The sequence below is a fragment of the Scytonema hofmannii PCC 7110 genome (assembly GCF_000346485.2).
Classification (GTDB): domain Bacteria; phylum Cyanobacteriota; class Cyanobacteriia; order Cyanobacteriales; family Nostocaceae; genus Scytonema; species Scytonema hofmannii.
Window position 1 is genome coordinate 3,303,806 of sequence record NZ_KQ976354.1, and the last position, 115,343, is coordinate 3,419,148.

At 41.7% G+C, this 115,343-nt stretch carries 108 protein-coding genes, 1 tRNA gene, 3 rRNA genes and 1 CRISPR repeat array (2 of these 113 running past the window's edge); of the genes, 65 read left to right on the forward strand and 47 right to left on the reverse strand.

The features are described from left to right. Both WA1_RS14010 and WA1_RS14015 read left to right on the forward strand, forming a co-directional pair. Positions 1-918, forward strand: partial view of an ABC transporter substrate-binding protein gene (locus WA1_RS14010; RefSeq protein WP_017747730.1) — the 3' portion only. It extends 495 nt beyond the left edge of the window; the window shows 918 of its 1,413 coding nt (coding positions 496-1,413); its start codon lies off the left edge, out of view; the stop codon is at positions 916-918. A gap of 102 nt (positions 919-1,020) precedes the next feature. Next, positions 1,021-2,433 carry a sugar ABC transporter substrate-binding protein gene (locus WA1_RS14015; protein ID WP_017747729.1) on the forward strand — a complete coding sequence of 471 codons (1,413 nt, stop codon included), beginning with the start codon at positions 1,021-1,023 and terminating at the stop codon, positions 2,431-2,433. 278 nt (positions 2,434-2,711) lie between these two features. Here the strand turns inward: WA1_RS14015 and WA1_RS14020 are convergent, their stop codons facing one another. Together WA1_RS14020 and WA1_RS14025 are read right to left on the reverse strand one after the other, a co-directional pair. Then, positions 2,712-3,608 (reverse strand): IS982 family transposase, encoded by an 897-nt coding sequence (locus tag WA1_RS14020; RefSeq protein WP_017747728.1) that lies wholly within the window; start codon positions 3,606-3,608, stop codon positions 2,712-2,714. 35 nt (positions 3,609-3,643) lie between these two features. After that, the gene (locus WA1_RS14025) at positions 3,644-4,054 is read right to left on the reverse strand and encodes a hypothetical protein (RefSeq protein WP_017747727.1); all 411 of its coding nucleotides are present in this window, start codon (positions 4,052-4,054) and stop codon (positions 3,644-3,646) included. Between the two features lie 489 nt (positions 4,055-4,543). Between WA1_RS14025 and WA1_RS56915 the strand changes: the two genes are divergently transcribed. After that, complete coding sequence (locus tag WA1_RS56915; RefSeq protein WP_158516639.1) at positions 4,544-4,831, forward strand: hypothetical protein; 288 nt, start codon at positions 4,544-4,546, stop codon at positions 4,829-4,831. 181 nt (positions 4,832-5,012) lie between these two features. Here the strand turns inward: WA1_RS56915 and WA1_RS14035 are convergent, their stop codons facing one another. After that, positions 5,013-5,264: a hypothetical protein gene (locus tag WA1_RS14035; RefSeq protein ID WP_017747725.1), complete on the reverse strand. Its 252-nt coding sequence runs from the start codon at positions 5,262-5,264 to the stop codon at positions 5,013-5,015. A 3-nt stretch (positions 5,265-5,267) separates the two neighbouring features. Continuing rightward, complete coding sequence (locus tag WA1_RS14040; RefSeq protein WP_017747724.1) at positions 5,268-5,849, reverse strand: hypothetical protein; 582 nt, start codon at positions 5,847-5,849, stop codon at positions 5,268-5,270. Between the two features lie 371 nt (positions 5,850-6,220). Here WA1_RS14040 and WA1_RS14045 point away from each other — a divergent pair, with 371 nt between their 5' ends. Further along, complete coding sequence (locus tag WA1_RS14045; protein ID WP_148662685.1) at positions 6,221-6,568, forward strand: hypothetical protein; 348 nt, start codon at positions 6,221-6,223, stop codon at positions 6,566-6,568. A 293-nt stretch (positions 6,569-6,861) separates the two neighbouring features. Here the strand turns inward: WA1_RS14045 and WA1_RS14050 are convergent, their stop codons facing one another. Continuing rightward, positions 6,862-8,361: an FAD-dependent oxidoreductase gene (locus WA1_RS14050; RefSeq protein WP_201789092.1), complete on the reverse strand. Its 1,500-nt coding sequence runs from the start codon at positions 8,359-8,361 to the stop codon at positions 6,862-6,864. Between the two features lie 105 nt (positions 8,362-8,466). Between WA1_RS14050 and nudC the strand changes: the two genes are divergently transcribed. Beyond that, positions 8,467-9,282 (forward strand): NAD(+) diphosphatase, encoded by an 816-nt coding sequence (gene nudC / locus WA1_RS14055; RefSeq protein ID WP_017747721.1) that lies wholly within the window; start codon positions 8,467-8,469, stop codon positions 9,280-9,282. A 535-nt stretch (positions 9,283-9,817) separates the two neighbouring features. Continuing rightward, a complete protein-coding gene (locus WA1_RS14060; RefSeq protein WP_017747718.1) occupies positions 9,818-10,099 on the forward strand; it encodes a hypothetical protein in 282 nt (93 codons plus the stop codon). 338 nt (positions 10,100-10,437) lie between these two features. On the opposite strand, the gene WA1_RS14065 is transcribed toward WA1_RS14060, so the two are convergent. From WA1_RS14065 to WA1_RS14075, 3 genes are all read right to left on the reverse strand, one after another. Next, positions 10,438-11,394 carry a 1-aminocyclopropane-1-carboxylate deaminase/D-cysteine desulfhydrase gene (locus tag WA1_RS14065; protein ID WP_017747717.1) on the reverse strand — a complete coding sequence of 319 codons (957 nt, stop codon included), beginning with the start codon at positions 11,392-11,394 and terminating at the stop codon, positions 10,438-10,440. Between the two features lies 1 nt (position 11,395). Beyond that, positions 11,396-12,640, reverse strand: a complete 1,245-nt coding sequence (locus WA1_RS14070) for a cytochrome P450 (RefSeq protein ID WP_017747716.1) — start codon at positions 12,638-12,640, stop codon at positions 11,396-11,398. Positions 12,641-12,836: 196 nt separating this feature from the next. Continuing rightward, entirely contained in the window at positions 12,837-14,105 is a 1,269-nt protein-coding gene (locus WA1_RS14075; RefSeq protein WP_017747715.1) for a thioredoxin domain-containing protein, read from the reverse strand. Positions 14,106-14,353: 248 nt separating this feature from the next. Here WA1_RS14075 and WA1_RS14080 point away from each other — a divergent pair, with 248 nt between their 5' ends. Continuing rightward, positions 14,354-14,620 carry a peptidoglycan-binding domain-containing protein gene (locus WA1_RS14080; protein WP_017747714.1) on the forward strand — a complete coding sequence of 89 codons (267 nt, stop codon included), beginning with the start codon at positions 14,354-14,356 and terminating at the stop codon, positions 14,618-14,620. 78 nt (positions 14,621-14,698) lie between these two features. Here the strand turns inward: WA1_RS14080 and WA1_RS56920 are convergent, their stop codons facing one another. Then, complete coding sequence (locus tag WA1_RS56920) at positions 14,699-14,965, reverse strand: hypothetical protein (RefSeq protein ID WP_017747713.1); 267 nt, start codon at positions 14,963-14,965, stop codon at positions 14,699-14,701. A 208-nt stretch (positions 14,966-15,173) separates the two neighbouring features. Between WA1_RS56920 and WA1_RS14090 the strand changes: the two genes are divergently transcribed. From WA1_RS14090 to WA1_RS14120, 7 genes are all read left to right on the forward strand, one after another. Further along, positions 15,174-15,797: a hypothetical protein gene (locus tag WA1_RS14090; protein WP_017747712.1), complete on the forward strand. Its 624-nt coding sequence runs from the start codon at positions 15,174-15,176 to the stop codon at positions 15,795-15,797. A gap of 496 nt (positions 15,798-16,293) precedes the next feature. Next, positions 16,294-16,731, forward strand: a complete 438-nt coding sequence (locus WA1_RS14095; RefSeq protein WP_017747711.1) for a type II toxin-antitoxin system VapC family toxin — start codon at positions 16,294-16,296, stop codon at positions 16,729-16,731. A gap of 234 nt (positions 16,732-16,965) precedes the next feature. Next, the gene (locus WA1_RS14100) at positions 16,966-17,196 is read left to right on the forward strand and encodes a DUF433 domain-containing protein (RefSeq protein WP_017747710.1); all 231 of its coding nucleotides are present in this window, start codon (positions 16,966-16,968) and stop codon (positions 17,194-17,196) included. Positions 17,197-17,361: 165 nt separating this feature from the next. Next, positions 17,362-17,667, forward strand: coding sequence for a BrnT family toxin (locus tag WA1_RS14105; protein ID WP_017747709.1), 306 nt, complete (start codon positions 17,362-17,364; stop codon positions 17,665-17,667). Beyond that, positions 17,636-17,887: a BrnA antitoxin family protein gene (locus WA1_RS14110; protein ID WP_017747708.1), complete on the forward strand. Its 252-nt coding sequence runs from the start codon at positions 17,636-17,638 to the stop codon at positions 17,885-17,887. The genes WA1_RS14105 and WA1_RS14110 overlap by 32 nt, the downstream gene beginning before the upstream one ends. Before the next feature lie 93 nt (positions 17,888-17,980). After that, the gene (locus tag WA1_RS14115; protein WP_017747707.1) at positions 17,981-18,202 is read left to right on the forward strand and encodes a hypothetical protein; all 222 of its coding nucleotides are present in this window, start codon (positions 17,981-17,983) and stop codon (positions 18,200-18,202) included. After that, complete coding sequence (locus tag WA1_RS14120) at positions 18,180-18,437, forward strand: type II toxin-antitoxin system RelE family toxin (RefSeq protein ID WP_017747706.1); 258 nt, start codon at positions 18,180-18,182, stop codon at positions 18,435-18,437. Before WA1_RS14115 ends, WA1_RS14120 begins: the two co-directional genes overlap by 23 nt. Before the next feature lie 26 nt (positions 18,438-18,463). Here the strand turns inward: WA1_RS14120 and WA1_RS14125 are convergent, their stop codons facing one another. Beyond that, a complete protein-coding gene (locus WA1_RS14125; protein ID WP_017747705.1) occupies positions 18,464-18,793 on the reverse strand; it encodes a helix-turn-helix domain-containing protein in 330 nt (109 codons plus the stop codon). A 568-nt stretch (positions 18,794-19,361) separates the two neighbouring features. Here WA1_RS14125 and WA1_RS14130 point away from each other — a divergent pair. Then, on the forward strand, positions 19,362-19,604 hold the full coding sequence (locus tag WA1_RS14130; protein WP_201789093.1) for a WD40 repeat domain-containing protein: 243 nt from the start codon (positions 19,362-19,364) through the stop codon (positions 19,602-19,604). Position 19,605: 1 nt separating this feature from the next. Beyond that, positions 19,606-19,824: a hypothetical protein gene (locus tag WA1_RS14135; protein ID WP_017747702.1), complete on the forward strand. Its 219-nt coding sequence runs from the start codon at positions 19,606-19,608 to the stop codon at positions 19,822-19,824. Positions 19,825-20,080: 256 nt separating this feature from the next. Here WA1_RS14135 and WA1_RS14140 read toward each other — a convergent pair whose 3' ends face one another. Next, positions 20,081-20,764: a DEAD/DEAH box helicase gene (locus tag WA1_RS14140; protein WP_026135138.1), complete on the reverse strand. Its 684-nt coding sequence runs from the start codon at positions 20,762-20,764 to the stop codon at positions 20,081-20,083. Then, a complete protein-coding gene (locus WA1_RS14145) occupies positions 20,748-21,317 on the reverse strand; it encodes a DEAD/DEAH box helicase (protein WP_026135137.1) in 570 nt (189 codons plus the stop codon). Before WA1_RS14145 ends, WA1_RS14140 begins: the two co-directional genes overlap by 17 nt. 416 nt (positions 21,318-21,733) lie before the next feature. Here WA1_RS14145 and WA1_RS14150 point away from each other — a divergent pair, with 416 nt between their 5' ends. From WA1_RS14150 to WA1_RS56925, 7 genes are all read left to right on the forward strand, one after another. After that, positions 21,734-21,940, forward strand: a complete 207-nt coding sequence (locus WA1_RS14150; RefSeq protein ID WP_026135136.1) for a type II toxin-antitoxin system HicB family antitoxin — start codon at positions 21,734-21,736, stop codon at positions 21,938-21,940. Continuing rightward, positions 21,937-22,158 carry a type II toxin-antitoxin system HicA family toxin gene (locus WA1_RS14155; protein WP_017747700.1) on the forward strand — a complete coding sequence of 74 codons (222 nt, stop codon included), beginning with the start codon at positions 21,937-21,939 and terminating at the stop codon, positions 22,156-22,158. The genes WA1_RS14150 and WA1_RS14155 overlap by 4 nt, the downstream gene beginning before the upstream one ends. Positions 22,159-22,256: 98 nt before the next feature. After that, complete coding sequence (locus WA1_RS54940; protein ID WP_272819133.1) at positions 22,257-22,406, forward strand: DUF4058 family protein; 150 nt, start codon at positions 22,257-22,259, stop codon at positions 22,404-22,406. Further along, a complete protein-coding gene (locus WA1_RS59730; protein WP_272819134.1) occupies positions 22,403-22,573 on the forward strand; it encodes a hypothetical protein in 171 nt (56 codons plus the stop codon). The genes WA1_RS54940 and WA1_RS59730 overlap by 4 nt, the downstream gene beginning before the upstream one ends. 216 nt (positions 22,574-22,789) lie before the next feature. Beyond that, positions 22,790-24,079, forward strand: coding sequence for a Tudor-knot domain-containing protein (locus tag WA1_RS14160; RefSeq protein ID WP_017747698.1), 1,290 nt, complete (start codon positions 22,790-22,792; stop codon positions 24,077-24,079). A 191-nt stretch (positions 24,080-24,270) separates the two neighbouring features. Continuing rightward, complete coding sequence (locus WA1_RS14165) at positions 24,271-25,011, forward strand: DUF4058 family protein (RefSeq protein ID WP_017747697.1); 741 nt, start codon at positions 24,271-24,273, stop codon at positions 25,009-25,011. Beyond that, positions 24,995-25,153 (forward strand): DUF5615 family PIN-like protein, encoded by a 159-nt coding sequence (locus tag WA1_RS56925; RefSeq protein WP_017747696.1) that lies wholly within the window; start codon positions 24,995-24,997, stop codon positions 25,151-25,153. The genes WA1_RS14165 and WA1_RS56925 overlap by 17 nt, the downstream gene beginning before the upstream one ends. 159 nt (positions 25,154-25,312) lie before the next feature. Here WA1_RS56925 and WA1_RS14170 read toward each other — a convergent pair whose 3' ends face one another. The 3 genes from WA1_RS14170 to WA1_RS14180 all read right to left on the reverse strand — a co-directional run bounded on the left by WA1_RS14170 (position 25,313) and on the right by WA1_RS14180 (position 29,486). After that, entirely contained in the window at positions 25,313-27,019 is a 1,707-nt protein-coding gene (locus WA1_RS14170; protein ID WP_017747695.1) for a pseudouridine synthase, read from the reverse strand. A 198-nt stretch (positions 27,020-27,217) separates the two neighbouring features. After that, entirely contained in the window at positions 27,218-28,801 is a 1,584-nt protein-coding gene (locus tag WA1_RS14175) for an FAD-dependent oxidoreductase (protein ID WP_017747694.1), read from the reverse strand. Positions 28,802-28,979: 178 nt separating this feature from the next. Beyond that, entirely contained in the window at positions 28,980-29,486 is a 507-nt protein-coding gene (locus WA1_RS14180) for a DUF1993 domain-containing protein (protein ID WP_026135135.1), read from the reverse strand. 320 nt (positions 29,487-29,806) lie between these two features. Here WA1_RS14180 and WA1_RS14185 point away from each other — a divergent pair, with 320 nt between their 5' ends. After that, positions 29,807-30,853, forward strand: coding sequence for a CobW family GTP-binding protein (locus tag WA1_RS14185; RefSeq protein ID WP_017747692.1), 1,047 nt, complete (start codon positions 29,807-29,809; stop codon positions 30,851-30,853). A gap of 78 nt (positions 30,854-30,931) precedes the next feature. Here WA1_RS14185 and WA1_RS14190 read toward each other — a convergent pair whose 3' ends face one another. Continuing rightward, complete coding sequence (locus tag WA1_RS14190) at positions 30,932-31,480, reverse strand: pentapeptide repeat-containing protein (RefSeq protein WP_017747691.1); 549 nt, start codon at positions 31,478-31,480, stop codon at positions 30,932-30,934. 313 nt (positions 31,481-31,793) lie between these two features. On the opposite strand from WA1_RS14190, the gene cas2 reads away from it, so the two are divergent. After that, complete coding sequence (gene cas2, locus WA1_RS14195; protein WP_017747690.1) at positions 31,794-32,069, forward strand: CRISPR-associated endonuclease Cas2; 276 nt, start codon at positions 31,794-31,796, stop codon at positions 32,067-32,069. 344 nt (positions 32,070-32,413) lie between these two features. Then, positions 32,414-33,330: a CRISPR direct-repeat array (repeat unit 36 nt; unit sequence CCCCACCGATTGGGTCAATTCGGATTAGTTGGAAAC). A 602-nt stretch (positions 33,331-33,932) separates the two neighbouring features. On the opposite strand, the gene WA1_RS14200 is transcribed toward cas2, so the two are convergent. Further along, positions 33,933-34,895, reverse strand: a complete 963-nt coding sequence (locus WA1_RS14200; RefSeq protein WP_026135134.1) for an SGNH/GDSL hydrolase family protein — start codon at positions 34,893-34,895, stop codon at positions 33,933-33,935. Positions 34,896-35,148: 253 nt separating this feature from the next. Here WA1_RS14200 and WA1_RS58090 point away from each other — a divergent pair, with 253 nt between their 5' ends. The 4 genes from WA1_RS58090 to WA1_RS14215 all read left to right on the forward strand — a co-directional run bounded on the left by WA1_RS58090 (position 35,149) and on the right by WA1_RS14215 (position 40,088). After that, positions 35,149-35,289 (forward strand): hypothetical protein, encoded by a 141-nt coding sequence (locus WA1_RS58090; protein ID WP_169886888.1) that lies wholly within the window; start codon positions 35,149-35,151, stop codon positions 35,287-35,289. A 261-nt stretch (positions 35,290-35,550) separates the two neighbouring features. Beyond that, complete coding sequence (locus tag WA1_RS14205; RefSeq protein WP_017747688.1) at positions 35,551-38,433, forward strand: glycerol-3-phosphate acyltransferase; 2,883 nt, start codon at positions 35,551-35,553, stop codon at positions 38,431-38,433. A 93-nt stretch (positions 38,434-38,526) separates the two neighbouring features. Continuing rightward, on the forward strand, positions 38,527-39,450 hold the full coding sequence (locus WA1_RS14210) for a lipid kinase (protein ID WP_017747687.1): 924 nt from the start codon (positions 38,527-38,529) through the stop codon (positions 39,448-39,450). A gap of 32 nt (positions 39,451-39,482) precedes the next feature. Continuing rightward, positions 39,483-40,088, forward strand: coding sequence for an exopolysaccharide biosynthesis protein (locus WA1_RS14215; RefSeq protein WP_017747686.1), 606 nt, complete (start codon positions 39,483-39,485; stop codon positions 40,086-40,088). Between the two features lie 187 nt (positions 40,089-40,275). On the opposite strand, the gene WA1_RS14220 is transcribed toward WA1_RS14215, so the two are convergent. From WA1_RS14220 to aroB, 6 genes are all read right to left on the reverse strand, one after another. Beyond that, positions 40,276-40,725: a hypothetical protein gene (locus tag WA1_RS14220; protein WP_017747685.1), complete on the reverse strand. Its 450-nt coding sequence runs from the start codon at positions 40,723-40,725 to the stop codon at positions 40,276-40,278. Positions 40,726-41,017: 292 nt separating this feature from the next. Next, entirely contained in the window at positions 41,018-41,503 is a 486-nt protein-coding gene (locus tag WA1_RS14225) for a DUF4760 domain-containing protein (protein ID WP_017747684.1), read from the reverse strand. Positions 41,504-42,076: 573 nt separating this feature from the next. Next, on the reverse strand, positions 42,077-42,991 hold the full coding sequence (locus WA1_RS14230) for an RpnC/YadD family protein (RefSeq protein ID WP_017747683.1): 915 nt from the start codon (positions 42,989-42,991) through the stop codon (positions 42,077-42,079). Between the two features lie 200 nt (positions 42,992-43,191). After that, the gene (locus WA1_RS14235) at positions 43,192-44,085 is read right to left on the reverse strand and encodes a hypothetical protein (RefSeq protein WP_017747682.1); all 894 of its coding nucleotides are present in this window, start codon (positions 44,083-44,085) and stop codon (positions 43,192-43,194) included. 164 nt (positions 44,086-44,249) lie between these two features. Further along, positions 44,250-44,858: a Uma2 family endonuclease gene (locus tag WA1_RS14240; RefSeq protein ID WP_017747681.1), complete on the reverse strand. Its 609-nt coding sequence runs from the start codon at positions 44,856-44,858 to the stop codon at positions 44,250-44,252. 38 nt (positions 44,859-44,896) lie between these two features. Beyond that, positions 44,897-46,000 (reverse strand): 3-dehydroquinate synthase, encoded by a 1,104-nt coding sequence (gene aroB, locus WA1_RS14245; RefSeq protein WP_017747680.1) that lies wholly within the window; start codon positions 45,998-46,000, stop codon positions 44,897-44,899. 203 nt (positions 46,001-46,203) lie between these two features. On the opposite strand from aroB, the gene petL reads away from it, so the two are divergent. After that, the gene (petL, locus tag WA1_RS14250) at positions 46,204-46,299 is read left to right on the forward strand and encodes a cytochrome b6-f complex subunit PetL (protein ID WP_017747679.1); all 96 of its coding nucleotides are present in this window, start codon (positions 46,204-46,206) and stop codon (positions 46,297-46,299) included. 154 nt (positions 46,300-46,453) lie between these two features. Here petL and bioB read toward each other — a convergent pair whose 3' ends face one another. Beyond that, a complete protein-coding gene (gene bioB, locus WA1_RS14255; RefSeq protein WP_017747678.1) occupies positions 46,454-47,461 on the reverse strand; it encodes a biotin synthase BioB in 1,008 nt (335 codons plus the stop codon). 197 nt (positions 47,462-47,658) lie between these two features. Between bioB and WA1_RS14260 the strand changes: the two genes are divergently transcribed. The 3 genes from WA1_RS14260 (at position 47,659) to WA1_RS14270 (ending at position 50,325) form a co-directional block, all read left to right on the forward strand. Then, positions 47,659-48,231, forward strand: coding sequence for a GNAT family N-acetyltransferase (locus WA1_RS14260; RefSeq protein WP_026135133.1), 573 nt, complete (start codon positions 47,659-47,661; stop codon positions 48,229-48,231). A gap of 38 nt (positions 48,232-48,269) precedes the next feature. Next, positions 48,270-48,704, forward strand: coding sequence for a hypothetical protein (locus WA1_RS14265; RefSeq protein WP_017747676.1), 435 nt, complete (start codon positions 48,270-48,272; stop codon positions 48,702-48,704). A gap of 163 nt (positions 48,705-48,867) precedes the next feature. Beyond that, complete coding sequence (locus tag WA1_RS14270; protein ID WP_017747675.1) at positions 48,868-50,325, forward strand: protein adenylyltransferase SelO; 1,458 nt, start codon at positions 48,868-48,870, stop codon at positions 50,323-50,325. A gap of 246 nt (positions 50,326-50,571) precedes the next feature. On the opposite strand, the gene WA1_RS14275 is transcribed toward WA1_RS14270, so the two are convergent. Beyond that, the gene (locus WA1_RS14275; protein WP_017747674.1) at positions 50,572-50,904 is read right to left on the reverse strand and encodes a DUF565 domain-containing protein; all 333 of its coding nucleotides are present in this window, start codon (positions 50,902-50,904) and stop codon (positions 50,572-50,574) included. A gap of 277 nt (positions 50,905-51,181) precedes the next feature. On the opposite strand from WA1_RS14275, the gene WA1_RS14280 reads away from it, so the two are divergent. Further along, positions 51,182-51,790: a hypothetical protein gene (locus tag WA1_RS14280; RefSeq protein ID WP_017747673.1), complete on the forward strand. Its 609-nt coding sequence runs from the start codon at positions 51,182-51,184 to the stop codon at positions 51,788-51,790. A 225-nt stretch (positions 51,791-52,015) separates the two neighbouring features. Beyond that, on the forward strand, positions 52,016-53,806 hold the full coding sequence (locus WA1_RS14285) for an ArnT family glycosyltransferase (RefSeq protein WP_017747670.1): 1,791 nt from the start codon (positions 52,016-52,018) through the stop codon (positions 53,804-53,806). A gap of 85 nt (positions 53,807-53,891) precedes the next feature. Here the strand turns inward: WA1_RS14285 and WA1_RS14290 are convergent, their stop codons facing one another. Further along, a complete protein-coding gene (locus WA1_RS14290) occupies positions 53,892-57,302 on the reverse strand; it encodes an ATP-binding protein (RefSeq protein WP_017747669.1) in 3,411 nt (1,136 codons plus the stop codon). A 774-nt stretch (positions 57,303-58,076) separates the two neighbouring features. Between WA1_RS14290 and WA1_RS14295 the strand changes: the two genes are divergently transcribed. From WA1_RS14295 to WA1_RS14315, 5 genes are all read left to right on the forward strand, one after another. Further along, positions 58,077-58,421 (forward strand): phosphatase RsbU N-terminal domain-containing protein, encoded by a 345-nt coding sequence (locus WA1_RS14295; protein ID WP_017747668.1) that lies wholly within the window; start codon positions 58,077-58,079, stop codon positions 58,419-58,421. Positions 58,422-58,531: 110 nt separating this feature from the next. Further along, the gene (gene kaiB, locus WA1_RS14300; protein ID WP_017747667.1) at positions 58,532-58,849 is read left to right on the forward strand and encodes a circadian clock protein KaiB; all 318 of its coding nucleotides are present in this window, start codon (positions 58,532-58,534) and stop codon (positions 58,847-58,849) included. Positions 58,850-59,007: 158 nt separating this feature from the next. Next, the gene (gene kaiC, locus WA1_RS14305; RefSeq protein WP_017747666.1) at positions 59,008-60,570 is read left to right on the forward strand and encodes a circadian clock protein KaiC; all 1,563 of its coding nucleotides are present in this window, start codon (positions 59,008-59,010) and stop codon (positions 60,568-60,570) included. A gap of 103 nt (positions 60,571-60,673) precedes the next feature. Further along, positions 60,674-62,899: a TolC family protein gene (locus WA1_RS14310; RefSeq protein ID WP_017747665.1), complete on the forward strand. Its 2,226-nt coding sequence runs from the start codon at positions 60,674-60,676 to the stop codon at positions 62,897-62,899. 296 nt (positions 62,900-63,195) lie between these two features. Next, positions 63,196-63,603 carry a hypothetical protein gene (locus WA1_RS14315; RefSeq protein WP_017747664.1) on the forward strand — a complete coding sequence of 136 codons (408 nt, stop codon included), beginning with the start codon at positions 63,196-63,198 and terminating at the stop codon, positions 63,601-63,603. Positions 63,604-63,666: 63 nt separating this feature from the next. Here WA1_RS14315 and WA1_RS14320 read toward each other — a convergent pair whose 3' ends face one another. Continuing rightward, positions 63,667-63,852, reverse strand: a complete 186-nt coding sequence (locus WA1_RS14320) for a hypothetical protein (RefSeq protein WP_017747663.1) — start codon at positions 63,850-63,852, stop codon at positions 63,667-63,669. A gap of 60 nt (positions 63,853-63,912) precedes the next feature. Between WA1_RS14320 and WA1_RS14325 the strand changes: the two genes are divergently transcribed. The 3 genes from WA1_RS14325 (at position 63,913) to WA1_RS14335 (ending at position 66,952) form a co-directional block, all read left to right on the forward strand. Beyond that, positions 63,913-65,271, forward strand: coding sequence for a hypothetical protein (locus tag WA1_RS14325; RefSeq protein ID WP_017747662.1), 1,359 nt, complete (start codon positions 63,913-63,915; stop codon positions 65,269-65,271). Positions 65,272-65,532: 261 nt separating this feature from the next. Then, positions 65,533-66,039 carry a hypothetical protein gene (locus tag WA1_RS14330; RefSeq protein ID WP_017747661.1) on the forward strand — a complete coding sequence of 169 codons (507 nt, stop codon included), beginning with the start codon at positions 65,533-65,535 and terminating at the stop codon, positions 66,037-66,039. Between the two features lie 133 nt (positions 66,040-66,172). Continuing rightward, complete coding sequence (locus WA1_RS14335) at positions 66,173-66,952, forward strand: photosystem II electron transport protein, Sll1252 family (RefSeq protein ID WP_017747660.1); 780 nt, start codon at positions 66,173-66,175, stop codon at positions 66,950-66,952. 79 nt (positions 66,953-67,031) lie between these two features. On the opposite strand, the gene WA1_RS14340 is transcribed toward WA1_RS14335, so the two are convergent. Next, complete coding sequence (locus WA1_RS14340; protein ID WP_017747659.1) at positions 67,032-67,808, reverse strand: SDR family NAD(P)-dependent oxidoreductase; 777 nt, start codon at positions 67,806-67,808, stop codon at positions 67,032-67,034. A gap of 356 nt (positions 67,809-68,164) precedes the next feature. On the opposite strand from WA1_RS14340, the gene WA1_RS14345 reads away from it, so the two are divergent. Continuing rightward, positions 68,165-69,487, forward strand: coding sequence for a hypothetical protein (locus WA1_RS14345; RefSeq protein WP_017747658.1), 1,323 nt, complete (start codon positions 68,165-68,167; stop codon positions 69,485-69,487). A 118-nt stretch (positions 69,488-69,605) separates the two neighbouring features. Further along, the gene (locus WA1_RS14350) at positions 69,606-69,851 is read left to right on the forward strand and encodes a hypothetical protein (RefSeq protein WP_066612875.1); all 246 of its coding nucleotides are present in this window, start codon (positions 69,606-69,608) and stop codon (positions 69,849-69,851) included. Positions 69,852-70,014: 163 nt separating this feature from the next. Here the strand turns inward: WA1_RS14350 and WA1_RS14355 are convergent, their stop codons facing one another. Further along, positions 70,015-71,637, reverse strand: a complete 1,623-nt coding sequence (locus WA1_RS14355; RefSeq protein ID WP_017750193.1) for an IS1634 family transposase — start codon at positions 71,635-71,637, stop codon at positions 70,015-70,017. Between the two features lie 343 nt (positions 71,638-71,980). On the opposite strand from WA1_RS14355, the gene WA1_RS14360 reads away from it, so the two are divergent. Continuing rightward, a complete protein-coding gene (locus tag WA1_RS14360) occupies positions 71,981-72,844 on the forward strand; it encodes a hypothetical protein (RefSeq protein ID WP_148662687.1) in 864 nt (287 codons plus the stop codon). Between the two features lie 104 nt (positions 72,845-72,948). Then, positions 72,949-73,022, forward strand: a tRNA-Val gene (locus tag WA1_RS14365). Between the two features lie 419 nt (positions 73,023-73,441). Here the strand turns inward: WA1_RS14365 and WA1_RS14370 are convergent. The 3 genes from WA1_RS14370 to WA1_RS14380 form a co-directional block, all read right to left on the reverse strand. Further along, positions 73,442-74,044: a hypothetical protein gene (locus WA1_RS14370; protein ID WP_017750040.1), complete on the reverse strand. Its 603-nt coding sequence runs from the start codon at positions 74,042-74,044 to the stop codon at positions 73,442-73,444. A gap of 140 nt (positions 74,045-74,184) precedes the next feature. Beyond that, positions 74,185-74,448 carry a Txe/YoeB family addiction module toxin gene (locus WA1_RS14375; RefSeq protein WP_017750039.1) on the reverse strand — a complete coding sequence of 88 codons (264 nt, stop codon included), beginning with the start codon at positions 74,446-74,448 and terminating at the stop codon, positions 74,185-74,187. Further along, positions 74,423-74,713: a hypothetical protein gene (locus tag WA1_RS14380; RefSeq protein ID WP_017750038.1), complete on the reverse strand. Its 291-nt coding sequence runs from the start codon at positions 74,711-74,713 to the stop codon at positions 74,423-74,425. Before WA1_RS14380 ends, WA1_RS14375 begins: the two co-directional genes overlap by 26 nt. 51 nt (positions 74,714-74,764) lie before the next feature. Here WA1_RS14380 and WA1_RS58095 point away from each other — a divergent pair, with 51 nt between their 5' ends. Next, positions 74,765-75,064 (forward strand): hypothetical protein, encoded by a 300-nt coding sequence (locus WA1_RS58095; RefSeq protein WP_017750037.1) that lies wholly within the window; start codon positions 74,765-74,767, stop codon positions 75,062-75,064. A gap of 11 nt (positions 75,065-75,075) precedes the next feature. Next, positions 75,076-75,297 carry a hypothetical protein gene (locus tag WA1_RS14390; protein WP_017750036.1) on the forward strand — a complete coding sequence of 74 codons (222 nt, stop codon included), beginning with the start codon at positions 75,076-75,078 and terminating at the stop codon, positions 75,295-75,297. A 245-nt stretch (positions 75,298-75,542) separates the two neighbouring features. Here WA1_RS14390 and WA1_RS14395 read toward each other — a convergent pair whose 3' ends face one another. Beyond that, positions 75,543-77,774, reverse strand: coding sequence for a protein kinase domain-containing protein (locus WA1_RS14395; protein WP_026135376.1), 2,232 nt, complete (start codon positions 77,772-77,774; stop codon positions 75,543-75,545). Positions 77,775-77,951: 177 nt separating this feature from the next. On the opposite strand from WA1_RS14395, the gene WA1_RS59735 reads away from it, so the two are divergent. Next, positions 77,952-78,326 (forward strand): DUF6887 family protein, encoded by a 375-nt coding sequence (locus tag WA1_RS59735; RefSeq protein ID WP_017750034.1) that lies wholly within the window; start codon positions 77,952-77,954, stop codon positions 78,324-78,326. Positions 78,327-78,443: 117 nt separating this feature from the next. Here WA1_RS59735 and WA1_RS14405 read toward each other — a convergent pair whose 3' ends face one another. After that, on the reverse strand, positions 78,444-79,571 hold the full coding sequence (locus WA1_RS14405) for a ligand-binding sensor domain-containing protein (protein ID WP_017750033.1): 1,128 nt from the start codon (positions 79,569-79,571) through the stop codon (positions 78,444-78,446). Here WA1_RS14405 and WA1_RS59740 point away from each other — a divergent pair. After that, positions 79,537-79,776, forward strand: coding sequence for a hypothetical protein (locus WA1_RS59740; RefSeq protein WP_169886873.1), 240 nt, complete (start codon positions 79,537-79,539; stop codon positions 79,774-79,776). The two genes, WA1_RS14405 and WA1_RS59740, sit on opposite strands and share 35 nt — an antisense overlap. Positions 79,777-79,797: 21 nt before the next feature. Here WA1_RS59740 and WA1_RS14410 read toward each other — a convergent pair whose 3' ends face one another. Then, the gene (locus WA1_RS14410; protein WP_017750032.1) at positions 79,798-80,313 is read right to left on the reverse strand and encodes a GNAT family N-acetyltransferase; all 516 of its coding nucleotides are present in this window, start codon (positions 80,311-80,313) and stop codon (positions 79,798-79,800) included. A gap of 479 nt (positions 80,314-80,792) precedes the next feature. On the opposite strand from WA1_RS14410, the gene WA1_RS14415 reads away from it, so the two are divergent. The 3 genes from WA1_RS14415 (at position 80,793) to WA1_RS14425 (ending at position 83,062) form a co-directional block, all read left to right on the forward strand. Next, entirely contained in the window at positions 80,793-82,223 is a 1,431-nt protein-coding gene (locus WA1_RS14415) for a form I ribulose bisphosphate carboxylase large subunit (protein WP_017750031.1), read from the forward strand. A gap of 87 nt (positions 82,224-82,310) precedes the next feature. Beyond that, positions 82,311-82,688, forward strand: coding sequence for a RuBisCO chaperone RbcX (rcbX, locus tag WA1_RS14420; protein ID WP_026135375.1), 378 nt, complete (start codon positions 82,311-82,313; stop codon positions 82,686-82,688). Positions 82,689-82,726: 38 nt separating this feature from the next. Further along, positions 82,727-83,062, forward strand: coding sequence for a ribulose bisphosphate carboxylase small subunit (locus tag WA1_RS14425; protein WP_017750028.1), 336 nt, complete (start codon positions 82,727-82,729; stop codon positions 83,060-83,062). Between the two features lie 291 nt (positions 83,063-83,353). Here the strand turns inward: WA1_RS14425 and WA1_RS61685 are convergent, their stop codons facing one another. Both WA1_RS61685 and WA1_RS56930 read right to left on the reverse strand, forming a co-directional pair. After that, positions 83,354-83,458: a hypothetical protein gene (locus tag WA1_RS61685; protein ID WP_419183616.1), complete on the reverse strand. Its 105-nt coding sequence runs from the start codon at positions 83,456-83,458 to the stop codon at positions 83,354-83,356. 51 nt (positions 83,459-83,509) lie between these two features. Further along, on the reverse strand, positions 83,510-83,656 hold the full coding sequence (locus WA1_RS56930; protein WP_017750027.1) for a hypothetical protein: 147 nt from the start codon (positions 83,654-83,656) through the stop codon (positions 83,510-83,512). A gap of 205 nt (positions 83,657-83,861) precedes the next feature. Between WA1_RS56930 and WA1_RS14430 the strand changes: the two genes are divergently transcribed. The 3 genes from WA1_RS14430 to WA1_RS14440 are packed head-to-tail and all read left to right on the forward strand — an operon-like array spanning position 83,862 to position 86,353. Continuing rightward, positions 83,862-85,418: a sensor histidine kinase gene (locus tag WA1_RS14430; protein ID WP_017750026.1), complete on the forward strand. Its 1,557-nt coding sequence runs from the start codon at positions 83,862-83,864 to the stop codon at positions 85,416-85,418. Further along, on the forward strand, positions 85,415-85,867 hold the full coding sequence (locus tag WA1_RS14435) for a response regulator (RefSeq protein WP_017750025.1): 453 nt from the start codon (positions 85,415-85,417) through the stop codon (positions 85,865-85,867). The genes WA1_RS14430 and WA1_RS14435 overlap by 4 nt, the downstream gene beginning before the upstream one ends. A gap of 51 nt (positions 85,868-85,918) precedes the next feature. Beyond that, positions 85,919-86,353 carry a response regulator gene (locus WA1_RS14440; RefSeq protein WP_017750024.1) on the forward strand — a complete coding sequence of 145 codons (435 nt, stop codon included), beginning with the start codon at positions 85,919-85,921 and terminating at the stop codon, positions 86,351-86,353. Positions 86,354-86,373: 20 nt separating this feature from the next. Here WA1_RS14440 and WA1_RS14445 read toward each other — a convergent pair whose 3' ends face one another. The 3 genes from WA1_RS14445 to WA1_RS14455 all read right to left on the reverse strand — a co-directional run bounded on the left by WA1_RS14445 (position 86,374) and on the right by WA1_RS14455 (position 89,553). Then, positions 86,374-86,976: a gamma-glutamylcyclotransferase family protein gene (locus WA1_RS14445; protein ID WP_017750023.1), complete on the reverse strand. Its 603-nt coding sequence runs from the start codon at positions 86,974-86,976 to the stop codon at positions 86,374-86,376. Between the two features lie 120 nt (positions 86,977-87,096). Continuing rightward, complete coding sequence (locus tag WA1_RS14450) at positions 87,097-88,809, reverse strand: hypothetical protein (protein WP_272819135.1); 1,713 nt, start codon at positions 88,807-88,809, stop codon at positions 87,097-87,099. A 273-nt stretch (positions 88,810-89,082) separates the two neighbouring features. Continuing rightward, complete coding sequence (locus WA1_RS14455; RefSeq protein ID WP_017750021.1) at positions 89,083-89,553, reverse strand: hypothetical protein; 471 nt, start codon at positions 89,551-89,553, stop codon at positions 89,083-89,085. Positions 89,554-89,837: 284 nt separating this feature from the next. Between WA1_RS14455 and WA1_RS14460 the strand changes: the two genes are divergently transcribed. Further along, positions 89,838-91,091 (forward strand): glycoside hydrolase family 10-like protein, encoded by a 1,254-nt coding sequence (locus WA1_RS14460; RefSeq protein ID WP_017750020.1) that lies wholly within the window; start codon positions 89,838-89,840, stop codon positions 91,089-91,091. An 88-nt stretch (positions 91,092-91,179) separates the two neighbouring features. On the opposite strand, the gene WA1_RS14465 is transcribed toward WA1_RS14460, so the two are convergent. Further along, positions 91,180-92,676 (reverse strand): site-2 protease family protein, encoded by a 1,497-nt coding sequence (locus WA1_RS14465; RefSeq protein WP_017750019.1) that lies wholly within the window; start codon positions 92,674-92,676, stop codon positions 91,180-91,182. A gap of 292 nt (positions 92,677-92,968) precedes the next feature. Between WA1_RS14465 and WA1_RS14470 the strand changes: the two genes are divergently transcribed. The 3 genes from WA1_RS14470 to WA1_RS14480 all read left to right on the forward strand — a co-directional run bounded on the left by WA1_RS14470 (position 92,969) and on the right by WA1_RS14480 (position 97,505). After that, complete coding sequence (locus WA1_RS14470) at positions 92,969-94,795, forward strand: integrin alpha (RefSeq protein WP_017750018.1); 1,827 nt, start codon at positions 92,969-92,971, stop codon at positions 94,793-94,795. Positions 94,796-95,329: 534 nt separating this feature from the next. Continuing rightward, complete coding sequence (locus WA1_RS14475) at positions 95,330-97,045, forward strand: ABC1 kinase family protein (protein ID WP_017750017.1); 1,716 nt, start codon at positions 95,330-95,332, stop codon at positions 97,043-97,045. An 85-nt stretch (positions 97,046-97,130) separates the two neighbouring features. Continuing rightward, the gene (locus WA1_RS14480) at positions 97,131-97,505 is read left to right on the forward strand and encodes a hypothetical protein (protein ID WP_026135373.1); all 375 of its coding nucleotides are present in this window, start codon (positions 97,131-97,133) and stop codon (positions 97,503-97,505) included. A 1,082-nt stretch (positions 97,506-98,587) separates the two neighbouring features. On the opposite strand, the gene rrf is transcribed toward WA1_RS14480, so the two are convergent. The 5 genes from rrf to WA1_RS14505 all read right to left on the reverse strand — a co-directional run bounded on the left by rrf (position 98,588) and on the right by WA1_RS14505 (position 107,656). Beyond that, positions 98,588-98,705, reverse strand: a 5S ribosomal RNA gene (gene rrf / locus WA1_RS14485). Between the two features lie 199 nt (positions 98,706-98,904). Then, positions 98,905-101,771, reverse strand: a 23S ribosomal RNA gene (locus WA1_RS14490). Positions 101,772-102,214: 443 nt separating this feature from the next. Further along, positions 102,215-103,705: ribosomal RNA gene (locus tag WA1_RS14495) — 16S ribosomal RNA — on the reverse strand. The 16S, 23S and 5S rRNA genes sit together here, the layout of an rRNA operon. Before the next feature lie 547 nt (positions 103,706-104,252). After that, positions 104,253-104,384 carry a PAS domain-containing protein gene (locus WA1_RS52765; RefSeq protein WP_017742463.1) on the reverse strand — a complete coding sequence of 44 codons (132 nt, stop codon included), beginning with the start codon at positions 104,382-104,384 and terminating at the stop codon, positions 104,253-104,255. 167 nt (positions 104,385-104,551) lie between these two features. Beyond that, a complete protein-coding gene (locus WA1_RS14505) occupies positions 104,552-107,656 on the reverse strand; it encodes a two-partner secretion domain-containing protein (RefSeq protein ID WP_017742464.1) in 3,105 nt (1,034 codons plus the stop codon). Between the two features lie 271 nt (positions 107,657-107,927). On the opposite strand from WA1_RS14505, the gene WA1_RS14510 reads away from it, so the two are divergent. Next, complete coding sequence (locus tag WA1_RS14510; protein WP_017742465.1) at positions 107,928-110,513, forward strand: adenylate/guanylate cyclase domain-containing protein; 2,586 nt, start codon at positions 107,928-107,930, stop codon at positions 110,511-110,513. Between the two features lie 265 nt (positions 110,514-110,778). Here WA1_RS14510 and WA1_RS14515 read toward each other — a convergent pair whose 3' ends face one another. After that, the gene (locus tag WA1_RS14515) at positions 110,779-111,114 is read right to left on the reverse strand and encodes a winged helix-turn-helix transcriptional regulator (protein WP_272819136.1); all 336 of its coding nucleotides are present in this window, start codon (positions 111,112-111,114) and stop codon (positions 110,779-110,781) included. A 171-nt stretch (positions 111,115-111,285) separates the two neighbouring features. Between WA1_RS14515 and WA1_RS14520 the strand changes: the two genes are divergently transcribed. The 3 genes from WA1_RS14520 to WA1_RS14530 all read left to right on the forward strand — a co-directional run. Beyond that, a complete protein-coding gene (locus tag WA1_RS14520; protein ID WP_017742467.1) occupies positions 111,286-112,068 on the forward strand; it encodes a glucose 1-dehydrogenase in 783 nt (260 codons plus the stop codon). A gap of 296 nt (positions 112,069-112,364) precedes the next feature. After that, positions 112,365-115,040, forward strand: coding sequence for an MGH1-like glycoside hydrolase domain-containing protein (locus WA1_RS14525; protein ID WP_017742468.1), 2,676 nt, complete (start codon positions 112,365-112,367; stop codon positions 115,038-115,040). After that, positions 115,027-115,343 carry the 5' end (the start) of an MIP/aquaporin family protein gene (locus WA1_RS14530; protein WP_026134551.1) on the forward strand. Its footprint extends 514 nt past the window's final position, so the window shows 317 of its 831 coding nt (coding positions 1-317); its start codon is at positions 115,027-115,029; its stop codon lies beyond the right edge, outside the window. The genes WA1_RS14525 and WA1_RS14530 overlap by 14 nt, the downstream gene beginning before the upstream one ends.

Sequence of the window (115,343 nt, forward strand, 5' to 3'; positions counted from 1 at the left end):
AGCATTCCTTATATTTTTTACTGGCGAGATTTACTCCAGGAAGCAGGTAAGAGTGAAAAAGATATTCCTAAGGATTGGAATGGCTTTTGGGAATTTTGGAAACAAATACAAGATACTTTACAAACAAAGAACAATCAAAAGATTTATGGGCTTGGTTTACCTTTATCGGTTGGGGCTGGAGATACTTTTGAAGTCTTTGAGCAGATTTTAGAAGCCCATGATGTGCAAATTGTAGACGAGCGAGGTCGATTGCGTACAAGCGATCCAAAAGTCCGTCAGGGACTTATTCATTGCATAGCTTGGTACACCAAATTTTATGAGCAAGGTTACGTGCCTAAAGATGCAGTGAATTGGTTTAATCCAGATAACAATCGCAGCTTATTTAACCGCCATGTGGTTATGACTGCTAATAATTCTCTCTCAATTCCTGCTGCTGTACGTCGAAATTCAGACGTTTACTTTAACAAGCTGGGTACTATTGGATATCCCAATAAACCTAACGGCAAGCCGATGCGTTATGTTTCTCTTATCACTCAAGCAATTATCCTAACAGAGTCAAAAAATCAGAGATTAGCTAAGGATTTTTTGATATATTTTATCAGCCCCGAAATTATGGGAAATTATCTGAAGGCTGCAGGCGGACGGTTTTTTCCAGTACACGATCTTGTTTGGAAAGACCCGTTCTGGACAAATAAGAAAGATCCTCACATCTCAGAAGGTGCTAAACCACTCATTATGAAACAAACTCGTCTATTGTATATCGCTCAAAACTCTTCCTATAGTAAAGTGTTGATGAAAAATGTTTGGGGTCAAGCTCTCCGTCGAGTTGTCATAAATCGCGTTTCACCAGAGGAAGCAGCTGATAAGGCAATTCAACAAATAAATGAAATTTTTGCTGAATATAGCAATCCTATTTGATTTTGGAAAGTAGGCAGGGCTAAAGCCCACCAAAAGATTCAGTTTGTGGGCTTTAGCCCTGCCTACTGAAAGATTTTCTTTTACTTGCTGCCAGTGCAATCTATGAAACAAAAAACTCGCGATCGCTATAACTTATGCCGCTTTTTCCTAACAGCATTAGCTCTCAGTTTTACAATTTTTGCTTGTTCTCAATCCATTACCTCAGAATCCGAAAAGTCCTCTGTTAGGACATCTCCGAAAGATGATAAAATTTTACAAATTTGGTGGGATAAGGGCTTTGAGTTAGAAGAAGATGAGGCAATTAATTTAGTTATAAAAAACTGGGAGAAAAAAAGCGGTTATAAAGCTAAACTTTCTGTTTATGGACCAAACGAACTCCTGGACAAAGCTCAAAGAGGAGTGCGATCGGGCAATACACCCGATCTATTATTGAATTTTAGAGCGGAAAGACAACTCAATGCGCGTTTAGCTTGGGACGGTAAACTAGCAGATGTATCTGATATCATTGCCCCTATCAAGGAATTATATCCCGAATCTATCTTAAGAACGGCTCATCTCTACAATAACGTTCAGAAACAGCGCAGTTATTATGCAGTTCCTATTAGCCAAACAACAATGCTCTTTTTCTACTGGAAAGATTTGTTAAAGCAAGTAGGACAGAGTGAAACTAGCATTCCTACAGAATGGAATGGCTTTTGGGAGTTTTGGAAAAAAGTGCAGGACGATCTCCGAGCAAAGCAAAATAATATATATGGTTTAGGTTTACCTTATTCAAGTGCTTCAGGAGATACCTATTACTTTTTCGAGCAACTTTTAGAAGCATATGGTGTTCAAATTTTTGATGCTCAAGGGCAATTACTTGTCAGAAACCCCGAAGTGAGGCAGAAAATTATTTATGTTTTGGACTGGTATGCCAAGTTTTACCAGCAAGGCTATGTACCACCAGATGCAATCAAGTGGTTAAATCCAGATAATAATCGTAATTTACTCAACCGTCATGTGGTAATGACACCCAATGGCACTCTCTCAATTCCCAGTGCTGTGAGTCAAGATAGGGATACTTACTATAAAAAGCTTGGTACTTTAAAATTTCCTAATAAACCAAACGGTCAACCCATGCGATATATTGTTGCAATTGGTCATGTTATACTATTTGCCAATTCCAAGCACCAAGAGACAGCTAAAGACTTTCTTAAATACTTAATTCAACCACAAATATTAGGAACTTATCTTAAAAGTGCAGAACGCGGTCATTTTCCAGCACTCAAGCCTGTTTTGAAAGACCCTTATTGGACAAATTCAGCCGATCCTCATGTTTCCAGTGTTGGCAAAATATTAACCCAAGGTTCAATACGTCCATTTGATTATGTTAATAACCCGGCTTATACTTTAGTGCTCGATAAAAATGTTTGGATCAAAGCACTCAATCGAATTATTAGCGATCGCCTGACCCCAGAACAAGCAGCTGACGAGGCTATTGTGCAGATAGAAGAAATTGTTAATAAATGGAATTGATCTCTGGTCACTGATTAACGCTGGGAAGTAGGGTAAAGCCTTTAAGCGTTATGTGGGAAAAATTAGTCAGGTAAAGAAGGATTTCATAAGCTTATATAATACCAATGCTTATTCACGCTACTTAAATAACCTGAGTTCGACATAAAAAAAGACTGAAAACTAGACAAAGTGGACTTTCTTCACCCAAAATGAAATAATCACACAATTAATATTGAGCGATTGTTAAGTAGAAATGGAGATTTTTTGAAGTTGTTTAGATAATAGTAAGCGCCAAAGGTTCAGAAGGAAAGAAATATTCCTCTTGTAATAAATTCAACCATAGCTGTTGTTAAATTTAATGAGGGTTTTTTATCTTGATATGTATAAGCAATTAACCCAGCAATAACGTTAACCATAAAATTACAAACGCTACGGTGACGTGTATGTTGAATTTGAGAGATATTTTTTAATTGGTCATTAACGGTTTCTATTAGGGAACGCTTTCTTAACAAAATTTTATCAATTATAGGAATTAAACGATTTTTCATATTTTTTTTAAGAGTTGTAATAAGTTGAATATTTTGTTGTAAGAGAAGGTCAAATAATTTTTGAGAAATATATCCTCGGTCACCAAATAATTTCCCAAATAAATTTTTTGTCATTTCTGGTACGGGTTTACGATCGTCAACATTGGCTGGGGTAATGATAAAAGAAATAATTTCCCCAAATTCATTAATAATTAAATGTAATTTAAAACCAAAGTACCATCCCACAGAACTTTTACCCCAATTAGCTAATCCTTTAAAAACTTTATTGCGTTTAGCTCGAGGATTTAAACAGATTTCTAGAGATGTTGAATCAATAAAATTGATGCCAGTGCTTTGTTTGGGACGTAGATTTAAATACCAACATAAGGGAATTAAAGCACTTTTCTCTAATTCTACAAATCGATTGTAACTAACAAGATTCGGAAAATGCTTTTGAAAAAAAACACAGATATATTTAGTATAGTAATCTTTAAAATTTCTATAAGATGAGTGATGAAAATAAATAATTATTGTCATGACTTCACTCAAACATAAATTAAATGTCTTTTGACGCTTTCGCTCAGTTGTAGAAAGTAATTCTTGCTGCCATTTTTTTTCAAAATCTTTACAAAAATCATCTATATCACAAAATAGCTTCTCTAATTCCATATTTTTTTACCTTGGTTTTTGATAAAATTACAAAATCAAAGCCTTATTTTAAATCTTCCGGAGACACAATTCGTGAATAAAATTCTTAACTGTTTGGCAAGTGATATCCGTGCTGACTTTTTATGTTTGAGAATTTTTTTGGCTATTTTAATAGCTTCATATTCAGTCAAATTTGAATCTGTGATTATTTCATTTTTGTGCAGATTAGATGTTGTTATTGATTCTGTAATTCTTTCACTTTCTTCTAAATTTGAATCTATCACAAAATCATGTTTGGTTTCTTGGTCTGATATTTTGGATTTTGTGATTGTTTCATAACCCTTCGATTTTGATGGAACGATCACATCATTTTTTGCTGTTTTTGATTCTGTGTCTAAATCAAAAAATTCTCCAGAATCAAGTCTGTGAGCTAATTCCAGTACTTGTGTTACAATTAATTTTGGCACACGGATTGTCCGAAGCGTCTTTATTCTTCCAAATTGCCTAACTAAGGTGCATTTTCACGTCTTCCTCCCCTTCGATCTTGTTTTAATGCTTTTTTACTACTCATAACCAAAATGAATTCATCACAAATTCATTTTACTTCTTGTAGTACCCAAGATATCTGATTTTCTCTCTAATTCTTAATAAAGAAGCTTATTGAGAATTTATGAACTGGGGATGAATTACTACAATCTTTACTCTGCTTGGTTTTCAGACTTTATCTTACGTCGAACTCAGGTTTAAATAAGGTAATTATTCAGGCAATAGGTCGGATATGTCGAACCAATATTAAAGCTTCTAAAATTCATATTCTTGCTGATACTTCAATCCGAAAACATCTAACCAAATTTTCTCTACCAGAGGATGTAATTCCTGTTCGAGAATATACTGCTATCCTTGAATCAGTCAATGATTCGACTAACCTAATTCACGATGATGATTATTACGAAAAAATGAAGCTAGAAGATGAATACTTGCTTTCAACAGATACAATTTATCGACAGCACCTCATGATAGAATCGATTGAGACTATATCTAATGCTACTCTTAAAACGACCATTAAAGAACTACTTATAAAGCGAGATATTAGCTCTCGAACATTAAATCTATTTGATTGGTCTAAACTACAATTAACTGGAATTTGGACTTTTGCTGCTTGGGATGAAGATGCCGGTCATGTTATTTTTATGGAAATTTCGGTTCTTGCGTACAAAGCGCGTGCTAAATTTGTTGAAAAATAAGCTTGAGACCAATGCTCGGTCAAGCACAACAGTCATTATTGACTGCATGACGGTCAGATTTCTGAAATTTAGACTATAAGCGCCTGTAAGCCCTGATTTTAAAGCAAATTTATCGACTCTATTTAAGAATTTAGCACGATATGTACGAAAGAACCTAAATTATTAATTGTTCCCTAGTTTGCTACAAAACTATTTGCTTTTGAGCTATTTTATCTAAAATGCGTTTTTCTGCTGCTTCTAGGTGAGCCAATGTATCTAACATTTTTTGTTTCTCTTGCCGAATTCTTTCTAAATTCTTGATAAGATAATCGCCACTTAAGTAATAATTACCAATACGTAGTGTTTCCTCGTCTGTAATTTCTCTTCCCGCGAAAGCATTACCTTCAAGTTCTTCTACTTTTTGAATCCAAGCAATCGCTTGTTCGGGTGTCATATCTTAACTCCAACGCAATCTATATGCTTCTAAAAATTGTAGCGCTTTTTCCCTTGTTAGTATCATCTCTCTAGAACCGTCTGGATTCTCTTCAAACCCAATACTTCTGTAAAACTCAATGGCTGCGGGTATAGCTGCAACTTTGAGTATTCCACTCATTCTATTTGGAGGAGAAGTCATTTCATGAATGATTTCTGCTATCAACCAGGTTGCTGCACCTTTTCTTGTTTCGGATACACTTTGGGGTAAGCAGTTCCAAGGTGCAGAACAAACTATATCTAACAGTAGATGCTGTTGCTCGCCTTCATATAAATAAATTTCTCCTACTCTAGATTCAATAATTGAACCAGCTTGAAGCATATTACTGCTTTTTACTCCTCGAAACATATTAAGGCTATCAGTAGCAGCCTCTAATAAAGCTAGAGATTTGTTCACGCAATATCCAAATTTAGTTCTCAACGTATTCTCAGGATTGCCTCCATAAAATTCTCTAATGTATTCATCTATTTTTTCTTGCCAGAATATGAGATATGAAATTGCTGTGCTGTCGGCGTAATTGATGTATTCAAATATATTTCCGGTCATAATGATTTTGTCTAAAAAGTATTTATTATAGTCATTTTACTAGATTTATTAATACTTTTTATAAAAAAGTGTTTGAATTTTTATAGGTGAAAATTTGTGGTGCGATCGTCTTGCGATCGCTTTGTATCGCAAATCCTGTCTATTTAGAGGTATTTTTTTATTTATAGATATTAGACATCTCCAGAAATTAATTATGCATTACTTGAAAGTCTTGGTAGGGGCGCAATGCCTTGCGCCCCTACGTCTTTTCCACTCCTATGTCTATTTGATTCTCTGAGGCAAAACTGGGTTGACTTATACGAAAGCCTTAAAGAGAAAAAGTAAGTTCAACTCTCCGTTGCTGTGTTCACGGAATTTAAACGCGAACTATTTTGACCGGATTTTACCTTTCATTTTCCTTAACCGAGCAGTATTGCACTACTCCTCGATGGCGTTCTTTGCTTAATTCTCGGCTCAAGTCTCAGCTTATTCCTCGCCATGCTATCACTAGTAGTGCATTACCTGGTTCTTTTCAAGCTTCTAACATTACTGAGAGCCAAAGTGCAGATGTTGATACTGATATCCTTTCAGTGCCACTCTTTAGTACAGAGCAGGAGAAGAAGTCTTTACGAGCCGCTATAGATCTTGTTAAAGAAGGGATGGAGGATGAGTCAGAATATGATAAAGAAACATATTCTCAAATTGAGAAAGGTTTGAACAATAATGATTTTTCTCTTTAAAATTCTTGAATGAGTAAGGTTGTTTTATTAGACACTAATCCATTAAGCCAAGTCATACACCCTAAAGTGGATGCTAGAGTAATAAAGTGGTTGGAATTACTAGATGCAAGTTCTGTAATTTTAGGAATACCAGAAATATCTGATTATGAATTGCGTCGAGAATTACTCAGAGTAAAAAAGGTTGAAAGTATAAAGCGTCTTGATAAGTTTGCACTACTAAATCAATGGATTCCAATTACTTTTGAAACAATGCGAAAAGCAGCAGAGTTATGGGCATCGATACGTAACCAAGGTCACCGATCACTGGTCACTGGTAGCATTTGTTCAAATTCCCGACGAAATACTAAATCGCTGTATTCTTGCCACTCTTTTTTACGACTTTGGGATAACTGTTGTAATGTTGCCTGTTGGACACGAATTATCAATGGGTGACGAAAATGTTCGTATTTTTCAAAGGCTTGGTTGATAGCTTGTGTATCATCCCAACTCTTTTCTCTTGCAATGTTAGCTATTAAGGTTGTAATGACTAACGCATCTTCAAGCCCTTGATTTGCTCCTTGTGCCATGAAGGGAGGCATTCCATGGGCTGCATCACCAACTAATACGACTCGTCCTGAACTCCAAGGTGGTTGAATTTTGACACGATTGTCTTCTATGTCGAAAGCGGTGCTGGGAAGTTGTAAGGAATCTGCAACACTAGCACGGTGGATGTAGTACGGGCGCTGTTGCATATTAGCAGGAGTTGATAGGCTCACTAACTGTTTGAGGACATCGGGAAAACCAGCTTTCTCCAGTGCAGGGACAGCTATGTCAATCAAAGATTTACCAGATTTTCCTAGTAATATGTTCAGAGGCAAAGCATGATGGATGACATATCCGACTGGACCGCCCGGTCTGTGAAACAAAATCATCCTTGGCACTTCCATATGGGAATCTTCAGAGATTTCATCGTTACGGATTGTGACAACAGGTGACCCTTGGAAGAAAGTTTCTTCTAACGCTAACTTGAGATTGTCTGGAATGTCAATAATTTGACTACAGGCAATCGCAGCATACCCAGAATATTCAGGTTTTGCAAAAGCAGAGTACGGACTATTTTTGTAAAGAATCTGGCGAACCGTAGAGTTGATTCCGTCGGCTGCAACAATGAGTTTTGCCCGGAAGGATTTTGTTTCCAATTGTTGGGAACTTGTCTCTAAATTCTGAGGCGGGTTCTCTTCTGGTTTTTGTTCTTCTGTCCAATATGCATAAGGATTGGCTTCTATTGTTGTATCGGAGACACAATCTACTCTGACGTACCCAGTGTCGGATTCATCCACTATATTTATACACCGATGATTGGGTCTAACTTGCTCTTGGGGGAGTAGTTGTCTGAGGGTAGTTTGCAAGTTATACCAACTAATTGATGTTCGACCCTCTCCATACTCTTGGAACCAATCATCATAATTTAGAGAAAACGACGAGATTCGCTCTCCACGCAAATTCTTTTGTACCCATTCACGCGTACTTTTGGGAGGCTGTGTTCCTGGAGTTTTCTTTACAGTCTCTTCGCTGGGTGGCTTGGGATTCAAAAACCTATTACCAGCTTCTTTAATTTGTTCATACGCCTGAGAATCTAAATATTTGAGAGCTTTTAATCCATTGGGGAGAAGATCTACCGTTTGACCGACTTGACGAAAGGCACGAGTTTGATCGACAACTAACAGATTTTCCAAACCCCGCTTGCGTAAACCGATGGCAGTTGCCAATCCGACAGGTCCAGCACCAATGACAACAACGTCGAGCTTTTCCATAAAAGCAATCTCATTATGCATTCCACTTTATATACTAACTGCTGTTCTGGCGATTTTCAGACATTGCTGACAGTGTTAGGATCGAAGTAATGGCTTTCTAGTGATATGCAGCGAACTTTCATCCCTGGCATTATTCCATCTGTAGTAGAGTCCGAACCCTCTTTGTGGTTCGCGTTTGTTGGCAACAAGTTGTTAATCCGTTCTGAAGGTACAGTTAGCCACATTCCCAGGTTTGCTAGTTTAGCAGAAATTGGTTTGAAGCCACTGCGATCGCAATTCCTTGGTACTATTGATGGCATTGGGTGTTACTCTGCCGAACTGCTCAAGGACTCTATCATCCCTGATGGTTTGAGGTTAGCGGGACTGCGGGAATTGTACGGAAGCTTAGATGAGGACTTGTATGCAGTATGCGGTCGCGCTGTTCAGATTATGGAATGGGATCGTACCCACCAGTATTGCGGTTATTGCGCGACGCCTACAATTCAATTAGCACATGAGCGTGCTAAGCGTTGTCCTAAGTGCGAGTTAGTCAATTATCCGCGCCTCTCGCCTGCAATGATTGTTCTTGTCTCGCGAGGTGAAGAAGTCTTGTTAGCTCGTGCTCCTCGGTTTCCACCAGGTATGTACAGCATACTGGCTGGATTTGTGGAACCAGGAGAATCGTTGGAAGAAACGGTGGTGCGAGAAGTCCGAGAGGAAGTAGGGATTGAGGTCAAAGATATTCGCTATTTTGGCTCGCAACCTTGGCCGTTTCCCAACTCACTTATGATTGGATTTACTGCGACTTATGCAAGTGGTGAGATCGTCATCGAACCGCAAGAGTTAGTAGATGCTGCTTGGTTTAGTAAATCTAACCTACCGCAGATCCCTTCCAAGCCCAGTATTGCCCGAAAACTCCTCGACTGGTTTGTTTCGACTTAACAGTTGGGATTAAGGATAAGCCATTGCAACTTTTGCGCGATCGCGTTTTGGCACGACTGTTAGCAACATCAACAACGGCATAAATTCACTACTGCTTTTGAGTTGGTTGAAAACAAACTGATGGAAAAAACTCAGTTAGTTTTTAACAGTATGATGATTGTTTTGAGGCTGATTTTCTCTGTGTTAGCGGACATAATGACAATAGTGCTCAAAGAACTATCCAGGATTACGCACTCACATGAAAGAAACCGGGTTTCTGGGCAGAGACACATGGCTGAAACGACAATTTTTGGTAAAGAAACCCGGTTTTTCGTTAAGTCCTACTATCTTTAAACATTGAATCGAAAAAGAAACAAATAATCCACTTATTTCTTATTTTCAATATATATCTCACGAGTTTTAGTGTGCAGTTTAAGGTGTGGATGATTACATGAAAAAACAATGAGAAAAGTCTCATGATGTATAAAAAGTTTTTTGATAAAGTAAATTATTGTATCTATTACTTCTAATACTTGTGTTTTTACCAACTTTAACCATGAATTCACAAGCATATCGTTTGCAGTCCGATAATTTTTCCGATCAGACAGAATTGATTAACCAAGAAGACCAATGTTTGCTGTATGAGCGGTTTTGCGTTATGGCAAGAGATACTGTAGACGGAAGTTACTATGTTGGGCGCGTTCAGTTGAATGCAATTCAGCCTGATTATTTTTGTTGGTGTAATTCCTGTACGCAGTTGAATTTAGGGATTTTGGTATACGGCTACTTATCAGAATGTCGTAATGTGAATGAGAAACCGTTGTTAGTCATCAGATAGACTATATAATATTTAGACTAAGGGAACTGCAAAAAATAAATTATCCCCGGAATGTGGGATGGGCGTCAAAGCCCGTCTCTTAATTAATGGCGGGCAAGATGCCCGCACCACAAGAAATTTTGAGACATTATTTTTATTTGGAAATTCCTAACTGAACGACATGATTTCTTTGTAGAGACTAGCCATGCTTAGTCTCTACACATACGAGATATGAAGCTTTGCAGGCGAACCAACCGAGTTTTTGGGACTACTGTATAGTCATCAATGGGAAAATCCTACAACCAAACATGAAAAAGGAATATCCCCTACTCCCCACTCCCTTTTTCTAGCTAGTTTTTTTATTCGAGTCTCAAGTTGTAATTTTTGAGTTTCACTTGATTAAAACCTTCAATGCCTTGCAATCCACCCGTATGAACGGCGACAATTGTAGTGTTGGGGCGGAAAAATGCTTTTTTTGCCAAATCGAAAATACCGAAAACCATTTTTCCAGTGTAAATTGGATCGAGAGCAATAGAATATTTTCGTTTAAAATCATTGATGAATAAAATTAATTCTGGTTTCCACTTGGCATAGCCACCAAAACAGTAATTATCATTGATTTGCCAATTTTTGCAGCATATATTTTCTTGTGTGTCAAGCATTTTTTGTACGTCATTTTTTAAAAAATCTCCTTTTAATGCTGAAAACCCGATGATATGTTGCTCTGAATCTGCAGCCGCAATAATACCAGCCAAGGTGCAACCCGTACCACAGGCTGTACAAAAATAATCAGGTCGAAATAGCATTTGTGAATGAATTTCTTCAACAATTTCCCTACAGCCTTGCAATGCTAAAGTATTCGAGCCACCTGATGGCAAAAAATAAACAGTACCAAATTCTTTTTCTATCTGTTTAAGAACCAAACTTTCATCCCGAAACTCAGAGCGACTGACAAAAAGCAGTTTCATTCCACACTTTTCGGCAAAATTCAGTGTTGTGTTGAGGGATTGGGTACGTTCACCGCGAATAATACCAATGGTTTCAATCCCAACATATTTTCCTACTGCAGCCGTGGCATAAATATGATTTGAGAAGGCACCACCAAATGTCACAAGCCGTGGAAATCCTAACTCTTTGATCTTCAAACAATTGTATTTCAACTTCCGGAATTTATTACCCGATACTGAGGAATTTAGTAAATCATCTCTTTTAATAAACAGCCTAATGTTCGCTTCTGTTAGCGTTTCGTCAAAAATTTCCTGAATTGGGCTTACAGGGATATTGAAAAAACTGGCGACTGTTTCTGAGCAGGACATCTCATGCTACCTTGTCGAACTCAATATAGAGGTGCTTCAGTCCCCGCATGAGTATGTTCGGTAAGTACTGGTAATTTTCTTGTGCCAAGCGGATGTTCTTCAGCCTTAACAGCAAACGCTCATAGGCGATGTGCATTTCCTTACGCGCAAGCATAGCACCCAAACAAAAATGAATGCCATGACCAAAAGATAGGTGGTTGCTGGCATTATGGCGATCCACATCGAAACGCTCGCCCTCTTGAAATTTTATGGGATCGCGGTTAGCCGCGTCGAAGCGGAGCATGACCAAAGACCCAGCTTTGAGATCGACGTCTCCTAGTTTTGTATCTTGCGTCACAACGCGCCACATTCCAGCTGTCGGACTTTCCATCCGGAGAACTTCTTCAACAAAGTTCTCTAATTGGGAAAGATCTGTTTGTAGCAACTTCATCTGCTCTTGATTCTTTGCCAGCAACAACATCCCACCCGCGATCGCACTGGTAACCGTCTCATTGCCAGCGACTAGTATTTGCTGAATTATACTCAGCAGCTCGGCAGTGTTGAGCGATCGCTCTCCAAGCACCTTTGCCTGTACCAAATCGGAGATCAAATCATCCTGAGGCTGTTTTTGGCGTGATTCTATGACATCATGAAAATAGTGCTGAAAAGCAATGACATCTTTAGCACACTCGATCTCCTGCTCTCTAGTGAGTCTGTGACCTAGGCGTGCAATAAAAGCATCAGACCATTGCTTGAACTGCGGCAGATCTGCTTGCGGCACACCTAACTGCTGAGCAATAACTTTGATAGGCAGAGGTACGGCAAACTCACTGACGAATTCACACTTACTCTGAGCGATGAAACTGTCAATGAGTTCATCAACAATCTGCTGAATCAAGTCATGCATTTTGTTGACACGCGACGAGGTGAATGCTTTATTCACAAGAGATCGAAATCGCTCGTGTTCTGGCGGATCTGCCGTCAGCAGGGTGTTCATCTGAGGCCAGCCTTGAGCATAGATTTTCTGCAACTCATCGTCAATTTCTTCTTTGCCCGCCAGTAAAGTAGAGAAATTGCTAGAGAATACTTTTGTATCCTTCAGAATTTCTATTACCAAATCATAGCGGGTAACGAGAAAGAGCTTGGCGTCAGTCCTGGGACTGGGTAACTCCATAATTGGTGCTTGCTCCCGTGCCAGTTTGTAGAATTCATAAGGGCACACAAGCAGTTCAGGGTCAAAGAAGTTGTAGTCCGACAGATGCTTCATGCTTTTGATGGTGGTCTTCAGTGATGGTTTGCTTTGAGTCACTGTGCTGTGAGCATCATTTTAACATTTCTATACCAAAGTCAGTTTTTGTGTTGATGAAGACTGTTTCGATGAACGTGTTTTCTCCTCAAAAATTTTACTCTTTTCTTCTAGAGAAGTTCGTCCCCGCCCTACTGTGCCAAAGATCGAACATGATTCACCGGATACCCTCATTATCGATCGCACTGTAAATGTCGGTGGGGGCTAGTCCCAACCAAGGATCGTTACTGGGAGTCAGAAACAGTTCGGCATAAACTTTTTCATTCAATGCATCCACATAGCTTGTTTGGTTACCCCGTACAAACCATTGATGAATTTGTCTGTGCAATATATATTCGTTTCTCACTGTATCGAGAGCCATCGCTGCTTCAAAATTCCGAATCAGTTTTGATATATCCTGTGGATTTTTGGCAGACTGAAACTTTTTATCACCGATTAAGGCAATGCTGTTTTTATCCAGTTTGGCAGACTCTGCATAGAGTTGGGCAATTCTGCTCCAAGTTGCTTGGTCTGTAATTTCTAAAGGAGTGTTTGGATTTTCTGTGCTTTGCGGCTGGAGATTGTTGAGTATTGGGCTTTCCACTCTCATTTTTGAAACGGCCACTGCACCTGCTACTGTAGCACTAGGAGTTGCGCTCTCATTGTTGGGAGATGCGACTAGCCGAGGTGGAGACTGGATACCCAGTTTCGATAAATCTGCTGTCCATTGGTTTTGAAGAGTATTGAGGCGATCGCTATGGTATTGTCGTAAAAAAGCTTCACGTTGCGAACCATTACGTTTGCTGTATTCCTTTGCTGCTACTTCCCCTTGCTGTAGGCGATCGAGAAAAGCTTTTGGTCCGTATAGTCCTGGAATTGCATCAATGGGACGACCCGAACTATCTAAAATGTAATGAATGCTATTACCTGTAATTGTACGTTCTAGTTTGCGCCCATCACCAAAATCAATCGTTACTTTTGGTACGGGACGAACTGATTGCCAATGAAGGATAAAGTTTTCTCTTAATAGCTTAGAAATTTCTGCGTTTGGATATAATGCGACTCTGAAAAACCTGCTGTTAGCGCAACTGAGATCTGTCTCCAAATTGCCTAGCAACCGCAAAGATAAAATTGGTTTACCGCTAGCTGTTGCAGCTGCTTTCGCTTTTTCTAGATCGGTGTACCAGTAAAGCTGAGAAGCATAACAATCTCTTTGCTGACAAAGGGAATCTAAAGCTTGACGGATTTGCACGTTAGCAGAATTTAATTCATTGGCATGGGATTTGAGAAATATTTCCAATCCAGTTTGACCTTTTTGTCGCAGCATCGCAACTTCTTGAGATAGTTTAGACGTTTTTGATATAGGAGTTTGAGTATAAGCTGGTTGTGAAAAACTGACACTTACCAGCATCAGTGCAAATGGAATTTGAACAAGAATTGTTTTCATAAAATAAAATACAAAAGAGCCAGTGTTAACCCACTTTCTCTAAGATTAACATGGAGATTGGGAAACGATTGTATGTTATGACTGTCTTCATATTAGAGTTTGAGAAATGGAATCAAATTCTTTAAACCCTCTCTTGAGTGTATTGACTGAGTACCCTAATGGGGAATCCTTCATTTTATTTCTGGAATTGAATGTAAATCGACAGAAGTCAATTATTGTCAAACTCAATAAATACTTCTCTACAACAAATGAACAATATAATACAAACAACTCTTCCAACTCTAAAAAATGGTAGTTCTGGCGTAGCAGTCCAAATTTTGCAACGATTGTTAATGTTTCAAAGTATCAGCGTTCCTCGGTTATCTCTAAAAGTTGATGGTCTTTTCGGTCAATCAACAGAAGCAGCTGTGAAAGATTTTCAAAAAAGCAGAGGACTATCTGCAGATGGAGTTGTTGGTCTCAAAACTTGGCAAGAACTGAGTGCTTTACCTGGTGATGGAGAAGAAACTTTGTAAGTAAGACAAGTAGGGGCGCAATGCCTTGCGCCCTTATAATAAATGTGGTTTATTTAGGTAGACACTATTGCGATATCATCAAATCCTAGTTTTCAGTTGAGGTTTTGATGTTTGTCTGAGTTTTTGTATATCTATGTTTACAAGAATCTGTAGTAGCAGATTCAACAAGCCAACTTTTTGTTCCGGACAACTTCTGTTTAATTCACCAATTAATTTTTCTGAGGTCAGAAACCCGTCAACACCATCATGATTGATTAATCTGCGTTCATTGGGAAAACCTAGCAGCCTGACCGCAATCAGGAGAGTATGCGTTTGCTGTAGAAAATCACTGCTTCTTGCTGCCAAGGATGTAAGATATTAGTGCTCATAGAATTTGAACAAGAATTGTTTTCATATATTAAGCTATACGAGAACCAGTATTGACCTACTTTCTCCAAGATTAACATAGAGGTTTAGTGTTGCAGGATGGTTACATACCTATAATTAAGCTAAGTAGGCTTGACTGCATAGAACAGTTAGGACGCTTTCTTATTAGCTGTATGTCGAATTTATTATGTCTAAACCAAAAATTTTGCAAGAAGGAACTAGTTACACTTTTCGTTCTTACTTCGAGTTACCTTATGAAACAGAAGATATTTTAGCTGAATTGGGTTATAGCTTTTCACGTGCGCGTATGACCTTACCCTCTTCTCAACGTGTACCACAACGTTTACCTGAATTACGTCAGCAAATCGAGGAGTTGTTACCATTAGTAACTTTATCAAGCGAAACTGCACGTCGAGAAATTATGGTAGCACCAGTACTTTCGGAACTAGCGCGTTTTTGTAAGTGTCAAATGCGTTTAGAATATCCTCTCCAGGTAAGTTCTCAACTCAAAGGTAATCTAGATTACTTACTGCGAAATACGAACACAGAAGAAAGAAATAAAAATTTTCTGGTAGTTGAGGCTAAAAACGACGATTTGTCAAGAGGATTTACTCAACTATCAGCAGAGTTAATCGCTTTGGCAATAGCAGAAGAACAAGATATTCTTTATGGTGCAGTTACAGTAGGTGATACTTGGCGTTTTGGTTTATTAGAACAACAGCCTCTTCATATTACTCAAGACATTACTTTGTATCGCGTGCCTGATGATTTAGATGTTTTAATGCAAATATTGATTGGAATTATTGAATAATAGTATTTTTCGCATAGGAACAGATTGTACCTTCCAAGAAATTTCTTCATCATGTAGGGTGGGCGTCCTCGCCCGCCCACTTCATAGGATGGTGTTTATACTTTCTTCAAAATTTAACATTTCTGATTTTGACTGACTTTCTCCAAGGCTAACACGGTGGGAGTCATGGAGGGGAGCATCCCGTTTTGGCAATTTGCCCTCAGAATGGAATTCTAGGGCTATACAAACAAAGTTCACCTACGTGGACTTCGTATTAGTCCGCGCAGGCGGACTTAGCTTGTATAGCCGCGATTACGAACATCGCCAGGTGTTTTTTCCAAATTGGGATACTCCCTCATGGAGCGCGTTAAAGCCTTCTAACTTGGGTTGATGAAGCAATAGCTTTGCACTTTGCATAACGGCAGATCTCAGTTGAAACTCTCCAACTCCTTTGTACGGGATATAGAATTGAAAGAGAATACGATTACAAAGTACTAGCTTTATAAGAGACGTAAAAGTGCAACAGCAGTCTAATGGTCGGCTCTGTGTTTTCTTAGATACAAATGTTTTAGCGGCTTATCTACGTGGTGAGCCGCCTATTTCCCAGATCTTTTCCAATGAAGTTCTCAAGAGAGTGCGCTTTGCAATTAATCCTATAGTGCTTCAAGAGCTTTTTTTTCTGGCAGAAACTCATAAATATCCTGAAATATTAGACAACCTTCAAGCAGAAGTCAGTATGTTACCCCTCAATCTTGAGAGGGCTGAGGAATATCTTCAACAAGCAAACACTCTTCGCAATCTTTTAGCCCATTCAAATGATATTTTGATTCTTAGTAGTGCTGCCGATTGTGATTATTTAGTCACTTACGATCGCGCACTCAGGTCATTGCCAACCAGCAAACCTCAGATAGTTACTCCCGAACAACTGCTCTCTCAACTTGGAACTAAGGTGTGAAGGTTTATATTGATACAGGTATTTTTATTGATTACCTCAGTCCACAAACAATAGCTGGTTCATCATTACGATCTATAAGCCGTCGTAGCCGTACTTCTCAGAAGTTATTTGAGGATGCAGAGAAAGTGCTCAAGTTGATAGCATCTTCACATATAGGAGCTACATCAAGCCTTACATACTATATTATTCTTTAATACTGTTATTAGATGTAAAATGACTACAAACACTACAACTATGCACAACCTCAGTAGAATTACTCACAACTCAGCAGTTATGAGTGGCAAACCCTGTATCCGAGGAATGCGCGTCACTGTTGGTACTATTGTCGGCTTAATCGCATCTAGACATTCTTTCAGTGATATTCTCAAAGCATATCCATACCTAGAAGAAGCAGATATATATGAAGCACTTGCTTATGCAGCTTGGAGAGCAGAAGAAATTGAAGTTCCCTTGAAAACCGCATAAAAATTTTGATAAATATGAATTTGTACCCAAATTGGATTGGGGTAACCAAAAATGTTCAAAATTAGATGAGCGTGCCGATCATACAATAGAAGTATTATTATGGCGATCGCAAGTTCAAAATCTCCAACCACTGAAAATTCATTGACATGTTAAAGAGTGTGGGAAATGGGGTACTATGAAATTATGAACTTTGAATGGGATAAAAATAAAAACGAAGCTAACATTATCAAGCATGGATTAGATTTCGCAGATGCTCCAAGAATTTTTAATTTTCCACTTCGGATTAGTTTAGATGAGCGCGAGGATTATGGAGAAGACCGTTGGATTGGAATTGGAATGCTAGATGGTCGAGTAGTGGTGGTCGTTTACACCGAACCAGACGAACAAACTGTTCGCATTATCTCACTCCGAAAGGCTTTACCTTATGAAAGAAAACGCTATGAACAATACCTCAAGAACGAACTGGGATAAGGTTGACGCACTAACAGAAGATGAAATTGATACCTCCGATATTCCACCACTGACAGAAGACTTTTTTAGCAAGTCACATTGGCGCAAACCAGTCTCATCACCTAGTATTCTAGTTCCAATTGATGCAGAAACCCTGGCATGGTTTCAAGCGCAAGGAGAAGATTATGAGAAACGGATAGCTGCAGCATTAAGAATTTATGCAGAAGCACATAAGTATTAATGTGGCGAAAGATTAACGTGGTAGGCAAGCAACAGATGGCTCTGTATTGTAAACAAGCCATAGAAGTACTTTCAAAAAAAACGTATTTTCTTTATGTCCTCTTTGATAGAAATCGAAACAGCAATTAAACAACTTCCAGAAAACGAAATTCGCCAACTTGCCATGTGGATTCAGACATACTTAGATGAAGCATGGGATCGGCAAATAGAAGTAGATTTAAAATCTGGTAAATTAAACAACCTGATTGGTAAAGCAGAAGCTGACATTGCAGCTAATAACGTGAGAGATCTTGATGAAGTCCTTAACGACACCTGATTTTTGGCAAGCATATGCTGCTTTGTCTTCCGAGATGAAAGAGCAGGCTCAAAAAGCATACCAGCTATGGAAAAATAATCCCTCACACCCATCTCTCCATTTTAAGAAGGTTGGTAAAAATCTTTGGTCTGCTCGCATTGCAGGAGGTTACCGAGCATTGGCATTAAAAAAAGGTGATGATTATTACTGGTTTTGGATTGGTTCTCATGAGGATTATGATGCTATGCTCAATTAAATTCAGTTATGGTTAAGTATTTAAGACTACTTGGAAACAACTCGTGTTCGAGCTTGTGAGTCAGATTGAGGTTTGCTTGTGATTACAATCTCCACATCTTGACCTAGTGCATTTAAGAATTGAAATAGGTTTACAGTAGAAAAGCTGGATAATTTTCCTGTCATCAAAGCAGATACCTTGGATCGATCAATTACTAAAAGTTCTGCTGCTTCAGCTTGTGTCATGTGTTGCGTGGAAATAATGTTGCAAATTTTACGTACAAGTTCGGCTTTTACCAGCAATTCGTCAGGGTTCTCTAAACTCAAATCGGCAAATACATTACCGCTACTTGCTTGTATTTTAATTTCCTCAGTCATTGTTGCTCTTCTTGTTGAGTATAGTTTTCTGCATATTCCTCCTTTACTTCATCTAGCATTGCGATATAAACAGTAAACCAAAAAGTTTTTCCCTCTTGAATTGTTCGCACTGACTTAAACACTATAACAAGTACGCTTGGTCATTGTTCATTAGGATACCAACCTGCTGGTAAGTGGTCGGACAAAAAGAAATGAGCTATGTCAAGAAAAGTTAAGAGAACAGAGGAAATGCCATCGCCTTTTAAAAAAACTTTGCAATTGACTATGTTTTGGTTGTAGTTGGTGTAGATGACTTATATGTGGCATTGGACGCAAGCGATTGGCTTGAGGTGAGGAAGTGGGAGAACAGGAAAAATCGGGCATTAGGGCTATTATTCAAAGTTTTATTGCGAATTTGCCTAAAAACTGCATATGTTGCTTTTTTTAACATCTATATATTTAAATTGGATATTTAAAGTAACTAATTTTGTTATCTACCATTAGAGGGATTTAAAAAAAAAAACTCCTTGGAGAAAGATTTTTTGAACTAGTTATGCGATGATGATTTCTATTACTACATGAAATTCATGTGTGTTATGTGTTTGTTGATGGGGTAAGCATTAGTCCAAACAATCAAATTATTGCTTCTGCTAGCTCTGACAAAACCATCAAACTTTGGAAACGCGATGGCACTTGGACTCAAACTTTAGAGGGGCATGAAAATACAGTGATAGATATTAGTTTTAGCCACGACGGACAAATCCTTGCATCTGTTAGTAAGGACAAAACTATTAAAATTTGGCAAGCTCCAAGAGAAGCTCATCAAGGTTGAAATGAAAGTTAAAACATCTGACTTAACGCACATTATTGCTCAAGCTAGCTATTTATCTGAACGTCTGGGCAAACAGTTACAAGTTACTGATAGCGAACAACAGCTAATATCGCGTCTTCAACGCTGGTGTAAGGTCAGTGCTCACGGAAACTGGGAAAAATTCCAGAAGCGCCTACTTTGGGATGGGTTAGATATTGAGCAAGCACAACAGGCTTTGTGATCGCTCCCTGTAGTGGATAGCCAAGTTTTACCAGTTTGGGCTGAGACTTTGAGGGCGATGATTGAAACCGCTTCTCATTTTCATCCTCCATCATTGACTACGATAAATCTGCAGAAACCTTTAGCATTTCAACCATTTCAAGAACTATTGCTACCAGCAATCTCTGTGGCGCGACAGCAGTTATTAATTCGTTTGGGTACTAATTTTCTATCTGATGAACATCTACCTTTAAAAATACTCTCTGAGTCCGCTTACCTCACTTTCGAGTGTAGTCATATCCCCCTAACAACCCTGCTTGTAAAACTTCTACACAGCGATGCTCTTCTATCCCTGTTAACTGGCTTAAATCCCGTGCTGCACCTTCTTTTCCTGACAAACTACGGGGTTGGGCGCGAACTAGGCGAGAACTGTTTGATTCAGTTCTGACTCCAAAAGTACTCTCAATCCAGATGGACAAGGGATCTGTGACAAAACTTTGGTAATCTTGAGAAGAGGTTACTGTTGGTGTAAAAATCCGTTGAGTCAGTTCTTGAATAAAATTGGAGTTTTGTAAATTTTTATGAGGAGTATTGCGTCGTAGGGTTTCTCCGATAACGTGTTCTGGATAGACCACTGTCCCAAAAAGTTGAGAAGCAACACGAGCAACTTCAAATTGTTGTTGTTGATAAGTCCCTGCACTTGCCAAAGTTGCTGATGTACCAACACACTGAAAATTTTCTCCTGCTAAACGTTCTCTCACCCGCCGCACCAACATAGCTACATCTGCGCCTTGGCGACCTCGGTAGGTATGCAGTTCGTCTAAGACTAGAAAGTGCAATCCTTGGGCTGCATGAATTAAATCCTTTTCTCCCGGTCGTGTTAGGAGGAGTTCTAACATGACATAGTTAGTGAGTAAGATATCTGGTGGATTTGTTTGAATCTTTTTATCTTTCTTGGTCATTTTCTTGTCCGGTGTAGCGGGCGAAAGTGACTGGTTGTTGATTTTCAGGGTAGCCGCGACACAAAAACTTTTCTAGTTCTTTTGCTTGACTGTTGGCTAGGGCATTCATTGGGTAAACAACGATCGCTTGAATTCCTTGAACGGAACCTAGTTTGAGAACGCGATCGACAATGGGAATAATATAGGAAAGACTTTTTCCAGAGCCAGTTCCTGTGGTGAGAACATAGTTATATCCGTCTCGAGCAATGCCAATTGCATCAGCTTGGTGTTTGTGCAAGCATAAGGGTTGACCGTTCTCTTGTTGTTCGTCTTTTTTAACCCGGAAAATACGGGAACACTCGCTATGTAATATACCTTGCTCGACGAGCTCGTCAATCCATCCGCCTGGTTCAAAAGCAGGATTCAGTTGAATGAGTGGTTCGGGCCAAAGAGTTCCTTGGCTAAAGTTATCTCGAACGTACTGTACAATTCTTTTGTCTTTTATGTGAATAAAGCTAGTGACGTAGGATGAATAGTCCTTAATTAGCTTGTGTCGAAAGTCAAAGATATTCATAGGTCGCTCTAATCGGGACTATCTCCTTTACAATACGTACTACTTGCTCAACCGCACAACTGGTTTAACAAGCAGTACGTACGAGCGTCAATAGCAAAATCTCAGATGAAAATGAGAACAAAAGTTCTCTGTGTAAGTGTAACCGATTGACAACGGTATGACATCCTTGAAGCGATCGCCCATACATAAATCTTATAAATTTGCCGTCAAAATTACTAAATTAGCGTTAAATTTGTTGAGCAACAGCTAAACAGCAAATGTGTTAAACAGGGCGGACTTTCGGTGATATCCTTAAAGTATATCCTTACTTAGGAGAAGCAGGTATATATGAGGCAATCACTTATGCAACTTGGTAGACGGAAGAAATAGAAAGTTGGTGTAGGGAGGATGTCACAAACAACTATAGTGAGTGTCATATGCGGCAAGTAATTATGTACAGGGATGAAGATGGATACTGGGTTGTGGAATGTCCTAGCCTCAGAGGATGTATTAGCCAAGGTAAGACTAAAGATGAGGCACTAGCAAACATAAAGGAAGCGATCGCAGGTTACATCGCAGCTTTAGAGGAAGATGGTTTGCCTGTTCCAGAAGAAACTTTTGAAGCATTTCTGGTTGTTGTGTGAGTAAATTACCAAGAATTTCGGGCAAAGAGTGTATCAAAGCTTTGCAAAAGGTAGGGTTTTATCAAAAGCGGAGAGAAAGCAGCCACATAATTCTTCGCCGGGATGAACCGTTTGTCCAAGTCGTTGTTCCAGATCATCAAGAATTAGCGACAGGAACATTGCGAGCAATTATTCGAGATGTCGGTTTAAGTGTGGAGGAATTCATAATGTTATTGTAAAGTGCTTTGTCTCACTGTATTTCTAAGTTGAGACGGCTATTTGACTTGATATGGTGGGCTTTAGCCTACCTAGTTTGTACCATATCTATATAAGCTTTTTGGAATTGCAACCCTTGCTACATGGAGTATACGATCGCGCTCGATTAGAACTTGCGATCGACTATAATACACCTTGCTCTCCCAAGTTATCTCTAGAAGATGACACTTGGCTGCGAAGTTTTATGTCCTCAAAAAATCAATCGTTATGAGCGTGTTCAAACTTGTAAATATAGAAGAGTCGGCTGAGTGTCTTGAGTTGGTATCCCAAGTCCTCGTGTTGCTCTGGTTAACGCCAGTTGAAGCAACTGCGGAGGGTTTCTCCCCTTTGAGGGACGTGGCGACAAGTCAATTGATGAACGCTGCATATTCATCTTAAGAATGAAGTTAAAACTGTTACTTTTGTGTCAGCTTCGGGAACTCTATCAATATAGTTCATGTCACGGTAGTCTCAGTAGTGCATTACACATAACAGGGTGTGAGGAAATCATCATTATTTTCCGGGTTTTTACTGAGTTGATGTGCCAAATATCTGGAGTAACTACTGTGTCTGAATTGTGTTGTAAACACCGTTTAGGGTTCTGAGAATCAGCATATGGATAAATCCATTATTCAATTGGTTGACGAGTTACCATCTGACAATATTACTGTCAAAGTTTTAAAAGCACTGGATTATGTAGCACCAGGGCAGTGGAATAATTTGGTAGGATTTGACAATAGTATCCGTGCAATTACTGGAGAAACCAATCCCCAAGTCATTCAGCAAATTCGCGATCGCGCTGTTATCTTATACCACGAGCCTCAACGAGGTTACCAAGCTGCTATCAAACTTTATCAAACAATTGATGGCGCAGATACAGCTATGGCAACTGCGGCTTTAGCCAACAAAGTTGGTGAAAAAATCGGTTTTCTTTCCTTCTTAAGCAAAATTACACCAAAAGCGGACGTCACTCAAACAATTGATTTAGTCCTGAAAGTAGCTGTCGAAATTATTGCATTCTCCAAACTCAATGGTATTCCCCAACCTAATCCACAAGAGTTTGTCAATACCCTGACAAATAACTATAAAGATGCATCTTTGATGCGGATGGTTGCTTTAGTTTGTCTGGATGGAGTTTTACCCTTAGGTCCTGACTTTCTCAGCAAAATACAGGAAGTTATGAGTGGTACGAATACTGGCGCGATCGCTCAAAATCCTCTCTTCTCAGCCATCAACAACTTTCTCCCTGGTAGCAATCCTTCTGATAAAGTTGGTTTTATCACTCAGGGTTTCAACTCCGTACAAGGCTGGATGAATAACTTAGTCTCAAAAACTGGTGTAACACCCCAATCAATTTTTAGTCATCTAGGCAATTTTATTCAGATGGCTGATGATAATTTAGACTTTGTGGCAGCATTCTTAGATCAAACCACCAATTACTATGAGCATACAGGAATTCAAACTGTGGCTCGCAGTCTGATTTTACAAGCTCATACTTTAGTAAAACAAGAAGTTCAAGAACAGCAGTCAAAGCCCCGTGCTATGAAAACTGATAGCGATCGGTATGCAGAAGGGACAAAAGTAGAGGCTTGGGATAGTGACGAGGAGGAGTGGTACGAGGCAACTGTTGAACAAGTGAAAGGTAACCGCTACTTTATTCAGTATACTGGTTACGATTCCTCTCATAACGAGTGGGTTGAAGAAGACGATATTCGGATACGCGATCGCAACTCATCTGATGATGGTGAATATAGAGTGGGTCAAAAGGTAAAAGTTTGGGATGAGGAAGAAGAGGAGTGGTATTCTGCAACGATTGGTAAAATCAAAGGTCAGCAATATTTTGTGCATTACATCGGTTACGACTCATCCTATGATGAATGGGTTGATGAGGAAGAAGTTTGTTAAAAACGAGATCTCCTCAACCAACTCCCCTACCATATTTCTAAACCAGAATTAAAGTTCTAGGAGATTGCGATTCGCATTTCGACAACGAACAACGTATGAAGTGCGATCGCAATTTATCATTGATCGACAAGCTGTTTTTCCAAAGACTTTGTACCATATCTATTAAGCAGTTAAATTTCTTCCTATTTACGATGCCATCTCCTTTACCTGGTATGAATCCTTATCTGGAAAATCCAGAATTGTGGTCAGAATTTCATAGCCGGATGATTGTGGCGATTGCTGATGCACTTGACGCTCGCCTCAGTCGAGATTACCGTGTTGCTGTAGAAAAGCGAGTATATTTGAGCGAAGCTGAGGAAAGCGTGTTAGTTGGTATTCCCGATGTCTCTGTGACTGCTTCTGTGCCAAAAACCTCTCAAGCGATAGCTTCTGCTACTGTGGTTCAACCTGTCAACATTGAGATTCCAATTGCAGAGGAAGTTCAAGAGCGTTTCCTAGAAATTCGCGAAGGTAATACAGGAAACGTCATCACGACTATCGAACTGCTATCGCCTAAAAATAAACGCACTGGTGAAGGACGTAGTACTTATCTCCAAAAGCGACAAAAAATTCTCACGAGTGCGACTCACTTAATTGAAATAGATTTATTGCGGGGAGGTGAACCACTTCCCACGATTGGTGCAGTTCCATCAGATTATCGCATTTTAATAAGTCGAAGCTCTCAACGTCCAAAGGCTCAACTTTACGCCTTTAACTTAAGACAACCAATACCAGCTTTTCCCATTCCTCTACGTACTGCAGAACCAGAACCACTGTTGGAATTGCAACCCTTGCTACATCGGGTGTACGATCGCGCTCGGCTAGAACTTGCGATCAACTATAATACACCTTGCATTCCCAAGTTATCTATAGAACATGAAATTTCTTGTTGATGCTCAGTTACCGATTCGCCTTGCGCGTTTCCTACAAGCTTCAGGCTACGATACAATTCATACCAGAGATTTACCTAAACGGGAGCATCCCAATTTGGAAAAAACACCTGGCGATGTTCGTAATCGCGGCTATACAAGCTAAGTCCGCCTGCGCGGACTAATACGAAGTCCACGTAGGTGGACTTTGTTTGTATAGCAAGAGAATTCCATTCTGAGGGCAAATTGCCAAAACGGGATACTCCCACCTAAACAAAACGCTACGTCGGAGCCACAAATTCCTAGCCACCGCAATAGTTAAACGTCAAAATGGTGTCTTTGCCTCCAAGTACAAAGCTTTTCCTTGCTGCGGATGCTGGAAGCGAAGTTCTCTAGCATGCAAATGTAACCGATTTGCCTCAACATGACATCCATAAAGACGATCGCCCAATATAGGTATCCCAAGTCCTCTTATATCAGCAGCATGAACTCTCAATTGATGAGTTCGCCCTGTTAGGGGTATAAATTCTACGCGAGTGTAGTTTCTCTCTTGTGCCACTACCTGAAAGTGAGTCACGCTGGGTTTTCCATTCTGCCAATCAACTTGCTGATACGGGCGATTTTCAGGATTTCCCCATAAAGGCAGTTCTATGATCCCCCTATCAGTGGTAGAGGAACCAGCAAGCAAGGCTTCATAAACTTTGTGAACTTGTCGTTGCTGAAATTGCTGACTGAGTTGCCAATAAGTTTGCCGATCGCGAGCTAACAAAAGAATACCAGAAGTGTCTTGGTCTAAGCGATGTACAGTCATAAGTTCTTCACCATCTGGTAACAAATGACGCAAACGACTGAGAACACTGTCCTGGCGATCGCGATAACGTCCTGGAACTGATAATAAACCCGCAGGTTTGTTCACAGCAATCAACCATTTGTCTTCATAAAGAATGGGTAGTCTTTCCTCTTGTTGATAATGTAAAGATGCGCCTCTTGTCTCTACATTTCCCTGCGGTAATCCTGAAAGCAAAAACCCCATCAATGGCTGACACCGTTCCGCACAAGCCCCGTAAAATTCTCCTTGGACTTTATCTCCATCGTTAGAAGATATTCCCCACCAAAACTCTGCCATTGCCAACGGTTTTAAACCATGTGTTGCTGCATAGTGAAGCAGTTTTGGAGCACAACAATCTCCTGTTCCAGTTGGCATAGAACTTCCTGGAATCAACTGTTGCAATGATGAAGATTGCCCTAAAAAATTCATGACAGAGTAAGCAGCATGCATCTGAGCTTGAAGTTGACGAGATAATTCTTTCCGCAACTGTTTTAATTTGCGAATTTGCCCATCTGCAGTTTCAATCGATTGCTTGAGCGATCGCAATGCTTCATCCCGTTGACGTTTGAATCTACGTTTCTCGATTCCATCCTGACGGCTTTCTTCATCAAGTTGTTCAAGGGTTACAGTCAGTGATTCTCCTGTTAGCGTTTCACAAAAGATCTGGCGTTTTTCGTGTCGTTGCGCCTTCCTATTTTGGTGGCGATCGCTCATTTCTTGCAGGTGTAACTCAAACTCACGCGACAAATTTTCATATTGCTGTCGTTCTGGAAGTTGCTTGAGGGAAATAAGTTTTTGCTTAATATTTTCTAATTCAGCGAGTGTAAGGGCTTCGTCTAAAGCAACTTGTTCGCGCCCAGGAATGGATGGAACCCACCCCTCCACTATATTGCTACCATTCAGCAGCCCGGAGAAAGCTTTGAGTATTCGTTGTTCGCCCGAAGGTAGTTCTACTAGCAAGACTCCATACATCTTACCCTCACGGGAATAACCCTCTTCAGTAGCAAGATATCTCATTAAACCATGTGCGATCGCTTCTACTAGAGGAGTGCGCGGAAGTCTCAGTATTTCGCCACTTTGAGGACAACGCCCTTCATAGTAATAGGTAGGAATGGAGTTTGCTGTCGTGCGATAAGCTGAAGGCTTAACGGCTGAAGCCGTATCGCTTTCCAGAAAATCTGAAAGTGGGTGAAGAACTACCATAAATTAGAATAATAATACCACGCATACAGTAAATGATAAATCCAGAAAAACTTGCGTAACGTAATTATGTGGCAATAGCAGCTGCTTTTCGGAGAGCAGAGCCAAATTCCTCTGGTGAAGAATAACGAGCCTTAAAGGCGTCTTCTGGGATGTATAAAGTAATTTTGGCGATTTTGACGAGTATAGCAAAGCAAGCTTTTATACAGCCATTTCAAGCTCAAAGTCTTCGAGTTCTTCTACTTTCTCAGTGTTGCTTATACCGTAAATCTGAGATAATCGCCCTGTTTGTGCTAACAAATTTCGCACTTCTAAGTTAGAAATTTCTGCAAGGTTTCGCTGTTGCGCGATCGCAATTCCTGCAGCAATTCCCACTCCCTGAGCGACACCACAGTTGAATTCTACAATTCTCCCAGGAAGACAAGCATAACCAATAAATCCGGATGCTGGACTGACAACTGCCAAGTTGGGTACATCTTTAATGAAAGCGTGCTGAATGCCAATATTAAATAATGGCGGGTTCTCTAACACACTGCGGTCAAAACCTTTTTCAGTTGCTTTGAGATCTAAACCTTCAATTCCACTGCGAGTGTTGAAATGGTAGCCAAAGGTTCCTAAAGCTTCTCTTTCTGGTACTCCACCTGCTAGCATTTCATATCCACACAGAGGCTTAACTGCTCCTAAAATATTACCTGCATGGCGAATATACAGTTCGGGTGCGTGCTTGACTTCAGAAGCACCAATGCTTTCAAACCACTTCCTCACAAACAGCATCTCATTGAGCATTTCTAGCGTTGGTTTGGCTTTAGCCCGTGCGAGTCCTTCTGCTTGGTCAGCATTGACTTTATATAACAGCGCATTCCAAGACAATCGACCTTTAGACAAAATTGTTATCTTGCCTTTGTCAAAAACAGCACCGCCAGATTCTAAGTCGATAGGTGTGCCTCTAACAGCATGATAGGCAATAGATATCGCCCTACTGCGTATATCTATATAATCTTTGCCAACTATCATTGTTTTGAGATTGCCATCTTCATCTAGCAAGTCTTCTCTTAACTGTTTTGCGATCGCAGCACTCCCACCTGCTGCAATATCTATCCACTTTCTGGCTTCTGGATCGACTGGATTTGTTAACAATTGCAGATAATCTAACTCTAAGTTCTGGAGTTTTTCAAGACTCAACCCGTAAGTTTCAAACACTAAGGTCACGGCTAATTCCGAATCTGGTAAACCAAAAGTTTGAAATCCCTTCAGTTTTTTTACACCAAATGAGAGCGCTAATTCCGCATTCACAGTGCAATCAATAAACTGTTTCCCCAAACAAGTCTCGTCTTTAGTCAGTTTGATTCCCTGGATTTTTTTTCCGGACGCGATCGCAGACTCAATCTCTATATTGCTCTCTATATCCACACGCGCTTCATACAACATCTCTCGCAAAACAGCACCCGCTTTATCTGGATCGAGAGCTATATGTTCCACACCCGCCCGTTGCAAAAACTCCTGATAAATTGCAGGCGGATCGCCAAACATTTCTAAATCTAGCGATTGGCGAATCGCTGGAGGTACTATACAACGATTGAGGTAAGACAATCGACCCCGGACTAAATGACCTCCGATCCCAACCTTGGAATTTCCTTTAGACAGGAGTAGAGTTCGGGGGTACTGGTTTTTTTGACGGTAATATTCCCTTACCGCACAAACTAAGGCAAGAATGCCAGGAACTTCGTCTCCGAAGCAGATAATGTCATAAGTGCGGACTGTGGAAGGAATACTGACCTGAGACATAGTGTTTTCAAGGCATAACTCTTGTCTTTTGGATAATAACTCACTAGTATAGAACGGGCGGGGACGCCCGTCCCACAAGTAGTGGTAATTTATTTCTTGGAAATCCCTTTGTAGAGACTAAGCATGGCTAGTCTCTACTTAGAAACCGGGTTTTTGTGATTTCTAAGGCCTTATGTGGTTAAGGGTTGCCGAGGAAATCTTTTTTGCCAAGTTCTACACCGCAGTGCCTAAGAATGTCATATGCTGTTGTGACATGAAAATAAACGTTTGGTAAAACAAAATAGAGGAGAAATGGCATTCCCTGAAAAGATAGAGTGTTGTCACGCATCTGTAAAGTAATTGTTTTTTCCTCCGTACCATCAATTTGCTCGGGTTTAAATGTATTTAAGTAAGTGATAGTTTTCTGAACGCGTTCAATAAGTTCGCTTAATGTCGTTTCATTGTCCTCAAACTTGGGTGCTTCTATGCCTGCTAATTGTGCAGCACCTCTACGTGCTATGTCAGAAGCAATTTGCACTTGTCTTGACAGTGGAAACATATCCGGGAAGAGGCGACTATTGGCCAACACATGCCGATCTATTTTTTTTGTTTCTTCATAAATAGCACCTTTTTCCAGAATCCCCACAAGGTTATTCAGCGTGCGAATACATACTGGTATTGAGGCTTGATACATTGAGATAGTCATTGTTCTCTTACATAAAGGGTTCAAACCTTGTATATTTTATAACAGAATTGGCAGGATAAAGAACGATTTTTAAGTAAATAGGTCACAGCGATTAAACATTGTACCGACGCTCTAGCTATTTTCTACAATGAAAGTATTTTTTATTACATTATTTTCATGAATTTTTAACGAAAAAGATTATCGTTACTTGACTAGAAAGTAAAAACAAGCTAAAAATCATACATAGGATTAGCTGAGTGAACAAAGAACTATCTTTTTCCCTCTGCCTTTTTTTGTAACTCCAAGAATCCCTTTTCTATCTCTACGCAGATAAATTTTCTATGACTCAACTAACCGTGCAATCAAAGAACACTGTTTCCGATATTCCCAAAAGAGGAATGCCTGTGACCATCATTACAGGATTTTTAGGGAGTGGCAAAACCACACTCTTGAATCAAATCCTGAAAAATAAACAAAACTTAAAAGTCGCCGTACTTGTGAATGAGTTTGGCGATATCAATATTGACAGTCAGTTGCTAGTTTCTGTAGACCAAGACATGGTAGAGCTAAGCAATGGCTGTATTTGTTGTACCATTAATGATGGATTGGTAGATGCAGTTTACCGAATTTTAGAAAGAGAAGAATCCATAGATTATTTAGTGATAGAGACGACAGGGATAGCAGATCCCCTGCCGATCGTACTCACATTTCTAGGAACAGAACTCAGGGATTTAACAAACCTTGATTCTATCTTGACCGTTGTCGATTCTGAAACTTTCAACTCCGAACACTTCCAAAGTGAAGCAGCGTTAAAACAGGTAACTTATGGAGATATCGTTCTTCTAAATAAGACTGACCTTGTCACACCAGAAAAGCTGCAAGAACTAGAAACCTACATCCATAATGTCAAAGCGAGTGCGAAAATTCTGCACTCTACATATGGTCAAGTACCTTTACCATTAATTTTAGGTGTAGGCTTAAATTCAAAAGATGTTTGTGGTTTTGATGACGACACTCACGAACATCACCATCATAACCATACCCACGAGAATCATCATCATGACCATCATGACCATCACTCACATCATTTAGAAAACGATGGATTTATGTCAATTTCCTTTCAAAGCGATCGCCCTTTTGATGTTCACAAGTTTGAGGAATTTCTTACAGAAGAGATGCCAGAAGGCGTCTTTCGAGCAAAAGGCTTTCTTTGGTTCGATGATAGTGAATTACGCCATATCTTTCAACTAAGCGGTCCGCGTTACCATTTATATGCTGATGAATGGACAACCGCACCTAAAAATCAGTTAGTTGTGATTGGCAGAAATTTAAACAAACAAGAAATGACTTCACTGCTGAATAAATGTTTGGTAACTGTTAGTGGTTAGTGCTTAGTGGTAGGGGCGCAAGGCTTTGCGCCCGTACATAATTAGTTGTTAAATTCACTACTAACGACTAACCCTGATTTAACATCCTCCAGCCCAAGTGATCCATTTGTGAGATAAGCCAGTGTATGTCTTACTTCCGCTCACTTCATGCTCGTTCATGGTGACTCCACTTAAGTCCGCGCCACTCAATTCAGCTTCATTTAAGTTGCTACCAATTAAATTTGCCTGACTCAGGTTAGCCCCACTTAAATCTGCACCACTCAATTCAGCTTCGCTAAGATTAGAGCCACACAAATTTGCTCTGACTAAATTGGCACTTCGTAAATCGCCTCGACAGAGATTGGCTTTTTCCAAGTTAACATTAATTAAGTCGGCCCCAATTAAGTTTACTTCACTCAAGTTAGCACCCATAAGGTTTGCGCCGCTTAGATCGGCATCTGTTAAATTTGCACGGCTTAAATCGCATCCCCTGAGATCTGCACCCGTGAGATTTGCGCCACTCAAATCTGCTCCACCAAAGTTTGCACCATGTAAATCAATATCGTTGAGATTTTCTTGATGCAAATTCGTACCATTAAAATCCCGCTCTCCTGCTGCATATCGACTCAGGAGCTGATTAACGTCCATATTGTCTGCCTCGCAATTGTGAATGAAGGAATCCTCTCTTAAACCACACAATCAAGATAATTTGCTCAGTTGCCAGCAACTTGAATTCTAAGAAAGTACTTGTAGTATTATCTATTTTGCTATATTTTTTTGCTTTCGGAGTATCTACTTAACGGAAATATACTTAATTTATTGAACCTAATTTACATACAGTCGTTTATCGAAATTTACAATCTTAAGTCACGTATCGTCATGCAATTCAATTACAAGTCAGACAATATAAACGGATTTTATTCTCTGGTTTTTCTATGAACATTTTTTAAGAGAAATGTAAATGTTATTGCTTGTATTGTACGATATTACTAATGATAAAAAATGCACAAAGTTGTTCACTTTCCTAGAAGTATATGGGCGAAGAGTGCAACTTTCCATGTTTAAATGTTTTTTAAGTTTAGAGGAGATGCGGCAACTTTATGAAAAGGTGAAAAAATTAGTTAAACCTGTGGAGGATAATGTGCGGTTTTATTGGATACCCCAAGAAGCTGTTGAGAGGGTGTTAACTATTGGAGGTGAATCACCTCAACCACCGCCAAAGTATTATGTTATCTAGGTTTGAGGGTTCTTTGAGGGTTACTTTCAGATGTTCATCGACACCACTCGCTGAATCGCTGAAACCCTATATTTTTCGTTGAGTGGTGTCGATAGCTTACTGGGCAAGGGTTTGAGGTACGTGTTTTGCTAAATTTTTGGGAGGATATACTTTTAAATGTCTATCGACGCATCTCCCCAAATCGCCGAAACCCTATATTTTCCGTTGAGATGCGTCGATGCCTTACAGGGAAAGGGTTTGAGGTATGTGTTGCGAGCAATTTTTGGGAGAATGTACTATACTTTTTCTAGATGCGTCGATTTGGCTTCTGAAACCCTTACTGGGTAAGGTCTCCTAGACGAACTCCCCACCGATTGGGTCAATTCGGATTAGTTGGAAACTGAGTGTTGGTGGCGCATCCGTGCAGGAAGCACCCCCCACCGATTGGGTCAATTCGGATTAGTTGGAAACGTTTCTTGGCCGTTGGCGAAGAAGCGGAGATCCCCCACCGATTGGGTCAATTCGGATTAGTTGGAAACTTGAAGACATCTTAAAAGATTTAACAAAATAATTTTTCCCCACCGATTGGGTCAATTCGGATTAGTTGGAAACTAAATGCACTTCTCGCAATATCTATACAAAGAATCAATCCCCACCGATTGGGTCAATTCGGATTAGTTGGAAACCACTTTGGGTTAATAAAATTGTCGAAGGGAATAAGGTGACCCCACCGATTGGGTCAATTCGGATTAGTTGGAAACTACTTTGTTCCAGTAGCTGGAAAAGAAGGGGAGTATGCCCCACCGATTGGGTCAATTCGGATTAGTTGGAAACCACTGATTCTTCTCTTGTTGATAAGCATGCTTAATCTCCCCCACCGATTGGGTCAATTCGGATTAGTTGGAAACGGTATCCCATGTGTGCTTGCTGATTCGATAAAAAGTAAAGCCCCACCGATTGGGTCAATTCGGATTAGTTGGAAACACGTTCTTGTTGATGAGCGCGATACCAATCTAGAACCCCACCGATTGGGTCAATTCGGATTAGTTGGAAACTTCACTGCAGTTTCCTGCGTTGATCGAGTCTGTATAAGAAACCCCCACCGATTGGGTCAATTCGGATTAGTTGGAAACCTTTCCTTCCCTTGTTAACAGCCAGCATAATCCCTGATCCCCACCGATTGGGTCAATTCGGATTAGTTGGAAACTTTAAATAGTGAAATAGTAGCCATGGAAAATTCCTCATTCCCCACCGATTGGGTCAATTCGGATTAGTTGGAAACAAGGCAATCTTAGCTCGATCGCCTGCTTTTACCTTCGTTCTCGTCATTTGTTACTTGCCTAATTTCTTCGGCTACTTTTAAAGAATTAGAAATTGATTGATCGAGATTTTTGAATGGTAATAATCACTGATAAATATCCAAATATCTCCTACTAATAAAAGTGGTTTTTGATACCAGCAAATTTTGAGTCGATCAACAATTTGATATAAAAGCCACCTTTGCACTTGGATATCAGGGGAGTATCCACTTTCGGAAGAAACATAATTCTTTGATACCAGAACCCGGACTATATGGTTTGTCTAAAAAAGTCCATCTGCCAAAAGTGGATGCTCCCGATATCAGAAACTCGATAAAGCTCAAAACAGGTATTTGCTTCCAGAATTGAGAACTCGGCGATTAGTTGTTGATTTTCCTGTAGGAGTTTTAACTTTGGGTTAGGGTTCAGCAAAATCTCCTATTTTGGTAAAAATTCTAATTTAGAAATTCTGAATTATTCATGAAAATTGCTGTATATTAAAAATTATCTCCTTTTTTCTTCCCTCTGCGTTCATCTGCGTTCATCTGCGGTTCATTAAAATAAATTCCGAATTCTGATACAATTATTATATTAAATCTTCATAATTCAACATCTCAACAAGTGTTGTTTCAATCGCTTGACTCACGAGCTGATTTCCCTGTAAATTTAGGTGAATGTGGTCGTGATATAAAGATTCAGGAGATTGAGTTGAATTAAACACAGGCAAAAAATCTATGTAAGTGATTTTCTGTTCTCGACAAAACTCATTAAGACGATCGCGAGACTTAATTTCGTAATCCCTCGGTCCCGGTTCGCCAATTTCGCGAAGCAAAGGAGTCATCACGAGTAGAAATCCACTGTTCGCTTGACGTGCAAATTCACGAATTTTCCCAATAGCCTCCAAGTTAATACCCACGCGATCGCCGTCTTCTTTCTGCACAACCTCCAACTCCGGAATTGGCTGTGGTTTTAAGACATAACGGTTAAAGACTTCCACCAAAGCAAAAGGTGGTTTTCGATCTGGATAGTTGCGATCGCGTCCTACTGGTAAAGAAGTAGGAGCCGTTGCAAACAAGTCATCGGTATTAATTACCAATACCACAAATCGAGCATTAAAATTCCCAAACCTTTGCAGGTAAGCCAATTCATTTCGTGGACCCCAAGAATTAGCAGAAGCATTAAGGACTTCCACTTGTGAGAAAGGACTGGCAATAGCTGATGATAGAGAATAACTCATTAAGCTAGAAATCGTCTTATTTTGGTCAGTCCACCACCCTCCGTTAATAATAGAATCACCCAATAACAGTATTCGTAAGGTAGAAGATGAAAGAGTCTTTTCTACGGATGCGCCTCGCATTGAGTACTCATTAATTTCTATACGATTGCCAAAGCGCTTGGTGTGCTGATTGGGGGCTAATAAATAGCCAATTTTCTCATCTGTAATGTAGGTGAGGGGATTACCAAAACCAAACAACCAGCGCAATCCCACCTCCAGAACAACAAATAATCCGACAACAACTACCAAACTGACAACTAGAACAGCTTTCACCACCACAGACCCCCAGTAAATTTTTGTAAACAAAAATCTGATATCAAGAGTTCCAACCTACTCTATTTTTTCTAAACAATCCCAAGTATCATCCTGTATAAAAAGAAAGACTATGCCATTTGATATAAGTAATTATGTCGATGTCAACACTACCAAAGTTGAATCATAATGATTAGGGGAAAGTTTGCAGAGAATGCGAACCAAACGATTAAAATCGACTTGATAGAGTTCTATGGAGTAGGCCAATCGAGCTATGTCCGACTTAAATCGAGGAATTATGAAATTTGATGGCGCTGACTCCCCAAAAGTAGTTACCACCTTCTCCGTGGTACTTCTGGGAGCGATTGCAGCACTCATCATTTGGGCGCTACAATCTGCCTACGCAGTCCACTAATTTTTTATTAGCGGACTCTCACCAATCGAGAAGCTAAGTTATCCTAAGAGGTCATCTCGAATCAACTTCCTGGCTGTATTCAATTGCAGGTGAGTTTGTTCGGGATGACTGGTGGCTTAAGTCTTATTGCTTACCCAACAACTAACAGAGCAAGTGGGTTGGGTCTTGATGGGTATCGTTGTAATTTTATAATGTAAGAAAAATTTTAGATCTCAGATTTTAGATTTTGGATTGAAAATAAATCTAAAATCAAAATCAAAAATGCTAGAACTTTGGGGTATTGTCATTATCTTTATCATCTGTCCCCTCCTGGGTGCGCTACCGCTTATTGCCTGGATTACCCAAGCCTTAGCTAAGCGGAAGATAGCACAATTGGGGACAGGAAACATTGGTGTGTCATCTGCCTTCTACCACGGTGGTACGCTAGTGGGAGTGCTGGCAGTCTTATCAGAAGCGCTTAAGGGTATTGCAGCAGTCTTACTTGCCCGTGTTATTTTCAAAGATGGCTCGGCGTGGGAGTTAGTTGCTTTAATTGCCCTGGTATTAGGTCGGTATATAGCAGGTCGAGGCGCAGGTACGACAAATGTGGTTTGGGGATTTGCCGTACACGACCCCTTAGCAGCAACATTTGTATTGTTGCTAGCTAGCGTTAGTTTTACGATTGTGCGCTCCAGACAAGTGGCAAAATTTGGGATTTTAATTTTGTTTCCACTGATTGTGGGGATTTTGCACAGCGAAGACCCACCTCATATTATAGCTGCAGTTGCTTTAGCGGCTTTACTGGGTTGGATTTACAAACAAATGCCTGATGATTTGGACTTACCCGTTGAACAGGCGCAACCCGATACGCAAGCAGCATTTAAATTTTTTCGGGGCGAACAAGATATTCTGACCCTGGATGACGATTTAGATGCTCGTTTTTTCGGACAAAAGGCAGCTAGACTTGCAGAAGTCAAGCGATGGGGTTATCAAGTTCCCAAGGGATGGGTACTAGCTCCTTATGACGATCCCGCACCGTTGATAGAATTGCTTCAGCCATCGCGTCTATTTCCCCTTGTAGTTCGTTCCTCAGCCATAGGAGAAGACACGGAACTGGCTTCGGCTGCGGGTCAGTATGTTACAGTATTAAATGTGACGACAAAAAAGGAATTGCGCGATGCGATCGCACGCTGTCAGGCTTCCTATAATAGTTCATCAGCAGTACAATACCGCAGCGATCGCGGAGTGTATGATGGAGCAATGGCAGTCCTGGTTCAGCAGCAAGTCCAAGGAGTCTATTCGGGAGTTGCTTTTACCCGCGATCCCATTACCAAACAAGGTGAAGCTGTCGTCATAGAAGCATTGCCAGGAAATGCAACTCAAGTGGTTTCCGGACGAACTACCCCAGAACAATATCGTGCTTACATTGGCGATACAGACAACCTCGCTTCCATAGAACTAGAAGGTAAAGGGAGCATTCCAGCCGCTTTAATCAAGCAAGTTGCATATCTATGTCGGCGGATTGAACAGCGCTACCACGGAATTCCTCAAGATATAGAGTGGACTTTTGACGGTCAAACTCTTTGGGTGTTACAAGCACGCCCCATAACAACACTGCTACCAATTTGGACTCGGAAAATTGCAGCAGAAGTTATTCCCGGACTGATTCGTCCCCTAACTTGGTCGATCAATCGCCCGTTAACTTGTGGTGTTTGGGGAGGAATTTTTGCTTTGGTTTTGGGTGAACGTTCTATGGGGTTAGATTTCAACAAAACAGCAACTTTATACTACTCTAGAGCTTTCTTTAACGCCTCGTTGTTGGGAGAAATTTTCCAGCGTATGGGTTTACCTCCCGAAAGTCTGGAGTTCTTAACACGGGGCGCAAAAATGAGTAAACCTCCCGTGGATACGACTTTACGCAACTTACCTGGATTGATACGGCTGGTTTGGCGGGAAATCTGTCTAAAAATGGATTTTCAGTGGGACAACAGCAAGCGTTTTGCTCCTGCTTTGTCTCAGTTAAGTCAGGAGTCAGTAGAAGACCTCGATCCGGTGAAGTTAGTCGCTAGAATAGAAGATATTTTGGAGTGGCTTCGCCGCGCGACTTACTATAGTATTATGGCTCCCCTGAGTGTGGCATTGCGGCAAGCAATATTTCGGGTAAAAGACGGGGAACTTGATAATAGCAAGACTCCAGAAATAGCGGCGCTGCGATCGCTTCAACAACTGGCTGCACAAGCCCGACAAGTTATGCCCGATCTCGATCCAGAAATGGCATTTGAGCAGTTAGAACAAACACCCGAAGGGCAAGAAATTCTCACACAATTTGAGAATCTGCTGAATAAGTACGGTTACTTAAGCGAAGTAGGAACCGATATTGCTGTTCCCACTTGGAAGGAAGCACCATCAGCAGTCAGACATTTGTTTGTGCAGTTCATGCAGCTACCTGAACCAGCAAAACCCAAGCAAAAAGGAAAGAAAAAAAGAGGTTTTGTACAAAGCCGTGTCGATTTAAAGGGGCGAGTGACTGAGGTATACTCCCGACTTTTAGCCGAATTGCGTTGGTGTTTTGTGACCTTAGAACAGGTGTGGTTAAAATCAGGCTTGCTCGAAGAACCAGGAGATATATTTTTCTTGGATTTTGATGAAGTGCGGCGTCTTGTTGAAGGTTTTGAGCCAGACTTTGTGGATCGGTTACACGATTTAGTGAAATTGAGACGAACCGAACTTGACAATGACAGTCAGTTAGAGCCAGTACCTTTGTTAGTTTACGGTAACGACCCCCCAAAATTTCCGTTCCGAAGTGCGATCGCCTTACCCGATCAAGTTCTGCAAGGTATTCCTGCTAGTCCCGGACAAGTGGAAGGAAGGGTGAAGGTGTTGCGAAACTTACAAGCTGTCGTTGATGTTGATAAGGATACAATTCTAGTAGTGCCTTATACTGATTCTGGATGGGCTCCTTTGCTAGTGAGAGCGGGAGGATTGATTGCTGAAGCAGGTGGAAGACTTTCTCACGGAGCAATCATTGCTCGCGAATATGGGATTCCTGCAATCATGGATGTCAAAAGTGCTACATGGATACTACAGGATGGTCAGAGGGTAAGGATGGATGGATATAGGGGTATTGTAGAAATATCTAACGATTTAAGACCCGAACACGAATAGGGGTCAGGGATTAGGGGTTAGGGGTTAGGGAAAAACCCAATAGCCCCACCAAAAGCAATATAGTTTAGTTATGAACCCAGTTACAACAGCCCAATGAGAAACCGCGCACTGCTGTTAGTCAATCGCCAAGCCCGTCAGGGAGAAAAAAGCTTACCAGAAGCGATCCGTTGTCTTGAAGAATCGGGTTTTGTTTTGATCCAAGAAACCACCCAAAAACCACAAGATCTCGGTGAAATCATTCTCCGCTACCAGCAAGAAGTTGATTTAGTCATTATTGGTGGTGGTGATGGAACCCTCAATGCTGCGGTAGATGCTTTGGTTGAGACTCGTTTACCTCTGGGAATTTTACCTTTAGGAACTGCCAATGATTTAGCTCGAACTTTGAGAATTCCTAACTCCATACCTGAGGCGTGCAAAGTCATTGCCAAAGGAGAGATCGCACGCATTGATTTAGGCGTAGTCAATGGCAAGCACTTTTTTAATGTTGCTAGCTTGGGATTGAGTGTACAAATTACCCAGAAACTGACTAAAAAAACTAAGCAACGTTGGGGAATATTTGCCTATGCTGTGACTGCTTTACAAGTCATTTGGGAATCGCGACCTTTTCACGCAGAAATTCAGATCAACGGTCAATCAATTCGAGTGAAAACAGTGCAAATTGCCGTAGGTAATGGTCGCTATTACGGTGGCGGTATGGCAGTGGTTCATAATGCCATGATTGACGACCAAAGATTAGACTTGTACAGTTTGGAGATTCGACACTGGTGGCAAATCATTCCTATTCTACCTACAATGCGACAAGGGCGGCACATTAATTGGTCTGGTGTTCGTTCTCTTTCAGGTGAAGAAATTGAAGTGTATACTCGGAAACCTCGCCCTATCAATACTGATGGTGAAATTACAACATATACTCCCGCTCACTTCCGTGTTCTTCCTAAATCTTTAGCTGTATTAGTTCCAGTGGAAGACTCTAATGGTGCGGGTTGGAGCAGTAACCACCTGACCAGTGACCAGTGACCAGTGACCAGAGATCGGCTCACTCAAGCTCAATGCACCTCAAATTTTCTCAAGATATTAAGTCTCTGCTGCAACGGTTATCCGAACAGCCACTCAGTCTGGGTGATATTTTGGCTGAAACCTCAGAACGAGGATTTTGCCTGGTGATTATATTATTGGTATTGCCTTTTCTATTTCCTATACCACCCGGTTTAACAGGTCCCTTTGGTGGTGCTTGCTTGATATTATCAGTACAGATGGTTTTGGGAAAGCGATCGCCTTGGCTTCCGCAAAAAATAGCTAAGTATAAATTCCCTCGCGCTTTTGTTGAAACACTTTTACAAAACCTAAGACGCGTTACTAGATTGTTAGAAAAAATCACCCGTCCCAGGATGGCAAAAATCGCAAATCATCCTTTTATTTGGAGATTTAATGGGCTTTGTATTTCTTGGTTAATTCTTCTGCTGATTTCACCAATTCCTCTCACTAATCCCATTCCTACCGTAGGAATCTTGCTTCTTGCAGTTGCTACGATAGAGTCTGATGGTTTGTTAATGTGTGTTGGTTATATTTTTACTGTTTTAACAACTTTATTCTTTGGATTTATTTTTTACGCTTTGTGGATGGCTCCCAGTTTACTACCTCAAATTTTCCGATAAAAAAACCCTCAGCCACAGACTGAGGGCGGTAATTAGGGTGCATCTACCATCTCTATATCCCCCTCGTCTCTCTCTACCTCCGGAAAGAATCAAAAATTTGATGGGTAAGTTTGCTCAGATACCCGACTTCGCATAAGTTATCGGGTATTAAGTTAGTTAAATGGTCTTTGAGAAAATGTCAAATTCGCTATGTCCTTGGGCGTTGAAATTGTGCCAGTAACTCTTCGCGAGACAGTTGTAGCAACAAACGGGTATATTGCTCAGTCGGTAGTTGCAACAATGATGGGATGATACCAGCAAGCCGTTCATCTAGTTCTCCAAAACGGACTTTGAGAAGGTTCTCAACGACAAGGCGTTGCCCTTGCTCTCTTCCTCGAAGCTCAGTCTGTTGCTCCCACTCCAGGTAAGCTTGTGATAATGTCATAAGTAACCTCCGCTCGTCTTCATCAATCTCGCCACTGATTTCTATATTAATCTTCCAAGTTAAGAGCAACTTTAACACTGCAGAACGTTGGGGATTTTCAACGGGTAGAGCAATCACTTCTTCTATTGCTTGCTGTTGGGTGGCATCTCTACCCAAAACCCTCAGCCATAAAGTTTCTGGCGTTCGGGGTAACTTGTTGATAAGCTGTTCCATATCTAATTTGCATATTAAACCCCAGAGGCGCAGAGGGCGCAGAGTAAGAGAGAGAAGAGTTTGGTGCTTTTTATCAAACCTTAAAAATATGCAAGTTAAATGTGTTTTAGCTTAGCAATCATTGCTGTCTTCAGTCCCTCTGCAAAAAAATAGATTCCTTCGAGCCAAGTATCATCAACAAGCGCACGAAATGTGTTTATAAGGTTATTTGATGCACTTGGATCTGGGGTTTCCGTAGTAACGGAACAATTTTAGTCGCTAAACCATAAATGAATGTTGAATAGCGAATTTACTAAATAGGATACTCCAACGGCTTATTTTGCGTTTTGAAATGTTTTTTAACACTCTTAACTAAACTCTCAGTTCTTTGACGGTAATAATTTCCTCTACGCCCTCTTTCATGAATTACAGTTGGGTGTAGGACTCCCCATAACTTCAAAAACATTTCGCCGTAAATATCATAAACGAATTCATTATCTACCTGACCATTTTGAATCAAAATCCAAACACGGTCTAAGCTTGATAAAACTTCATCAATGATAAGAAAGTCTTCTGTTGTCAGTTGGGACGGCTCTCGACCTTTCAGAGAATATATAAAAGTTCTGTTTTTTCTGCTATTCGGTGAGGAAAGCTCATCAAATAATCTAATAGATACATCTAATTTGTGGCTTCGATTTGTTTGCCTAACCTGCAAAACAGCAAATATAACCGTAATGATTATTACAACTGTTTGAATGAGAGATGATATTGCGCTTATTGCCTCCCATCTTGATGACATAACCTCGCTCCTAATCGTTTTTGTAGTAACTCAACAATAAACGTCATTAAGGGAAAATAAACCTGCTCAAACTTCTAATAATACTTCTTATCAGTAGCCCAAACCTTGAAATACTTCTGATAATGCGCTCTTTGACCATGTTTAAGCTGGGGTAATTACTTCTGATTGTCACCCAGACAATAACTTGTCCGGGTACTGGAAGCATAAGGTAGCAGTTGAGTGACTGAAACCCTCATTCTGACTATTAGCAATTTTTCACTAATCGGGTTTTCAGATCAGCAATATTATCCTTCCACCGACACTACTTGATTTTCAGCCTTAGCGTCGTTTTCTGTTCCTTTGCTACAAAAACGCCAAAGGGAGTTCTCGTCATTCTATAGTATTTAAGTACTATATCTATCTATACACAGACTTTTACAGAGTACAAGTGTTTTTTTTGACGCTTCATCAACTTTTTATTCTTAGGCAAAAATTGACTTTTGTAAGAACGCTAATGCAAGTCAAGCCAGTATTTCAACAACTGGCTTGGTTAGAGAAGTTAGTTAAATGCTCTTTGAGAAAATGTCAAATTCGCTATACCCTTGGGCGTTGAAATTGTGCTAGTAACTCTTCGCGAGACAGTTGCGAAAGTTGCAGCAGCAAACGAGTATATTCCTCAGTCGGTAGTTGCAACAATGATGGAATGATACCAGCAAGCTGTTCATCTAGTTCCCCAAAACGGACTTTAAGAAGGTTCTCAACGACAAGGCGTTGCCCTTGCTCTATTCCTTGCTCTCTACCTCGAAGCTCAGTCTGTTGCTCCCACTCCAAGTAAGCTTGTGATAATGTCATAAGTAACCTCTGCTCGTCTTCATCAATCTCGCCACTGACTTCTATATTAATCTTCCAAGTTGAGAGCAACTTTAACACCGCAGAACGTTGGGGATTTTCAACGGGTAGAGCAATCACTTCTTCGATCGCTTGCTGTTGGGTAGCATCTCTACCCAAAATCCTCAACCACAGAGTTTCTGGAGTTCGAGGTAACTTGTCGATCGCAATCACTGCCGTTTTCAGTCCCTCTGCAAAAAAGTAGATTCCTTCGAGCCAAGTATCATCAACCAGCGCACGAAAGGTATTGACAAGGCGATCCGATGCACTTGGAGCCAGAATCCATAGCTGAGGCAGTTCTGCTTCTGGAATGGGATCTCCTTCTCGTTTGGCTTTGCGTTGGAAATCGGCTTGCAGGAGAAATAGCTTGAGCAAACAATTTCGCACTTGTGTAAATGTAGGTTGATTGCGAAATGGTTCCAACAAGCAAGGTGTGGTGGCAATTCTACCGAGTAAACCCAGAGTTTGGGGATTGACAGTTGGCTGTTGGGATGGCGCAAACCAAATATCCACAAATCTTGGCTCACCAGGAACTTCAAGCGTTGGTTTGACTTCACCAACTAAAGTCAATAACTCTTCTAAGAATTGTTTAGAAAATTGGTCAAAGGGAGTTCTAGTCATTCTATAGTATTTCAGTACTACATCTATCTATACACAGGCTTTTACAGAGTACAAGTGTTTTTTTTGACGCTTCATCAACTTTTTATTCTTAGGCAAAAATTGACTTTTGTAAGAACTCTAATGCAAGTCAAGCCAGTATTTCAACAACTGGCTTGGCGAGATCGGTTAGTTAAATGCTCTTTGAGAAAATGTCAAATTCGCTATGCCCTTGGGCGCTGAAATCTTGCCAGTAACTCTTCGCGAGACAGTTGCAGCAGCAAACGGGTATATTGCTCAGTCGGTAGTTGCAGCAATGATGGAATGATACCAACAAGCTGTTCATCTAGTTCCCCAAAACGGGCTTTGAGAAGGTTCTCAACGACAAGGCGTTGCTCTTGCTTTCGTCCTCGAAGCTCAGTCTGTTGCTCCCACTCCAGGTAAGCTTGTGATAATGTCATAAGTAACCTCCGTTCGTCTTCATCAATCTCGCCACTAACTTCTATATTAATCTTCCAAGTTGAGAGCAACTTTAACACCGCAGAACGTTGGGGATTTTCCACCGGCAGAGCAATCACTTCTTCTATTGCTTGCTGTTGGGTGGCATCTCTACCCAAAACCCTCAACCATAAAGTTTCTGGCGTTCGGGGTAACTTGTCGATCGCAATCACTGCCGTTTTCAGTCCCTCTGCAAAAAAGTAGATTCCTTCGAGCCAAGTATCATCAACAAGCGCACGAAAGGTATTGACAAGGCGATCCGATGCACTCGGAGCCAGAATCCATAGCTGAGGCAGTTCTGCTTCTGGAATGGGATCTCCTTCTCGTTTGGCTTTACGTTGGAAATCGGCTTGAAGGAGAAATAGCTTGAGCAAACAATTTCGCACTTGTGTAAATGAGGGTTGATTGCGAAACGGTTCTAACAAGCAAGGTGTGGTAGCAATCCTACCGAGTAAACCCAGAGTTTGGGGATTGACAGTTGGCTGTTGGGATGGCGCAAACCAAATATCCACAAATCTTGGCTCACCAGGAACCTCAAGCGTTGGTTTGACTTCACCAACTAAAGTCAATAACTCTTCCAAGAATTGTTTAGAGAATTGGTCAAAGGGAGTTCTAGTCATTCTATAGTATTTCAGTACTATATCTATCTATACACAGACTTTTACAGAGTACAAGTGTTTTTTTTGACGCTTCATCAACTTTTTATTCTGCTGTTATCATCCTTTGGAATACTTGCCAGACCGAGACGCAGAGTACACAGAGGTAATCCTTCAGGGGCGAAAATCTAATCAGTATTAAATATCTGTTGAACAGTTAAGTTTAATTCTGGGAATGTTGGAGAATGAAGACGGTCATTATTGCCAAATTTAGTCATTTGGTATTCACCTTCTATTAAAGAGCAAACAAAGATAGTAGGTATTTTGGGATTACCAAGGAATGAGCGTCCACCTAAAGCCAAGTAATCAACAATCCAATATTCTGGAATACCAATTTGTTCGTAAACCGCATACTTAATATAATAGTCATCACGCCAGTTGGTACTAACGACTTCAACGACTAAAGGAATAGATGCAGCCTGCGTTACAGTAGATTCTTTTTTACAGTAAGGTTCAAACTGCAAATTATCTTTGTTGACTATTAAAATATCTGGTGAATAAGCTGATTCATTTTCTAAAGGCTTAACTAATGCTGTTTTAGGAATTAGGTAGCGAAGACTTAACCGATCTAATTCTGTACCCAATTTTTTAGTTAAAAAGCCTGTGACTTCTTCATGTTCTCCCAGTGGTTGTGCCATTTCAACAATTATTCCATCATGCAGTTCATAACGTTTACCCTCTGGTTTCCATTCGATAAATTCTTGAAAGCTGATTCGGTTAGGTAGTGGTTGTAGCATAGTTGATTACTGAAAAATTCTTCATTTTCATAAACTATTTATTCTACGGTTATCATCCTTTGCAACACTTGCCGAATTGTATCTGATGGCACTTCATCAGTAATTGTTACGGTTCCAATCTGTGTTGGCAAAATAAACCTGACTTTACCGGCTTTCACTTTCTTATCCAGTTGCAAAGCATCAACTATAGCTTCAATATCTAGCCCGGATGGAAGTTGAGTTGGTAAACCTGCTTTTTGAATCAGGGAATCTTGACGTTCTGTCTCTTCTTTTTGCCACATTCCCAGTTCTACTGCAATCTGTCCTGCTGCTACCATGCCAATGGCAACTGCTTCACCATGATTCACAACACGATAACCTGTCAAGCTTTCTACTGCATGACCGATAGTGTGTCCGTAGTTGAGAATCGCCCGCAGTCCCGCTTCTTTCTCATCTTTACTAACGACATCAGCCTTTGCTTGACAAGATCGTGTTAAAATGCTATCTATTAACTCTGGTTTGACGTAGCGCATTTGGTCAAGACGTTTGCTCTGTTCCATCTCGCTAAATAATTGAGCATCCCAAATGATACCGTATTTAATGACTTCTGCCATTCCCGCACGAAACTCCCGCACTGGCAAAGTTTTTAGTACCTCTGGATCTATAAGAACCAAGCGCGGTTGATGAAATGCACCAATCAAATTCTTTCCTTTGGGATGATTTACACCAGTTTTTCCACCGATGGACGCATCCACCATTGCTAGGAGTGTCGTTGGCACTTGTACAAAGTTAATCCCCCGCAACCAAGTGGCGGCGGCAAAGCCAGTCATGTCTCCAATGACACCACCCCCCAATGCCACCATTGTTGATGAGCGTTCTATGCGATTTTCTAAGGCAGTATCGTAAATTTTCTGCACTATACTTAAGGTTTTATAGCGTTCACCTGGTGGTAAGGTACAACGTGCAACTTCAAACCCAGCTGCTTCTAGAGATCCTATTGCCCTTTCACCATAATGCCTAAATAATGTTGGGTTAGAAACTATAAGTACCTTCTTGCCCAGCTTTAGATTCGTCATGTATTCACCAAGCTTGTCTAGACTGCTAGGTGCGATCGCAATTTCATAGGACTGCTGCGGCAGATTCACGTTAATAACAGAAGCCATTACCAAACCCCTCTCAAAGCTCCATCGGGCTGTATTCTACAGCATAGGCATTATTAATTCCTGAATGTTAGACGCTTTTTATGTTCTTTGATATCTAATTTTTGGATAGATCTTCCTTAAGGATGAGGGGATGAGGGGGACAGTTGAGCGCCAACCCAAATAAATGTTTCAATAGATTTATAAATGAATGTGGAGAAACACAAATGCTTGCTGCGATCGCTTACGTAGGATTCTTAGCCGTATTTACTGGTATTGCTGTTGGTTTATTGTTTGGTTTGCGTGCTGCCAAAATTCTCTGATTTATAACGTGCAAAACTCTTGTGGGATGGGCATCTTGCCCGTTCTTTGAGCGAGTGTACGGGCGAGGACGCCCGTACCACAAGAACCCACAAGAACCCACAAGAACCCACAAAAACCCACAAAAACAGGGTGTGGTTCTTGATTTTGCTAAGGTTACCTAACAACGCTTTCTTTAGCAACCTTTTCCTGGCGTGTAAAAGGAGGACGCATTTCCAAACCAAGCAAATCCAACATTTCGCGATCGCACCCGTAACCCGGACAGGGAGTTGTCACTGTTAGCATATGTCCGTCATCGCTAGAAAAGATGGAATTTGCTCCTGCTAGGAAGCACAGCGCTTGTTCAACCTGCGACAGCTTTGCTCTACCTGCACTTAAACGAACGTCAGAAGCAGGCATAACAATTCGGGCTGTAGCAATCATCCGCAGGATATCCCAAATGGGAATCTCTGATTGGTTTTCTAAAGGTGTCCCTTCAACCCTGGAGAGAATGTTTACTGGTACGGATTCTGGGTGAGGATGTAGGGTTGCTAGAGTGTGTAGCATGGATATTCGGTCATCTGTAGTTTCACCCAGACCGAGTATACCTCCAGAACAGACAGTGACGTTTGTTTGACGAACATTGTTAATCGTGTTGAGGCGATCGTCGTAGGTTCTGGTGGTAATAATAGTGCTGTAGTAATCTCGAGAAGTGTCTAAGTTATGGTTATAAGCGTAAAGCCCCGCTTCTTCCAAACGCTTGGCTTGTGCTTCTGTGAGCATACCTAAAGTGCAGCAGACTTCCACGCCTAAGGCGGTGACTTCCTTAACCATATCCAGCACGTGCTCGAATTGAGAATTGTCGCGCACCTCTCGCCAAGCCGCGCCCATACACACCCGACTCGCACCGTTTACGAGTGCTTGTCGTGCAATCCCAACCACTGTTTCCTTTTCTAAGAGTGCTTGTGGCTTGACTTCTGTCTTATAGTGAGAAGACTGAGCACAGTAACCACAATCTTCCGGACAACCCCCAGTTTTGATTGATATCAGTTTACAAACTTGTATCTTTTTGGGATCGTGGTATTGACGATGTGTACTAGCAGCTTGATAGATAAGCTCTAGCAACGGAGTATTATATATTGCACGTATCTCTGATTCTTGCCAATCGGATCTTATTGCTGACATCACTGACCTATTTTAGATTTTGGATTTTGGATTGAGAAAGTTCGATCTAAATTTGAGTTTAACTAACTATTTGTTACATTCTTTGTTCAAATTATTATAAAATATTAAAATATTATTTGTTTAAAATATAAGCTTCAATTTAGTTGTCAATACTACAGAAAAATTAGAAAATATTGCCATTCTAGTCATCAATAACGATAAAAATGGAACTGCCACTGATTACCACTGAGCGTCTTTTACTAAGATTAGCTACTGAAGAAGATATTCCGGCAATTCTAAAATTTTATACAAACAACAAAACTTTTTTGACACCATACTCGCCCTCTTGGGCTGATGGTTTCTTTACTGAAGATTATTGGTATTGGAGGATAGATAGCGATCGCAAAGAATTTCTAAACGACATATCCTTAAGACTATTTATTTTTCTGCAAAACAAGCCAAAGACAGTTATTGGACTCATCAACTTTAGTAACTTCACAAGACGCGCCGCTCAGTATTGTAATGTTGGATACGGGCTGGCAGAAACCGAACAAGGAAAGGGCTATATGACAGAAGCACTGCAAGCAGCAATTCAATATGTATTTCAAGAATTAAATATGCACCGTATTATGGCTAACTATATGCCTCACAATCAGCGTAGCAGTAATGTCTTGAAGAAGCTGGGATTTGTCATAGAAGGTTATGCCAGAGATTACTTATTCATTAATGAAAAATGGGAAGATCACATTTTTACAAGCATCACCAACTATAATTGGCGTTTAAAGAATTAGTCCAGCATCTCTACGAAATCCTATAGGAACATTTCTCAATGAATTACAAATATACGAAGCGCCTGTCTGTATTTTTTACATCTTTTGTTCTAATTACCATCTTATCAGGCATACCTTCTACAGCAATTGCAAGACCCCTTCCCTCATATATACTCGTTCCACTCACGATACACGCTTTAGGATACGCCTTACCACGTATTGAAAAAAAACTAACGCCTCAACAGCGTCAAAAAGTACAAGCCCTCAAAGAAGCAGCATACCAAGAAGTTGAGGCTGTATTTACCCAAGTTCAACATAGCAAAATGGTTCAAGGCTTGCGATCGCGTCAGAATATTCCTCAAGTGATGCAATCGTTGAAGCTTACACCTACACAAAGAGCGCGTATACAAGCAATCATTCAAGCCTCTCGACGAAAAATCAATGCTATCCTCGCTGAGGATTCATCAATAGTCAACCGAAATTCGAGAAATTGAGATTTAGTGCATACAGATCCCCGACTTCTTTAATAAGTCGGGGATCTAACTTTTGTGGAAGGGCTGACAGAAGATACTATTAAAGAAGAAGTGTCTCAGTTCAATTTATCTAATCTATCGCCCCAGACTGGCTACATTTTACACCAAATCGCACACAAGTCTAATGACTCTAGCTGAAACAGCAAACAACAAGATTTCTGGCAATCCCTTCCTCAACCTCAACTACGAAAGTGCTCTCGAAGCTTTAGGTAATGATTATTACGACGAAGTGGCAGCAGCAGAATTTCCCCAACACATATTACGTTGGCGTAACAATTCAATCCTGAGTCGCTTGGGGCTAAATCCTGAAGATGTGACAGATGAGCATTTTATCACAGCTTTTGGCAAATTTGAAGGAAGAAAACCATTGTTAGCGCTTCGTTACCACGGCTATCAATTTGGTGAATACAATCCTTTTTTGGGTGATGGTAGAGGGTTTCTCTACGGACAAGTACGGGGTACTGATGGTGAATTATACGACTTTGGTACCAAAGGTTCTGGTAAAACTCCTTACTCCCGTGGTGGGGATGGTATGCTGACTCTCAAGGGCGGCGTGCGGGAAGTTCTAGCAGCAGAAGCACTACATCACATGGGTGTACGTACTTCGCGATGTTTGAGCATGATTGAAACAGGGTTGTCCCTTTGGCGCGGTGATGAACCCTCTCCTACCCGTTCTTCAGTTATAGTCAGGATGAACCGATCGCACATCCGATTTGGTACATTTGAACGATTGCATTATATTCGACGTCCCGATTTAGCCAAGAAGCTCTTAGATCATGCGATCAACCAATATTATCGATATCTAGTAGATGAAAAAGAAAAATATGCCTTGTTTTATACAGATTTAGTCAAAAGAACAGCAGAACTTGTAGGACAGTGGATGGCTGCTGGTTTTTGTCATGCCGTGTTAAATACTGACAATATGTCAATTACAGGGGAAAGTTTTGATTACGGTCCCTATGCTTTCATCCCTAGCTATCAACCCCATTTTACGGCTGCTTATTTTGACTACTATGGACGCTACTGCTACAGCCATCAACCAAGTATTTGTAAATGGAATTTAGAAAGACTCCAAGAGTCTTTAAAAGCGATAGTTGAACCATCTGAGATGGAAGCGGGTTTAGTAACTTTTGACGAACATTATCATCATGAATACCGTGCTTTAATGTTGAAAAAGCTTGGTTTTGAGACAATAAATCATCCAGAAGCTTTGGAACTTTTCAATTTAACAATTCAATTTTTGCAGGAGAGTAAAGTTGAATATCATAAGTTTTTTTCTGAGATGGCTCGCACGTTTTCATCTAAATGGCGAGACGATCCCAGTTTGATTATGGTAGATTCGAGCATTGTACCAGTATCAGGCTCATCACAACTTTTCGATGATTGGTGTATTTTGTACCATAAGATACTGAATAGTTTTGATATAGAGCAAATGAATGCGATCGCTCAAACTTTAATTCGTCACAATCCCAAAACTGTGATATTAAGACCAGTCATTGAATCAATTTGGGAACCAATTGTTCAAGAAGATAATTGGCAACCTTTTTACGAGCTTCTTGCTCGCATACAGTCTGGGGGGTAAATTTTTATACAATTTTGGATTTTGGATTTTAGATTTTGGATTGAGAAAGTCATGTCTAAACTCGATCTGAGTTCACTATCTGTTGTATGCTTTATTCAAATTGGTATTAGTAGTTAGTAAGGTATTCAGGCATTACTCCAGAACAGATGTAGCAATACTTACCATTCAATATTGGTGAACATTGCCCGCCCTACTATACTTAATCCAAAATCCAAAATCCAAAATCCAAAATGGTACAACCATCCCTTACGATCCCAGCTTGAAGGCTTCAAGAAATAGGCTGTATATCAGACCAACTTTAAGAATGTTAAGCGCTTCTACCCAAAGAGCTTTCCGTCCTTGGATGGTACGACCATAGAATATCCTGCTACCTACTTCTGTAAACAGGACTAAGAATGCAGCAATTACGACATCCAATTCAGCAGTTTGTCCCGCTGTTGTAGAAATTGCACTGCCTAAGAAAAAACCGAACAACCAACTGATTATTAATATTGACCACCGCCGCCAAGGGTTGAAAAACCAAACCCTCAAGCGATCGCTCGTAGTACTCAATAGGTTGTTAAGACGCGTGTTTTGCATTACGAAAGCTTATAATTATTCAGAAACCATAATATATTCTTATATATAAGAGTATGCAGCCTAGCATAGGCTTGCTTAAATAGTATTATGGGCTTCTAGTTGGTTTTCGGCAAACACAAATATCTATACATTTCTTCATTGTGAGAAGTAACAACGTTGTTAGTTATTTTCATAATGGTTCATGTGATACTTTTCATACCTGAATTCCAACAGAAGCTGTGTGAATCCCTAGGCTGCTTTTTTAGCTCAGACAAATCAATTATTAGTAAAACATATTATGAAACCGTCAGTGTATTTTCACGCTGTTCTGGTGACTTCTTCATTGGGATTGCTCTTGCTACCACTGGGATGTCAAAAGTTCTTATCTTTTGAGCAAACAGGATTAGGAAGTTCTTCAACCTCAACAGAGCAGGCATTAGACTTGCAAAGTACTGTGCCTGTTTCTACCTCGTCCAGTTCGGTACCCAATCCAACTAATTTAAACAGTCAAGAAATCAGTCGTACCGATATCGCAAAAGATACTGAGAAAAGAGGAATATCAGGTTCTGGAAGCTTGCGGATGAGCAATCAAACCAATCAACCAGTCCGCCTTGCCTTACTTTCACGGCATTCTCCCATCGAGAGGAAAGGAACGTCCTCAAAGACAGCTAATGATGCAGTTCCAGCACATTGGGATTTTGCTCCTCAAGAAGGTAGTAAACAAGGGCTGATTCTAGCCTTGCCTAACGGAGATCTCAAACTGGAAAAAGGTGATATTTTAGTTGCTTTTGCACAAGACGGTTCTCGTCGCTATTGGGGACCTTATGTTGTTGGAGAAACCTTTTCTCCCAGTTGGAATGCTCAAAGCAAAGAATGGCAACTTATTTTGATTAACAGTGACCAGTGACCAGTGACCAGTGACCAGTGACCAGTGACCAGTGACCAGTGACCATGAACTGGTTACTGGTTATTGGTTCAGGAACCAAGAAGTTGAGCTAAAGTCTTCTAAATAAACGACCAATGCCCAATGCTCAATGCCCAATCCAAAATCCAAAATCCAAAATCCAAAATCCAAAATCCAAAATCCAAAATCCAAAATCCAAAATCCAAAATCCAAAATCCCCAATAACCAATGACAAATCAGTGGTGGAGTAGTGTAGAGAAGCGTCCAGCCCTCGCTGTGACTTTATCAATTTTATGGGTGATTTTAACAGGTGGGATTGCTTTTGTTTGGCATTTAGGCAGTATTGGCTTAATTGATGAGACAGAGCCTCTGTTTGCTGAAGCATCTCGCCAAATGTTTGTTACGGGTGATTGGATTACACCGTTTTTTAATGCTGAAACTCGATTTGATAAGCCTGCTCTGATTTACTGGTTTCAAGCGATCGCTTTTTCAATTTTGGGTGTGAATGAATGGGCGGTGCGTTTACCTTCGGCACTTGCTGCTATAGGATTGATGGGGTTAGGATCATACACTATACAATGGTACTTTGCAAGGGAAGATGAATTAGAGCATAAGTACCGTCCAGCCTTGCGGTGGATAACAGCAGGGTTTGGAACAGCGGTTATGGCACTCAATCCCGAAATGATTGTTTGGGGTAGAACAGGTGTTTCAGATATGCTGCTGACAGGTTGTATGGCATCAGCATTACTGTGCTTTTTTTTGGGATATGCCCACCCCTCAAAATCTAATGTACAAGCACGTTGGTATATAGCGTTTTACGTACTGATTGCGGGAGCAATTTTAACAAAAGGACCAATAGGAATTGTTTTACCTGGGCTGATTGTTGGTATATTTTTGCTGTACTTGGGTAATATTACGCAAGTGTTGCGGGAAATGCGCCCTTTAACAGGTTTGCTGATCGTTATCTGTTTATCATTACCCTGGTATATACTAGTTATTTGGCGCAATGGTTGGGATTATATTAACTCCTTTTTTGGATATCACAACGTTGAACGCTTTACAAATGTTGTTAATCGTCACTCAGCTCCCTGGTATTTTTATTTTGTAGTTGTGCTGCTTGGCTTTGCACCATATTCGGTGTATTTACCTCTGGCAATGGGACGGTTAAAGTTTTGGCAGCGAAAATACTGGCGATCGCAAGAACGCTCCAGACAACTAGGTTTATTTGCCTTTTGTTGGTTTGTTGGAATCTTTGGTTTTTTCACCATTGCTGTGACAAAACTTCCCAGCTACGTGTTACCCCTAATGCCAGCAGCAGCTATTTTAATAGCGTTATTATGGGGTGACTTATTAGACAAGGGAAACAAGGAGGAACTTTCTCCCTCACTCCCTCACTCCCTCACTCCCTCCCTCCCTCTCTTCCAACGAACTGGCTGGGTGAATGTCGCTTTTTTGTCAGCAATAGCAGTAACAATGTTTTACTTACCCCAAATAATAGGTAACGATCCTGCAGCACCCGACTTTCGTAACTTGCTGGAGCGATCGGGTTTAACCGTTTTGGGAGGAGCGATTTGGATTTTAAGTGCTATAGCAATTGCTGTTTCGCTCATGCGCCGTCGTTACAAGACTGTGCTAATTATCAATATTGTAGGATTTGCAGCATTCCTGATGGTTGTTCTCACACCTGCCTTATTTTTAATGGATCGGGAACGTCAGCTACCTTTAAGAGAATTATCTGAAATCGTAGTTCAAACACAAAAACCTGGTGAAGAATTGGTTATGGTTGGCTTTAAAAAACCTACAGTTGTTTTTTATACTCGTCGTCCTGTTACATACAAAAAAATAACTGCGACTGCAGCACAATACCTTCAAGACAAAGCAGCAAAGAAGCCATCACCTTCCTCAGTACTAGTTCTTGCTCAACCGAAAAAGTTTCCCGAAATGGGATTTAAGCCCACTGATTACGAAAATTTAGGGACTCGTGGTGCTTATCAGCTTGTTCGGATTTTTTTTAAATAGTTGTTTGTTAGTTGTTAGTTGTTAGTTGTTAGTTGTTAGTTGTTAGTTGTTGGTTGTTTTACTACTAACCACTAACCACTAACCACTAACCATTTAAAGTTTGATTAATCTCCTTTAATAATTCTTCCATTGATATAGAGCGCGGTAAGATTTGGCAACTCACTGAGCTTAAAACAGTCTCTACCGATTCTGACTGGTTATAGGTTCTCCGCTTAACAATGGTAGATTGCTCGTTTTCCAAGTCCATAGAATTTAAGCGTTGATCGAGTACCAACACTGGTGGCAAATCGAAAGGCAACTGTCCCAAGACTTTCAGTGCTGTGTGAGCCTCTTTTGTACGAGTAGACTCTCCCAAGCAAATCAGGAGTAGATCGACACTTTGGTGACGAATTTGTTGTAACAGTTCTGCCCAAGAACGGCTCATTGATGCTTTAAAGCCAGCTGTTTGCAAGTACTGAATCAGCGCTTGGAACCATTCAGAACCACGACAGATAGTTAAAGGTTGTAACCCTTGTATTGGACAAGAGTTATTATCTCCAAACATACTACTTAAGGCAGTTGTCTTTTCTACCTGGCGGATTCTTGTTTGACGTCTTGTTTCTGGTAAATCTGGAAGTAGTGCTAAATCCAGTACTAAGATGTTGGGAGGACAGCACACTCCAGATGCAATTTGCAGTACAGATAATAGAGCGTCTGTTTTTCTGCCTCCATTTTGCTTTTCTGTTCCTAACGGTGTTAGGCATGGGAATACAGAAAGCCCAGCTATTTGAGAAGCTGTTTGCGTTGTTGCTACATTGCAGGTGACAAGGGGTAGAGCTGCTAACTGAGGGTGAAGATTGAGTTGTTGCAGCAAGTTCTCCGCCTCTGGCATATCTACATCCATTAAAATAACGTCAAATTGCCAAACCCGAGAAAGAAGTTCTGCCTGATCTATGTTGTCTACTTCTAGAACTCGGTGTTCTTGTAACAATGGGTGCGAGTTGAGAGGTTGGCACTCAGGATTGACTAACCTTAAAATTTGCAATGGTGTTTTATCTTTAAGAATTTGGACTTCATCTGGTTTTTGCTTCTTTTCTTCTGGTGCAACACACAAGCTTTCGATCAGTGGTGCCAAAACCTGAGGCTGTACTGGTAAGCTTAAAAAACCATCAGCTCGGTTGGCGAATGCCTGCTCTTTTTCTGCTCCTGTTGCTGTGACGACGACAGGGATATGACGACTGACTTCATCTGATTTGAGCAAGGTGAGTACATCCCACCCTGACAGTAATGGAACTAATGGGTTGAGGAAGATAGCTTTAGGCTGTAAGCGACGCGCTTTTTCTACTGCTTCACACCCCGAACGAGCAATTACAACTCGATAACCCAAACCAGTGAGTTGTTCGGTTAAGTCTTCGATGTACCGGGCTACAGCCTCAACAACCAACACTAAGCTGTTGTTGTAGTGAGCTTGGGAATTGGCGATTCGGGATTGGGGATGGCGCATTCTGCCCACAGCAGGGGTTTCTTTTGTTGTGCGGACTGGTGGGATTGGGGAAATAGTATCATGTTCCCAGTTCTCAGTTTCCAGCCCTTTCTGTTTTACAGTCCCCAATTCCCGCTCTCCAGCCCCTAACCCTTTTTGTGGAGGGCTGGGAGGGAGGAGTAGTGTGAACTGGCTACCTTTGCCTTCACGGGACAAGAAGCTGACATCACCGCCATGAAGCCGTGCTAACGCTCTGGTTAAGACTAGCCCCAATCCCGTTCCTTCATATTGACGGGTGAGGGGATTTTCTAGTTGTTGGAATTTTTGAAAGATGAGATGCTGTTGGTGTTCGGGAATGCCAATGCCTGTGTCCCAAACTGTAAAGGCAATCCAACCCTCCCAACGACTTACCCACAACCCAATTTCACCACCTGTTTCTGTAAATTTAAAGGCGTTGGAAAGCAGATGCACTAGCATCTGTCGCAAGCGCAACTCATCTGCTACCATCTCATTTAAACCCGGTTCGATGGAAAGGCTGAATTGGTGTTCTCTTACAGATGTGGTTTGAGATTGGGTGTTGATGGGAGTTTTTGTACTTTGGGCATGGATAACTTTGGCTTCAGAAACAGCGCGATCGCAAACCGCTCGAATTGTCACTTTAGACAGAGCCAGTTCCATCTGTCCTGTTTCCATGCGGGTCAAATCTAAAATATCATTGACCACACTCATCAGATGGCGTCCGCTTTGATGAATCAACCCTGCATAACGAGCTTGACGCTCGTTGAGTTCTCCCAATTGCCGATCTACCAGCAAACGTGACAACCCTAAAACAGCCGTTAGGGGGGTCTTGAGTTCGTGACTGATACAAGCCAAAAACTCATCTTTTAAACGATTCAGTTGAATGAGATCGGCATTTTTGGCTGCAAGTTCTTTACAGAGTTGCTGTTGTTCTGTAACATCAGTTGCTAGAACGAGCCACAATTCGTTTCCGAGTTCTAAACTTTGAGTGTTGAGTGATATTGTTGATTCAACACCCAAAACTTTGAATTCAGGGCTATCTAAAGGAATTTTGGCAAATTGCCAGACTCGTTCCTGACCGTTTTGCACTTCCACAACACAAGTACAAGTCCCCAGTTGTCTGTTCAAGAAACATCGTGATGCAGAAGTTTCTGGTAATGGTTGCTCTGGAAGGGTAGTGGGTGGAGACGCGAATTTTTTGCGGTGCGCTCCTTCGCTAGTATGGAGAGATTGAGTGACAACAGACGACAGCTTTTCTTCCATCTCTTGGATACTGTTATCAAAGGAATGAGCCTTGGCGGCTGTTTGGGTTGAATATTTTGATGGAGTCATTGCCAGAATTGCCTCTACTTGTCGCCTGACTCCTTCTGGATCTTTCAAAGCCCCCAACTGCTGCCACCATGCCGGATTTTGAGTTACAACTTCACCGCTACTTGTTTGTAACATCAAAGGCCAAGGCAATCGCTCCAACAATTGTACTAAAGGTTTATCGATCTGTGGCTGGTATCGTCTTTGCTTTTGATAAAAAGTGCGAGCTTTTTCAACGCTTGCATCTCGATAGCCATTTTCCTCCGGCGTTTCAAATTGGTGTAAAACCAACCACTTCAACAGGCGTGAGTTATCTACAAGCCCCAAAAATTTGCCATCTGAGTCAATGAGCGCCCAATCCAAATTAGTATTCGCTGGAATTGTTTGAGAACGCAGAAACCTAACCAATTGCTCCACTTGAAATGAGGCTGGGATTGTTTGTAGTGGTTGAATTAGCTCTCGGGCTAGCATTGAGATGGGTTGCTGTAAGTAAGAAGACTTCTCGCCTTCGCCAACGTAACCTGCTAGTAGTAATTGTGGTACTAAGCGGGCAGAGTAAAGCAAGCCCAGTAAGTATTGCTGCTTATCTAACACAGCAATAGCTTGACACTGTTCTTTCTCAAAAACATCCAGTACATCTGCTAGAGTTGCTGTTTCTAGGCAGGTGGGTACGGTTGCGATAAAATCATAAAGAGGGTACTTTAGCATTGACATATAGCGATGGGTTCATTCTTCTAGGGGGGATGTACGCCTGTTAGCATCACTAGCTAGCTGCCAATTAAGCTTACGTGTTTGCGTTTAAAGCAGTATCCTCTAGAAAGACACGAGCGGATCGATTCTTTCCATAAGTTAACGCCTAATTGGCAAAAGCTTTGCTCTTCCTAACAAATCTTTTTGTAGGAGTTAAAAACGGTCAACAAAAAGAATAAAGTGTGAAGTTTTAAGGTGCTCTTCATCAGAAGGTGAACTAATAAGATTGATTTTACCCTTCATCCTTGACACTTCCCCCAAATTTGGAGTTTGGTTCAACACCACTAGAGATTTTCAGAATTGATAGCGACAGCTAGAACAATTATTGCTCCAAAGATTCGTTTTAGAACCTTTAGGAATTATAATGATTTAGATTGCGATATTCGTTTATTTTCGTTTAAGTATCTTATTATGGAGTAAAACCCAAAAATATATATTTAGATAGATGTTACTCATCAAGCACCTAAATCCCAGCCTGTTTGGTGTTTTTTCTTTTAACATTGCTGTGTTTAGCTTCTCTATCAACACAAATAAGTATAAATTAAAACAATACCAGACAGCTACCATACTTAAAAAAGCTCGGACACTCAAACAACGTGACTCACGCCAGTATTGCTTAAATCTACCAAGATGCCTGTTGTAGCGAACTCCGGGACAAGTCTCAACCAAATCAATCAGGCGATCGCGAAAAACTCGCAATCAACGACTAACCTCAAATTTTTCTGTAGTTAAATGCCCAAGTCAGAACTCCACCAGGTTTTTCAGCAAATGACAGGAGCCGAACAGCAGGCATTATTGCAACAACTTAAATCAGATTACCGTCAAATTCTTATAGATTACTTTACCATTACAGACAAAAGGTTAAACGAAAAAATTGATAAATTTATCAAAGCCGTATTTTATGCTAGTATTCCTGTGCCACAAATCATAGAAATTCATATGGAACTTATTGATGAATTTTCCAAACAGTTAAAATTAGAAGGAAGGAACGATGAATCATTGCTTGATTACCGCCTCACACTAATTGATATATTGGCTCACTTGTGCGAACTCTATCGTTGTTCTATTCAAAAATAGGATTCAATAAAGCCCAAGAGAGTTATAGCAGGTGGTAAGCAGTCCTCTAAATCTTTAGGAATGCATTGCATTTTCCTGTTCCACGTTTACCTAGAGCCTGTCTCAAGCATATGAAAAAGCTCAGAAAAACCTACGTTCTCAAGCTTTATGTAGCAGGGAACACACCTAACTCAGTGCGGGCATTAAAAGTACTTAAAAACATTCTAGAACAGGAGTTTCAAGGTGTTTATGCTTTAAAAGTGATAGACGTGTTAAAAAATCCGCAATTGGCAGAAGAAGATAAAATATTAGCCACTCCCACACTCTCCAAAATACTACCTCCACCTGTGCGGAAAATTATTGGAGATTTGTCAGATAGAGAAAGAGTACTCATTGGATTGGATTTACTGTATGAAGAATTAACAGAGGAAGAAGAACACTTTGAATAATAAAGTCACGATACCAAATGTCAATACTATACACGCGATCGTTATGAACTGCCTATACCAGAACCAATGAAAATTTTCTTCTCCCTACCCCCTACTCCCCACTCCCTACTCCCTTAGAAAAAAAGACAGGGGTCTATCCCTATTTGTAATCGTTAACAATGAGTGAAAAAGGATATACAGAGTCAAACAGGACACCGTCACTTGGAGGTGTAGAAAAAATTCGTACTATGATAGAGGGCTTCGATGACGTGAGCCATGGTGGTTTACCGGTAGGTAGAACTACTTTGGTTAGCGGTACCTCTGGAACAGGTAAAACTTTATTTTCTCTTCAATTTCTCTATAACGGTATTAGTTATTTTGATGAAGCCGGAGTTTTTGTTACTTTTGAAGAATCGCCAAGCGATATTATTAAGAATGCCTGTATTTTTGGTTGGAATTTGCAACGCTTGATCGATGATGGGAAGCTATTTATACTTGATGCTTCTCCCGATCCAGAAGGACAAGATGTCGTTGGAAACTTCGATTTGTCCGCCCTGATTGAGCGCCTGCAGTACGCAATTCGTAAGTACAAAGCCAAACGGGTATCTATTGATTCAATAACAGCAGTGTTTCAGCAGTATGAAGCTGTTGGGGTCGTGCGGCGGGAAATATTTCGTCTTGTAGCACGTCTCAAGCAACTGAGCGTCACCACCCTCATCACCACCGAGCGAACAGATGAATACGGACCAGTTGCTTGTTTTGGTGTGGAAGAATTTGTTTCTGATAATGTGGTGATTGTGCGGAATGTTTTAGAAGGAGAACGCCGTCGGCGCACAATTGAAATTCTCAAATTGCGCGGTACAACACATATGAAAGGCGAATATCCTTTTACAATTACCAATGAAGGAGTCAACATATTCCCATTAGGAGCAATGCGCCTGACTCAACGTTCTTCTAATGTAAGAGTGTCTTCAGGAGTTAAAACCTTAGATGCAATGTGTGGAGGTGGTTTCTTTAAAGATTCAATTATTTTAGCGACAGGAGCAACTGGTACTGGTAAGACTCTTCTGGTTAGCAAGTTTTTGCAAAATGGCTGTATTAATAACGAACGAGCAATCTTGTTCGCCTACGAAGAATCCCGTGCTCAGTTGTCCCGTAACGCCTCTTCATGGGGTATTGAGTTTGAAGACTTAGAACACCAAGGTTTACTAAAAATAATTTGTACTTATCCCGAATCCACTGGTTTAGAAGATCATTTGCAAATTATCAAGTCAGAAATTGCTGAATTTAAACCAGCACGCATTGCGATTGACTCACTTTCTGCCTTGGCAAGAGGGGTGAGCAATAATGCATTTCGCCAGTTTGTCATTGGTGTTACAGGTTACGCAAAGCAAGAAGAAATTACAGGCTTCTTTACCAATACAACTGAGCAATTTATGGGTTCGCACTCAATTACAGACTCTCATATTTCTACGATTACTGACACAATTTTGATGTTGCAGTATGTAGAAATTCGTGGAGAAATGTCGCGAGCAGTTAACGTATTTAAAATGCGAGGCTCGTGGCACGATAAGGGGATCCGTGAATACAATATTACAGCCGACGGTCCCGAAATTAAGGATTCCTTCCGGAATTACGAACGGATTGTCAGTGGTGCTCCTACCCGCGTTACTATCGATGAGAAGGCAGAACTTTCTCGCATTGTCAAGAGTTTTCAAGACGAGCGGAGTTCGGATTCCTAAAATTTGGCATCGTCGTATTACGATTCTTAAAGTTAGCATCGTGATATATTATTTTGTGGTGAGAAAGGGTTTCTGCCGCTATATTTTTGTGTGAGGGGATGCGGTGAAAGGACAGACAATTTTTTATAGTTTCTTACCTAGTGTGACAGTGGCAGTGTTATCCACTCAAGCTGTCTTAGCTGATACTGCAGAAGCCACTGGAGTAAGGCACGTCGCCTCACCAAGTGTCTTCTCTTCGATCTACGAAGACACTTCGGTTGCGGTTAACATCAATTCTCGATTAGCGACTGCTGTTGACAACAGTATGGCATATCCAGTGATGCCTTCCACTAAAAATCCAGTAGGTATCATAAAATCTGTAAATAATAATCATGCTGGAGTCGTATTGACCGGAAAAACTGGTATACCAGTACGACGAATAGCAGGAAAGGTTCAAGGCGTACTTTTAGAATTTAAACCTACGTTAAAGCAGACCGCTTTGATTAAAAAGATTCGGTCTGCTTCTGGTAAACAAACGCAAAGTAACCCAGTGATTATTCCAGAGCGAGGACCACAACAGAGTGTAGTTATGGCTGCTGTTCATAACTCAAACCCTGCTTCCTCGGTCTTGGAAAAAACACCAACTCCTGCCAAACAGCCCATTACAGAGAAGAAAAATTCGGGTTCTCAGTTATTATCAAAACTTACAGAAACCGCTAAGACTGGGAGAGTTGTAGAAGTGGCGCAAATGCTGGAGCGGGTAGAATTTTGCCCGCAACCAGAAAAAGGCTCGGTTGGGCGTTCAGCTTCTTTACTTCTTAAGTCTTCTACCTGTTCGCCAAACACTGCGGCTGCATCTCGGGTAGCTCAAGGCGATCCGACTGCGATCGCGCCTAGAGCATCAGATAATGTCAAGCAAAATGCTTCTACAACAACCCTGCCTAGCGAGCCAGTCAATGTAACACAAGATAATTTTACTACACCCAGTACACCAGCGACCTCCATTTTACAAGGCTCCATAAAAGTTCCCGATTATCTCAACCCCAGCCCAAATCCTTTGCAGTTTCCTACAAAGCCAGAGGAAGTGAGGATTCGAGGAACTCAACCCATCACATTAAATGAAGCAATAGAACTGGCGCGGCGTAACAACCGCGACTTACAAGAGGCTTTACTCACTTTGGAAGGAAACAGATTTGCTGTTAGAGAACAGCAAGCTGCTTTGCTACCCTCTGCTAGTGTTAACGCTAACATCACACGCAGTGGACCTGGTTTCGCAGGATCGCAATTAACAGATCTCCAAAGGCAACTTGGTCAACAAGAACAAAGCTCAAGTACCAGTTTTGGTGCGGGCGCACAAATACAATACGACATATACACCTCAGGAAGCCGACGAGCTAGCATTAGAGCAACAGAGGAACAATTACGTTCGTCTGAACTCCAGGTAGAAGCTCAGTCTGAGACTATCCGGCTCAATGTTACAACTCAATACTATGACCTACAACAAGCGGATGAAAACGTGCGTATTGCCCAGTCTGCTGTGACAAACGCTCAAGCCAGTTTGCGAGACGCCCAAGCTCTAGAACGGGCTGGTGTTAGTACTCGCTTTGATGTTTTGCGATCGCAGGTTAACCTGGCAAATGCCCAACAACAGCTTACAAATGCTCGCTCGCAGCAAAGGATTGCCCGACGTCAGCTAGCACAAACCTTGAGCTTAGCGGAAGCGGTTGATATTACTGCGGCAGACCCTGTAAAATTGGCAGGTCTGTGGAATATATCATTAGACCAAACTATAGTGCAAGCTTTTCAAAACCGCCCGGAACTGCAACAAAGCTTAGCAGAGCGGAATGCAGCCGAGCAACGGCGACGGATAGCACGCGCACAGCTTGGTCCTCAGTTGAGTTTGGTGGCTGCATACAACACCTCAGACGAGTTTGACGACACTCAAAGCATTCAGGACAATTACTCCTTAGCTGTCAGAGCCAACTTAAACTTGTACGATGGAGGAGCATCAAGAGCCAGGGCAAATCGGGAAAAAGTGAACATCCGCATTGCTGAAAATCAATTTGCCGATCGGCGCAACCAAATCCGCTTTGAAGTCGAACAAGCATACTCAGATTTGCAGGCTAACCAAGAGAACGTTCAAACAGCGACTGTTGCTGTAGATCAATCAAGGGAAGCTCTTCGTTTAGCACGTTTGCGCTTCCAAGCAGGTGTAGGAACCCAAACTGAAGTGATTGACGCTGAAAACGACTTAACCAGATCGGAAGGTCAGCGAGTTCAAGCTATTTTGGATTACAACCGTTCTCTAGCTCGCTTACAGCGATCGATTACTGCAAGAGCAGGTAGATAAACCAGTGAGCAGTGACCAGTGACCAGTAACCAGTGAGCAGTGACCAGTGACCAGTGACCAGTAACCAGTGAGCAGTGAGCAGTGAGCAGTGACCAGTAACCAGTGACCAGTTAATCCCTATACTTAAAAGTAGGGGATTTGAAGAATGAATCCATTTCTTTTGTAGAGACGCGCCATGGCGCGTCTTTACGTATTTAAAAATCTTGTCGCAAAGTACATTTTTAATAGTTAAATTAATCTAGATTACAATACCATAACAGAATAGTGTCATTTTTAGCCCGGTACAAAGAATTCTAATGACAAAAGTTACAGCAAAAGAACTTGCACAATTTCGCTCACAATTAGCAGATGACGCCATCGCAATGGAATCACTGGATTTAATTGAGGACTGTGAGGGTGATTTAGAAGATGCTGCAATGACCTTGGCAATTCGCTCCGGACAAGAACCAGAAATAGCCAATTCCGAGTGGTTGGAAGATTTAGCTAAGAGGTGGCGTTCTGTGATTTGTCAACAAGAGTTTCGAGATGACTTACTCAATGGCTCTATTTCAAGTTTGCTAAAGCATCTAAATACAATCCCTATGTTTCCTGGAATGTTGGCAACACCAGTTCTAATGTACGTTTTAAAACAAGGCGTAAACAATTTTTGCAGACCCCTTGACTTAGTCACAGAAATTCCCCATCAAAACGTAGAGGATAATTAGCAACAGGGCTTTCTGCCGACAACGTCGTAACACCAGATAACTAAAAATCGGAGTCAAACGTAGTCAATCGTTGTCTATCTCTCTAATAATGCGCTCTAGGCACTCACTTACACTCAAATCGGCATCAATGGCGAGCGCTTGAAGTTTTCTCCATGCCGTAGGGGTTAATCCCACCATATGCTTTTCTTTCTTTTCGTCGTAAAAAACGGGTTGATTTTTTACTCTTTTTTTCCCTTTACCTAATTGCATAATTTAGAAGTTATAGCTATACTAATAAGTATATCAAAAACCTTTGGAGGTGATTAATCAGTGCTAAAAAAGAAGAAAGGTTTCAACATTGCAACTAAAAGCGTCAAGTGTAAATTAGAGCGCAATGGATTTGATTTGACCGAAACCAAGACAGCTTTTAACGAAGTTGTCAGTTTCTACTTTGCACTAGTTAATACACATCCGGAAGGTATTGACCTGCCAAGAGAGGAAGATGGAGGATGGCGGTTTTATGAAAAGCTGACGATCGGGGAGAAAGCTGTTTATCCACTCCCTTTTGACGGGTATCCCGTGCAATTTCGTCGTGCTGCTATCAGGAAAGCTATTGGTGTTTGGGAGTCTTGGAATAGCAACTATCAAAGGTGGTTAAACCGTCCCAAAAAACAAAAGCATCATAGACCCCCAGTGCAGCCACGCTCCTTCAACTTCTCTCCCAGTTTTGATGCTGGGGTATGGAAGGATGATGATGGGCAGTCAATTATACTCAAAATACTAGTTAATGGTCAGTGGAAGTGGGTGAAATTCCAATACTTTGCACCCCTAGTAGATGCAGATTGGGTAAAAGGTTCTCTATCAGTAGTCGTCAAAGGAAATGCGGCATACATCGTTTTTCCACTCCAAAAGTATGTTCCAGCAACCGGAGGAATTAAAACAGTTATGGCCCAAGACTCCCTGAGAGTTTTGGGCGTAGATATGGACTTGGATCGTCATATTGCTATATGTTCTGTCCTAGAAGTTGACGCTAAGGGCGAAGTGTTTGAGGTGGCACGTCACTTCATCAAACAAACAAGCCACACAAAGCGTAGGAAGTTTCAGCTAGGAAGAATAGCCCAAAAGATGCAGCAGACAGGTACTGTTGACAAAGGTTTTGGTTCAAAGATGTGGGAAAACTTACACAACCGGGAAATTGAGGCAAGTAGGGCTTATGCCAGACTTATTGTTGAGTTGGCAAAAACTTGGGATGCCAGCGCGATTGTGTTTGAGCATCTCGGCAACCTCAAACCAATTCGTGGTAGATATTCCCGTCGTTCAAATCAGAAACGAGCTTACTGGTTGAAATCCAAAGTGTACCAGCAAGTCAGTCGAATAGCTTACCAAGATTACAGTATCCTCACAACAAGGGTTAACCCTCGTCATACATCGAGATTTGACCTTTGGGGTAATCCGGTGTGGCGTAGTAACGAATTCCCAAAGACGTTATTTGATTTCCAGTCCTATAAACCAGGAGCTAATTTTGTGGGAACGGTTAATGGCTACATTGCTCATTCCGGATTGAATGCTGCACGTAACATCGGGCTAAAAGCAATATTGCGACACAGAACTAATCTTGTGCCCAGGATAGGTACTTTGTACTCTTCGCGCTCTCGGTACAAGAGAAAGCCTAGAACAGTAATGTTTTAGGTGTGCAATGAAACTAGAACGGGAAATGCGACCTCCCACTTTCATAGTACTAGGCTTGGGTAAACTGCCTAATGGTTCCTACTAAACTACGCTTCTTCGTGGTTGGATCTACGATCCGTTTGCTACTCAAAGCGACTACAGAGGAGCCGAAAAAGTGAACAAATTGTGTGGGTTCACTCTTGTTTACTCCACTTTTTGGTTACTCACGCACTGGTAAGCTGTTTATTAAGAGTAGAAACTTTATTAAATCAATTTAAAAGCATGAATTACCTTGTTGCTGTTTTACCAGACCGCATGCAGGCAGAAGCTGTGTCTGTCGCTTTAGAAAAAGAGGACATAAAAGCTACAATTTTAGGGAAAGGTTACAAAAGTGCTGATGAGTTTGGGTTAATCGATCCCAACGAGCAAGCCCAAAAGCAGGCAATGTTTATGGCATACTGGCTAGTACCATTTGGGTTTTTTGCCGGTACTGGTTTTAGTGTTCTCACTGGTTTAGACACTTTTGCCTGGGCGGGTACGATTGGCAATCACATCATTGGCGGACTATTAGGTGCTGTTGCTGGTGGTATGGGCAGTGTATTCGCGGGTGGAGGAACAGGTTTAGTCTTTGGTAGCGGTGACGCTTTACCTTACCGCAACCGTTTAAATGCTGGCAAATACCTAATTGTCGTTCAAGGTCCGGAAAATGTGATTCGTAAAGCAAATCGCATATTGCGTCCTTTTGAACCAGAAAACATTCAGGACTATGCGGATTCAACGATTCGTTAGTTATTGGTTAGTGGTTAGTGGTTAGTAGGGGCGCAATGCCTTGCGCCCGTACAGTGGTTAGTGGTTACCTAACAACAACCAACAACCAACAACTAACAACCAACAACTAACAACCAACAACTAACTTTTCATAATGTTACCAAGAGAAGAATTATTAAAAGGAATTGAAAATCGAGATAGCGTAGCTCGTGTTATCGATCTAGCTGAACAAGCTATTAAGACTTGGGAAGTGGTTTGTAGCGATTTTCTCTCGCCACCAGAGTTGGCTGAAGCTCAGCAGAGTTTTAGCCGTTTAACAGAAGTGCAGTTGGTAGCTTGGGGTGGATATCCACAAGCCGAACGCCAAAGAGTCGCTATTTCTCGTTCGGAAATGCCTTTAGAGCGATCGCAAGTCGCCGTAACTGCTTTAGACATAGCGGGAAATTTTCTCTTTGATACTGCAACTCATCGCGATTTCCTCGGCGCAATGTTGGGAACTGGAATCGTCCGGGAAAAAACAGGGGACATTATTGTGCTGGGCGAACGCGGAGCACAAGTCATTGTTGTGCCGGAGTTGGTAGAATTTTTAGAGATGAACCTCAAGCAAGTGCGATCCGTTCCTGTAAAAGTTCAGCCTGTTGATATCAGCGAGTTGAAAGTCAGGGAACCGAAGAAGAAGGAATTAACAACAGTGGAAGCTTCTTTGCGACTTGATGCGATCGCCTCTGCTGGTTTTGGGATGTCTCGTAGCAAGATGGTGGAGTTAATTGATGGAGGAGATGTCCGCGTCAATTGGAGAGAAGTGACTCAAGCCAGTTCTCAAGTCAAGACAGGAGACTTAATTGCTATTCGCAGCAAAGGAAGACTCGAAGTTGGCGAAATTGCTGTCACCAAAAAAGACCGCTATCGAGTGCAATTGACCAGATTTATGTAACTGGGGAGTGGGGAATGGTGAATGGGGAGTGGGGAAAATAGCGTCAATAAGTTCTTCCCTACTCCCTACTCCCTACTCCCTATTTTTTAAACTGTTTTTCCAAGAAAAAAAGCAAAGTTTGACGAGGAACAAAGCGAGCTAATTTGCTGATAAAGTGAGTCGTAAAACCACCAATAACGACAGTAGAATCGCCCCTTTCTAAAGCTTTTAAAGATTCGCGCACCACTTCTTCTGAAGTTGACATCCCACTCGTTTTAGCTGCTAGGGCTTGAGGAAACTTAGCCTCCGCAAAAAAGTTGGTCTCAACTGGTCCCGGACAAACCACTAATACGCGCACACCATAAGGTTTATTTTCTGCCCAAAGTGCCTGACTAAAATTGAGAATAAATGCTTTGCTAGCTGAATAAACAGAAACATAAGGTATTGGTTGAAATGCGGAAAGAGAGGAGACATTAATAATGCTTCCAGAACCACGTTGACGCATTCCTGGTAGAACTCTATGAGTTAAATCAACTAATGCCAAAATATTTAACTGTATTATTTTGACGTGTCGTTCTCTGTCTCGCTTAGCAAAGTCACCATAGTCCCCAAAACCTGCATTGTTGATTAACATATCAACTGTTAATCCCTTTTCAGTGACTGTATTAAAAACAGTATCAGTTGAGCCAGATTCTGTAAGATCCGCAACAATAATATCTACCTGAATCTTGTGTTTTTCTTGTAGATGCTTAGCTAATTGGTTTAGCTTCTCTTCCGAACGAGCAACTAAAACAAGATGTGTATTGCGTGCAGCTAATTCTTCTGCAAAAGCTTTACCAATACCACCAGAGGCACCAGTAATTAAAGCAGTAGACATTCTAGATATTAGGATAGTTTTTTAGCCATTTTATAGATACTAACAATCCTGGAAACAAGTTTTAACCGTCTGGAGTTATATACCTACAAGATTAATACAAAAGGGATTAGCGACTGGAGATTAATTTCCCAGTAGGGTGGGCAATGCCCACCAATATCGAACGGTAGACATTACTGACCCTACACTCAATACTACTCTCCTAAGCGGAAATTAGAACCCCGGTTTCGCAGAAGTTACCGGGGTTCTGACACCTGTTCTGACATCTCAATTATCGTAATCCCTTGCAGTATTGACCCTACCTGTATTTTTTCTCTAACAAGTGGGAATACTAAGCTTAATATATACCAAATGCCTATATGTACCGTCTTAACAATCAAGCCTTTAGAATCTTGCGTGATGAAGCTGAAAGATGCAGTGGCAATGATGAAGTGAGCAGAATAGAGCGACAAATTTGCATGAAGCGCTTGGAAAAACTGCGTCAGGAAAAAGGCGAACCCGCAGATTTTGATGAACTCCGAGATGCAGTGATAGATATCTACCCGCAATTCAGCGAAAAGGTTTTAAAGCAAGCTGTAAGAGCTAATCAGCCACCAGGGTTGTTCAGTACAGTCAAATGGGTAACCATCTCGATCGCAACTGCAGCCGGAGTGCTGTGGATCGTCAATTTGCCCTATCCCATGATTCGCTGGCCAGTTGCCAGAACTGCTCCAATTCTGCTATTACCTAGTTTTATAAGTATGGATTATCACTATAAAGGAGCAATTAACTCTGTTGAGCAAGCAGACCAATTGGTTAATAAAGCTACCAGCCAAGCTGATATTCAGCGGGGTGCAGGGAAAGTCAAACAGGGACAACACCACCTCGATAACTTACCCGTATGGTTTTTGGGATACTATCCACAAGCTTATTGTAGTTTGTTCAGTTGCACCTGGCATTTTACTCTAGATGAGTTTGAACAAGCACGTCGCAATGTAGCACGTATGGAAGCTGTGGTTTTTCAAGAAGAAAATGCTTTTAAATCTTTGGAACAAGCAGAACAGGCGCTTCAGGTTGCCAAGCAAAAGTACGAGCAAGCAAAGACTGTACAAGACAAGATGAAGTCGCGCTCCTTAATTCAAAAAGAAATTGACCGTTTAGAGCAAATTCCCAAACAAACATTAGCAGCAGAACAGGCACAAACAAAACTGGTTGCCTACAAGCGCGATTTTGGAGAGTTTACCGTTGCTGATGCCGATAACGGTCAAACGGGTACATTGATAGAGGCGGCAAAAGTATTTGCCTTACAAGCTGCACAAGCATCACAAAATCCTCCACATCCAGCACAGAAATGGCAGCAAATAGAACGCTTGTGGACAGAAGCAATTAACCGACTTGAAGATATTAAAGTCGATGAACCTAATTATTTAGAAGCCCAAAAGCTACTAGCACAGTATCAAACAAACTTGGGAATTGTCCAACTCCGACGAGAAACAGAAAGCGAGTCCAAAGAAATTCTCAAGCAAGCCAACGAACAAATTCAGAGCTTAATTGCCTCTCCGCCCTCAGCATCCAATCAGTTAAAAGCCGAGATCCAAGGAGTTATCAACCAGTTGAAAACTGTTAAACCAGGGACAACCAGCTACGCGGACGCTCAACAGTTAATGTCTTCAGCGAACAATAAACTCAAGCAAATCAAATAAAGCCCGGACGCTTGTTAAGTCAATTGGTGCATTGTATTTCTCTACTGAGCAAAACTTTTACTTCTTCGGTCATGAGTGGGAATCATAAAAACAAAAACGTGATGTATTGAGAGCCTTTATGTATCGTCTTAACAGTCAAGCCTTTGAAATTTTGCGTGCAGAAGTGCAAAATTGTAGTGGCAAAGATGACGTTAGCAAAATTGAGCAAGAAATAGTCTTGAAGCCTTTAGAAAGATTGCTATCTCAGGAAGGTTCACCACTGTCTTTAGATGAGTTGCGTGAGAAAGTTATAACCCACATTCCGCACTTCAAATTGAAGTACAAAAAAACTACAATCAACGTAAAAGTCAAACAATTAGGATAATTAAGAAAAGAATATTGAACCAATCCGTGGCATAAAGAAAAATTATCAATTATCAAATATTTAACTGATAAAACAGGTTATTTAAGCACTAAAAATTGGAGGAATAATTATGATTTCCTCGGAAACTGAGAAATTTTTATTCACTCTCCATATACTGCTTAAATTAAGAAAGCAAATAATATTTTTGACAAGATGATGGCAGATTATTCAAAATAAAATGACGCTCTTCTGTTAAATTAACTATTTGACTAACACCGTTTAAAATTAAAATATGAATTCCTTGAAAACATTGAAATACCCACCTTAATGTAGGACTAAAAGTTAATTTTCCTAATTGATTTTTGATTCCCATCTTGACTCTTTTTAAGCTGTTTCTTAGTTGCCTTTGACCGAGATTATAAACTAATAAACACAGAGACATTAAAAATAACATCGTCTCTATTCTTTCAGGATTTTCTACAAAAAAACTATCAACAAAAAATAATGGGTCTTTCAGAAATCTAAATCCTCGTTCACATGATTGTTGATTTTTATAATTTCTCAGAATTTCTTCTGGCTCTAACTTATTCTCGTCTACTAAATTAGTTGCTAAAATAAACCTTCCTGCTTCTTTTCTTTGGATTTCTATCTCTTCTATTTTTTCATGAATGACTCCTGATATTTTATAAATAGTCTGATTCTCTTTTGATTGACTTTCAAAAATTTGAACATCTTTAATTTCAAATAGTTTCAATTTCTTATTAATGGCTTTTAGTCTGTATCTGGCTTGCTCCGGTGTTTCAAAATCTTCTTTTTTGAATGCTTTCAACTGCTTTTCAACTTTTTCTTTTTCTTTTTTTAGCTTTTTCTCTAGCTTTTCTAAATCACTAATTTTTCTGTTTTGACTTTCTACTATTAGCCATATTTGTTTAATTCCACCATAATTTACTATTTCTTCTTTCCATTTATATCCTTCTAAGTTTAGGGCTGCTCTTTTATCTCTTTCTTCTGGACTTATCTCTTCTATTTCTACAAACTTCACTAATCCCTGTGCTTTTTTAATTGTCATCGGTACTCTACTTATCCATTTTAGATGTTCAATTAATTGGAGATTTTCTTGACTATATAATGCGCTATCGCAGACCATAATACTTTCAAAATCTATTTGCTTTTTAAACTCTACTAAAATTTTTCCAAATACGGCTTTATCCGCTTCATTACCATCTCCCGCTCTCATTAATAATGGTATATCTCCATCACTACTCGTAATTAAATCTAAAATACATTGTTTCAAATCTGGTCTATGGTCACGAGAATATCCTTTGGTTACAATTATTGGTCTTTCTCTGCTTACTTCTTCTTTTTCCTGATTTTCTCCACTTTTATATTCTCCATGTAGATGAAATGATGTCGCATCCAGATGTGAATATTTTGTATTTATCTGAAATTTTTTAATCACTGATAATCCAATTTCTATAAACAGATTATTCAATCCATATTTATATAATTTATCCATGACTCTTCCCAGTTTATCGTCATTCATATAATCTTTTTTTACCTCTGAACCCAATAATATTTCGATTCCTTTATCTTCAAAAAACTGGCTAAATAAATATAAAGGTCTTGATACAAATCCTAATCCATTGATTAAAATTGCTTTCACCAATATTCCCGCTGAAATCTTCTCTCGGGTGTCTATTCCTAATTTAGAATTTATTATTTCAACTATTCCTATTTCGTCAATCAGCCCAGCTACTATTCCTAAGTGGTCGATATTCTTAATTTTCGCATCTGAGATTGGGAACATTTTTTACCTATCAAAGATTTTTGAGTTTTTCTGATTGTCCCATTTGAAATTAATCAATGTATATTTAGTTTTATCAAAAGCTGGAAATCAATTTTCTACTTTGCTTTTGCTTTATTTCTTCATGCCAACTCAATGCCGAACTACTGAAAAAATTCGTGTACTTTTATTTACCTGCATCTGAGAAGAATTATGTGACTCTCTGTACTACATTTTGAAGTGCGGAATGTGGGTTATAAATACATATCCACAATTTAGCGAAGAAGCATTAATAGCGGCAGCTGAAGCTAATACTCCACTTGGTTGTGGTTGTAGTTGTTTAAATCTATTGATAGGAGGGGTAGTTATGCTTCTTCTTATTGCTGCTACAGGTATGGGTGGATTTTGGTTACTAACAGCCTATCTTCCAAGTTTGTTGTTAGGGTCAACTACTTCTGTATCCTCAGAATCTACTACTCTTAGCACAGATGAACATTACAATCAAGCAACTGCATTGCTTGAACAAGCAGAGTACGCGATTAAGAAAGGGAATACAGGAGTAGATTTAGCATTAGGCGAAGAAAAATTAAAGTCTGCCCAAAGACATATTGAACAGTTACCAACTTCTTACACCGTTTATTCTTACAGTTCTTCTAAACGACGGCGTTCCCGGCGAGTTGCTGGGCAGTACAGTAGCCAAACAGTCTATGATGACCAATATGCTGACATTCGTTCAAAAGCTGAACAATTAGAGACGCAGCTTACGGAAAAGAAGCAGTCTCAAAGCCGCAGCGTAACTTTTATTAAGGCAGCTAAGAAATTTGCTTTCTCTGCTGCTACCGCTTCTCAACATCCACCTCACCCGTCAGATACTTGGAAACAAATTGAAAGGCAATGGTTAGAGGCGATCGCTCAATTGCAAAAAATTGAAGTTGAAGAGATAGGTTACTCAGAAGCCCAAAAATTGCTGACCACTTACAAAACTAACTTGAAGATTGTACGAAACCGATTACAAGTGCAAAATGAGGCACAAGCAACCCTCACACAAGTGAATGCACAAATTCAAAAGCTGATTAATTCTCCTCCCTCTACAGTTGAGCAGCTACAAGTAGAAATCAAGAAAATTATCAACCAGTTGAAAACCGTTAAACCTGGGACAACCAGCTACGCGGACGTCCAACAGTTACTGTCTTCAGCGAACAATAAACTCAAGCAAATCCAGGCACAATAAATAGCTCCCGATATTTTTTCCTTAAGGTCACTGGTTACTGGTCACTGTTAAGATTGGACTTGCCAAGCGAGGAAAACTTGTGTTATATTCGTTGAAGTGCTTGAGGACGTATAGCTCAGTTGGTTAGAGCGCTACGTTGACATCGTAGAGGTCACTGGTTCGAATCCAGTTACGTCCATTTTAAGGTTTACTAGCCCAATCAATCCCAAGCTCGCTTTAACGGATCGATGGGTATATCTAGATCGATCTCAATTACAGTAATCTTAGCATTCTCCACCACCGTATTTCCGATCGCGATCGCGTGTTCCTTTACTTCAATTAATTGAGCGCCAGGTTTCTCAAGAGAAAATTCAAATTGTAGCTACGACTCACTCACCGCAGTTGCTCAGACTTTTAAGTTCTCAATCATTAGTAGAGGATTTAAAGTGCGGTCTCAACCAAGGATTGGTTACTCTACTAAAGCCTGGAATCCTCCCCAATTATAGGTTTCTCCAGAACGAATCGCACTTACAAACATCTCGGCTCAATGCCTATACTACTTACAATCCACCTTTGACTTTCGCGACAATAACGTCAGTATTGCCTCTTAACTCTAAATTAACTGGATTTCACCATCCAGACCAAAAAGCCAAGAATTGACTCAAGGGGCGGAAGAGGATAATCCATTAAATCAATTGTCACCGTTTGCTCCTCCAACTTCAGGAATCGCCACTGCGTTCCACTACTGACACAACCATAAACAGTTTTGAGAGTTTGTCCTCTAGCTTCATTAAATCGCTGTGCAGCTATCATTTCGGCAATGCATTGTCCGAGTCCAGATTTTAGATCCGATTTTTTCGCCTCAACAATAACAATAGCAGGCGCTTCAACTGTTAATTGTTCTGGCGAACGACTAATCAAAAAGTCGCACACCCCATTCAGTCCAACACTTGTATCAACATTAAACTCTTCCCCAGAAAACACGCTAATTTCTTGATTGAAAATGCGCCGCACTTCTAGAAGCATGGGATTGATAATCACCTCGGAACGTGCTTTCTCTGTATCTACTGCGATCGCCCACGGTAAATCTTCTAAAATTCCTTGTAATCTGGAACTTGGAGTTACAGGTGCTAACGAGTCTGGGAAAAAGCGAATTCCCTCTACAATTGTCAGGCGAAAATCTTGTTTTACTTTGTCAATAGTAAATTGACTGTAAGGCATAGTAATAAATTTTGTTAATAGAATTGCAAGTATTTTATTTATAATGTGATCTAGACCATCTCAGTGCGATAAGCCGGGTACGGCTTGCGCGATCAAGCGATAAGCTGGTTACAGCTTGCGCTTCGCGAACGCAAACTGTTTCAGTCGTCATAGTGAAATCGACAACTCAAAATGATGATTTTAGTTTCAGTCACTTTACACACTAAACGATGCTCATTCGTAATCCGTCGCGACCAGTACCCGCTCAGTTCATGCTTTAGAGGTTCAGGTTTGCCAAGTCCAGTAAATGGTTGACGAAGAATATCGTTAATCAGAGCGATGATCTTGCGATGAATTTTTTTATCTTGTGCCGCCCAGTCGTTGAATTGTTCAAATGCCTCAGGAGCGAACGTTATATTCTTCATTCCATTCCTCAGGTGTAAAACTGACCAGATTGGTCTTTGTTTCGACGTTTTGAATAGCACTCATCAAGTCATGGCGATTAGCTTCAGTAGACAGCAAATACTCTGTCGCATCTTGTGGAGTAGATTGGCTAGCATTCATCTCAACACCATCTTGTTCTACTAAAACAATCACTTCAACAACAGTTCCTTCTGCCAACTCAGACGTTTGAATCTCAATTTTGCCATCCTTGCCAACAACTACCTGCTGTTTAATGCCACTTAACACGGTTGAATCCTCATGGTCTTATATTTCACTCTATTTTCAGTGTAGCTTAGCATGAGATTGACGTATGGGAAGGGAGAGATAATTAACTTGCTTTCACCATCCACACCAAAAAGCCAAGAATTGACTCAATGGGCGGAAGAGAATAATCCATTAAATCAATTGTCACTGTTTGCTCCATTTGTGATAGATTTCTTTGTTTTCTGGATATTTCAGTCGTGGCTAGTACCGGATGATATGGCACGTCGTCAGTGGCATGATACTACAATATTGTGGGTAGTGCGTCTTGTACCTTTTGTAGGTCTTGTTGTGTACTTGCTGCGCCGTCCCTCACTACCCATTGACAAAAGCTAACCTTGCAAAAGATGAAAGATAAGATAATTCAGAGAAAGTCAGCGTTAATGTTGCAGCAGATTGAGAGCCATGCTCATAAACTAGGTAAATCTGTTCATCCACAAATTCATCTACCAATACGAACTCAACAAGAATTAATTGAAATCAAAGCTCGGCTGAAGGAACTGAAAAAAGGAATATCTCTAAAGGGGTTATTTATTCGGCAAGCAAGAGAAGAAGGACGAAAATATTAATGCTTTATTATATGGGAAGATGGCACGATCTCTATGCATTATTTAAACGGTAATGAATACAAAGAGGTTCAGCAGAGCCATTTTCTACCCAACTTAAACACGAAGCGGTTAGCGCAGTGTGCAATAATCGAGTCTAGATCTCAAGCGGTAAGAGCATTTAGGGTTCATTAATCTAGGATTTACACATTGACAAAAAACTTCAGATATGTATAAAGACATTTGTACAGTGCGTAAGTCCTAATGTCTTATGGCAAACGCCAAATTTTAATAGTTTTATCTGTACTTCCACTGACTAAAGTTTTACCATCTGAGCTAATAGCTAAAGTCAGAATTAAATCTTCATGACCTTTAAGTGTATTTTCAACTTCGCCTGTTTTTAAATCCCATATTTTAATTGTATTGTCAAAACTACCGCTAAAGAGCGTCTTACCATTCGGGCTAATTGCTACGGATGTCACGCCATATTTGTGCCAATTCAGAGTATTCTGTAACTTACCTGTTTGCAAATCCCACATTTTAATACTTTTATCTGCACTTCCACTCACCAAAGTTTTTCCATCTGGACTGAATACAAGGGAATAAATCAAATTAGTATGCCCAGTAAAGGTTGTTTTTAACGATGGGGGTTTTAAATTCCAAATATTAATAGTGTTGTCGTAACTTCCACTCGCCAAAGTTTGCCCGTCTGGACTAAAGGCAACCCGCCACACGGATTTATCGTGCTCGCCTAGAGTATTTTCTAAATTTCCTGTTTGTAAATCCCACATTTTGATAGTTTTATCTGCACTTGCACTAGCTAAAGTCTTTCCATCTGGTGCGATCGCCACAAAATTTACACTGTCCTTATGCCCCGCGAGCGTGCTTTTCAACCCCGGTGTTTGCAAATCCCAAATTTTGATAGTACCGTCTTTACTTCCACTGACTAAAGTTTTGCCATCTGGTGCGATCGCCACAGAGGAAACTCCGTCACGATGACCATTTAAAGAAGTTTTTATCCCACCCGTTCGCAAATTCCAAATTTTGATAGTGCTGTCTCCACTTCCACTCACCAAAGTTTGCCCATTTGGACTAATAGCAACGGAACCTACCCATTCATTATGCCCAATGAGACTATTGACAAGGGACAGTTTTTCATAGGCAAGAGTAGTGTTTGGAAGATGGGTTGTCATTTGCCACATTCCATATCCCCCAAAACCCATCAATATAATTGCACTACTCACTATTAAGGGTTGCGGGAATTTATTTTTCTGTGTGAATTTATCGACAACTGAAGGTAGCGAAGGTTCTAAGCGTTTATCCTTGTCTAATTTATGCATAGCAAGCGGGATGCGATCGCCTTTGGCGCAAGCTGTACTCAGCTTATCGCGAAGCGCAAGCCGTACCCGGCTATCGCTCTTGGCGCAAGCCGTACCCGGCTTATCGCTTGCTTCTGTTGGTGGGACTTCAATTGGTACAGGTGAAGGTTGAGAATGATAAGTTGCCGTTGGAGGAGAAGGTTCAGTTGGTATAGGTGAAGGTTGAGAGTAATAAGTTGCTGTAGGTGGTGGGACTTCAGAAATAGAGATTTGATAATCCAAATTTAAATCTTGCAAAACCGCCTCTGCTGACTGATAGCGTTGCTGATGGTTTGGTTGCAACAGAATCTCTAAAATATGCGCTAATTCCTGGCTTATAGGTTGACGCAAGTATTGTCGCCAACTTGTAACCCACCCAAAACCCTGTTGCTTCCACAATTCCCAAGGCGCTATCCCCGTCAGTAAGTGAAAGCATGTTGCTCCTAAACTAAATAAATCGCTTGCTGGATATGCTTCCCCATCCTGCATTTGTTCGAGTGGAGCATAACCGAAGGAACCAATCGTTGTTCCTGGTTGAGTCATCACTGTCTCAGTTAACTGTTTGGAAGCACCAAAATCAATCAGGAATATATCCCCTTGACTTCCTCTAATCAGCGAGGGAGATTTGCGTCGCAAAATATTCTGAGGTTTGATATCTCTGTGAATAACTTTATATTCATGGACTACAGCAAGAATATTGAGAATATTAGATAATAATTCTCGCAATTTTTGTTCGCCATATGTTCCTTCCTGTTTCAACTCATCCAATAAATTCTCACCATCAATAAATTGCTGCACCAGATACAAGCGCTTATCTTCTTCAAAATATGCAAACAACGTAGGAATTTGTGGATGTTCTCCCAATTGTTGCAGTCGCATTGCTTCTTGTTCAAACAGTTCTGTTGCCTTCTGAATAGCACCCGTTCCCTGTGCTTGAGGCGCAAATTGCTTGATAACACATTTTTCGTTGAGTTTATCAGTATCAAGCGCCAAGTAAGTTTTACCAAAGCCGCCGCCACCCAATGACTGAATTGGGCGATAGCGATTTCTCAACACTATTAAAGGAGTTCCGCACTTGGGGCAAAATTGCGTACCGTCAGAACAAGGTGGATTGTGACACGAGGAATTAAGGCAACATATCATAGGATATGCATCTATCAAAGGATAGGTTAATTATTACTCAACACTAGAAAGTTGTCTTGTATTAGTGTAAAATTTTACTTTTATTTAGGATAATAGTGAAATACACGTAGGGTGGGCAATGCCGCACAAAAACCTTTGCGGCGGGCATTGCCCCTAATGGATTTTGGAGATTTTTAGATGAAACCGAATTTTCATGAAATGAGTAGATCTGAACTCAAAGCTTATGTGCTTGCACATAGAGATGACGATGAGGCAATCCGTGTCTTATTTAGTCGCCGCAATCCCTCTGACTCACAAGCAAAGTGGTATCCCCCGCTATGTACTCCAGAAGGTGTCCCCATAGAAGAAAATCTTCGTATAGCTGAAGAAGCCATGAGGAAGAGAGCAGAATTAGACTATGAAAAACGAAGACAAAGAGAGATACAAGAAGAGCAACAATTGAAGGCACGGCTTCGCCAGGAAATTGAGACGGAACTAGAAGAAAAAATTCGGCAGGAAATTGAGAAAGAAATAGAAGAAAAGATTCGTCGAAAAATAGAGCAAGGTCATTAAAATGATGGGCAATGGGCAATGGGCAATGGGCAATGGGAATTGAAGAAGTTTTGACAATGCTCTATGCCCCATGCCCTATTCCCTATTCCCTACTCCCCACTCCCTACTCCCTACTCCCTACTTAACAGCGCGAGTAAAAGCAAGATGAGGTTGTGCTTTTTGCATTTTCGGCATTAACCAAGCTAAACCTTCACTAGTACCAATCCATAATTTATTGCCGATATCAGGAGCAATACTGAGAACACGGCTAGAGGGAAGACCAGGAATTTCGTCTAACAATCCTCCAGTGTATGGATTTAATCGTAGCAAACCATTATTAGTGCCAACCCAAACACTTCCATCTTTAGAAAAACGCACAGCAGTCACGTTACGTCCGCGCAGGCGAGCTACCGACCTCAACACCATACCAGTTTTTGGATTAATAACTAACAAATTGTTTGGCATACCAGCCCAAATTAATCCTTCCGGGCTAATAGCTAAAGCTTGTACGGTTGTGCCTGGTAAATTATTAATCCGCTTCATGATATAAGCATTAGTAGTATTAACCCGTACCACACCATCAAGCGTACCAACCCAAAGTTGACCTTCGGCATCTAAAGTCATAGCATTACCACTGACGCCAGGTAGGTTCTTTAAGGTGGTCATGATTAAACCTTGGTCGGGGCTAACTAGGGCTAAGCCAGTATCTGTTCCAGTCCACAAGTAGCCACGCTTATCAACTAATAAAGATAACACCCGCTTAGAAGGCAAAAATAAATTCTGTGCCGTGATTTCACCACTGCGAATGTCAACTCGCTGCAAACCCTCATAGGTTCCTACCCACAAACGCCCTACTTTATCTTGAGCGATCGCACCAATTGTTACGTTTGGTAAATTCACCCGAGTTAAAATCTTACCAGTGTTCGGGTCAATGCGTGACAATCCCCGCCAAGAACCTACCCAGAGGTTACCTGTGACATCTTGTTGTAAAGCGTTGATACGATAATCGGTATCTTGCAAACGTTCTTGCAGTTGCCGTTCATCAGGTAATGGATCTTGTCGGGGTGGTGGTGCAGAAGGTGGGTAGGCTGGAGTTAATTCCGATGGATCTACCTTTAGAATTTTTTGAGCTAAAAGATTTTGACTATCGATTTTACGGGCAGTTGCTGGAATTGCCATAGCTACATGAGTCACATTTGGCAAAGCTACAAACCCTAAAAGGATAGAACTAATGAATAAACGAGTACGCTTGCAAAGAAACACCACGGTTACACTTCCTTTAAAACAGTTTCCTCAAGGAAATAGGAAGAAGAGACAAGGAAGAGGGGGAAGACAAAGGAGAAAAGTTTTCCTCTTCCCCTTTATCTTCCTTGTCCTCTACTCCCTACTTCCTATTCCCCACTCCCTTTCTTTGAATAAACTCAGTGTTCCCACAGGTGGTATTTTTTTAACAGTGACCAGTGACCAGTGACCAGTGACCAGTGACCATGATTTACCAATTTTCTCGACCAATACTGTAAATGACTGCTTCACTTCCAAAGATTTCTGTTGTACCTTCTAATTTTTCTCCTAACTTTTGGGCAACCCTTATAGAGGCTGTGTTCTGCGGACGAATCAAACTTATGACACGAGATTGCTGTAGTACGTTGAAAGCATAATCTATTGCTGCCGTTGCACCTTCTGTCGCAAAACCACGTCCCCAGTACTGTCTTCGCAATGTCCAGCCTATCTCGAATCCGGGCCAACCCTCTGGTTTCCAGCAACCAATCCGACCAATCATTTCACCATTTTGGCGTTCTTCAACAGCCCACATTCCATACTGACGGAGTTGCCAGTGACCGAGCATTGTTGCCATACTGCGCCATGACTCCCATCGAGACAAAGGTTTTCCAGTACCGATGTAGCGCATAACTTCTGGGTCACCGCACATCTCGGCATAAGCATCAAGATCTTCTTCAAGAAATCCCCGCAAGAGAAGACGTTGGGTTTCAAGTTGAGGAATATGCATTTTACACTAAGTTGTACACAAAAATAATAAATGAATGCAAGTAATTATTAAGCAATTTATTGCTAACTGTTTGGTAGTTACAACGTCTACCTAATACCAAGCCATCATTAATATTTTTTGGCTGTGACCTATAATCATCGCAGGTCTTTTGTAAAGCATTCTTAATAAAATGTTAAAAGAATATTTAATAACAAATTTAAATGAAAAAGTTAAAAATATTCAAAGAATAACTTATTGATTTCTTGATATATTGTGAGACAAGTAACAAATCACGTGATGTGCAGTTTATTCTTTCACTCATCACAGCTTTGGATTTCTGTCAATAAGTTGCACCGAAAACGAGACTCTCTGTAAGAGGTAACTCCTGACACATAGTTTCTCCTAATCTATCCTTGACTAGCAGGGAGAAATTAAGGGTGAGAGGAAGATGCACGTGACGTGATTTGTGGGTAAAAAGAGTGACTTCTTGGAAGGGAAATATGTCTTACGCTCAAACGAAGACTCAGTCGAAATCAGGCTATCAAGCTGGGGTAAAAGATTACAGATTAACATATTATACCCCCGATTACACTCCTAAAGATACAGACATTTTAGCGGCATTCCGTGTTACACCCCAGCCTGGAGTTCCATTTGAAGAGGCAGGCGCTGCTGTGGCTGCTGAGTCTTCTACTGGTACCTGGACAACTGTATGGACAGATTTGTTAACCGACCTGGATCGTTACAAAGGTCGTTGTTACGATATTGAACCAGTTCGCGGTGAAGACAATCAATTTATTGCCTACATTGCTTATCCTCTAGACTTGTTTGAAGAAGGTTCTGTAACCAATATGTTTACCTCGATTGTAGGTAACGTATTCGGTTTCAAAGCTCTTAAAGCACTTCGTCTAGAAGATTTACGGATTCCAGTTGCTTACCTGAAGACATTCCAAGGACCTCCTCACGGTATCCAAGTAGAACGCGACAAACTGAACAAGTACGGTCGTCCTCTGTTGGGTTGTACCATTAAACCCAAATTGGGTCTGTCAGCTAAGAACTACGGACGCGCTGTATACGAGTGCTTGCGTGGTGGTCTGGACTTCACAAAAGACGACGAAAATATCAACTCCGCACCATTCCAACGTTGGCGCGATCGCTTCTTGTTCGTAGCTGATGCTATCAACAAATCACAAGCAGAAACAGGCGAAATCAAAGGTCACTACCTAAACGTGACGGCTCCAACCTGCGAAGAAATGCTGAAGCGTGCTGAGTTCGCTAAAGAACTCAAGATGCCCATCATCATGCACGACTACCTCACAGCAGGTTTCACCGCTAACACCACATTGGCTCGTTGGTGTCGTGACAACGGTTTGTTGCTTCACATTCACCGCGCTATGCACGCGGTTATCGACCGTCAAAAAAACCACGGTATCCACTTCCGTGTTTTGGCTAAAGCTTTGCGTATGTCTGGTGGCGACCACATTCACACCGGAACCGTAGTAGGTAAGCTGGAAGGCGATCGCGCAATCACAATGGGCTTTGTTGACTTGTTGCGTGAAAACTATGTCGAGCAAGACAAGTCTCGCGGTATCTACTTCACCCAAGACTGGGCTTCCATGCCTGGAGTCATGGCAGTTGCTTCTGGTGGTATCCACGTATGGCACATGCCAGCACTGGTAGAAATTTTTGGTGATGACTCCGTACTGCAGTTCGGTGGTGGAACCCTCGGTCACCCATGGGGTAACGCACCAGGTGCTACCGCTAACCGCGTGGCTCTCGAAGCATGTGTCCAAGCTCGTAACGAAGGTCGCAACTTGGCTCGCGAAGGTAACGATGTTATCCGCGAAGCTGCTAAGTGGTCTCCTGAATTGGCAGTTGCTTGCGAGCTATGGAAGGAAATCAAGTTCGAGTTTGAAGCAGTTGATACCGTCTGATGATTTTGGATTTCGTATTTTGGATTTTGGATGATTACTCTAAAATCCAAAATCTAAAATCTAAAATCAAGGGGGCTGGGGTCAAGCATGAACATCAAGCAAATTGCGAAAGACACAGCCAAGACGCTGCAAAGCTACCTGACATATCAGGCGTTGAGGACAGTGTTAGCTCAACTTAGCGAAACAAATCCTCCCTTGGCACTTTGGTTACAACGCTTCTCAGCAGACAAAATTCAAGATGGAGAAGCATACCTTCGGGAACTTTTCCAGGAAAAGCCAGACTTAGCTTTGCGAATCATGACTGTCAGGGAACACATAGGGGAAGAAATAACTGAATTCTTACCGGAAATGGTTCGTACTGGCATTCAGCAAGCCAATATGGAACACCGTCGCCAGCATCTTGAGCGCATTACGCAAATGAGTGATTCAACTCCCAGCCCAGAGCCAGAGCAAGAGAACGGTTAATCGTTCAGCAAGCAACAACTACCCATCACTATTAAGTTATGCAAACTTTACCAAAAGAGCGTCGTTACGAAACCCTTTCTTATCTGCCTCCCCTCACTGATGCTCAAATTAGCAGACAGGTTCAGTACATTCTCGACCAGGGTTTCATACCCGCGATCGAGTTTAATGAAACATCTGAGCCAACTGTATATTACTGGACACTGTGGAAACTGCCTTTGTTCAGCGCTAGAAGCACTCAAGAAGTTCTGAGTGAAGTGCAGTCTTGCCGTTCTCAGTATGGCAATTGCTTTATCCGTGTTGTTGGTTTTGATAATATCAAGCAGTGCCAAGTTCTCAGCTTTATCGTTCACAAACCCAATCAGAGCAGATACTAAGACTGCTTCCTTGGAAATAATTGTGAAAAAACTATAGTCTCTAATTTATCCCCAAATGGAAGAGGTAGAACTTTCTACCTCTGTTTTTTATTTCAATATTGTTTTACTCTCTAAACAAAGAAAACCAAGAAAACGCAAGATGTTATATAATGTCCGATTTTGTCTAGTTAACTATGTACTAGGAGTTTCCTCCTATCCCTCTTGAAGATTACTTAATTAAATGAACCGCACTCGACGCGTTCGTGTAGCGTCTCCGTCAGGAGAAGAAAGAGGAGAAGAAGATCGGTAATCTTATGGCGGTTCGGGAGTACCATGGATGCTACTGAATAGAGTTTGTCCATCTAGGCTGAAAGCAAGGGAACGAACGTAACTCGTATGACCATTAAGAGTACAAATTTTCTCACCTGTATCTAAACAGGTAGGACGTGGGGTTTCTTTTGGATTAAGCTAACTGATACTTTTTACTTTCACTATCTCTTGTATCATTTTAATATCAAAAATCTCTTGTGTTTCCCTATTTATATATGATTCATTTGCAACGATTTTAAAGCCTTCATAACCTGCCTCTATTAAATCTCCTACTACTGCTTGCAAAAGTTCTAAGTCTCCCTCTTCGAGAGCTTCTCTTAAATACCCTGCTGCACGTTCTGATACTTGTAAATGTGTCTTAATTAGATAGCATGAAATTTAATACCTTTTTTAGCCATTTTTTAACTCCCGTAATCTTCCCAGTATTGTTGTGCCTGCAAAATGTCTTTATCAAGTTCAACCAATTCTCAGTCTTAAAATGTATACGCAGATGGCAGTACATACAGCCGTCTGCTTCATTGTGCTGAATTTAGGCATTCTCTTTGTGTACCCCCAACAAGGATTTATGCACGTAATTTCATCTGAAAGCATTGGGGGAGCGATCGCGCCTCGTCTTATACCGACAGCAATTGTGATTCCATTGATCTTGGGATGGTTCAGTCTTCTCCTCGAGCATATAAGTCTTTTTCACTCAGCATTTGGAACCTCAATCTACGCCGTGCTTATGGCTGTTATCTTAGTGACTATAATTTGGTGGAATGCCGCTTTATTGCATAAAATAGATAGCCAACGCCAAGCAGCTGATGAGGCACTGCAAAGAGCTAATAATGAGTTGGAAATTAAAATTTTACAGCGTACTGCGGCACTCCGAGAAACTAACGATCGCCTGAATCAGGAAATTGCCGAACGTCAGCGTACAGAAGCAGCTTTGAAAGAAAGTGAATCTCGCTTGCAAGCAATTTTGGATGAAACAACAGCAGTCATTTTTCTTAAAGATACTGAAGGAAAGTTTATTACAGTCAATCGCACTTTTGAGCACTTGTTTCATATTTCACGAGAACAAATTCGAGGTAAGACAGACTATGACTTTGTACCTCCTGAGGTGGCTGAGGCGGTGCGAGAGAATGACCGAGAGGTACTTGCCTTAAAAAAACCGATTGAGCGGGAAGAAGTCATACCTCAAGATGATGGGATACACACTTACATTTCAGTAAAGTTTCCTCTGTTATATGGAAATGTACCTTATGCAGTGTGTGGCATTGCAACAGACATTACCGAGCGAAAAAAAGCTGAAGAGCAAATCCGCGAACTGAATGAGACTTTAGAACGTCGGGTTGAGGAACGCACCTCTCAACTTGAACAAGCTAATGAGGATCTCGAAGCTTTTTCTTACACTGTCGCCCACGATCTGAAAGCACCTTTAAGGGGAATACAGGGTTACGCTTTAGCTTTACTTGAAGATTATGACGATGGACTAGATGAGTTAGGAAAAAGTTATATCCAAAGTATTTTTACTGGTACGGAACGCATGAGCGATCTAGTAGACGATCTACTGACTTACAGTCGTTTGAGCCGTGAAGAACTTAAGCTGGCTCCAGTAAATTTGTCTCAGGTGATTGAAGAAGCTCAAACCCTATTAGGATCGGAGCTACGCGAACGAGAAGCTAATCTCAGAGTTGAACATCCGTTACCTACAATCATAGGTCACCGTGGTACTTTACTTCAAATAATCGTTAACTTATTATCAAATGCTGCTAAATTTGTGGCTGTTGGGGTTAAACCTCAAATACGTATTTGGGCAAAAGAGGAAGGTGAACGAGTGCGCTTATGGGTTGAAGATAACGGAATCGGAATTGCTCCGCAGTATCAAGAGTGGATTTTTGGAGTTTTTGAGCGACTGCACAGTTGGGAACTTTTCTCAGGAACGGGAATTGGATTAGCTATTGTGAGGAAAGGTGCAGAACGCATGGGAGGGGAGGCTGGAGTTGATTCAGTACCCAACCAAGGAAGCCGTTTTTGGGTTAAATTTAAGGCGGTGAAGCAGTGAACAGTCCAAATCAGGCAACGATTTTACTTGTCGAAGATGAACCTGCTGACGTTTTTAGAGTGCAACGAGCTGTACGTAAAGCTAATTTGCCGATTTCTTTAGAAGTTGTTAGCGATGGGGAACAGGCAGTGCTTTATTTGAATGGAGAGGCACCTTATGAAGATCGCGATCGCTATCCCTTACCAGTGCTCATGTTGTTAGATCTCAAACTCCCCCGACTTTCTGGGTTTGAAGTTTTAGATTGGCTGAGAGAATCAACGATAAAACACTTGCCGGTTGTAGTTTTAACTTCTTCTGAGGAACAAGTAGATATAGAGCGAGCATATGCTCTCGGAGCTAATTCTTATTTGACTAAGCCTATTGACTTTAATGCTTTACTGGAAATGATCCAAGCAATTGGAACTTATTGGGTTACGCTCAATAGACCCCCCTATGCTAGAGCCGATTAACAACATAAATGTGGCAACCTTTATTGAGAGGGTGTTTAAGGTAAGCGGTAAATGGCAGGGATAACATTACAGAAAAAGACCGTTTTAGTTGTAGAAGACGAACTGTCTGACCAATTTCTCCTTCAAAGAGCATTTGCTCAAATCAACCAAGAAGAACTTGCTCTTCATGTTGTCAAAACTGCAGAAGAGGCAATAGGTTATTTACAGGGATCTGAACCCTATCAAGAACGAGCAACGAACCCCCTACCTGTTTTGATCGTGCTGGATTTAAGACTTCCCGGTATGTCAGGTTTGGATTTGCTCAAATGGGTTAAAAAACAACCACAGTTTCATGATTTACCAGTCATAGCTTTGACTGCTTATGGGAATCGGGATTTGCCTCGTGCTTATGATTTGGGCATTGATTTTTATTTGCTCAAACCAGTAGAGGCAAATAGTTTAGCTGAAGTTTTGACTGGGCTTGGCATATACGGCAATGGTGCTTAACAACCAGAGAACTCTTAGTATCATAACGCTAGGCGATCGCTGCACCGTATTTGATGACGTTGTTGTAATTGATACATATGATGGAAGAGACTCCAGCAATATTCTTCTGGCAAGCCGCAAGTGACAGCACCTTGCAGAACAACATTAAAATACCAGTCGTTAGGAGCGACTTCCTCTAAAAGCTTATCAACGACAACATATGTACGGACATCTTTGTAGACCTTCCCTTCACAGTGAATATCCACATATTCATGACGGTAACCACCTTGAGGGACATCTTCTCGTTTATCCAAGCGATCGCTCAAGCGCCAAGGCAATTGATAAAGTACACCTCTAACACTAGCTTTAGGGTCTTTCACCACATCCAAAACACCACATTTGCGAGTTGGCGAGATGCGATAAAATCCTAATCGATAGGCTTTCAGCGTACCAGTACCAATCACATAGGGATGCGTCTTTTCACCAAGAGAGCGTTTTAAATCAACAGGACACATACACGAACCATAAGCAAAGTAATAAAACATTGATTCCTTCGCTTGTACTTGTTGCAGTTCCGAGTTTATATTGTCAGAGTTATGAGTTTGTACCCAACTGTAATGAATGTGTCCAGCTTGGTTGCTCATCTTTAATTTAAGTATTATTTTTATACAATACTATAACATTCCAAGCAACTATGCACATATTTGATTGATTAACCGTAGTCTCCCCATGAAGACGCGCCATGGCGCGTCTCTACGTTTCGTTTAATAAACTCTATTCATTGCAACCCAAGTCTTAACTACGAGCCGTAAATCTTCAGGCAAGCTGTTTTGAGAGAAATCGTTATACCGTACAGTACCTTTAGAACTAGTCAGAGTGTAAGTAATGTAATCAGCACCACCTCTAGTTGCTGGATAGTCCAAATTATTGAACACATCCCCTTCTTGCCTTAGTAACTGCTGAAACCTCCGTACCTGTTCCAAAGGAATGCGATGGACGCTACGTTCGGAGTCATTCGCATCACCAATCCGAACGCGAATTAAACGCCCGTCATCCAGTAGAACTGTTTCATAGGTTCTACCAGCGATACCCCCAGTAGCAATTTGCCGGAAAACAATACCCCGCTCCAACGGTGTTGGCAACTCACTTCGTGGTATGAGAACTGATTGAAAACCGTTGTTATTAGCAATTGAGCTCGCTCTTTCATCAAAGATTGCAGTACCCGATTCCCCAACACGGTAAATCAAAACCTGTTGACCATCACTCACAGTGACTCTCCAACCGGGTACAACAGTTGCTGCACATAAAGCGAGTGGATCTGGTATCCCCAAACAACTATCAGGCCACTGCTGTCTATCAACTTCAACTATCCGCAACTCTGAAACTGGCAATCCAGAACGCTCAGAAGCTCTCACTAAAATTCTCTCAGCAAGACGTCTTGGCAGATTAACATTGGGTGTTTCACCGTACTGTTGGGTGTTGAGCCTAACTTCTCTAGCATTGGGATGGGCATGGAATACTAAAGTTTCCCTGCCAGTTGCCACACGCACCTTCCAAGCTCTGATAGCAATTTCAGTACAAGTCTCGCCAGGACGAGGCAGATTTAAACAACCATCAGTAGTCACTTGTTCGGCGTCAACAATGCGTAGTTGAGGAATTGCCAATCCAGTAAAATTCGATGCCGCTTCCAAGACAACATTGCTCACTCTTTGAGGCAATCTACCATCTTTGATATCACTTTCCCTTGGATTGAGCCTCACAGCAGAACCCGTTGTATTGGTGTGATAAACCAACCTTTGTTCTGCTGCACCCACAACTAAACGCCAACCAGGTACTACAGCTTGAGCGCAGTTTTCACCCGACTTTGCTAAATTCAAACAACCATTGTTCCAAGTTCTTTTATCAACTTGAACGATCGCTAATTCCTCAACTGGTAATTCCAAACGTCCGGATGCAGTTTGTAGAACGGCATTTTTCACAGAATTGGGCAAATTGCTTTGAACTTGCTTCGCCAAACGGATGTAACGCCCAGTGCTATTGGTGTGATAAGTCCAGTTTTGGCTGCCATCAGAAAGGAGCACTCGCCAACCAGGGACTCTAGCTTGGGTGCAAAGTTCGTTAGGGGTTGGTAAATTCAAGCATCCGTTGCGCCAAATACGCTGGCTGGAATCAATGATTTCTAGATTTTTAATAGGGATGCGATTTTTACTGGCTACATCTCGCTTAACTGCAGAAGCTACTGAAGTTGGCAAGCGGTCTTTTTTAGTATTTTGCTTGAGAGATTTATTTGGTTTTGCAGAGGAAACCTTTGCCGGAGCCGCAGTTACACCTTCAGGTACTGCGATCGCCCCTCCAACAGACAAAATGCTAGATAATACTAAGGCAGTCAAAATCTGCGCTTGTTTTGTAGTACTATAAATTGTAGGTATGTGTCTCATGGTAATATTCGAGCAATAATTATTATTAGGACGTTGCACGCAACGCCCACCTACTCGTAAGTAGTTATCAGTGAAAAGGCAAAAACTAATAACTATGTAGCTATCAGTTAAAAATCACGTCATCCCACAGCAGCGCTCTTGGAGATGGCAGTCTTATGTATCTTCTCAACCAGATACCGCTATGGACGCTAGGAAACTTGCTATTTGTTCCTCACGTTTTTTACTGTAAATTCAAACAAACTAACTTCTCAACACTTCCCTAGTCACTGGTCACTGGTCACTGGTCACTGGTCACTGGTCACTGGTCACTGGTCACTGGTCATTATGTTGATCGAATCGAATGGTACAAGCAGCCCAGTTTTTCAGATCCGGCGCAAGCCAAACAAGCTTTTGCAAAATTTCATCATTAACCCACAACACCAAAGGGCATTGAAACCGTTTTCGCAACTCATCTCGCATCACGTTTGTAGAGACAATGAGTTGATTGATAGCAACCACCGATTCTAACCCTTTGACTATTAAAACTTCAGGTCGATCGCCACCAAGGATATCAGTAACAGTTGTATAAAAAGTTTCAGAAGAAGGTGGGAGAGCAATTTCTTTGATTTCGGTCGAACAAAATTCTTTTAATAAATGGAGTATTTGTGTCTGCTTCATAGTGGAGTGACAGCAGGCTAAAAGCAATGAAAACTCTCCTTGAGAAACCTGAATTGCTCTTACAAGCCTCTGAGTGGGAACTGTAACGTTGACTTTACTGTCTCGTGAATGAACCAAGCCGATCATTATACTTTTCCAAATTTTGTTTTAATAAGCTAAATTTACCAGCAAAATAACTCGACCACATTTAGGCAAGCACTGAAATATTTGTATTCAAAGTTACAAACTATGTTAAAAATACATAATTTTTTAGTTAATTTTTTGAACAATAAGCACAGGTGTTAACCTCATATTTACTGATTCAAATTTATGTTGTTATAAGCTTAAAATACACAACAGGAATCACCTATTTCGTAACAGGAACAAAACTTAACATCTGATTAAAATATTTATATCGTCAATAGGCTTCAATGATAAAAAACTTTTTGATTAACTTGTGTAATGCAGTACCTACACGGGTAAGGCAAGCACGTGCAAACCGAGGATTCTTTGCATTCTTGGTTGTGTTGGGCGTCTTAACTACAGTGATGTTGTCAGTTCCCTCATCCGCTCAAAATAATTTTCGTCCGCAGACATTTGAGTTACGCGGAGTTTGGTTAACGAATATAGACAGTGACGTGTTGTTCGATCGCTATCGGCTTCAAGGTGCTTTGCAAACTCTGAAAAACTTAAACTTCAATACGGTGTATCCGACTATTTGGAATTGGGGGTATACGCTGTATCCAAGTAAGGTAGCACAAAAAGTTATTGGCCGATCGCTTGACCCAGTTCCCGGACTGCAAGGTCGAGATATGCTCAAGGAAGTTGTTGAAGTTGGTCATGGAAAAGGCTTAACAGTCATTCCATGGTTTGAGTTTGGCTTTATGGCACCAGCCGATTCACAATTAGCTAAAAATCGTCCGCAATGGCTCACAAGTCGTCGAGATGGCAGCAAAATTTGGAAAGAAGGCATCCACGATCGAGTTTGGTTAAATCCCTTCCTTCCACAAGTGCAACAATTTATACAAGAATTAATCGTTGAAGCCGTAAAAAACTACAATATTGACGGTATCCAATTCGACGATCATTTTGGCTTACCTTCGGAATTGGGATATGACCCCTATACAGTAGCTTTGTATAAAAAAGAACATAATGGAAAAACTCCTCCAGAAAATTCAAAAGACCCTGAATGGGTACAGTGGAGAGCAAATAAAATTACTGACTACATGAAACGCGTTTTTACGGCTATCAAAGCAGTTAAGAAAAAATGCTTGGTTTCAGTAGCACCAAATCCCCAACGTTTCTCCTACGAATTTTTCTTAGCAGATTGGGCGCGTTGGGAAAGGATGGGGCTGATTGAAGATTTAGTTATCCAAGTCTACCGCAATGACCTAGATGTCTTTGTTAGCGAATTAGAATACCCAGAAGTCAAAACAGCCCGGAGTCATATTCCTGTCAGTATTGGAATTATTAGTGGATTGAAAGGCAAATATGTTCCCGTGCGACAAATCCAGACTCAAGTCCAAAAAGTAAGAGAACGTAAATTTGCTGGAGTTTCCTTCTTTTTCTATGAAACCCTCTGGAACATGGCTAGTGAAAAGCCGCAACAGCGACAGTTAGCCTTTAAAAATATCTTTCCTCAACCCGTCGCTTACCCAAATCTGCTTGCAGGGTGGAAACCATAATGAGGTTAGTTGTTAGTGGTTAGTGGTTAGTTGTTAATAGCAAACAACAACTATCAACTATCAACTATCAACTAACCACTAACAATTCCTAGCCAATTCCTAAACGTCCGGCTAAAGCAGGAGATAAAGGGAGCAGAGTTGCTACCATCAAGAACAACGCTAACAGACCCAAAGCCGCGCGTGCATCATCTGGTTCGCTGAGTTCATTTAAGCTAGGACGTTCCAAATCTCTTTGCAAAAATAGAATGACTATTGCCCAGTACATAGCCAGAGGAGTTCCTAGAGAGACTAACGCAAGCAAAATTAATGTTGCGATTGTTGCTCTTCCGGCAATTTTGCGCCCGTAAATGGCTTGTACGATGCGACCACCATCTAGTTGACCTGCTGGCATTAAATTAAGAGCAGTGATGACTAACCCCAGCCAACCAACAACGACTAGAGGATGTATATCTACTGTGGGAGACTGTAAAGCAGATCCAAGAATAACCCGTGCTAGAGTGCCTACCAAAATCGAACTGGAAAAAAATTCGTTTGGTAGTTGAAACAAACTGCCTGGATGGGAAAGTAGTAACCCTGTCACCAGCATTAAGAGAGAAATAATTCCCCCTGTGGCGGGCCCTGCTAGAGCAATATCAAATAGAACCTTACGGTTGGGTATTAAAGATTCAAACCGGGTAATTGCACCAAATGAACCAATTTGCACCGCCGGGAGAAAGTAAGGCAAACTCAGGCGGACTTGATGACGGCGAGCAAGTAACCAATGGCCAATTTCATGAGCTACCAAAATTGTGATAATACCTGTGCTAATAGGCAAAGCTTCCGGAAACCGTCCTGGAGTCGAGAAGAAATCAAAATTCAGTAACAATCCACCTGTTTCCAGGCTTGTAACGATGGTTGCTAGCACCAAGATAACTCCAAAGATTTTTTGCGGTATTGTCATTGGACGGGGATCGTTACGGGATGGAAGGACAATCATCACAGGTTTGCCATCTGTGTTTTCCACTAAAAACAGGCGGTACTTATTTCCTAGGCGTTCTTGTAAACTTTCACTCAACTGAGTGTGTACTTTCTCTGCATCTCCTCTAAGATTACCTTTAAAGATGGCACCTTCTTGGTAAGCGATCGTTTCTGTCGCAAAAAAGGTATCTATACCAAAGATACTTCTGATAACACTCAAATCTTCTTCTGGAATTGGCATTACCTCAAGTTGGAGTTGAGCAGCAGTAGCCGGATTAGTGGAGTTATCTGTGGTACCAGGTTCTTTTGAGGTTTCAGATGCTAGCCTTTCAGTTGCCCGTTGTCTGAGAATCGCATCTTGACCAGCAGCGCGTAGCTGTCTCCCGAGATAAATGTACACTCCCGCAGAAACTATCAACAAGAACAAAATACTCACTATGTTGATATAGACTCCTGCGGCAAACAACCCAAAAAACAATAACCAGGGAGTCATCAGCACGACCGACTGTAACCAGGCGAGAATTCCTAGTTTGCCATATGGTCTAGCGCGGTAAAAGCCCCAACCCAAGATTCCAAAAGCGACTAGCACAATTGTGGCAATAATAGGTGTTTCTGATGAATTTAACATTTTTTCTTAATCCTTCTGAAACCAAGCCTGAATAAGTCAGTTGTTCACGGATAATAATAATTTATAACGATGCGTCCCATATTTGAGAGTGGGGAGGGAAGAGGAGGGGAAATTGAGAGATTGGAAAGGTGGATTCTACAGAAAATTGTATCCACTAAAGAATGAACTTATGTTAAAGAGTTTGAAGGTTCTGCGTAAAACTCGCAACTGAAGCAGAAGAAGTAGGCAGAGGTCAGTTTGGCTACTAGTCAATGTACTTCATCGCTTTTAACTTTAGGGGCAACACCAAACCATGAGCAATTCATCTGTGTTAAACCTTTTTCAAACTCTAGATAGCACCAAAGGTCGTTATATTTTCGGTGGACTCAACGACCAATTTGGTTTCTCAGTTAGCGGGATTGGCGATATCAATGGAGATGGTATCAGCGATTTTGCAATTGGGGCACGTTATGCTTCTTCCGGTACAAAAGACTCAGCAGGTTACATTCAAGATGATAAATTTGGTAAGACATATGTAATTTTTGGTGGTACAGACAAGGGACTTGGAAGTGGAAACAGTATTGACCTTAATTCTCTTAACGGTACCAATGGTTTTGTCATTGTTGGTACTCAAGGTCAGGAGCGTGTAGGTCAGTCAGTTAGCGGCGCGGGGGACGTTAATGGCGATGGCATTGACGATTTGATTGTTGGTTCATATGCCAAAAACATTTTTGAATTTACAAACCCCAGCACTAACCAAAAAGACACTCTTTTGAGCGATGGTCGAGCTTATGTAATTTTCGGTAAAAAGGGAGAATTTTCTCCTACCCTTAATCTTAACGAAATCACTACTGATAAAGAGTATCAGACAGGGCTGAAAGAGACGCAAAACGCAGACTATACCAAAGGGTTTTCTATAAGGAGTTTCTTTGGCAATGAACAACAAGGACTTGTCGGGTTCTCCGTCAGTTCTGCTGGAGATATCGATAAGGATGGATTTGATGACTTAATTGTTGGAGCTCCCGGTCCTAATGACACTTGGGGTAAAAATAGTACTCTTCCTGGCGAAGCATGGATCGTGTTTGGATTCAACCCAAATGCTAACTATTTGAAAACAGAAACTCCTGCTGATCGCGAACGCCAATTCTATAAGAATCTTCGTGTAACTTACATTGATGGCATTACTGAAAAAAACCGCACAGGTAATTCGGTTAGCCAAGCTGGTGATATTAACGGTGACGGTACTCCCGATCTCATTATTGGAGCGCGGGATGCAAACGGGAATTCAGGAGAGAGTTATGTGGTCTTTGGTGGGAAGCATATTATCCCTGGCTATACTCAAGATTCCTATGCATCTGACTCTGTAAAAAAATCTTTCGATCTTAAAGACCTTAATGGCAAAAATGGATTCAAAATTGTCGGTAGTAGTGACAGCCGCTCGGGTTGGGCTGTGAGTGGTGCGGGTGATGTCAACGGAGATGGTTACGATGACTTAATTATTGGAGTTCCCTATATTAAGGCTTCTCCCACCAATCAAGATAACCCAACTAACCCTAACTATTCAGGCAACAGTTATGTAGTCTTTGGAGGTAAGGATGGTTTTCCTGCTGTTGTTGACCCTTCTCAATTCACTTCTTCTCTTAAAGGCAAGGGCTTTGTTATCAATGGTAAGAACGGAGGAGACGGGTTGGGGTTCTCAGTTAGTAGCGCGGGAGATTTTAATGGAGATGGTATTGATGATTTGCTAGTTGGAGCTCCTTTTGCTGATGCAGAAAGTTTGTTTGGAGATGCAGGTGCAACCTATGTTATCTACGGTAGTAAGAATATTGGTGCTAATAGTTCCCTAGATGTCTCTTCACTCAATGGTAATAATGGCTTTGTTATCAATGGCACTTCTTCCGAAGATAACCTTGGTTGGTCTGTTAGCAGCACGGGAGATGTCAATAAAGATGGCTTTGACGATCTGATTGTTGGTGCTCCAGAACTCGGTAAAGCCTACCTTATCTTTGGTAAGGCAACTTCAGCATCAAACCTTACGATCTCCCAAGCTAGTACTGATATTAGTACCGCAAGCATTGATGTTGTCTCTACCTCCGGTTTTGAAGGAAACTTGATTTCAGTAGTAAATTTCTTGGGTTAATCAAACTCCTTGTAACGCCATCTCAAGTTGTCGTATCCCCTCTGTTCCGCCTGTCCTCTGCCAATGCGGTTTAAACCGCACCGTCTACACGGTGTCTAAAATCGCGCCGGGTAGGAATCCCCAACAGAAGTGAGCACTTCCCGCCTCTGCCTCCAGCAAAGCTGCCTTCTTCAAGTATAAATAATTACTATTTTCAGGGATAAGAGTTTTTTGTAAATCCTCGAATTCCTCTCAATTTGCTTGTAGGACATCTTTTCTTATCCCAAGCTAGTAATATCTGAGATAAAAATCATACATAATTTATTGTGATAATTCTGAAAAAAATTTGTTTTTCTCAAAGAATCTATAAGTATTTGTACTTTTATGTATTAATATAAAATAAAAGATAAAAAGTAACGTTAAGTAAACTTTGGCGAAATTGCATAAGATCGAAAAGGAAATATCTATAGAGCATGTGTTTAGCTCAAAGGATATCCTCCTTAAAGTCTAGAGTGTAAAGCCTTTTTCAATCGAATTAAAGAGGAAAATAGGGGAGTGAATTCGCAAACCCTTACACAAAATCAAAAGAATCGACGCTACGATCCAGAAGCGATCGCCCGCCACTATCGCTATCGCCCCTGGCTGGGTTTGTCAAGGGCAGTGACAATTGTTTGGTCTTTCGTTTGGTTTATACTTTGTCTTAAGTGGGATGAATGGCAAAATCAAGAGGAGCAAAACAAGCTAAAGCGAGCTACTCAATTGCGGCAGTTACTCACCCGCTTAGGTCCAACTTTTATTAAAGTAGGTCAAGCTCTTTCAACGCGACCAGACCTATTACGCAAAGACTACTTGGACGAACTGGTAAAGCTGCAAGACCAGTTACCGCCTTTTGACAATGCGATCGCTTACCGAATTATCGAAACTCAACTAGAGCGATCGATAGATGAAATCTTTAGTGAGTTGTCGCCACATCCTGTAGCAGCGGCTAGTTTGGGACAAGTTTACCGAGGTCGGTTGGTAACAGGTGAAGAAGTGGCAGTAAAAGTGCAACGCCCCAATTTACGCCCAGTTCTCTCGCTAGACCTTTATCTCATGCGTTGGGTAGCAAGTTGGATAAGCCCTTGGTTGCCCCTCAACCTCGGTCACGACCTCACAATGATAGTGGACGAGTTTGGCACAAAGTTATTTGAAGAAATTGATTATCTCAACGAAGCCCGCAATGCCGAAAAATTTGCCACCAACTTCCGCAACGACCCTCAAGTTAAAGTACCAACTATATATTGGCGCTATACCAATCTCCGAGTTTTGACCTTAGAGTGGATTGACGGTTTTAAACTAACAGATACTAAGAGTATTCGTGCGGCAGGTTTAGACCCAGAGGCAATCATTCAAATTGGTGTGACAGCTGGTTTGCAACAGCTTTTAGAACATGGGTTCTTTCATGCTGACCCCCATCCAGGCAATTTATTTGCTATGCCCGATGGTCGTATGGCTTATATTGACTTTGGAATGATGGATCAGTTGAATGAAACGACCAAAGAAAATCTAGTAGATGCTGTTGTGCATCTAGTCAACAAAGATTATAGCGACTTGGCAGAAGATTATGTAAAGTTGGGTTTTCTTACCCCAGATACAGATATTCACCTTATTATACCAGCATTAGAAGCGGTCTTAGGGGATGCCATTGGGAAAAATGTTGGAGATTTTAACTTCAAAACTATCACTGACAATTTCTCGGAACTAATGTATGAGTACCCTTTCCGAGTACCTGCTCAATTTGCTTTGATTATTCGTTCTTTGGTGACACAGGAAGGAATTGCCCTTAGCTTGAATTCAGACTTCAAAATTGTTGAGGTAGCGTATCCCTACGTAGCAAGACGATTGCTCACAGGAGAATCTCCCCAATTACGGCGGCGGTTGCTGAATGTGCTTTTTAAGGATGGCAAATTCCAGTGGCAAAGATTGGAGAGTTTGCTTGCGATCGCCCGAACTGATGATAACTTTGATGTGTTACCCACAGCCCAATTAGGGTTCCAATACTTGCTGTCGGAGGAAGGCAAGTTTCTTCGCAGACAGTTAGTCCTTGCGCTGACTGAAGACGATCGCCTGCATACTGAAGAAGTTCAAAAGCTGTGGAATTTAGTGAAAGATGATATCCAACCAGCCCGCCTATTAAATGTAGCAATTGGAGTGTTAACAGAATTATCAAGGGATACAGTAGCTTCCATATTGCCAAAAGCTGCGGCAGCTTTTAGTAGTAGCAAAACATAAACATTGCTAGTTGCTAATGGCTAATAGCTAATGGTAAGAGTGCAAATAGCACTTAACAATGAGCATTCTCACTTCAGGAGTTTTCATGTACTACTATCCTCAACACCCACCTTACTTTTTATTGGTAGTCGGACTTTTTGCAGCACTTGTTTCAGGTCTAGCCTTAACTGGAACATTAAAATTAATAGTACAAAAATGGCAAAGCGATGGTGCAGAAACTTCTGGTTCTCAAATTTCCGTCAAACAATTGTCAGTACCATTTCTAGGAATAACAGCAGGTGTATGTCTGTTTCTTTGTTCGGGCTTTGAGATCTTTGGTTTCCCACCCTTTCTTGCCTATGCAGTTGGTTTACCAGTCGCCATTCTAACTTGCTTGCTTGTTTGGTTGCAATTGGGAAGTATGCTGGCTTATGTTGAACGTCAAGGAATGCGATCGTTAGATTTAGATTCTTTGCCCTAAACATATTGTAGGAAGTTAGGAACAAGAGGGTGGGCGCATTATTGTCCACTCTGCTTAGCTAAAACCAAAAGAAGCCTCTCACTCAGTCCGCAAGGACGAGTGATGAGATGAATTTTGGGGCAATCAGGTTGCGTCTCCCGACCTATGTTCATCGTAGATGGACGCGGGAGTGGAGACAGCAACCTGATTGCCAATTTCTGTATTGGGGAGACGGTCAATCCAGTCCTCAACCATGGAAGTGATTGTTTTATCCTTACTTGCTGCATATAATCTCAGCTTATTTAATCTCCCTTGTTGATATTCTTAAGTTTAATCTTGATTCTTTCATAACGGGTAGTCAACGTCTTCCCCGCAATGTTAACTTGAACGAAGGAAGAAGAAAGAAGAAAGAAGGAAGAAGTTTTGTTTTGAGATGGGGATTCAGACTCAAGATAAGAACGGGCAACCCTAAGGGGATGGGGTTTTAAACCCCTATAGAAAGAAGTTTGTTCGCGAAGCGTGCCGTCTTCGGCATAGAAATTCCAACTTCGGTCCTTCCTTCAAACTTCTTCCTTCGGATAAAAGGGTGATGGTAAAGCTTAAATTGCTAACCACATACTGCACCTTGACAACTGAAGATAGGGGGTTTTACCGGGAAGTGCGGTCTTAATACGCTATATGCTGACTACAGCCTCCGGTATGTAAAATCTTCAAGGAATGTAGGTAATCTTGTTTGCTTGTCATTCAAGGGTCGGGCAGGATACGTACCTGACCTTAAACAGCCGTACCGGGAAACAGTTGGAGTACTGGGAAGGAAGTTCTGGAAAGATAAAATCTGCCAGAAGCCTACACTTACTGCGCGGCAGTTGTGTAGGAGTATCACTTCATCATGTATAAGAAGTTAAAAATCTTCAATGCTGTTATCTAGAGCATCGGTAAAGTAGTGAAAAAGGGGGCAAAAAACCTGGGTTCTATCTGTTGCAAAGCTTGATATTTCATTGATTCAGCTTCAAGAAAGCAGTTTTTTTTACCCGCATATTGAATAGAAAAACAAAAGCAGATCCTAAACTCATGGTTAGGATCTGCTTTTGTTAGATATATAAACCTGGCACCGAGCTATTTTCGCGGGCAGCAACCCGCCAACTATCGTCGCCGCATCAATGTTTCACAACTGAGTTCGGGATGGGGTCAGAGTGGGTCCACCGAGCCATAGGCACCAGGTAAGACAGTGAGCAGTGACCAGTGAGCAGTGACCAGTAAAGAAAGTTTACTCAGATCGCTGTGAAGATTTCGCATCACTGATCGCTCAATCAAAACCCTGAAGACTGCACAGAAACGCGAATTGAAGCCATGACAGCGAACATTAACCATAACTCAGTTTTTCACTGGTCACTGGTCACTGGTCACTGGTCACTGAACAGAGGTCAAGACCTCGGTCTGTTAGGACAGCTTGGCTAAATACATTACTGTATGTACACCGACTGCCTATGAACAGGTGTTCTACCTGTGACCTTAACTACTTATAGTAGTGAGAGCACTCATCTTGAGGTGGGCTTCCCACTTAGATGCTTTCAGCGGTTATCCGCTCCGCACATGGCTACCCAGCGTCTACCATGGGCATGATAACTGGTACACCAGCGGTGCGTTCCTCCCGGTCCTCTCGTACTAAGGAGGACTCCTCTCAATGCTCTAACGCCTGCACCGGATATGGACCGAACTGTCTCACGACGTTCTGAACCCAGCTCACGTACCGCTTTAATGGGCGAACAGCCCAACCCTTGGGACGTACTTCCGCCCCAGGTTGCGATGAGCCGACATCGAGGTGCCAAACCTCCCCGTCGATGTGGACTCTTGGGGGAGATCAGCCTGTTATCCCTAGAGTAACTTTTATCCGTTGAGCGACGGCCATTCCATTCTGCGCCGTCGGATCACTAAGACCGTGTTTCCACCCTGTTCGAGTTGTAACTCTTACAGTCAAGCTCCCTTATTGCCTTTACACTCAACGCACGGTTTCCAAGCGTGCTGAGGGAACCTTTGTGCGCCTCCGTTACCTTTTAGGAGGCGACCGCCCCAGTCAAACTGCCCATCTGAAACTGTCTCCCGATTGGATTCACAATCGTGGGTTAGAATCCTAGCTTCGCTAGAGTGGTATCTCACCGTTGGCTCCATACTCCCCACAAGGAATACTTCTACGCCTCCCACCTATGCTGCGCAAGCCAAGCCCGGACCCAATTCCAGACTACAGTAAAGCTTCATAGGGTCTTTCTGTCCTGGTGCAGGTAGTCCGTATCTTCACAGACATTCCTATTTCGCCGAGTCTCTCTCTGAGACACCATCCAGATCGTTACGCCTTTCGTGCGGGTCGGAACTTACCCGACAAGGAATTTCGCTACCTTAGGACCGTTATAGTTACGGCCGCCGTTCACCGGGGCTTCAGTCGTCAGCTTCAAAGTTTCCTCCTGACCAACTTCCTTAACCTTCCGGCACTGGGCAGGCGTCAGCCCCCATACTTCCAATTGCTTGTTTGCGGAGACCTGTGTTTTTGGTAAACAGTCGCCTGGATCTCTTCACTGCGGCCAGCTCTCGCTGGCACCCCTTCTTCCGAAGTTACGGGGCCATTTTGCCGAGTTCCTTAGAGAGAGTTATCTCGCGCCCCTGAGTTTTCTCAACTTCCCCACCTGTGTCGGTTTCGAGTACGGGTTTGATGCTTTCATCATCAGCAGAGCTTTTCTTGGCACTATCCTTCACAACTCGGCATCCTTAGACACCTCCCAATCCATTCAGGGCGTTGCTATCTTTCATGCGTCTTCTGCCGACTCCCACTTCAAAGTGAGGGATTGTTCACCCTCTGTCCATCGACTACGCTTTTCAGCCTCGCCTTAGGTCCCGACTAACCCAGAGTGGACGAACCTGCCTCTGGAACCCTTGGGGTTTCGGGGCTAGGGATTCTTACCCTAGTTTGCGCTACTCAAGCCGACATTCTCACTTCCGTCTCGTCCACAGCTGCTTGCCGCTACTGCTTCTACCGAAGACGGAACGCTCCCCTACCAGTTCAGTTCAACAGTGACCAGTGAGCAGTGACCATTTTTTTCTTTCTGGTCACTGTTCACTGGTTACTGGTCACTGAAATCCACAGCTTCGGTACATCTCTTAGTCCCATTCATTTTCGGCGCAGGAGCGCTTGACCAGTGAGCTATTACGCACTCTTTCAAGGATGGCTGCTTCTAGGCAAACCTCCTGGTTGTCTATGCACTCCCACCTCCTTTACCACTTAGAGATGATTTTGGGACCTTAGCTGGTGGTCTGGGCTGTTTCCCTCTTGACGATGAAGCTTATCCCCCACCGTCTCACTGGTAACTTTACCACTGAGTATTCAGAGTTTATCTCGATTTGGTACCGGTCTCCCAGCCCGCACCGAAATAGTGCTTTACCCCTCAGTTTTTTTTGTTACCGCTGCGCCTCAACACATTTCGGGGAGAACCAGCTAGCTCCGAGTTCGATTGGCATTTCACCCCTAACCACACCTCATCCGCCGATTTTTCAACATCGGTCGGTTCGGACCTCCACTTGGTTTTACCCAAGCTTCATCCTGGACATGGTTAGATCACCCGGGTTCGGGTCTATAAATACTGATCATACGCCCTGTTCAGACTCGCTTTCGCTTTGGCTTCATCTGTGACTTAACCTACCAGTACCTATAACTCGCCGGCTCATTCTTCAACAGGCACGCGGTCATCCGTTGAATCGGACTCCCACTGCTTGTAGGCTAACGGTTTCATGTTCTATTTCACTCCCCTCGACGGGGTTCTTTTCACCTTTCCCTCGCGGTACTTGTTCACTATCGGTCACACAGTAGTATTTAGCCTTACGAGATGGTCCTCGCTGATTCACATGGGATTCCTCGTGCCCCATGCTACTCGGGATGAAGCTACTATCCTTGAGTTTTTGACTACAGGACTTTCACCTTCTCTGGTGCAGTATTTCGCTGCTTCGTCTAACCGCTAGATTCGATCTTGCTTTCCCACGACCCCAAACTGCATGCAATTTGGTTTAGGCTCTTCCCCTTTCGCTCACCACTACTCAGGGAATCTCTGTTGATTTCTTTTCCTCCAGCTACTAAGATGTTTCAATTCACTGGGTTCGCTACTATTGTTTATTGGGTTGCCCCATTCGGACATCTCCGGCTCGATGCTTGCTTCCAGCTCCCCGGAGCTTTTCGTTGGTAACCACGTCCTTCTTCGCCTCTGTGTGCCTAGGTATCCACCATTAGCCCTGATTCTCTTGACCACTTTTTGGCTTTCTCTAGTTCACCGACCAATTCTCAGTTCTCAGTTTGAGAACAATCTCTCACTGGTCACTGGTTACTGGTCACTGACTCTTCGCGTCTCTATGCAGTTTTCAAGGTTCTGGCTGGTTTTTTCCCCAGCAGTCTTGCTCTTTGAGGAGACAAGTTGCTGAATCTTCCCATTCGCTCGGATGAATTGATGATTTAGCTTTGAATTGCCCTCAAGTGCATTGCAAACACTATTTTTTCAGTGCTCCGGCTCCAGTTCTTTCCACTGGTCAGGAGTCACTGAACGAACCGATCTCTAGTTTGAAAGCCAATTTCCTTTTTTCCTCGCACGACCTGGGATGTCCCTTCAATTTCTCTGATTCCTCAGTTCTCCGTGACCATCTTTCACTGGTCACTGAGAACTGATGACTACAAAACTGAAAAGTTGGTCTCCCTAAAAGGAGGTGATCCAGCCACACCTTCCGGTACGGCTACCTTGTTACGACTTCACCCCAGTCACCAGTCCTGCCTTCGGCATCCTCCTCCACGAATGGTTAGAGTAACGACTTCGGGCACTACCAGCTTCCATGGTGTGACGGGCGGTGTGTACAAGGCCCGGGAACGAATTCACTGCAGTATGCTGACCTGCAATTACTAGCGATTCCACCTTCACGCAGGCGAGTTGCAGCCTGCGATCTGAACTGAGCCATGGTTTGTGAGATTTGCTTGCATTCACATGCTTGCTGCCCTCTGTCCATAGCATTGTAGTACGTGTGTAGCCCAGGACGTAAGGGGCATGCTGACTTGACGTCATCCCCACCTTCCTCCGGTTTGTCACCGGCAGTCTCCTTAGAGTTCCCAACTTAATGATGGCAACTAAGTACGAGGGTTGCGCTCGTTGCGGGACTTAACCCAACATCTCACGACACGAGCTGACGACAGCCATGCACCACCTGTGTTCGCGCTCCCTAAGGCACTCGAAAGTTTCCCTCCGATTCGCGACATGTCAAGCCCTGGTAAGGTTCTTCGCGTTGCATCGAATTAAACCACATACTCCACCGCTTGTGCGGGCCCCCGTCAATTCCTTTGAGTTTCACCGTTGCCGGCGTACTCCCCAGGCGGGATACTTAACGCGTTGGCTCCGGCACTACGCGGGTCGATACGCGTAACGCCTAGTATCCATCGTTTACGGCTAGGACTACTGGGGTATCTAATCCCATTCGCTCCCCTAGCTTTCGTCCCTCAGTGTCAGTAATAGTCCAGCAGAGCGCTTTCGCCACCGGTGTTCTTCCTGATCTCTACGCATTTCACCGCTACACCAGGAATTCCCTCTACCCCTACCTTACTCTAGTCTCTCAGTTTCCACTGCCCTTATCTAGTTGAGCCAGACGCTTTGACAGCCGACTTGATAAACCACCTGCGGACGCTTTACGCCCAATCATTCCGGATAACGCTTGCATCCTCCGTATTACCGCGGCTGCTGGCACGGAGTTAGCCGATGCTTATTCCTCAAGTACCTTCATTTTTTTATTCCCTGAGAAAAGAGGTTTACAACCCAAGAGCCTTCCTCCCTCACGCGGTATTGCTCCGTCAGGCTTTCGCCCATTGCGGAAAATTCCCCACTGCTGCCTCCCGTAGGAGTCTGGACCGTGTCTCAGTTCCAGTGTGGCTGATCGTCCTCTCAGACCAGCTACCGATCGCCGTCTTGGTGCGCTCTTACCACACCAACTAACTAATCGGACGCGAGCTCATCTTCAGGCAGCAAGCCTTTCACCCATGGGCACATCCGGTATTAGCAGCCGTTTCCAACTGTTGTCCCAGACCTGAAGCCAGATTCTCACGCGTTACTCACCCGTCCGCCACTAAACCCCTAAAGGTTCCGTTCGACTTGCATGTGTTAAGCATACCGCCAGCGTTCATCCTGAGCCAGGATCAAACTCTCCGTTTTGAAGTGTTCTTTTCGGTCAAACCATACTCAGGTATGTCTTGACATCTTGGCTTCTTATTTTTGTTTTGTTTTGGGTTTTTACCCGCAACTTAATTTCTTGACGAGGTTTTAAATTGCTTGGCTTCCAAACTATTGATTTATCGTGGTTCGGTTGTGTGACGCGGCGTTTCCTCTCGCTTCACACTTTATCCAAGATAACAACCCGTTTTGTGTTTGTCAAGGGTTTTCTCTAACTTTTTTGAAATTTCCTTTCGGAGGAGCTTGAAAGCCATAGCCATTAGTAGTTGCAAGGTTTATACATTTTTTCGCTTTCCCACTTAAACTAATTATATATCTGATGAAAAACAATGTAGAGACGTGCCCTAGCGCGTCGTGTGTAAGTCTTTTCAGGGTAAAGCAGTCGTTTAAGGGAAAAAATTGCATCAGCTAATCTTGACCTTGTAAAGAGTTCGCATCAGTTCCTTGGCGGTGAAAGGTTTGGACAAGAACGCTGAAACTCCACCGCTTTTTTCTACCTCCGCAAGAATTTCGCTATCTGCATATCCGCTTATTGATATGGTTTGCCGTCAGCGTTCAACAACGGCACAATGGTTGTATCTACCCAGTAATATGTTCCGTCTTTAGCACGGTTTTTGATTTCATCTTTCCAAACCCGTCCGCGAGAAATTGTTGCCCACATTTCCTTTTTTACAAAATTTCATAAAATATACAAATATTCATAATCTACTAGAGCATCGACCCACTAATCACAAAAACCCGGTTTCTTCGAGTTGAGCATACAAGATATCTAGCTTTTCAAGAGAAAAACCGGGTTTTTTGCCCCTTTTTAACTACTAGATCGGCGCTCTAGAAAGTTAATGATGAGGTTCCACAACCAGAAGATCTCAATTGAGACCCCAAAGGCGCAATTGTAGATGTAGATGCAGTCAAAATAATTTCTCCTTGAGGACTAATTGTCCATCCCGTAGCTTCCACAATAGATTTTGCCAGCAAATCGTCGGAATAACGGCTGACTGTAGTTGAAGTTGGAGATACTTGGTTATTAGGAGCGAGTGTAATCCAATCTGCGATCGCCGTCTCATTATTAAGTATTCCGTAAGGGTTAGACGGCAAACCACCACGTCCAGTAATAACAAATCTGCTTTCTTCTTGCGCTGTCATGTCTTGACAGCTTTGACTCAGCCTTGTATGAACAATTTCAGTTGGTAAATCAATTTGTCTTAAATTGGGATCGATGCTAAGAAGATCGATTTGAACCGTACCATCTAATCCAAAATCTGAACTAGCGTTGATGTCACTTAGAGATGTGAGATTGGACCTATTTTCCAATCCATAAATTCCAGAACTTACAATTGTGATTCTACCACCTTTACCTTGTTGGGCATTAGCAATGATGTTACTATCTTCATTAGAGAAACCAACAATAAAGCCATTAGGAATATTGATGGTAATATTACCTCCATTCCCATTACTTCCTGCGTTAGCAGATATTTGACTTTGGCGTCGCATTAGAATTACATCTTGCACTTGCAATTTAATATCTCCACCCTCACTAGATGCAGTTGCAGCTCGTAATTTCCCCCCATTATCTAAAAATACCGAGCGAGCTTGGATTTCTAAATTGCCTGCATCTTTTTGACCGCTACTAACGCTAACTTGTGCGCCATCTCGGACACTCAACTTTCCAGTTGTCAAATTAATATTTCCACTCTTTCCAGTAGACATTTCAGAAGTACTGGCATATATCCCACTAGCACCACCAACAGTACCAAGTCTAATCTCTGCCTCTGCTTTATCCCCGTCTTCAATTGCTGTTTGGTTAAAAATTTTGTCAAAATTGGGATTGCTACCTGAGATGTCAATGCGATCGCTTGCAATAATGGTAATATTACCAGCATCTCCACTTTTAGAAGCACTTGTGAGAAGTTTTCCACCCCCAGTTAATTCAACTCTCTTCGCATTCACAGCGATCGTACCACCTTTAAAATTCCCCTGACTTTCTGCCCTTAAACTCGCGCCATCTGCCACGCGTAAAGTTCCATTCGGGACATTAACACTAATATCGCCTGCCTGCCCGCCAGCATTTTTCTCTGTCGTTGTCATCAAAGTGCTGTATATTGCTGTTGATGAACGATTCTTGTTAGAGAATAAATCCGGTATTCTGCCAGAAATTTCTACTGTATCTATGCCATCAATTTGAATATCACCGGCATTACCACCTAAAGCATTTTTTGTTGTCAATTCCGAGCCAGCAGTTACAAAAACAGACTTCCCAGATATGTATATGTTGCCAGCGTTTCCTTCGGCTGGAAGGTAGTTTTCAGTAGCACCAATATTCGCGGAAATTAAGCTGCTTTTTATTAAGACTGAATCATAAGACTTTAATGTGATACTTCCAGAATCCCCTTTGATAAAACTTGTGGCGACAAGAGCGCTATTGTTTGTTAAGGAGAGAGACTCATCACCATGCAGTAAGATATTTCCTGCATTTCCGTTAAAACTGCTGGTGACAATAAACGCATTCTCTAAAGAAATGGAACCGTTGGCTTTAATTGATACATTTCCACTTCCACCTCGACCCCCATTAGTTGTGTAAGTAGAAATCACCTTATTATCATACACTGCTCCTTCGCCTCGCCCAATTAAAACGATTGAGCCATTGGCTTCCAATGATACGTTCCCACTACGTCCTCTTCCTGTAGTAGAGTTATTACTAAAGTTACTTGCATCAATTGCAGGTTTATCATCCGATCTCCTGTTACGAGGGACACTTTCATACAATGGATTATCTATCAGAATCTCACCAGCCTTAATATTGATGTTACCTGCATTACCGTTTCCTAAAGTACGGGTGCGAATTTGCCCGCCAGTAACCTCTACTTTACTCGCATTAATAGTAATGTTGCCTGCATTACCAATCGCATTAGTTTCTACAACATTTCTAACCTGGCTGTTCTGATTTACCTTCACAGTACCTGTGGAATTTAATGTAACATCTCGTGAAGTTGAACTTTCTGCACGGGATCTCGATCTAATGCCTGTAGAAATCAGACTCTCCCCAAAAATATTTATATCTTGAGCATTAATTGCTACACTACCCTGACCCTTACCAGTTACCTCAACTTTTGCCATATTAGTAAGTAATACATCTGATTTCTGTATATTCTCTGAGAAACGCAAATTAAATTGATTAGCGCTACCCAAAAGCTCTACTGTTCCTGTAACTGCTAATCCACCAAGTTCTATTTGACCATCTAACGCCTGGATATTAGCAGTATTTAAACTCACATTGCCACCTAAAAGTATCAAACTCTTGCCTTCCCTAACTGACAGAGATGCCCCATTCACTTGAATGCTGCCAATTGCTTGATTGGAAATTTGATTGAATAAAAAGGCATTAGGATTAACGCTTAACAATTGGGTTGGCAAAGGCTCTGTTGGTTTAGCGCTGAAAATGTCCCCATTACCCAAACGGATAGCATTTGCAGTTGTTCCGACAAATGAACCCATTACGTCCAAACGGGCTGTAGAACCAAAAAAAATACCATTAGGATTCATGAAAAACAGATTGGCATTACCCCCTGCAATACCAAGAGTCCCCAGAATTTGAGAGGGGTTTGCGCCTGTGACGCGAGTTAAAATATTCTCAACACCGTTTGGAAGAGTAAAGTAAGCTCCACGAACCGCGTCAATATTAAATTCCTGAAAGCTGTGCAGGAGGTTGGTTCCTTTGATGAGCCCGCCTGATATTTCTTCGCTTGGAACTCCTTTAATATCAACATTGGGAGTCACTATAGAATTTGAGGTACCCAAAGAGTTATCTGGGACTATATGACTTTGAGCCAATGCAAAACTTTCAGCGAAAGCAATAGTACCTCCCACGATTAACCCATTCACAAGTGTCACATAAGCGCCGCGCCAGCACCACCCACGAAAAACCGATCCCAACATTGCGAGCCTCCTAACTATGTGAAAGAGAATTGTATAAGAATGAAGCACTATTTTTTTTATGCAACCCCCTTAAGGATGAAATTTAGGTTATGAGTTTTAAATTTTTACCTCTCAATTCTTAACTCCTGACTATAGAAGATGACGCTGGCTTGATAAAAGATTACACTGTGGAATATGTTATGTTCTGTTTGTTTGCTTGTAGCAACACTTACATACATTAAATGCCATTGTTAAACATTGCTAAAGTCAAATTCTATAACAAAAGTCAGTTATGTCAGTTCATCAACGTGGTTGCGGTGCTACCGCCGATCTAATTATTGGTGTTGCAAATCACGAAAGCCACGCTATGCAGCGTAATGCTGCAGCAGTGGGTGCTCTTGCCAAACGCAAAGGAACAATATCTACCTTCCTTGCGCCCTTAACTCAGGATACTTTTAAGCAGGTTGTTACCGAAGTTGAACAAAAACTACGGATTGTTAATCAAACCCTGTCTATGCTTGATTCTCAGGGATTTGAAACAATTCTGCAAGAAATGCTACATTCCATCACCCTAAAAACCGGGGAGTTACTGGGTGCCGATCGCACGACAATTTTTTTACTAGATGAGGAAAAGCAAGAACTGTGGTCTATTGTGGCAGAGACAGAGGGCAATCGGTCTTTAGAAATTCGCATCCCAGCCGATAAGGGGATCGCTGGTGAAGTTGCCACCTACAAAAAAGTTGTTAATATTCCTTTTGATTTTTACGACGATCCCCGCTCGGTATTTGCTCAAGAACAGGAAACAAGAACAGGCTACCGCACGTACACTATGCTAGCGTTGCCACTGGTGAATGAAGACGGGCAACTTGTCGCAGTTGTACAATTGTTAAATAAATTAAGAGTTCCTAATGCTCCAGATGCGCCTTTGTCAGAACGTATTGACATGAGAGGCTTTACAGAAGCTGACAAGCAGTTATTTCAAGAATTTGCCCCCTCCATTAGGCTGATTTTAGAATCTTCTCGTTCCTTTTACATAGCAACTCAAAAACAAAGAGCTGCAGCTGCCTTAATGAAAGCAGTTAAGTCCCTCAGTCAAAGCAGTCTTGACTTAGAAGATACCCTCAAGCGGGTGATGGCTGAAGCAAAAGAACTGATGAATGCCGATCGCAGTACCCTATGGTTAGTAAACCGCGAAGCAGGGCAATTGTGGACAAAAATTACTCAGGATGACGGTTCTGCTAGAGAATTACGAGTACCCATTGGCAAAGGTTTTGCAGGTATAGTCGCTGCAACTGGCAAAACGCTCAATATTCCCTTTGACCTATATGACAATCCAGACTCCGAGACAGCCAAACAAATAGATCAACAAAATGGTTATCGTACCTGTAGCTTGCTTTGTATGCCAGTTTTTAATGCAGATGGAGATTTGATTGGCGTCACTCAGCTAGTGAATAAAAAGAAACCAGGAGATTTTCTCCCCGATCGCCATGCTAATTGGCCGAACGCTCCTGAATGCTTCCAAGCAAGCTTCGATCGCAATGATGAAGAGTTTATGGAAGCTTTTAACATTCAAGCAGGAGTCGCGCTGCAAAATGCCCAATTATTTGCCATGGTTAAACAGCAAGAACAACTACAGCGAGATATCCTCCGCAGTCTTTCCAATGGAGTGATTTCCACGGATAAAGCAGGTCAAATTATTATTGCCAATGAAAGTGCCAAGCGTTTACTTGGTTTGAAACCAGAAGAACGCTTGGAAGGTAAACTTGTTAGCGAAGTTATCAATATTAAAGAAGGTGACTTTCGCAAGTGGTGTCAAGCAGCTTTAAATACAGCTGATTTAAAGTACCGCGAACAGTACTATCCAGATCGAACGCTGCTGACTTCTAATGAAGATCAGAACAGTATCAATTTGTCAATCAATACAATTGCTGATGCCAGCGACTGCAAACAAGTCCGGGGGGCGTTAGTAGTCATGGATGATATCAGTGATGAAAAGCGGCTCAAAAGTACTATGTACCGCTACATGACTCAGGAATTAGCAGAAGAATTGCTGAAATTAGACGATGCAAAATTGGGAGGCGATCGCAAAGAAGTTTCCATCTTATTTTCAGATATTCGAGGCTACACCACTCTGACAGAAAATTTAGAAGCAGAGGAAGTAGTCAGTATGCTGAACGAATATTTTGAATCAATGGTAGAGGCAGTTTTTCAGTACAAAGGCACGCTCGATAAATATATTGGTGATGCCATAATGGCTGTGTATGGTTCTCCATTGCCTTTACACGAACACGCTTGGATGGCAGTACAATCTTCCATAGAAATGCGCCATCGGTTGAGAGAATTTAATGCCCGCCGTCATTTCACTAACAAACCAACAATTAATATTGGGATTGGGATCAACTCCGATATCGTGATTAGCGGTAATATTGGTTCGAGCAAACGGATGGAATTTACTGCCATCGGTGATGGCGTCAACCTTGGCTCGCGATTGGAAAGTGTCAGCAAGCAGTACGGATGTGACATTATTGTCAGTGAAAATACTTATAATCCTTGCAAAGATCAAGTGTGGGCGCGAGAACTAGATTACATTCGTGTCAAAGGTAGAAATGAGCCAGTTGCTATCTATGAGCTGATTGGTTTGCGTTCCGATCCAATTTGTAGTGATAAACTACAAGTTATTGAGTATTATCACCAAGGTCGCCATTATTATATCAATCGTGACTTCAAGCTTGCCAGAAAAGAATTTGCTAAAGTCTTAAAAGTTGACAGCAAAGACCAAGCAGCAATGTTACATATACAGCGCTGTCAACACTGGCTGCAAAAACCACCATGCGATCGGGATTGGGATGATGGTGTGTGGACTTTTAAGGAAAAATAAAACCCATACCATTTTGGATTTTGGATTTTGGATTTTCGATTGAGAATGCTTTACATAAAGTTAATCTCACTCAACTATCTGTCACATTCTTTTTTCAATTTGAGATTATCTTTCGCGGTGCAATCTACTAATTTTCAGAATCGGGCTTCTCAATTCGTTATTAATTACTATGAAGACAAAAAAAACTGCATTTTTAGACGAAAACTCAAGGCTTACATATTGCACAATTTGTAAGAAACCCGATTTTTGAAGTCGGTGCCGGACATTAGTTATACCATTTATGGGCGATCGTATTAAGTTGTGTCATAACGATGTGTAAATCTTCTCCTCGTTCCGTCAACCTATAAGTTACCTGCGGTGGAATAGTTGGTTTGTAATCGCGGTAAATCACTTTTGCCTCTTCCAACATACGTAACCGTTCTGTGAGAACTTTTGATGAAATTCCTTCAACCTGACGTTTCAATACCCCAAAGCGAGTTGGGCCTTGAGTACTTAACGTCCAAATAATGTGCAGAGTCCAAGGTCCTGTCAGCAATGCCACTAGGGGAGTCAAGGGACAGCCCTTTGATTTTTCAGCAGGTTGCATCGGTGGTTTCTCCATCGTTACTTAGTTACTTCCAAGTACCTACTTTTCCATTTCCGCTAGGTCACTTATAGTAACTAATGTAAAACACGATCCTCGAGTTTTCACAAAATATAGATCTGTCAAAAGCCTTCATTACATTTAGTTCTGCTCTGATTCAAGTCAACGTTAGAGTCACGGGAACAAATTATGAAACTGCAAGGAAAGGTTGCGCTGGTTACAGGTAGCAGTCAGGGAATTGGACAGGCGATCGCCATTCGTCTGGCAGAAGAAGGAGCAAGTATCGTCATCAACTACCGATCGCATCCCGAAGGAGCAAAAGAAACCTTGTCGAAGGTAAAGGCTGCAGGTGGTCAGTGCCAAATGGTTGATGGATTTACAATTCAAGCAGATACTGGAACAGTCACCGACGTGCAACGCATGATTGCAGACAGTGTTTCTCACTTCGGGAAGCTAGATATTTTGGTAAACAATGCAGGCATTGAGAAGAACGCTGACTTTTGGAATGTGACAGAAGCCGATTATGATGCTGTCATGAACGTGAATCTCAAAGGAGTTTTCTTTGCCACCCAAGCATTTGTAAGACATCGGCTTGAAACAAAGCAACCGGGCAAAATTATTAACATCAGTTCCGTACATGAAGAATTGCCTTTTCCTCACTTTGCGGCTTACTGTGCTAGCAAAGGTGGCTTGAAAATGCTCACTCGTAATTTGGCAGTTGAACTGGCTCCCTATGGGATTACCATCAATAACGTCGCTCCAGGAGCAATTGAAACTCCCATCAATACTAAACTCTTGAACAATCCAGAAAAGTTGGGAGCACTCGTAAAAAACATTCCTTTGGGACGATTGGGACAACCAAAAGATGTTGCCTCTATTGTGGCGTTTCTGGCTTCTTCTGAGTCGGATTATGTGACGGGTACGACGTTCTTTGTTGATGGTGGATTGCTCTGGAATTATCAAGAGCAATGAAGGTAGACAGCAGAAGCCAAAGGGCAGAAGGTAGAAGGAGTAAAAGCTTGTAAGAGAGATTTTTTACAGCCATTTTCAAATTAATAGACCACAATTGTGGGGTGGGCGTCCTCGCCCGCTCTTTGAGGAATGTACGGGCGGGGACGCCTTCTGAGGAATGTACGGGCGGGGACGCCTTCTGAGGAATGTACGGGCGGGGACGCCCGTACCACAAGAACAAACAAAGTGTGGTTTTTTATTGACTTGAGAACTGCTGTAAAACTTTTTGTAAGTTTTATTGAGGGAAAGTTTAGTTCATGACTCCAGAAGAAATAAGATTGCAGCAGGATCGAGAACGTGCCGCTTATTGGAAACGTTGGGGACCTTACCTCAGCGAACGGCAGTGGGGTACGGTGCGGGAAGATTACAGTCACGATGGATCGGCTTGGGATTATTTTTCCCACGAGCATGCTCGCTCGCGCATTTACCGTTGGGGTGAAGATGGCATTGCTGGAATTTCTGATAGTCGCCAACGTTTGTGTTTTGCGATCGCTCTTTGGAACGGTAACGATCCAATTTTGAAAGAGCGTCTGTTTGGACTAACGGGGACAGAAGGCAACCACGGCGAGGATGTGAAAGAGTATTATTTTTATCTAGATAACACTCCCACCCATTCCTATATGAAATGCTTGTACAAGTACCCCCAACAAGCATTTCCTTACACGCAACTGGTGCAAGAAAATCAGCACCGAAACAAATTTGAACCGGAGTTTGAGCTACTTGATACGGGCGTCTTTGCTGAGAATCGCTATTTTGATGTCTTTGTGGAGTACGCTAAAGCAGCACCAGAAGATATTTTGATTCAGATTGCGATCGCCAATCGAGGCTCACAAACCAGTTCTCTTCATCTACTGCCAACACTTTGGTTTCGCAACCTCTGGGCTTGGAATCCCAATATGGAGCAGCCCTTTATAAAAGTGGTTCAGTCAGACACCAACTTCAGTTTAATTGAAGCCGAGCATTCCACGCTGGGAACTCGCTGGCTGTATTGCGAATCTGGGGCGGAACTCCTCTTTACGAATAACGAAACAAACTACGAACAATTATTTGGTGTCACCAATAGCTCACCTTATGTTAAAGATGGCATCAACGAGTATGTGGTAAATGGGCAGACAGCAGCCGTCAATCCAAACTGCATAGGCACAAAGTTTGCCTCCCACTACACATTATCCATTGCGCCAGGTGAAACCAAAGTGGTGCGCTTGCGGTTGAGTGATGTGCAAACGCTTACAAATCCATTTGGTACTGAGTTTGACACGATTTTCAAGACTCGTATTGCCGAAGCGAATGAATTTTACCAGCGCGTTAATCCTTTCCCAATGTCAGAGGATGAGCGCAACATTCAGCGACAGGCTTTTGCCGGATTGTTGTGGAGCAAGCAGTACTATCACTATGTCGTACATGACTGGCTAAATGGCGATCCCAAACAACCGTCACCTCCACCAGAACGGAAAGTAGGACGCAACCACGAGTGGATTTCTTTATTTAGTGAAGATATTCTCTCTATGCCAGATAAGTGGGAATATCCTTGGTTTGCTGCTTGGGATTTGGCATTTCACCTGATTCCTCTTGCTGTTATAGATCCAGATTTTGCTAAGTTGCAACTGGATCGCTTGACACGGGAATGGTATATGCAACCCAACGGGCAATTGCCCGCTTATGAATGGGCATTTAGTGATGTCAATCCACCCGTGCAAGCATGGGCAGCTTTGCGCGTTTATCAAATCGAGCAGAAGTTTTACGGACGAACCGATCGCTCTTTTTTACAACGGGTTTTTCACAAGCTGTTGCTTAATTTTAACTGGTGGGTAAATCGCAAAGACGTGGAAGGTAAGAACGTCTTTCAGGGTGGATTTTTAGGACTGGACAATATCGGCGTGTTCGATCGCAGCAAGGAACTACCCACTGGCGGCTACCTCAATCAGGCAGACGGTACAAGCTGGATGGGTATGTACTGTTTGAATATGCTAGCGATCGCGCTAGAACTCGCTAAAGACGATCTGGCTTACGAAGATATTGCCAGCAAGTTCTTTGAGCATTTTCTCTATATTGCCGATGCCATTGATGGCATTGGGAATGCTGAGATTTCCTTGTGGAATGAAGAAGATGGTTTTTACTACGATGTGCTAAGGTTGCCCGACAGTCGCCAGTTTCCGTTGAAAGTGCGATCGATAGTAGGCTTAATTCCTCTATTTGCCGTCGCGGTTTTACAGTTAGAAACTTTACAACAGTTCCCTGGTTTCAAACGACGTATGGAATGGTTTATTCGCAACCGGCCCGATCTCAAACAGAATGTTGCTTGTATGGAAACACCAGGGGTAGGAGCGAGAAGGCTATTGGCGATCGCCTATCGAACCAAGCTACAGCGTATTCTGCAACGGATGCTCGACGAGAATGAATTCTTTAGCTGTTACGGAATTCGCGCACTTTCAAAGTATCATCAAGAACATCCTTATGTTTTACATCAAGGCGAGCATGATTACTGCGTCCGCTACGAACCTGCGGAATCCACCACAGGGCTGTTTGGCGGAAATTCTAACTGGCGCGGTCCTATTTGGTTTCCAGTCAACTACTTGATTCTCGAAGCACTTTGGAAGTTTCATGACTACTTTGGAGACGATTTTACAATAGAATGTCCCACCGGTTCCGGGCAACACATGACGCTGCGAGAAGTGGCGATCGCACTGTCGGATCGCTTGATTGCCATCTTTCAGCAGGATACTACAGGTCGCCGTCCGGTGTATGGCGGGCTTGAAATCTTCCAATCCGATCCCCATTGGCGCAATTATATTTTGTTCCACGAATATTTCCATGGAGATAACGGCGCAGGGATTGGAGCTAGCCATCAAACAGGTTGGACGGGGCTGGTTGCTAGCATGATTCTGCAAAATGCCGAATACCGAGTGCAGGAGGAGGGGCGTGGAAACGTTTAGGAAACATTTGCCGGAATACTTAATGGAAGCAGCAGAACTGGGAATATTTATGATTTCTGCTGGGGTGTTTACCTGCGTATTTGAGTATCCCGGTTCTCCCATTCATCAAGCAATTGCCAATGCAGATATGCGTCGATTTTTCATAGGTATAGCTATGGGGTTGACAGCAATTGCTCTTATTTATTCTCCATGGGGAAAACAATCTGGCGCACACATGAATCCTGCTGTTACCCTTACCTTTTATCGTTTGGGGAAAGTTAAACAACAGGATGCTATTTTCTATATTCTGTTTCAATGTTTAGG

Bases quoted from the DNA above. Each gene is read 5' to 3' on its own strand.
- WA1_RS14350 (WP_066612875.1), top strand. From the start codon at position 69,606: ATGTATCGTCTTAACAGTCAAGCCTTTGAAATTTTGCGTGCAGAAGTG.
- WA1_RS14215 (WP_017747686.1), top strand. From the start codon at position 39,483: ATGCACCTCAAATTTTCTCAAGATATTAAGTCTCTGCTGCAACGGTTA.
- WA1_RS58090 (WP_169886888.1), top strand. From the start codon at position 35,149: ATGTCCGACTTAAATCGAGGAATTATGAAATTTGATGGCGCTGACTCC.
- WA1_RS14205 (WP_017747688.1), top strand. From the start codon at position 35,551: ATGCTAGAACTTTGGGGTATTGTCATTATCTTTATCATCTGTCCCCTC.
- WA1_RS14110 (WP_017747708.1), top strand. From the start codon at position 17,636: ATGAACAATACCTCAAGAACGAACTGGGATAAGGTTGACGCACTAACA.
- WA1_RS14345 (WP_017747658.1), top strand. From the start codon at position 68,165: ATGTACCGTCTTAACAATCAAGCCTTTAGAATCTTGCGTGATGAAGCT.
- WA1_RS14125 (WP_017747705.1), bottom strand. From the start codon at position 18,793: ATGACTGAGGAAATTAAAATACAAGCAAGTAGCGGTAATGTATTTGCC.
- WA1_RS14080 (WP_017747714.1), top strand. From the start codon at position 14,354: ATGAACAATATAATACAAACAACTCTTCCAACTCTAAAAAATGGTAGT.
- WA1_RS14425 (WP_017750028.1), top strand. From the start codon at position 82,727: ATGCAAACTTTACCAAAAGAGCGTCGTTACGAAACCCTTTCTTATCTG.
- WA1_RS52765 (WP_017742463.1), bottom strand. From the start codon at position 104,384: ATGTGGGCAACAATTTCTCGCGGACGGGTTTGGAAAGATGAAATCAAA.
- WA1_RS14445 (WP_017750023.1), bottom strand. From the start codon at position 86,976: ATGAGCAACCAAGCTGGACACATTCATTACAGTTGGGTACAAACTCAT.
- WA1_RS14440 (WP_017750024.1), top strand. From the start codon at position 85,919: ATGGCAGGGATAACATTACAGAAAAAGACCGTTTTAGTTGTAGAAGAC.
- WA1_RS14185 (WP_017747692.1), top strand. From the start codon at position 29,807: ATGACTCAACTAACCGTGCAATCAAAGAACACTGTTTCCGATATTCCC.
- WA1_RS59740 (WP_169886873.1), top strand. From the start codon at position 79,537: ATGAATAAACGAGTACGCTTGCAAAGAAACACCACGGTTACACTTCCT.
- WA1_RS14175 (WP_017747694.1), bottom strand. From the start codon at position 28,801: ATGTCTCAGGTCAGTATTCCTTCCACAGTCCGCACTTATGACATTATC.
- WA1_RS14065 (WP_017747717.1), bottom strand. From the start codon at position 11,394: ATGTCCTGCTCAGAAACAGTCGCCAGTTTTTTCAATATCCCTGTAAGC.
- WA1_RS14225 (WP_017747684.1), bottom strand. From the start codon at position 41,503: ATGTCATCAAGATGGGAGGCAATAAGCGCAATATCATCTCTCATTCAA.
- WA1_RS14275 (WP_017747674.1), bottom strand. From the start codon at position 50,904: ATGCAAAACACGCGTCTTAACAACCTATTGAGTACTACGAGCGATCGC.
- WA1_RS14315 (WP_017747664.1), top strand. From the start codon at position 63,196: ATGACAAAAGTTACAGCAAAAGAACTTGCACAATTTCGCTCACAATTA.
- WA1_RS14335 (WP_017747660.1), top strand. From the start codon at position 66,173: ATGTTACCAAGAGAAGAATTATTAAAAGGAATTGAAAATCGAGATAGC.
- WA1_RS14220 (WP_017747685.1), bottom strand. From the start codon at position 40,725: ATGGAACAGCTTATCAACAAGTTACCCCGAACGCCAGAAACTTTATGG.
- WA1_RS14375 (WP_017750039.1), bottom strand. From the start codon at position 74,448: ATGAAGAATATAACGTTCGCTCCTGAGGCATTTGAACAATTCAACGAC.
- WA1_RS14470 (WP_017750018.1), top strand. From the start codon at position 92,969: ATGAGCAATTCATCTGTGTTAAACCTTTTTCAAACTCTAGATAGCACC.
- WA1_RS14165 (WP_017747697.1), top strand. From the start codon at position 24,271: ATGCCATCTCCTTTACCTGGTATGAATCCTTATCTGGAAAATCCAGAA.
- WA1_RS14465 (WP_017750019.1), bottom strand. From the start codon at position 92,676: ATGTTAAATTCATCAGAAACACCTATTATTGCCACAATTGTGCTAGTC.
- WA1_RS14505 (WP_017742464.1), bottom strand. From the start codon at position 107,656: ATGTTGGGATCGGTTTTTCGTGGGTGGTGCTGGCGCGGCGCTTATGTG.
- WA1_RS14050 (WP_201789092.1), bottom strand. From the start codon at position 8,361: ATGGAAAAGCTCGACGTTGTTGTCATTGGTGCTGGACCTGTCGGATTG.
- WA1_RS14330 (WP_017747661.1), top strand. From the start codon at position 65,533: ATGAATTACCTTGTTGCTGTTTTACCAGACCGCATGCAGGCAGAAGCT.
- WA1_RS14150 (WP_026135136.1), top strand. From the start codon at position 21,734: ATGCGGCAAGTAATTATGTACAGGGATGAAGATGGATACTGGGTTGTG.
- nudC (WP_017747721.1), top strand. From the start codon at position 8,467: ATGCAGCGAACTTTCATCCCTGGCATTATTCCATCTGTAGTAGAGTCC.
- WA1_RS14075 (WP_017747715.1), bottom strand. From the start codon at position 14,105: ATGAAAACAATTCTTGTTCAAATTCCATTTGCACTGATGCTGGTAAGT.
- WA1_RS14340 (WP_017747659.1), bottom strand. From the start codon at position 67,808: ATGTCTACTGCTTTAATTACTGGTGCCTCTGGTGGTATTGGTAAAGCT.
- WA1_RS59735 (WP_017750034.1), top strand. From the start codon at position 77,952: ATGAAACCGAATTTTCATGAAATGAGTAGATCTGAACTCAAAGCTTAT.
- WA1_RS14240 (WP_017747681.1), bottom strand. From the start codon at position 44,858: ATGCTACAACCACTACCTAACCGAATCAGCTTTCAAGAATTTATCGAA.
- kaiC (WP_017747666.1), top strand. From the start codon at position 59,008: ATGAGTGAAAAAGGATATACAGAGTCAAACAGGACACCGTCACTTGGA.
- bioB (WP_017747678.1), bottom strand. From the start codon at position 47,461: ATGTCAGCAATAAGATCCGATTGGCAAGAATCAGAGATACGTGCAATA.
- cas2 (WP_017747690.1), top strand. From the start codon at position 31,794: ATGTTATTGCTTGTATTGTACGATATTACTAATGATAAAAAATGCACA.
- WA1_RS14320 (WP_017747663.1), bottom strand. From the start codon at position 63,852: ATGCAATTAGGTAAAGGGAAAAAAAGAGTAAAAAATCAACCCGTTTTT.
- WA1_RS56925 (WP_017747696.1), top strand. From the start codon at position 24,995: ATGAAATTTCTTGTTGATGCTCAGTTACCGATTCGCCTTGCGCGTTTC.
- WA1_RS14190 (WP_017747691.1), bottom strand. From the start codon at position 31,480: ATGGACGTTAATCAGCTCCTGAGTCGATATGCAGCAGGAGAGCGGGAT.
- WA1_RS14510 (WP_017742465.1), top strand. From the start codon at position 107,928: ATGTCAGTTCATCAACGTGGTTGCGGTGCTACCGCCGATCTAATTATT.
- WA1_RS14295 (WP_017747668.1), top strand. From the start codon at position 58,077: ATGCCCAAGTCAGAACTCCACCAGGTTTTTCAGCAAATGACAGGAGCC.
- WA1_RS14285 (WP_017747670.1), top strand. From the start codon at position 52,016: ATGACAAATCAGTGGTGGAGTAGTGTAGAGAAGCGTCCAGCCCTCGCT.
- WA1_RS14180 (WP_026135135.1), bottom strand. From the start codon at position 29,486: ATGACTATCTCAATGTATCAAGCCTCAATACCAGTATGTATTCGCACG.
- WA1_RS14270 (WP_017747675.1), top strand. From the start codon at position 48,868: ATGACTCTAGCTGAAACAGCAAACAACAAGATTTCTGGCAATCCCTTC.
- WA1_RS14430 (WP_017750026.1), top strand. From the start codon at position 83,862: ATGGCAGTACATACAGCCGTCTGCTTCATTGTGCTGAATTTAGGCATT.
- WA1_RS14145 (WP_026135137.1), bottom strand. From the start codon at position 21,317: ATGAATATCTTTGACTTTCGACACAAGCTAATTAAGGACTATTCATCC.
- WA1_RS14460 (WP_017750020.1), top strand. From the start codon at position 89,838: ATGATAAAAAACTTTTTGATTAACTTGTGTAATGCAGTACCTACACGG.
- WA1_RS14265 (WP_017747676.1), top strand. From the start codon at position 48,270: ATGAATTACAAATATACGAAGCGCCTGTCTGTATTTTTTACATCTTTT.
- WA1_RS14525 (WP_017742468.1), top strand. From the start codon at position 112,365: ATGACTCCAGAAGAAATAAGATTGCAGCAGGATCGAGAACGTGCCGCT.
- WA1_RS14520 (WP_017742467.1), top strand. From the start codon at position 111,286: ATGAAACTGCAAGGAAAGGTTGCGCTGGTTACAGGTAGCAGTCAGGGA.
- WA1_RS14515 (WP_272819136.1), bottom strand. From the start codon at position 111,114: ATGGAGAAACCACCGATGCAACCTGCTGAAAAATCAAAGGGCTGTCCC.
- kaiB (WP_017747667.1), top strand. From the start codon at position 58,532: ATGAAAAAGCTCAGAAAAACCTACGTTCTCAAGCTTTATGTAGCAGGG.
- WA1_RS14355 (WP_017750193.1), bottom strand. From the start codon at position 71,637: ATGTTCCCAATCTCAGATGCGAAAATTAAGAATATCGACCACTTAGGA.
- WA1_RS14020 (WP_017747728.1), bottom strand. From the start codon at position 3,608: ATGGAATTAGAGAAGCTATTTTGTGATATAGATGATTTTTGTAAAGAT.
- WA1_RS14120 (WP_017747706.1), top strand. From the start codon at position 18,180: ATGAAGTCCTTAACGACACCTGATTTTTGGCAAGCATATGCTGCTTTG.
- WA1_RS14415 (WP_017750031.1), top strand. From the start codon at position 80,793: ATGTCTTACGCTCAAACGAAGACTCAGTCGAAATCAGGCTATCAAGCT.
- WA1_RS14360 (WP_148662687.1), top strand. From the start codon at position 71,981: ATGCTTCTTCTTATTGCTGCTACAGGTATGGGTGGATTTTGGTTACTA.
- WA1_RS14395 (WP_026135376.1), bottom strand. From the start codon at position 77,774: ATGATATGTTGCCTTAATTCCTCGTGTCACAATCCACCTTGTTCTGAC.
- WA1_RS14410 (WP_017750032.1), bottom strand. From the start codon at position 80,313: ATGCATATTCCTCAACTTGAAACCCAACGTCTTCTCTTGCGGGGATTT.
- WA1_RS14235 (WP_017747682.1), bottom strand. From the start codon at position 44,085: ATGACTAGAACTCCCTTTGACCAATTCTCTAAACAATTCTTGGAAGAG.
- WA1_RS14140 (WP_026135138.1), bottom strand. From the start codon at position 20,764: ATGACCAAGAAAGATAAAAAGATTCAAACAAATCCACCAGATATCTTA.
- WA1_RS14135 (WP_017747702.1), top strand. From the start codon at position 19,606: ATGAAAGTTAAAACATCTGACTTAACGCACATTATTGCTCAAGCTAGC.
- WA1_RS14040 (WP_017747724.1), bottom strand. From the start codon at position 5,849: ATGACCGGAAATATATTTGAATACATCAATTACGCCGACAGCACAGCA.
- WA1_RS14370 (WP_017750040.1), bottom strand. From the start codon at position 74,044: ATGCCTTACAGTCAATTTACTATTGACAAAGTAAAACAAGATTTTCGC.
- petL (WP_017747679.1), top strand. From the start codon at position 46,204: ATGCTTGCTGCGATCGCTTACGTAGGATTCTTAGCCGTATTTACTGGT.
- WA1_RS14060 (WP_017747718.1), top strand. From the start codon at position 9,818: ATGAATTCACAAGCATATCGTTTGCAGTCCGATAATTTTTCCGATCAG.
- WA1_RS14090 (WP_017747712.1), top strand. From the start codon at position 15,174: ATGTCTAAACCAAAAATTTTGCAAGAAGGAACTAGTTACACTTTTCGT.
- WA1_RS14035 (WP_017747725.1), bottom strand. From the start codon at position 5,264: ATGACACCCGAACAAGCGATTGCTTGGATTCAAAAAGTAGAAGAACTT.
- WA1_RS56915 (WP_158516639.1), top strand. From the start codon at position 4,544: ATGAAGCTAGAAGATGAATACTTGCTTTCAACAGATACAATTTATCGA.
- WA1_RS14160 (WP_017747698.1), top strand. From the start codon at position 22,790: ATGGATAAATCCATTATTCAATTGGTTGACGAGTTACCATCTGACAAT.
- WA1_RS14455 (WP_017750021.1), bottom strand. From the start codon at position 89,553: ATGATCGGCTTGGTTCATTCACGAGACAGTAAAGTCAACGTTACAGTT.
- WA1_RS14390 (WP_017750036.1), top strand. From the start codon at position 75,076: ATGAAAGATAAGATAATTCAGAGAAAGTCAGCGTTAATGTTGCAGCAG.
- WA1_RS14100 (WP_017747710.1), top strand. From the start codon at position 16,966: ATGCACAACCTCAGTAGAATTACTCACAACTCAGCAGTTATGAGTGGC.
- WA1_RS59730 (WP_272819134.1), top strand. From the start codon at position 22,403: ATGAGCGTGTTCAAACTTGTAAATATAGAAGAGTCGGCTGAGTGTCTT.
- WA1_RS14105 (WP_017747709.1), top strand. From the start codon at position 17,362: ATGGGGTACTATGAAATTATGAACTTTGAATGGGATAAAAATAAAAAC.
- WA1_RS14015 (WP_017747729.1), top strand. From the start codon at position 1,021: ATGAAACAAAAAACTCGCGATCGCTATAACTTATGCCGCTTTTTCCTA.
- WA1_RS14170 (WP_017747695.1), bottom strand. From the start codon at position 27,019: ATGGTAGTTCTTCACCCACTTTCAGATTTTCTGGAAAGCGATACGGCT.
- WA1_RS58095 (WP_017750037.1), top strand. From the start codon at position 74,765: ATGAGATTGACGTATGGGAAGGGAGAGATAATTAACTTGCTTTCACCA.
- aroB (WP_017747680.1), bottom strand. From the start codon at position 46,000: ATGGCTTCTGTTATTAACGTGAATCTGCCGCAGCAGTCCTATGAAATT.
- WA1_RS14210 (WP_017747687.1), top strand. From the start codon at position 38,527: ATGAGAAACCGCGCACTGCTGTTAGTCAATCGCCAAGCCCGTCAGGGA.
- WA1_RS14070 (WP_017747716.1), bottom strand. From the start codon at position 12,640: ATGAAGCATCTGTCGGACTACAACTTCTTTGACCCTGAACTGCTTGTG.
- WA1_RS14115 (WP_017747707.1), top strand. From the start codon at position 17,981: ATGTCCTCTTTGATAGAAATCGAAACAGCAATTAAACAACTTCCAGAA.
- WA1_RS14480 (WP_026135373.1), top strand. From the start codon at position 97,131: ATGTACTACTATCCTCAACACCCACCTTACTTTTTATTGGTAGTCGGA.
- rcbX (WP_026135375.1), top strand. From the start codon at position 82,311: ATGAACATCAAGCAAATTGCGAAAGACACAGCCAAGACGCTGCAAAGC.
- WA1_RS14290 (WP_017747669.1), bottom strand. From the start codon at position 57,302: ATGCTAAAGTACCCTCTTTATGATTTTATCGCAACCGTACCCACCTGC.
- WA1_RS14280 (WP_017747673.1), top strand. From the start codon at position 51,182: ATGAAACCGTCAGTGTATTTTCACGCTGTTCTGGTGACTTCTTCATTG.
- WA1_RS14230 (WP_017747683.1), bottom strand. From the start codon at position 42,991: ATGACTAGAACTCCCTTTGACCAATTTTCTAAACAATTCTTAGAAGAG.